Origin of the sequence: Streptomyces sp. H27-D2, from assembly GCF_035828615.1 — a bacterium.
Classification (GTDB): Bacteria; Actinomycetota; Actinomycetes; order Streptomycetales; family Streptomycetaceae; genus Streptomyces.
The window spans coordinates 1-112,683 of record NZ_JAYMZR010000003.1; the positions used below are offsets into that span (position 1 = coordinate 1).

At 71.0% G+C, this 112,683-nt stretch carries 107 protein-coding genes, 2 tRNA genes, 1 other RNA gene and 5 pseudogenes (1 of these 115 only partly in view); 82 read left to right on the top strand and 33 right to left on the bottom strand.

What is annotated here, in order from left to right; genetic code table 11:
- From QMK28_RS01650 to QMK28_RS01665, 4 genes and pseudogenes are all read left to right on the top strand, one after another.
- The coding region (locus QMK28_RS01650) for a serine/threonine-protein kinase (protein WP_326435132.1) at positions 1-1,457 on the top strand (1,457 nt) is incomplete at its 5' end.
- A gap of 209 nt (positions 1,458-1,666) precedes the next feature.
- Positions 1,667-3,066 (top strand): annotated as a pseudogene (locus tag QMK28_RS01655) (serine/threonine-protein kinase).
- A gap of 382 nt (positions 3,067-3,448) precedes the next feature.
- Entirely contained in the window at positions 3,449-4,555 is a 1,107-nt protein-coding gene (prfB, locus tag QMK28_RS01660) for a peptide chain release factor 2 (protein ID WP_326435133.1), read from the top strand.
- Between the two features lie 331 nt (positions 4,556-4,886).
- A complete protein-coding gene (locus QMK28_RS01665; RefSeq protein WP_326435134.1) occupies positions 4,887-5,618 on the top strand; it encodes an LPXTG cell wall anchor domain-containing protein in 732 nt (243 codons plus the stop codon).
- A 167-nt stretch (positions 5,619-5,785) separates the two neighbouring features.
- Here the strand turns inward: QMK28_RS01665 and QMK28_RS01670 are convergent, their stop codons facing one another.
- Complete coding sequence (locus QMK28_RS01670; RefSeq protein WP_326435135.1) at positions 5,786-5,977, bottom strand: hypothetical protein; 192 nt, start codon at positions 5,975-5,977, stop codon at positions 5,786-5,788.
- A 309-nt stretch (positions 5,978-6,286) separates the two neighbouring features.
- Between QMK28_RS01670 and ftsE the strand changes: the two genes are divergently transcribed.
- The 5 genes from ftsE to ssrA all read left to right on the top strand — a co-directional run bounded on the left by ftsE (position 6,287) and on the right by ssrA (position 10,246).
- Positions 6,287-6,976, top strand: coding sequence for a cell division ATP-binding protein FtsE (ftsE, locus tag QMK28_RS01675; protein ID WP_326435136.1), 690 nt, complete (start codon positions 6,287-6,289; stop codon positions 6,974-6,976).
- A gap of 97 nt (positions 6,977-7,073) precedes the next feature.
- Positions 7,074-7,985, top strand: coding sequence for a permease-like cell division protein FtsX (ftsX, locus tag QMK28_RS01680; protein ID WP_326435137.1), 912 nt, complete (start codon positions 7,074-7,076; stop codon positions 7,983-7,985).
- A gap of 67 nt (positions 7,986-8,052) precedes the next feature.
- A complete protein-coding gene (locus tag QMK28_RS01685; RefSeq protein WP_326435138.1) occupies positions 8,053-9,282 on the top strand; it encodes a S41 family peptidase in 1,230 nt (409 codons plus the stop codon).
- Between the two features lie 18 nt (positions 9,283-9,300).
- Positions 9,301-9,780 (top strand): SsrA-binding protein SmpB, encoded by a 480-nt coding sequence (gene smpB, locus QMK28_RS01690; protein ID WP_326435139.1) that lies wholly within the window; start codon positions 9,301-9,303, stop codon positions 9,778-9,780.
- A gap of 87 nt (positions 9,781-9,867) precedes the next feature.
- Positions 9,868-10,246, top strand: a transfer-messenger RNA (tmRNA) gene (gene ssrA / locus QMK28_RS01695).
- A 300-nt stretch (positions 10,247-10,546) separates the two neighbouring features.
- On the opposite strand, the gene QMK28_RS01700 is transcribed toward ssrA, so the two are convergent.
- The gene (locus QMK28_RS01700; protein ID WP_326435140.1) at positions 10,547-11,200 is read right to left on the bottom strand and encodes a GNAT family N-acetyltransferase; all 654 of its coding nucleotides are present in this window, start codon (positions 11,198-11,200) and stop codon (positions 10,547-10,549) included.
- A 207-nt stretch (positions 11,201-11,407) separates the two neighbouring features.
- Between QMK28_RS01700 and QMK28_RS01705 the strand changes: the two genes are divergently transcribed.
- Positions 11,408-12,163 (top strand): hypothetical protein, encoded by a 756-nt coding sequence (locus QMK28_RS01705; protein WP_326435141.1) that lies wholly within the window; start codon positions 11,408-11,410, stop codon positions 12,161-12,163.
- Between the two features lie 483 nt (positions 12,164-12,646).
- Here the strand turns inward: QMK28_RS01705 and QMK28_RS01715 are convergent, their stop codons facing one another.
- The 6 genes and pseudogenes from QMK28_RS01715 to QMK28_RS01740 all read right to left on the bottom strand — a co-directional run bounded on the left by QMK28_RS01715 (position 12,647) and on the right by QMK28_RS01740 (position 17,240).
- Positions 12,647-13,513, bottom strand: coding sequence for a hypothetical protein (locus QMK28_RS01715; RefSeq protein WP_326435142.1), 867 nt, complete (start codon positions 13,511-13,513; stop codon positions 12,647-12,649).
- Between the two features lie 293 nt (positions 13,514-13,806).
- The gene (locus tag QMK28_RS01720) at positions 13,807-14,118 is read right to left on the bottom strand and encodes a 4a-hydroxytetrahydrobiopterin dehydratase (RefSeq protein ID WP_326435143.1); all 312 of its coding nucleotides are present in this window, start codon (positions 14,116-14,118) and stop codon (positions 13,807-13,809) included.
- 20 nt (positions 14,119-14,138) lie between these two features.
- Positions 14,139-14,342 (bottom strand): hypothetical protein, encoded by a 204-nt coding sequence (locus QMK28_RS01725; protein WP_326435144.1) that lies wholly within the window; start codon positions 14,340-14,342, stop codon positions 14,139-14,141.
- Positions 14,343-14,409: 67 nt separating this feature from the next.
- Positions 14,410-15,172 (bottom strand): annotated as a pseudogene (locus tag QMK28_RS01730) (DUF817 domain-containing protein).
- Between the two features lie 272 nt (positions 15,173-15,444).
- A complete protein-coding gene (locus tag QMK28_RS01735) occupies positions 15,445-15,972 on the bottom strand; it encodes a GNAT family N-acetyltransferase (protein WP_326435145.1) in 528 nt (175 codons plus the stop codon).
- On the bottom strand, positions 15,969-17,240 hold the full coding sequence (locus QMK28_RS01740) for an XRE family transcriptional regulator (RefSeq protein ID WP_326435147.1): 1,272 nt from the start codon (positions 17,238-17,240) through the stop codon (positions 15,969-15,971). Before QMK28_RS01740 ends, QMK28_RS01735 begins: the two co-directional genes overlap by 4 nt.
- A 226-nt stretch (positions 17,241-17,466) precedes the next feature.
- Here QMK28_RS01740 and QMK28_RS01745 point away from each other — a divergent pair, with 226 nt between their 5' ends.
- The 4 genes from QMK28_RS01745 to tgmC all read left to right on the top strand — a co-directional run bounded on the left by QMK28_RS01745 (position 17,467) and on the right by tgmC (position 20,221).
- Positions 17,467-17,724: a hypothetical protein gene (locus QMK28_RS01745; RefSeq protein WP_326435148.1), complete on the top strand. Its 258-nt coding sequence runs from the start codon at positions 17,467-17,469 to the stop codon at positions 17,722-17,724.
- A 108-nt stretch (positions 17,725-17,832) separates the two neighbouring features.
- A complete protein-coding gene (gene tgmA / locus QMK28_RS01750; protein ID WP_326435149.1) occupies positions 17,833-18,144 on the top strand; it encodes a putative ATP-grasp-modified RiPP in 312 nt (103 codons plus the stop codon).
- The gene (tgmB, locus tag QMK28_RS01755) at positions 18,141-19,094 is read left to right on the top strand and encodes an ATP-grasp ribosomal peptide maturase (protein WP_326435150.1); all 954 of its coding nucleotides are present in this window, start codon (positions 18,141-18,143) and stop codon (positions 19,092-19,094) included. The genes tgmA and tgmB overlap by 4 nt, the downstream gene beginning before the upstream one ends.
- Positions 19,091-20,221 carry an ATP-grasp peptide maturase system methyltransferase gene (gene tgmC / locus QMK28_RS01760; RefSeq protein WP_326435152.1) on the top strand — a complete coding sequence of 377 codons (1,131 nt, stop codon included), beginning with the start codon at positions 19,091-19,093 and terminating at the stop codon, positions 20,219-20,221. Before tgmB ends, tgmC begins: the two co-directional genes overlap by 4 nt.
- Before the next feature lie 30 nt (positions 20,222-20,251).
- On the opposite strand, the gene QMK28_RS01765 is transcribed toward tgmC, so the two are convergent.
- Complete coding sequence (locus QMK28_RS01765; RefSeq protein ID WP_326435153.1) at positions 20,252-21,634, bottom strand: MFS transporter; 1,383 nt, start codon at positions 21,632-21,634, stop codon at positions 20,252-20,254.
- Between the two features lie 126 nt (positions 21,635-21,760).
- Between QMK28_RS01765 and QMK28_RS01770 the strand changes: the two genes are divergently transcribed.
- From QMK28_RS01770 to QMK28_RS01790, 5 genes are all read left to right on the top strand, one after another.
- Positions 21,761-22,723: a LysR family transcriptional regulator gene (locus QMK28_RS01770; protein ID WP_326435154.1), complete on the top strand. Its 963-nt coding sequence runs from the start codon at positions 21,761-21,763 to the stop codon at positions 22,721-22,723.
- Positions 22,720-23,877 carry an oxygenase MpaB family protein gene (locus QMK28_RS01775; RefSeq protein ID WP_326435155.1) on the top strand — a complete coding sequence of 386 codons (1,158 nt, stop codon included), beginning with the start codon at positions 22,720-22,722 and terminating at the stop codon, positions 23,875-23,877. Before QMK28_RS01770 ends, QMK28_RS01775 begins: the two co-directional genes overlap by 4 nt.
- Positions 23,878-24,104: 227 nt before the next feature.
- Positions 24,105-25,475 (top strand): nitrate/nitrite transporter, encoded by a 1,371-nt coding sequence (locus QMK28_RS01780; RefSeq protein ID WP_326435156.1) that lies wholly within the window; start codon positions 24,105-24,107, stop codon positions 25,473-25,475.
- A 177-nt stretch (positions 25,476-25,652) separates the two neighbouring features.
- Complete coding sequence (locus QMK28_RS01785; RefSeq protein WP_443050494.1) at positions 25,653-26,918, top strand: uroporphyrinogen-III synthase; 1,266 nt, start codon at positions 25,653-25,655, stop codon at positions 26,916-26,918.
- A 276-nt stretch (positions 26,919-27,194) separates the two neighbouring features.
- The gene (locus tag QMK28_RS01790) at positions 27,195-27,869 is read left to right on the top strand and encodes a CGNR zinc finger domain-containing protein (protein WP_326435158.1); all 675 of its coding nucleotides are present in this window, start codon (positions 27,195-27,197) and stop codon (positions 27,867-27,869) included.
- Between the two features lie 237 nt (positions 27,870-28,106).
- On the opposite strand, the gene QMK28_RS01795 is transcribed toward QMK28_RS01790, so the two are convergent.
- Entirely contained in the window at positions 28,107-29,171 is a 1,065-nt protein-coding gene (locus QMK28_RS01795; protein ID WP_326435159.1) for a CHRD domain-containing protein, read from the bottom strand.
- 342 nt (positions 29,172-29,513) lie between these two features.
- Here QMK28_RS01795 and QMK28_RS01800 point away from each other — a divergent pair, with 342 nt between their 5' ends.
- From QMK28_RS01800 to QMK28_RS01825, 6 genes are all read left to right on the top strand, one after another.
- On the top strand, positions 29,514-30,122 hold the full coding sequence (locus QMK28_RS01800) for a hypothetical protein (protein ID WP_326435160.1): 609 nt from the start codon (positions 29,514-29,516) through the stop codon (positions 30,120-30,122).
- Between the two features lie 100 nt (positions 30,123-30,222).
- Complete coding sequence (locus QMK28_RS01805; protein ID WP_326435161.1) at positions 30,223-30,813, top strand: sigma-70 family RNA polymerase sigma factor; 591 nt, start codon at positions 30,223-30,225, stop codon at positions 30,811-30,813.
- Positions 30,810-31,562: an anti-sigma factor family protein gene (locus tag QMK28_RS01810; RefSeq protein ID WP_326435162.1), complete on the top strand. Its 753-nt coding sequence runs from the start codon at positions 30,810-30,812 to the stop codon at positions 31,560-31,562. The genes QMK28_RS01805 and QMK28_RS01810 overlap by 4 nt, the downstream gene beginning before the upstream one ends.
- Before the next feature lie 255 nt (positions 31,563-31,817).
- A complete protein-coding gene (locus QMK28_RS01815; RefSeq protein WP_326435278.1) occupies positions 31,818-34,169 on the top strand; it encodes a HelD family protein in 2,352 nt (783 codons plus the stop codon).
- Between the two features lie 681 nt (positions 34,170-34,850).
- Complete coding sequence (locus QMK28_RS01820) at positions 34,851-36,284, top strand: NAD-dependent malic enzyme (RefSeq protein ID WP_326435163.1); 1,434 nt, start codon at positions 34,851-34,853, stop codon at positions 36,282-36,284.
- 322 nt (positions 36,285-36,606) lie between these two features.
- Positions 36,607-36,888: an HU family DNA-binding protein gene (locus QMK28_RS01825; protein ID WP_326435164.1), complete on the top strand. Its 282-nt coding sequence runs from the start codon at positions 36,607-36,609 to the stop codon at positions 36,886-36,888.
- A 102-nt stretch (positions 36,889-36,990) separates the two neighbouring features.
- Here the strand turns inward: QMK28_RS01825 and murA are convergent, their stop codons facing one another.
- On the bottom strand, positions 36,991-38,328 hold the full coding sequence (murA, locus tag QMK28_RS01830) for a UDP-N-acetylglucosamine 1-carboxyvinyltransferase (RefSeq protein WP_326435165.1): 1,338 nt from the start codon (positions 38,326-38,328) through the stop codon (positions 36,991-36,993).
- Positions 38,329-38,592: 264 nt separating this feature from the next.
- On the opposite strand from murA, the gene QMK28_RS01835 reads away from it, so the two are divergent.
- Complete coding sequence (locus QMK28_RS01835) at positions 38,593-39,186, top strand: YqgE/AlgH family protein (protein WP_326435166.1); 594 nt, start codon at positions 38,593-38,595, stop codon at positions 39,184-39,186.
- A gap of 97 nt (positions 39,187-39,283) precedes the next feature.
- On the opposite strand, the gene QMK28_RS01840 is transcribed toward QMK28_RS01835, so the two are convergent.
- Entirely contained in the window at positions 39,284-40,204 is a 921-nt protein-coding gene (locus QMK28_RS01840; RefSeq protein WP_326435167.1) for a LysR family transcriptional regulator, read from the bottom strand.
- A 108-nt stretch (positions 40,205-40,312) separates the two neighbouring features.
- On the opposite strand from QMK28_RS01840, the gene QMK28_RS01845 reads away from it, so the two are divergent.
- The 11 genes from QMK28_RS01845 (at position 40,313) to QMK28_RS01895 (ending at position 53,590) form a co-directional block, all read left to right on the top strand.
- The gene (locus tag QMK28_RS01845; protein ID WP_326435168.1) at positions 40,313-41,545 is read left to right on the top strand and encodes an MFS transporter; all 1,233 of its coding nucleotides are present in this window, start codon (positions 40,313-40,315) and stop codon (positions 41,543-41,545) included.
- Positions 41,532-41,849 carry a DUF3039 domain-containing protein gene (locus QMK28_RS01850; protein ID WP_326435169.1) on the top strand — a complete coding sequence of 106 codons (318 nt, stop codon included), beginning with the start codon at positions 41,532-41,534 and terminating at the stop codon, positions 41,847-41,849. Before QMK28_RS01845 ends, QMK28_RS01850 begins: the two co-directional genes overlap by 14 nt.
- 243 nt (positions 41,850-42,092) lie before the next feature.
- Positions 42,093-43,400 (top strand): extracellular solute-binding protein, encoded by a 1,308-nt coding sequence (locus QMK28_RS01855; RefSeq protein WP_326435170.1) that lies wholly within the window; start codon positions 42,093-42,095, stop codon positions 43,398-43,400.
- Positions 43,401-43,403: 3 nt separating this feature from the next.
- Positions 43,404-44,402 (top strand): carbohydrate ABC transporter permease, encoded by a 999-nt coding sequence (locus QMK28_RS01860; RefSeq protein WP_326435171.1) that lies wholly within the window; start codon positions 43,404-43,406, stop codon positions 44,400-44,402.
- 218 nt (positions 44,403-44,620) lie between these two features.
- The gene (locus QMK28_RS01865; RefSeq protein ID WP_326435279.1) at positions 44,621-45,484 is read left to right on the top strand and encodes a carbohydrate ABC transporter permease; all 864 of its coding nucleotides are present in this window, start codon (positions 44,621-44,623) and stop codon (positions 45,482-45,484) included.
- A 4-nt stretch (positions 45,485-45,488) separates the two neighbouring features.
- Entirely contained in the window at positions 45,489-47,090 is a 1,602-nt protein-coding gene (locus QMK28_RS01870; protein WP_326435172.1) for a beta-N-acetylhexosaminidase, read from the top strand.
- Positions 47,091-47,362: 272 nt separating this feature from the next.
- Entirely contained in the window at positions 47,363-48,262 is a 900-nt protein-coding gene (locus tag QMK28_RS01875) for an FAD binding domain-containing protein (protein WP_326435173.1), read from the top strand.
- Positions 48,259-50,682: a (2Fe-2S)-binding protein gene (locus QMK28_RS01880; RefSeq protein WP_326435174.1), complete on the top strand. Its 2,424-nt coding sequence runs from the start codon at positions 48,259-48,261 to the stop codon at positions 50,680-50,682. Before QMK28_RS01875 ends, QMK28_RS01880 begins: the two co-directional genes overlap by 4 nt.
- Complete coding sequence (locus QMK28_RS01885) at positions 50,679-53,006, top strand: xanthine dehydrogenase family protein molybdopterin-binding subunit (protein ID WP_443050495.1); 2,328 nt, start codon at positions 50,679-50,681, stop codon at positions 53,004-53,006. Before QMK28_RS01880 ends, QMK28_RS01885 begins: the two co-directional genes overlap by 4 nt.
- Positions 53,007-53,150: 144 nt before the next feature.
- Positions 53,151-53,312: a hypothetical protein gene (locus QMK28_RS01890; RefSeq protein WP_326435175.1), complete on the top strand. Its 162-nt coding sequence runs from the start codon at positions 53,151-53,153 to the stop codon at positions 53,310-53,312.
- Positions 53,313-53,407: 95 nt separating this feature from the next.
- Entirely contained in the window at positions 53,408-53,590 is a 183-nt protein-coding gene (locus tag QMK28_RS01895) for a hypothetical protein (RefSeq protein ID WP_326435176.1), read from the top strand.
- Positions 53,591-53,604: 14 nt separating this feature from the next.
- Here QMK28_RS01895 and QMK28_RS01900 read toward each other — a convergent pair.
- Positions 53,605-53,676 (bottom strand) — tRNA-Cys (locus QMK28_RS01900).
- Between the two features lie 190 nt (positions 53,677-53,866).
- Positions 53,867-54,805, bottom strand: coding sequence for an alpha/beta fold hydrolase (locus tag QMK28_RS01905; RefSeq protein ID WP_326435177.1), 939 nt, complete (start codon positions 54,803-54,805; stop codon positions 53,867-53,869).
- Positions 54,806-55,170: 365 nt separating this feature from the next.
- Here QMK28_RS01905 and QMK28_RS01910 point away from each other — a divergent pair, with 365 nt between their 5' ends.
- From QMK28_RS01910 to QMK28_RS01935, 6 genes are all read left to right on the top strand, one after another.
- Positions 55,171-56,715: an MFS transporter gene (locus QMK28_RS01910; protein ID WP_443050502.1), complete on the top strand. Its 1,545-nt coding sequence runs from the start codon at positions 55,171-55,173 to the stop codon at positions 56,713-56,715.
- A gap of 92 nt (positions 56,716-56,807) precedes the next feature.
- Positions 56,808-57,008 (top strand): ribbon-helix-helix protein, CopG family, encoded by a 201-nt coding sequence (locus QMK28_RS01915; protein WP_443050496.1) that lies wholly within the window; start codon positions 56,808-56,810, stop codon positions 57,006-57,008.
- Positions 57,005-57,394 (top strand): type II toxin-antitoxin system death-on-curing family toxin, encoded by a 390-nt coding sequence (locus QMK28_RS01920; RefSeq protein ID WP_326435179.1) that lies wholly within the window; start codon positions 57,005-57,007, stop codon positions 57,392-57,394. The genes QMK28_RS01915 and QMK28_RS01920 overlap by 4 nt, the downstream gene beginning before the upstream one ends.
- Before the next feature lie 185 nt (positions 57,395-57,579).
- Positions 57,580-59,361, top strand: coding sequence for a DEAD/DEAH box helicase (locus QMK28_RS01925; protein ID WP_326435180.1), 1,782 nt, complete (start codon positions 57,580-57,582; stop codon positions 59,359-59,361).
- A 383-nt stretch (positions 59,362-59,744) separates the two neighbouring features.
- On the top strand, positions 59,745-60,386 hold the full coding sequence (locus tag QMK28_RS01930) for an IclR family transcriptional regulator (RefSeq protein WP_326435181.1): 642 nt from the start codon (positions 59,745-59,747) through the stop codon (positions 60,384-60,386).
- 112 nt (positions 60,387-60,498) lie between these two features.
- Entirely contained in the window at positions 60,499-61,278 is a 780-nt protein-coding gene (locus QMK28_RS01935) for a S16 family serine protease (protein WP_326435182.1), read from the top strand.
- An 86-nt stretch (positions 61,279-61,364) separates the two neighbouring features.
- Here the strand turns inward: QMK28_RS01935 and QMK28_RS01940 are convergent, their stop codons facing one another.
- From QMK28_RS01940 to QMK28_RS01960, 5 genes are all read right to left on the bottom strand, one after another.
- Positions 61,365-62,378, bottom strand: a complete 1,014-nt coding sequence (locus tag QMK28_RS01940) for a glycine betaine ABC transporter substrate-binding protein (protein WP_326435183.1) — start codon at positions 62,376-62,378, stop codon at positions 61,365-61,367.
- A 2-nt stretch (positions 62,379-62,380) separates the two neighbouring features.
- Positions 62,381-63,253, bottom strand: coding sequence for an ABC transporter permease (locus QMK28_RS01945; RefSeq protein ID WP_326435184.1), 873 nt, complete (start codon positions 63,251-63,253; stop codon positions 62,381-62,383).
- A complete protein-coding gene (locus QMK28_RS01950; RefSeq protein WP_443050504.1) occupies positions 63,250-64,473 on the bottom strand; it encodes a betaine/proline/choline family ABC transporter ATP-binding protein in 1,224 nt (407 codons plus the stop codon). Before QMK28_RS01950 ends, QMK28_RS01945 begins: the two co-directional genes overlap by 4 nt.
- Positions 64,474-64,585: 112 nt before the next feature.
- Positions 64,586-65,233 (bottom strand): ABC transporter permease, encoded by a 648-nt coding sequence (locus tag QMK28_RS01955; RefSeq protein ID WP_326435186.1) that lies wholly within the window; start codon positions 65,231-65,233, stop codon positions 64,586-64,588.
- 36 nt (positions 65,234-65,269) lie between these two features.
- Complete coding sequence (locus QMK28_RS01960) at positions 65,270-65,743, bottom strand: Lrp/AsnC family transcriptional regulator (RefSeq protein WP_326435187.1); 474 nt, start codon at positions 65,741-65,743, stop codon at positions 65,270-65,272.
- Positions 65,744-65,901: 158 nt separating this feature from the next.
- On the opposite strand from QMK28_RS01960, the gene hppD reads away from it, so the two are divergent.
- Positions 65,902-67,047 carry a 4-hydroxyphenylpyruvate dioxygenase gene (gene hppD / locus QMK28_RS01965; protein WP_326435188.1) on the top strand — a complete coding sequence of 382 codons (1,146 nt, stop codon included), beginning with the start codon at positions 65,902-65,904 and terminating at the stop codon, positions 67,045-67,047.
- Between the two features lie 84 nt (positions 67,048-67,131).
- Complete coding sequence (locus QMK28_RS01970; RefSeq protein ID WP_326435189.1) at positions 67,132-68,499, top strand: FAD-binding oxidoreductase; 1,368 nt, start codon at positions 67,132-67,134, stop codon at positions 68,497-68,499.
- A gap of 110 nt (positions 68,500-68,609) precedes the next feature.
- On the opposite strand, the gene QMK28_RS01975 is transcribed toward QMK28_RS01970, so the two are convergent.
- Positions 68,610-69,086, bottom strand: coding sequence for an SsgA family sporulation/cell division regulator (locus tag QMK28_RS01975; protein WP_326435190.1), 477 nt, complete (start codon positions 69,084-69,086; stop codon positions 68,610-68,612).
- A 332-nt stretch (positions 69,087-69,418) separates the two neighbouring features.
- Here QMK28_RS01975 and QMK28_RS01980 point away from each other — a divergent pair, with 332 nt between their 5' ends.
- The 3 genes from QMK28_RS01980 (at position 69,419) to QMK28_RS01990 (ending at position 72,712) form a co-directional block, all read left to right on the top strand.
- Positions 69,419-71,359 (top strand): RDD family protein, encoded by a 1,941-nt coding sequence (locus tag QMK28_RS01980; RefSeq protein WP_326435191.1) that lies wholly within the window; start codon positions 69,419-69,421, stop codon positions 71,357-71,359.
- Positions 71,360-71,453: 94 nt separating this feature from the next.
- The gene (locus QMK28_RS01985) at positions 71,454-72,167 is read left to right on the top strand and encodes an RDD family protein (RefSeq protein ID WP_326435192.1); all 714 of its coding nucleotides are present in this window, start codon (positions 71,454-71,456) and stop codon (positions 72,165-72,167) included.
- 38 nt (positions 72,168-72,205) lie between these two features.
- Positions 72,206-72,712, top strand: a complete 507-nt coding sequence (locus QMK28_RS01990) for an RDD family protein (RefSeq protein ID WP_326435193.1) — start codon at positions 72,206-72,208, stop codon at positions 72,710-72,712.
- A gap of 86 nt (positions 72,713-72,798) precedes the next feature.
- Here QMK28_RS01990 and QMK28_RS01995 read toward each other — a convergent pair whose 3' ends face one another.
- A complete protein-coding gene (locus QMK28_RS01995; RefSeq protein ID WP_326435194.1) occupies positions 72,799-73,098 on the bottom strand; it encodes a hypothetical protein in 300 nt (99 codons plus the stop codon).
- A 434-nt stretch (positions 73,099-73,532) separates the two neighbouring features.
- On the opposite strand from QMK28_RS01995, the gene QMK28_RS02000 reads away from it, so the two are divergent.
- Entirely contained in the window at positions 73,533-73,859 is a 327-nt protein-coding gene (locus tag QMK28_RS02000; protein WP_326435195.1) for a hypothetical protein, read from the top strand.
- 296 nt (positions 73,860-74,155) lie between these two features.
- Here QMK28_RS02000 and QMK28_RS02005 read toward each other — a convergent pair whose 3' ends face one another.
- Together QMK28_RS02005 and QMK28_RS02010 are read right to left on the bottom strand one after the other, a co-directional pair.
- On the bottom strand, positions 74,156-74,749 hold the full coding sequence (locus QMK28_RS02005; protein ID WP_326435196.1) for an isochorismatase family protein: 594 nt from the start codon (positions 74,747-74,749) through the stop codon (positions 74,156-74,158).
- 789 nt (positions 74,750-75,538) lie between these two features.
- The gene (locus QMK28_RS02010; RefSeq protein WP_326435197.1) at positions 75,539-76,867 is read right to left on the bottom strand and encodes a nicotinate phosphoribosyltransferase; all 1,329 of its coding nucleotides are present in this window, start codon (positions 76,865-76,867) and stop codon (positions 75,539-75,541) included.
- Between the two features lie 81 nt (positions 76,868-76,948).
- Here QMK28_RS02010 and clpS point away from each other — a divergent pair, with 81 nt between their 5' ends.
- The 10 genes and pseudogenes from clpS (at position 76,949) to QMK28_RS02060 (ending at position 84,190) form a co-directional block, all read left to right on the top strand.
- Entirely contained in the window at positions 76,949-77,260 is a 312-nt protein-coding gene (clpS, locus tag QMK28_RS02015) for an ATP-dependent Clp protease adapter ClpS (RefSeq protein WP_326435198.1), read from the top strand.
- The gene (locus QMK28_RS02020) at positions 77,260-77,958 is read left to right on the top strand and encodes a DUF2017 domain-containing protein (protein ID WP_326435199.1); all 699 of its coding nucleotides are present in this window, start codon (positions 77,260-77,262) and stop codon (positions 77,956-77,958) included. The genes clpS and QMK28_RS02020 overlap by 1 nt, the downstream gene beginning before the upstream one ends.
- 327 nt (positions 77,959-78,285) lie before the next feature.
- Positions 78,286-79,737: an amino acid permease gene (locus QMK28_RS02025; protein WP_326435200.1), complete on the top strand. Its 1,452-nt coding sequence runs from the start codon at positions 78,286-78,288 to the stop codon at positions 79,735-79,737.
- A gap of 124 nt (positions 79,738-79,861) precedes the next feature.
- The gene (locus QMK28_RS02030; RefSeq protein ID WP_326435201.1) at positions 79,862-80,326 is read left to right on the top strand and encodes a M67 family metallopeptidase; all 465 of its coding nucleotides are present in this window, start codon (positions 79,862-79,864) and stop codon (positions 80,324-80,326) included.
- A 41-nt stretch (positions 80,327-80,367) separates the two neighbouring features.
- Positions 80,368-80,760: pseudogene (locus QMK28_RS02035) on the top strand (hypothetical protein); the annotation flags it as partial.
- Positions 80,675-81,088, top strand: a pseudogene (locus QMK28_RS02040) (histidinol phosphatase); the annotation flags it as partial. The pseudogenes QMK28_RS02035 and QMK28_RS02040, both read left to right, overlap by 86 nt.
- A 110-nt stretch (positions 81,089-81,198) precedes the next feature.
- A complete protein-coding gene (locus QMK28_RS02045; protein WP_326435282.1) occupies positions 81,199-81,321 on the top strand; it encodes a putative leader peptide in 123 nt (40 codons plus the stop codon).
- A 169-nt stretch (positions 81,322-81,490) separates the two neighbouring features.
- The gene (locus QMK28_RS02050) at positions 81,491-81,787 is read left to right on the top strand and encodes a MoaD/ThiS family protein (RefSeq protein WP_326435202.1); all 297 of its coding nucleotides are present in this window, start codon (positions 81,491-81,493) and stop codon (positions 81,785-81,787) included.
- A complete protein-coding gene (locus QMK28_RS02055) occupies positions 81,787-82,737 on the top strand; it encodes a PLP-dependent cysteine synthase family protein (RefSeq protein ID WP_326435203.1) in 951 nt (316 codons plus the stop codon). The genes QMK28_RS02050 and QMK28_RS02055 overlap by 1 nt, the downstream gene beginning before the upstream one ends.
- A 700-nt stretch (positions 82,738-83,437) precedes the next feature.
- Positions 83,438-84,190, top strand: coding sequence for an MBL fold metallo-hydrolase (locus tag QMK28_RS02060; protein WP_326435204.1), 753 nt, complete (start codon positions 83,438-83,440; stop codon positions 84,188-84,190).
- Between the two features lie 128 nt (positions 84,191-84,318).
- Here the strand turns inward: QMK28_RS02060 and QMK28_RS02065 are convergent, their stop codons facing one another.
- Both QMK28_RS02065 and QMK28_RS02070 read right to left on the bottom strand, forming a co-directional pair.
- Entirely contained in the window at positions 84,319-85,605 is a 1,287-nt protein-coding gene (locus QMK28_RS02065) for a PTS transporter subunit EIIC (protein ID WP_326435205.1), read from the bottom strand.
- A 358-nt stretch (positions 85,606-85,963) separates the two neighbouring features.
- The gene (locus QMK28_RS02070; protein ID WP_326435206.1) at positions 85,964-87,259 is read right to left on the bottom strand and encodes a PTS transporter subunit EIIC; all 1,296 of its coding nucleotides are present in this window, start codon (positions 87,257-87,259) and stop codon (positions 85,964-85,966) included.
- Between the two features lie 232 nt (positions 87,260-87,491).
- On the opposite strand from QMK28_RS02070, the gene QMK28_RS02075 reads away from it, so the two are divergent.
- The 4 genes from QMK28_RS02075 (at position 87,492) to rdgB (ending at position 89,968) form a co-directional block, all read left to right on the top strand.
- A complete protein-coding gene (locus tag QMK28_RS02075; RefSeq protein WP_326435207.1) occupies positions 87,492-87,728 on the top strand; it encodes a PTS glucose/sucrose transporter subunit IIB in 237 nt (78 codons plus the stop codon).
- A gap of 268 nt (positions 87,729-87,996) precedes the next feature.
- Positions 87,997-88,734, top strand: coding sequence for a ribonuclease PH (rph, locus tag QMK28_RS02080; RefSeq protein WP_326435208.1), 738 nt, complete (start codon positions 87,997-87,999; stop codon positions 88,732-88,734).
- Between the two features lie 230 nt (positions 88,735-88,964).
- Positions 88,965-89,357, top strand: coding sequence for a hypothetical protein (locus QMK28_RS02085; RefSeq protein ID WP_326435209.1), 393 nt, complete (start codon positions 88,965-88,967; stop codon positions 89,355-89,357).
- Between the two features lie 8 nt (positions 89,358-89,365).
- A complete protein-coding gene (rdgB, locus tag QMK28_RS02090) occupies positions 89,366-89,968 on the top strand; it encodes an RdgB/HAM1 family non-canonical purine NTP pyrophosphatase (RefSeq protein WP_326435210.1) in 603 nt (200 codons plus the stop codon).
- A 72-nt stretch (positions 89,969-90,040) separates the two neighbouring features.
- On the opposite strand, the gene QMK28_RS02095 is transcribed toward rdgB, so the two are convergent.
- The 3 genes and pseudogenes from QMK28_RS02095 to proP form a co-directional block, all read right to left on the bottom strand.
- Positions 90,041-90,124, bottom strand: a tRNA-Leu gene (locus tag QMK28_RS02095).
- A 49-nt stretch (positions 90,125-90,173) separates the two neighbouring features.
- Positions 90,174-90,335: pseudogene (locus QMK28_RS02100) on the bottom strand (HNH endonuclease); the annotation flags it as partial.
- Positions 90,336-90,622: 287 nt separating this feature from the next.
- Positions 90,623-92,152 (bottom strand): glycine betaine/L-proline transporter ProP, encoded by a 1,530-nt coding sequence (gene proP / locus QMK28_RS02105; protein ID WP_326435211.1) that lies wholly within the window; start codon positions 92,150-92,152, stop codon positions 90,623-90,625.
- 255 nt (positions 92,153-92,407) lie between these two features.
- Here proP and QMK28_RS02110 point away from each other — a divergent pair, with 255 nt between their 5' ends.
- Together QMK28_RS02110 and QMK28_RS02115 are read left to right on the top strand one after the other, a co-directional pair.
- Entirely contained in the window at positions 92,408-92,917 is a 510-nt protein-coding gene (locus tag QMK28_RS02110) for a hypothetical protein (protein ID WP_326435212.1), read from the top strand.
- Positions 92,917-94,176, top strand: coding sequence for a sensor histidine kinase (locus tag QMK28_RS02115; RefSeq protein ID WP_326435213.1), 1,260 nt, complete (start codon positions 92,917-92,919; stop codon positions 94,174-94,176). The genes QMK28_RS02110 and QMK28_RS02115 overlap by 1 nt, the downstream gene beginning before the upstream one ends.
- 43 nt (positions 94,177-94,219) lie before the next feature.
- Here the strand turns inward: QMK28_RS02115 and bcp are convergent, their stop codons facing one another.
- On the bottom strand, positions 94,220-94,687 hold the full coding sequence (gene bcp, locus QMK28_RS02120; protein WP_326435214.1) for a thioredoxin-dependent thiol peroxidase: 468 nt from the start codon (positions 94,685-94,687) through the stop codon (positions 94,220-94,222).
- A gap of 271 nt (positions 94,688-94,958) precedes the next feature.
- Here bcp and QMK28_RS02125 point away from each other — a divergent pair, with 271 nt between their 5' ends.
- Both QMK28_RS02125 and QMK28_RS02130 read left to right on the top strand, forming a co-directional pair.
- Positions 94,959-95,282 carry a DUF3618 domain-containing protein gene (locus QMK28_RS02125; RefSeq protein ID WP_326435215.1) on the top strand — a complete coding sequence of 108 codons (324 nt, stop codon included), beginning with the start codon at positions 94,959-94,961 and terminating at the stop codon, positions 95,280-95,282.
- Positions 95,283-95,357: 75 nt separating this feature from the next.
- A complete protein-coding gene (locus tag QMK28_RS02130) occupies positions 95,358-95,660 on the top strand; it encodes a GroES family chaperonin (RefSeq protein WP_443050505.1) in 303 nt (100 codons plus the stop codon).
- A 144-nt stretch (positions 95,661-95,804) separates the two neighbouring features.
- Here QMK28_RS02130 and QMK28_RS02135 read toward each other — a convergent pair whose 3' ends face one another.
- On the bottom strand, positions 95,805-98,102 hold the full coding sequence (locus tag QMK28_RS02135) for a transglycosylase domain-containing protein (RefSeq protein ID WP_326435217.1): 2,298 nt from the start codon (positions 98,100-98,102) through the stop codon (positions 95,805-95,807).
- A 435-nt stretch (positions 98,103-98,537) separates the two neighbouring features.
- Here QMK28_RS02135 and QMK28_RS02140 point away from each other — a divergent pair, with 435 nt between their 5' ends.
- From QMK28_RS02140 to QMK28_RS02155, 4 genes are all read left to right on the top strand, one after another.
- On the top strand, positions 98,538-99,338 hold the full coding sequence (locus tag QMK28_RS02140) for an ABC transporter permease (RefSeq protein WP_326435283.1): 801 nt from the start codon (positions 98,538-98,540) through the stop codon (positions 99,336-99,338).
- A 55-nt stretch (positions 99,339-99,393) separates the two neighbouring features.
- A complete protein-coding gene (locus tag QMK28_RS02145; protein ID WP_326435284.1) occupies positions 99,394-100,158 on the top strand; it encodes an ABC transporter permease in 765 nt (254 codons plus the stop codon).
- 102 nt (positions 100,159-100,260) lie between these two features.
- Positions 100,261-101,232 (top strand): ABC transporter ATP-binding protein, encoded by a 972-nt coding sequence (locus QMK28_RS02150; protein WP_326435285.1) that lies wholly within the window; start codon positions 100,261-100,263, stop codon positions 101,230-101,232.
- Positions 101,233-101,320: 88 nt separating this feature from the next.
- A complete protein-coding gene (locus tag QMK28_RS02155) occupies positions 101,321-102,019 on the top strand; it encodes a DUF1707 SHOCT-like domain-containing protein (protein WP_326435218.1) in 699 nt (232 codons plus the stop codon).
- Positions 102,020-102,274: 255 nt separating this feature from the next.
- On the opposite strand, the gene QMK28_RS02160 is transcribed toward QMK28_RS02155, so the two are convergent.
- Together QMK28_RS02160 and QMK28_RS02165 are read right to left on the bottom strand one after the other, a co-directional pair.
- Positions 102,275-102,610, bottom strand: a complete 336-nt coding sequence (locus tag QMK28_RS02160) for a hypothetical protein (protein ID WP_326435219.1) — start codon at positions 102,608-102,610, stop codon at positions 102,275-102,277.
- Between the two features lie 22 nt (positions 102,611-102,632).
- A complete protein-coding gene (locus QMK28_RS02165; protein WP_326435220.1) occupies positions 102,633-103,199 on the bottom strand; it encodes an ATP-binding protein in 567 nt (188 codons plus the stop codon).
- A 521-nt stretch (positions 103,200-103,720) separates the two neighbouring features.
- On the opposite strand from QMK28_RS02165, the gene QMK28_RS02170 reads away from it, so the two are divergent.
- From QMK28_RS02170 to QMK28_RS02195, 6 genes are all read left to right on the top strand, one after another.
- Positions 103,721-104,566 (top strand): helix-turn-helix domain-containing protein, encoded by an 846-nt coding sequence (locus QMK28_RS02170; RefSeq protein WP_326435221.1) that lies wholly within the window; start codon positions 103,721-103,723, stop codon positions 104,564-104,566.
- Positions 104,567-104,574: 8 nt separating this feature from the next.
- The gene (locus QMK28_RS02175; protein WP_326435222.1) at positions 104,575-104,793 is read left to right on the top strand and encodes a DUF397 domain-containing protein; all 219 of its coding nucleotides are present in this window, start codon (positions 104,575-104,577) and stop codon (positions 104,791-104,793) included.
- A gap of 438 nt (positions 104,794-105,231) precedes the next feature.
- The gene (locus QMK28_RS02180; RefSeq protein WP_326435223.1) at positions 105,232-105,474 is read left to right on the top strand and encodes a hypothetical protein; all 243 of its coding nucleotides are present in this window, start codon (positions 105,232-105,234) and stop codon (positions 105,472-105,474) included.
- A gap of 4 nt (positions 105,475-105,478) precedes the next feature.
- Positions 105,479-105,991, top strand: a complete 513-nt coding sequence (locus QMK28_RS02185) for a DUF6879 family protein (protein ID WP_326435224.1) — start codon at positions 105,479-105,481, stop codon at positions 105,989-105,991.
- Between the two features lie 6 nt (positions 105,992-105,997).
- A complete protein-coding gene (locus QMK28_RS02190; RefSeq protein WP_326435225.1) occupies positions 105,998-106,846 on the top strand; it encodes a helix-turn-helix domain-containing protein in 849 nt (282 codons plus the stop codon).
- A gap of 304 nt (positions 106,847-107,150) precedes the next feature.
- Positions 107,151-107,447, top strand: coding sequence for a hypothetical protein (locus tag QMK28_RS02195; protein WP_326435226.1), 297 nt, complete (start codon positions 107,151-107,153; stop codon positions 107,445-107,447).
- 30 nt (positions 107,448-107,477) lie between these two features.
- On the opposite strand, the gene QMK28_RS02200 is transcribed toward QMK28_RS02195, so the two are convergent.
- Positions 107,478-108,788, bottom strand: a complete 1,311-nt coding sequence (locus QMK28_RS02200) for an SGNH/GDSL hydrolase family protein (protein ID WP_326435227.1) — start codon at positions 108,786-108,788, stop codon at positions 107,478-107,480.
- Between the two features lie 250 nt (positions 108,789-109,038).
- Here QMK28_RS02200 and QMK28_RS02205 point away from each other — a divergent pair, with 250 nt between their 5' ends.
- The 5 genes from QMK28_RS02205 to QMK28_RS02225 all read left to right on the top strand — a co-directional run.
- On the top strand, positions 109,039-110,409 hold the full coding sequence (locus tag QMK28_RS02205) for a DUF445 domain-containing protein (protein WP_326435286.1): 1,371 nt from the start codon (positions 109,039-109,041) through the stop codon (positions 110,407-110,409).
- An 81-nt stretch (positions 110,410-110,490) separates the two neighbouring features.
- Positions 110,491-111,366 carry a class E sortase gene (locus QMK28_RS02210; protein ID WP_326435228.1) on the top strand — a complete coding sequence of 292 codons (876 nt, stop codon included), beginning with the start codon at positions 110,491-110,493 and terminating at the stop codon, positions 111,364-111,366.
- A gap of 229 nt (positions 111,367-111,595) precedes the next feature.
- Positions 111,596-111,895 (top strand): DUF6412 domain-containing protein, encoded by a 300-nt coding sequence (locus QMK28_RS02215; protein WP_326435229.1) that lies wholly within the window; start codon positions 111,596-111,598, stop codon positions 111,893-111,895.
- 123 nt (positions 111,896-112,018) lie between these two features.
- Positions 112,019-112,417: a hypothetical protein gene (locus QMK28_RS02220; RefSeq protein ID WP_326435230.1), complete on the top strand. Its 399-nt coding sequence runs from the start codon at positions 112,019-112,021 to the stop codon at positions 112,415-112,417.
- 149 nt (positions 112,418-112,566) lie between these two features.
- Positions 112,567-112,683 carry the 5' portion of a fumarylacetoacetate hydrolase family protein gene (locus tag QMK28_RS02225; protein WP_326435231.1) on the top strand. The gene runs 756 nt beyond the window's last position, so 117 of the gene's 873 nt are visible here — the first part of the coding sequence; its start codon is at positions 112,567-112,569; its stop codon lies off the right edge, out of view.

Genomic DNA, 112,683 nt, shown 5'->3' on the forward strand with positions numbered 1-112,683 from the left:
CCCGTGACCTCGTGGTCGAGGGGGATCTCCTCGCCCTGGTCATGGACCTGATCGACGGTCCCGACCTGCACCGCTATCTGCGCGAGAACGGGCCGTTCTCGCCCGTCGCCGCGTCCCTGCTCACCGCGGGCATCGCCGACGCCCTCGCGGCCAGCCACGCCGACGGCGTCGTGCACCGCGACCTCAAGCCCGCCAACGTGCTGCTGGCCACCGTGTCCGACGGCAGCGGCGGCGAGCTGATGCACCCGATGCTGACCGACTTCGGCATCGCGCGGCTGGCCGACTCACCCGGCCTGACCCGCGCCCATGAATTCGTCGGCACGCCCTCGTATATCGCGCCGGAGTCCGCCGAGGGCCGCCCGCAGACCTCCGCCGTGGACGTCTACGGCGCCGGCATCCTGCTGTACGAGCTGGTCACCGGCCGTCCGCCGTTCGCCGGCGACTCGGCGCTCGAAGTGCTGCACCGGCACCTCAGCGAGGAGCCGCGCCGCCCCACCACCGTCCCCGAACCGCTGTGGACGGTCATAGAGCGCTGCCTGCGCAAGAAGCCCGAGGACCGGCCCAGCGCCGAGAACCTCGCCCGCGCGCTGCGCACCGTCGCGTCCGGGGTCGGCGTGCACGCCTCGCCGGCGCAGGCGGAGGCCGCGTTCGGCGTCGCCGCGCTGCTGGCCCCCGACCCGACGCCCGCCGCGGTCCCCGGCACCGGAAGCGGCGGCGGCCCGGTCGGAGCCGCCGAGCCCACCCAGGTGCTGCCCTCCAACGCGGGCTCCTACGACCCGGCCGCGGCGACCAGCGTGCTGCCCCCGGTCGGAAGCCCGAGCGCCGGACTGGGCGGCGGTCCGGGCGGCGGCCCCAACGCCGACCCGACCCAGGTCATGCCGCCGGTCCCGGGCGGCCCGCCCGGTCAGCCCGGTCAGAATCCCGCCGACCCGCACCCCTGGCAGAACCAGCTGCGCGCCGCGCGCGACCGCAACGACGCGACCCAGGTCCAGTACCTCGACCCGAGCGAGGACCCGCTGCGCCGCCGCCCGCAGCGGCAGGCCCCGCCGCCGCCCCAGCAGCAGCCGTACGGGCAGCAGGGGCAGCCGAACCAGCAGGGGCAGCACGGCCAGCAGGGCCCGCCGCCCGGCCAGCAGGGTCCGCCGTCGGGTCGGCAGCAGGGCGGCCGTCGCGAGCAGCGCCAGGCGCAGCGGTACACCCCGCCGCAGCCGCCGGCCCCCGAGCCCCCGGCCCGCCGCGAGCCGCGCCGCAGCTCCAGCCCGATGCGCATCCCCGGTCTGGGCTGTCTCAAGGGCTGCCTGTTCACGATCATCCTGCTGGTCGTGGCCTGCTGGCTGATCTGGGAGCTGACCCCGTTGCAGGAATGGGTCGCCGACGGCAAGAGCTTCTGGGACGCGACGACCGACTGGGTCTCCGACGCCAAGAAGTGGGTCTCGGACCTGAACGGTTCGAGCTAGAACCCTGTTCGATCAGCACGGTACAAAACGCCCTGAAACGGGTGGCGGTTGACGGACTCAGGGGATTTGTCGACACCTGAAGGGTGTTTTCTGCCCCAGAAGTGACACTCACCGCCACCCGGGCCACCAACGCGCCGTCATCCGCGTAGCTTTGTCGCCAAGACCAGCCCCTGCCGGGGCACCTCACCGTCGGACAAACCGGAGCAGTCTTGGCACGGAAGATCGGCAGCCGGTACACCGCCCACCAGGTTCTGGGGCGCGGTTCCGCCGGCACGGTGTGGCTCGGCGACGGCCCCGAGGGACCGGTCGCCATCAAGCTGCTGCGCGAGGACCTCGCCTCCGACCAGGAACTCGTCGGCCGGTTCGTCCAGGAGCGCACCGCCCTGCTCAGCCTCGACCACCCGCACGTCGTGGGGGTGCACGACCTCGTCGTCGACGGCAACGACCTCGCGCTCGTCATGGACCTCGTGCGCGGCACGGACCTGCGCACCCGGCTCGACCGCGAGCGCCGCCTCACCCCTGAGGCGGCCGTCGCCGTCGCCGCCGACATGGCCGACGCCCTCGCGGCGGCGCACGCCGCCGGGATCGTGCACCGCGACGTCAAGCCGGAGAACATCCTGCTGGACATGGAAGGCCCGGTCGGCCCCGGCGGAGCACACCCCGCGCTGCTCACCGACTTCGGCATCGCCCGCCTCGTCGACGCCCCCAGCCGCGCCCGCCCGCCGCGCGCGGCCTCGGGCACGGCGGCCAACGGCGCAGCGGCGGCGTCCGGGGCGCCGCAGCCCGGCTCGTCGGTGTCGCGAAGGATCATCGGCACCCCCGACTACCTCGCCCCCGAGATCATCGAGGGCCTGCCGCCGCGTGCCTCCGTCGACATCTACGCCCTCGCCACCGTGCTCTACGAGCTGCTGGCGGGCTTCACGCCGTTCGGCGGCGGGCACCCGGGCGCGGTGCTGCGGCGGCACGTCACCGAGACCGTCGCGCCGCTGCCCGGCATCTCCGACGAGCTGTGGCAGCCCCTCATCCAGTGCCTCGCGAAGGCCCCTGCATCCCGGCTGCGAGCCGTCGAGCTGGCCGCGCGGCTGCGCGAGCTGCTGCCCGGCCTGGCCGGCTACCCGGCGCTGGACATCGACGAGCCCGACGGCTCCTCGAACGGCGAGTACGACCAGGAGCACGCCCCCGGCGCGTACGACGACCCGCACCACCCCTCGGCGCACGACGAGCCGCAGCGCGGCGCGGTCCCGCTGGTCCCCGGCGCGGTCCCGGACTCGAACCGTGAGACGCACACCAGCATGAGATCTACACATCCCCTCTCGTCGGCAGCGTCCGATGTGTATCCGAGACAGATGTTGACGCGCGCCTCGCGGGCGGCGCACACGGCACCGCCCGCGCCCCCCGCGCCACCGGCGAGCGCCGGGCCGGCTCCGCCCGGCACCGCTCGGGCGCGGAGGCCGTCCGCCGTCGCCGCCTCAAGCTGGGCGTGGCGGCGGTGGCCCTGGCCGCGGTCGCCGGCGTCGGCAGCTGGCTCGCGGTCAACGAGAGCGACAACGCGGGCGCGGGCCCGCTGGACGGCCGCTACTCCTCCCCGGACCGGCCGGGAACGCGCTGACCGGCCTGTCGGCGCTGCCGGCACGGCCCGGCGCTACTGATCCGGCGGCCGTAAGCGGCACGGGCAGGCGCCTACTGATCCGGCGGCCGGCTGCCGGCACCGTAAGCGGCACAGGCCCGGACCGGCCCGAGGAGCGGCCTTCCTGGAGGGGATGCGGCGTCGAGGAGGGGCCGGCCCGGCACCCGAGGAGCAGTCCCTCCCTGGCCCGGCGCCTCTGGGCCGGATCAGCCCCAGCTCTCGCCCCGGGCCCCAGCCCGGCTCGCACCCTGGTCGGCCCCCGGGCCCCGCCCCGGCCCCCAGGACCAGCCCGTCCACCCCCATCCGGGCCGGACGGCCGCCCCGCGCGAGCGATCCCGCTTGCCTCAGCCGTTAGGCTGGTCCTGTGGCAGTCGTTGATGTATCCGAAGAGCTGAAGTCCCTCTCCTCCACCATGGGGTCGATCGAGGCGGTCCTCGACCTGGGCAGGATGAGGACCGATGTCGCCGCGCTTGAGGAGCAGGCCGCGGCGCCGTCCCTCTGGGACGACCCGGAGGCCGCGCAGAAGATCACCAGCAAGCTTTCGCACCTCCAGGCCGAACTGCGCAAGACCGAAGCGCTGCGCAGCCGGATCGACGACCTCTCGGTGCTCTTCGAGCTCGCCGAGGGCGAGGACGACGCGGAGGCACTGGCCGAGGCCGAGGCCGAGCTGATCTCGGTCCGCAAGTCGCTGGAGGAGATGGAGGTCCGCACCCTCCTCTCCGGTGAGTACGACGCCCGCGAGGCGCTCGTCAACATCCGGGCCGAGGCGGGCGGCGTCGACGCCGCGGACTTCGCCGAGCAGCTCCAGCGGATGTACCTGCGCTGGGCCGAGCGGCACGGCTACAAGACGGAGATCTACGAGACCTCGTACGCGGAGGAGGCCGGCATCAAGTCGACCACCTTCGCCGTCCAGGTGCCGTACGCCTACGGAACCCTCTCCGTCGAGCAGGGCACCCACCGCCTCGTGCGCATCTCGCCCTTCGACAACCAGGGCCGCCGCCAGACGTCTTTCGCGGGCGTCGAGGTGCTGCCGGTCGTCGAGAAGACCGACCACGTCGAGATCGACGAGTCCGAGCTGCGGATCGACGTGTACCGCTCCTCGGGCCCCGGCGGCCAGGGCGTCAACACCACCGACTCCGCGGTGCGGCTGACCCACCTGCCGTCCGGCATCGTCGTCTCGTGTCAGAACGAGCGCTCGCAGATCCAGAACAAGGCGTCCGCGCTGAACGTCCTCCAGGCGAAGCTGCTCGCGCGCCGCCGCCAGGAGGACCAGGCCAAGATGGACGCGCTCAAGGGCGACGGCGGCAACTCCTGGGGCAACCAGATGCGTTCGTACGTCCTGGCCCCGTACCAGATGGTCAAGGACCTCCGTACGGACTTCGAGGTCGGCAACCCGCAGGGCGTCCTCGACGGCGAGATCGACGGTTTCCTGGAAGCGGGCATCCGCTGGCGCAAGCAGCGCGAGCGCTAACCGTCCGGCCGGTTCCCCGCCGTTGGCGACTCGTATCCCGTTATTGCTGAGGGGTACTTCCGCAGTTGGTGAAGAGCGAAAAGCAACTACCGCTTCTTGAGTGGTAGTTGCTTTTTTATGTCACATTCACACTCCCATACGGCGGTCAAGTGGCCGCATAGCAGGCATTGTGCGCGGAATGACCTTGACGGTGATCCGAAACATGGGAAAGGTGTCGAGCGGCATGCTATGTCTGGGGCGTGTGTGAACGGGGATCGGCCACAGCCCCCCGGCTTCCGCCCCATGCACAGCTGCTCCTTACACGAGTACAGCTACTGGGGGTACCACACATATGACGAAGAAGACGCGGCTGCGCATTGCGCGCATAGCGGCCGGCGCGGTTATCGCGGCCGGTGCGTCGCTCACCGCGGCGGGCGCCGCTCAGGCGGCCGGCATCGGGGTCGACCTCGGCGTGGCCGCGGTTCAGGCGGACGTCGACAAGGACGGGCTGAACGTCCAGGCGGACGTGGGCGACCCGGACGACGACTCGACGGAGCTCCCGACGGCCCCCCCGACGGACGACTCGACGAGCCTCCCGACGGACCCGCCCACGGACCCGCCCACGGAGCCGACGGACCCGCCCACCGTCCCGCCCACGGACCCGCCCACCATTCCTCCCACCATTCCTCCCACCATTCCTCCCACCATTCCTCCCACGGACCCCACGGACCCGACTGACCCCACGGACCCGAGCGTCCCCGCAGAGCCGAGCCTCGACCCGACGACGCCGGGCAAGCCCGCTGACAACGGAACCGCCACCGGCGGCGCCGGCACCGACGGCGGCGACGACGCGGGCACCTGCACGGTGGACCTCGACGGCGCCGACTGCGAGGACAACACCGACACCGACAGCGCCGGCAACAAGCCGGTGGAGCAGGGCAAGGCCAAGGAGGAGCTGGCCGAGACCGGCGCTTCCGAGACCTCGTTCCTGCTGATCGGTGCGGCGACGATGATCGCCGGTGGCATCGGATTCCGGTTCATGCCCCGTCTGATCAGCCGCAACAACGGCGGCAACATAGCCTGATCGTCAGGCTGGCAGTAGCAGTACACGCACAGTGAAGGGCCCGGAGCGCAGTGTGCTCCGGGCCCTTCAGCTGTCCTGCGGATGTTCTGCGGCGGATGCTCTGCGCTCACGCCGCCGGTCGATGGCCGCGCCGGTCGAAGGGCGCGGAACAGGCTGGGCGATACACGCTAGGCGATGCCGTGCGCCACGACCGCTACCGTGATCAATGCCAGGAGCAGCGCGATGAGCGCCGTCGGCGTCAGCCCGGCGAAGGGCCCTTCCTCACGCGCCATGCGCTGCCTGCTGGCCCGGCAGACCGCACAGCGGCCTTCGCTCACGAGCCCGGCGCAGTTGGCGCACACGAGTCGGTCGTACGTCATGCGCTCTCCTCTCCCGCGCGGCGGAACCGGCTGTCCCCACTGTGCCGAACGCCCAGCGGAACACTTCGGTTCCCCATACCACTGTGCCAGCTTCCGCCCGATTCGGCGCGCCCCGCATGTTCGCGGGCCGCGCACAAGAGGCCAAAGGCCGGTTTGTCGTCAGTTTGTCCACGATGAGGCCGTGAATAAACGCACCAACCGAGGAGGCCGACTGCGGGTCCATCCACGATTCGCGTAGGGTCACGCACATCAATGGGAGCCGCAGCCGCGGCGTCCCGTACTCCCATACAAGTCGACCGTGGTGCACCAGTGATCCGATTCGACAACGTCTCCAAGACCTACCCCAAGCAGAACCGTCCCGCACTCAGGGACGTCTCGCTCGAGATCGAGCGCGGCGAGTTCGTCTTCCTGGTGGGCTCCTCGGGGTCCGGCAAGTCGACGTTCCTGCGGCTGCTCCTGAGGGAGGAGCGGACCAGCCACGGCGCGGTCCACGTGCTCGGCAAGGACCTCGCGCGGCTGTCCAACTGGAAGGTGCCGCAGATGCGGCGCCAGGTGGGCACCGTGTTCCAGGACTTCCGGCTGCTACCGAACAAGACCGTGGCGCAGAACGTCGCCTTCGCGCTCGAAGTGATCGGCAAGCCGCGCGGCGCCATCCGCAAGACCGTCCCCGAGGTCCTCGACCTGGTCGGTCTCGGTGGCAAGGAGGAGCGGATGCCCGGTGAGTTGTCCGGCGGTGAACAGCAGCGCGTCGCCATCGCGCGGGCGTTCGTCAACCGCCCGATGCTGCTGATCGCGGACGAGCCGACCGGCAACCTCGACCCGCAGACCTCGGTCGGCATCATGAAGCTGCTGGACCGGATCAACCGGACCGGCACGACGGTGGTCATGGCGACGCACGACCAGCAGATCGTCGACCAGATGCGCAAGCGCGTCATCGAGCTCGAAAAGGGCCGGCTGGTTCGCGACCAGTCGCGTGGTGTGTACGGCTACCAGCACTAGCGACCAGGGCCGTTGAATCCCGGTGCTCCCGGTGATTCCCGGCCCGGTCCCCGCAGCCGTATCCACCGCTGAAAGGCACCCCAGCTGAAAGGACGCCATGCGCGCCCAGTTCGTCCTGTCGGAGATCGGCGTCGGTCTCCGCCGTAATCTCACGATGACCTTCGCGGTCGTCGTCTCCGTCGCCCTCTCGCTCGCCCTCTTCGGAGGGTCGCTGCTCATGCGTGACCAGGTGAGCACGATGAAGGGCTACTGGTACGACAAGGTCAACGTCTCCGTCTTCCTGTGCAACAAGAACGACGCGGAGAGCGACCCCAACTGCGCGAAGGGTGCGGTCACCGCCGAGCAGAAGCAGGAGATCAAAGCCGACCTGGACAAGATGGACCTGGTCCAGAACGTCGACTACGAGTCGAGCGACCAGGCGTACAAGCACTACAAGGAGCAGTTCGGCGACACGCCCGTCGCCACCTTCGTGACGCCGGATCAGCTGCCGGAGTCCTTCCGGGTGAAGCTCCAGGACCCGACCAAGTACGAGGTCATCAAGAGCGCCTTCTCCAGCCGGCCGGGAGTCCAGGAGGTGCAGGACCAACGGGACACCGTCGAGCCGCTGTTCAACTTGCTCAACGGGATGAACATCGCGGCGCTGTGCGTGATGGCGCTGATGCTGGTGGTGGCGCTGGCGTTGATCGTCAACACGGTCCGGGTGTCGGCGTTCAGCCGACGGCGGGAGACCGGCATCATGCGGCTGGTGGGCGCGTCGAGTTTCTACATCCAGATGCCGTTCATCCTGGAGGCCGCGATCGCTGGGCTCATCGGCGCGGGGCTGGCCTGCGTGATGCTCATCGGCGGCAAGTACTTCCTGGTCGACAACTGGCTGCACGACAAGATCTCGATGATCAATTTCGTCGGCTGGGACACGGTCGCGGCGAAGCTGCCACTGGTCCTCGCGATCGGTCTGCTGATGCCCGCGCTTGCCGCGTTCTTCGCGTTGCGCAAGTACCTCAAGGTGTGACTCATGCCAAGGGCGCCGTACGGCCAAGGCTCCGTACGGCGCTTGTTTCTGGCCTAGACTCACCGGCATGTCGGGCCCCCGGTTGTTCGTCAGGCCCCGCCGCACGCGCCGCGGGGCGGCCCTGACATTGGTGTTCGCGAGCGTGCTGGCCACGGGCGCCGCCGCGAATTCCTGGGCCGAATACCGCCAGGACGGCCAGGGCGGCCGGAAAGAAGTCCGGATTCCGGCCCGCGCGGTCGCCGGCAGCGCCGAGTTGGAAGCCGCGGCCGTCGCGGCCATGGAGGACGGCAAGTCCGCCTCCGAGGCCGCCGAGGACGTGGTCAGCCGCAGTGGGGACCGCTGGGGCGCGGTCTACAGCGCCCGTGAGTACGAGGGCTTCCAGCAGACGCTCGACGGCGAGTACGTCGGCGTCGGGCTGTGGGTGCGGCGCACCGAGGGCGGCCTGATCGAGGTGGCCCGGGTGCAGCCCGGCAGCCCCGCCGCGAAGGCCGGCCTGCACGCGGACGACCGGCTCCGCAGCATCGACGACAAGCGCGTCACGGGCCGCCCCGTCACCGAGGTGACCGCCGGGCTGCGCGGCGACGCGCCCGCCGGGGACAGCGCGGGCGCGGCGGCGGGCACCCCCGTGGTGCTGGGCCTCCAGCGCGGCGACCGCAAGTGGACCCGGACGCTCCAGCGGGCCCGGCTCGCGAAGGAGACCGTCACCGTCGACCGGGCCGGCGCGTCGTCCGGCACCGCCCGCTCCGGGGCGCGCCCGACCCGGATCAAGGTCACCGCGTTCACCAAGGGCTCCGGCGAGCAGGTCAGACGCGCGGTGCGGGCGGCCCCCCGCGCGGGCGGCCTGCTGCTCGACCTGCGCGGCAACTCCGGCGGCCTGGTCACCGAGGCGGTCACCGCCGCCTCCGCGTTCCTGGACGGCGGCCTGGTGGCCACCTACGACGTACGCGGCGACCAGCGCGCGCTCTACGCGAAGCCGGGCGGCGACACCCGCACCCCGCTGGTCGTCCTGGTGGACGGCGGCACGATGAGCGCCGCCGAGCTGCTGACCGGCGCCCTCCAGGACCGGGGCCGCACGGTCGTGGTCGGCTCGCGGACGTTCGGCAAGGGCTCGGTGCAGATGCCGAGCGAGCTGCCGGACGGCTCGGTGGCCGAACTGACCGTCGGCCACTACCGCACCCCGGCCGGCCGCGGCGTCGACACCCGCGGCATCGTCCCCGACCTGGCCGTCTCCGGCGACGCCCGGAGCACCGAGAAGAAGGCCCGGACAGTATTGAGTGGCCTCGGGGGCGGGGTGTAGTGCGAAAATGGCAGCACTATGGCTAAAGAGACAGGTCGCAAGCTGATCGCGCAGAACAAAAAGGCGCACCACGACTACAACATCCTGGACACGTACGAGTGCGGCCTGGTGCTGACCGGCACCGAGGTGAAGTCGCTGCGGCAGGGCCGGGCGTCCCTGGTGGACGGCTTCGCGCAGCTCGACGGCGGCGAGGCGTGGCTGCACAACGTGCACATCCCCGAGTACACCCAGGGGACCTGGACGAACCACTCGGCGCGTCGCAAGCGCAAGCTGCTGCTGCACCGCGAGGAGATCGAGAAGCTCATCCACAAGACCCAGGAGAGCGGCCACACCCTGGTCCCGCTCCAGCTCTACTTCAAGGACGGCCGCGCCAAGGTCGAACTGGCACTGGCCAAGGGCAAGAAGGAGTACGACAAGCGCCAGACGCTGCGCGAGAAGCAGGACCGGCGCGAGTCGGATCGGGTGATCTCGGCGGTCCGCCGCCGGCAGCGCTCCTAATCGCCTGGCTTCTACGGGGGCCGGTCGCGTACGATGGGATCAGTACCGCGGGGCTCCGGCCTTGTGCGTGCTTTGAAAAATCAACATGGGGATGATCGGTTTCGACAGCGGATGTCGAGGCAGGGGAAGCGAGCCGAGGAAGCGGCAATGATCTCGTAAACCATATGTCGCAAAAAACAATCGCCAACACCAAGCGCGATTCCTTCGCCCTCGCTGCCTGATTTATCAGACAGCGACTCTGCGGAGTGTCAGCCCAGGACCGTTCTCGACCTGGACCCTGGCATAATCTAGAGAACTAAACCACTGGACCCGGTCACGGGGGTCAGTGGGAAATCAAACAGTGACTGGGCCCGTCGGCAGCTTGTCTGCGTGACTGCCGGGGCCGAGAAAAGCGAAGCAGTCTGCGCTCGGAGAAGCCCTGGTTCTGCACCGTTGGACGCGGGTTCGATTCCCGCCATCTCCACCACCCCATGTTATAAGCCTCCCATCTGCGTAAACACGCAGGTGGGAGGCTTTTTTCATGCCGTGGGCGCCCCGCGAGGGCACGGGGGGCATCTCGCCCGTCATGGAGTTCGCCATCGGCCGGGGATACATCACCGCCAACCCGTGCCGGCCGACCCGTCTCCCCGAGCGAAAGGGGCCGGACGGTCAAGCTGGAGCACATCGCCGATGGCCCGGTGCCCCAGCAACGATGGGGCGCCGGCTGTTGCCGCGCGGCGGAGGTGACGGTGATCACCTGTGCCGGCACCGGCAAAGCAGGGGCCGGTCAGCGGAAGCATGTCAGGCAGGCGGACAGGCCCGCGATCTCGACGGGCGCGAGCTTGGAGTGGCTCGGCCAATCGGCTTTCTCGATGACTTCCTCGTGCGCGTCGATGGCTCGGCCACCCACGGCGATGCGGCGCACTCCGTTGGGCCGGTAGCCGAACTTGCGAGAGACGGCGCGAGAGGCCGAGTTGTGGGCGAAAGCAGTGGACGTGACGCGAGCGGCGCTGAGCCCGTCGAAAGCGAGGGCCAGTGCGGCGGCGCGCATCTGGGTCCCGTATCCCCGGCCTTGGAAGCGCTGGCCCAGCCAGAAGCCCGTGCGCGACTCACCGGTCGTGGCGAAGTCACGGGCGGAAAGGTTCTGCTGTCCGATGACTTGGTTGCCGTGGAAGACCGCGAGCAGTAGCCGCCAGTTGTCGCGGTCCCAGTCCCCCCGCGCCCACCAGTGGTTCTGAACGACGTTCCGGGCACGCTCCGGCGGTGGCCCTGACGCCCACGGCTGAGGGAAGTTCACCACCCCGTCCGGGAGGACGCCCTCGGCGGCCACCTGTGCCAGCGCGTCGAGTTCACTGTCCGAGGGGAGGCGGAGTGTCAGGTCCGGGGTGGTGAGTTCCAGCGTGGATATCGGCCAGTGTAGGTTCCGCGGTTCCGTGAGCACTGTGTCTTGCGGAAACGTGAGAATCCGCGCCTGCTGAGCACCGCCGTGCCGGTCGGTCATGAGCAGAGCCGTCCGCCGAGCTGGTCGCGGCAGTCACGATGCGTAGTGGCCTCGGAGCGGTGCCTATGGGACAGTCCGGAGCCGTTCCAACTCGGCACCGCTATAGGCTCGTTCCCGGCGCGGCACGAGATGCGAGGGGGAGCCCGCGTGCACGAGCAGAATCGCGGCTACAACAAGATATTCGACACCGACGCAGGAATCGCCGGCCTCACGGTCGCTGTCGAGCACTACGCCCGCGTCTTCCTGCCCTGCGAGAAGAAGGACTGCAAGCACTATCGGGCCCTCACACTGGAGGACGCCGCCCGCTCGGCCGGACTGCTGCTCCGCCACGACGGCCAGCGCCACGCCCACGCCGAATCCTGGGTCGAGGAGGACCAGGGCCGGGACCGGGACCGCCGCGCCGCCTCTCTCGCTACGTTCGCCGACGAACTCGCAGATTCTACTGAGAAGTTGTACAAGGGCCTTTCCTTCCATGGCGTCCACGCCGTTGTGGAGGAGGCCGCTGAGGCCGTCAGGAAGGCTGGCGCCGTCAGAAAGACCGGCGCTAGGAAGGCGAGTGTCCTCAAGCCGATGCCGTTGCTGCGGTACGACGCCGCGTTGATGCTGGCCTGGCATCTCGGAGTCGATCCGGAGGAGGTGTGGCTGCGCTCCGGCACCGATAGCGGGTTCCGTTATCTCGGCTGCCGCAGCGGGCACGGCAAGAAGACCGTCACACTCGGCGAGCTACCGAAGCCCTTCCAGCAGCTCCCCCCTTGGCAGGCCGAGGACATCCTGTGCATATACCGGCGCGTGTTCGGCCGGCTGGTCGGCGGAAAGCCTTTGGACAAGGCCCTCTTCGACAAGATCGCCGACAAGCGGCAGCGGCTGGGCTGCGGACACCGCCGCTGCACCGCGGCCTGCTGAACAGCGGAGGGTTCGGTCTCGACGGGCTGTCAGACCCCACTGCGTTGCTGGGCGGATGACTACCGATCGCGGACGGGCGCCGATCTGAGGGTGCCCCGCCGTCGTTCGTACAGAGAGCACGACGGGAAACGGCCTGCCAGCCTGTGGAACGGTCTCCCACCGGCAGCGGTGGGGGACACGGACCGTGGCGCCAGCACCCTGGCAGCCCTTGTCAGTCCAGCAGGTGATGCGCACCTTGGCGAGACCATGAACTTCCTTCATTGCTAACGAAGTCGCGGATCCTAGACCTCGTGTAAGGTCCGCGGGTTCGTAAGCACTCGCGAGCCTCTGACCTGCGGCATCCGAATGGGTGAACACTGCCGACGACGGAGTCCGTCGCGGGATCATGAGCAACCCGCCCGCAGCGGTCAAGCTGCCTCCGGGGCAAGAACGCTGTCCTGGAGCTTGGCTCGTGTTCCTGGGGCCTTCGGGGGGAGCAGGTGTTCAGCGGCAGGCAGCTAGGTTCACTGCCGTCTCCTTGATCAGTTCGCGGACTAGGAGGAGGGCCTGGTCGCACATCTGAAGTACATCCTGTTGAGCACGGATCTTTGTCAGTGGCTTGGTGGTGCTCAGACTGACGTTCTCCATGTCGAGCCGGTGCGCAACATCGTTCCTGGCAGTGAAGAAGCTATCGAGGGCGGTAAACCGCGCCTTCGGGATCTGCTGGTTGGTAATGCCCAGCGAAGCGCCAGCGCGATTACGGAGGTCACTGCTGCCTTGGAAGCTCGCTTTCGTCTTGCTCACGACGTAGAGGTCGAGCAGAGCAGCACTCGGGTCCTGCTCCTTGAGCGCCGCCAGGAACTCCTCCCCCACATTCGGTGCGTTGGTTTGCTGGTCGATGAAGGTCTCGTACTTGAGCCTGGGGTTACCTGGTTGGGCGATCAGCACAGGCACTGAGCGGTGAATCAGCGCCTGGACCGTGGCGTCCAGGCCGGCGGAAGTGAACACGATGGCGGCGCGTAGGAGATCTTGGGCGTCGGAGTGCAGGCGCCCGCGAGTCGTCTTGTTGTTTTGCGCCGCGCGGGTCCGGCGGACTAGATGAAGCGTGTCGAACAGGCCGGAGACGCTGTCGTGGGTGCTCCTCAGCCGCCACCAGGCAGGTACGACCTCGGTGGCCTTGTAGGGCCGGTTTCCCAGGGGAGTGAGTATGAGCCTGGTGAGGTTCCCAGGCTCTTCAGGGGCCTCCGCGACCGCCTTGGCCACCTCTGCAGTGATCGCGACGCTGGGACTCGGCATCATGACCTGCGCTGTAGCAACGGCAGTGCCAGCCTTCGCGGCTACCTTTTCTGGCTCGGCGGGTTCAGCGTCCATGGGCCCCTCACGACAGTACTGATCACCTCAGTGAACACCCTATTGGCTTCCCTTACGCCAGCCATTGCTCACCGAACCGCGGATTTGCTCGAACAGTGCTCGTGATCACGCGGAATTGCTCACACAGTCGCGGACCCTACAGCCAGTGGTGCATCAGGTGACTCCGAGTTCAGGGGCCGTCGAGTCCGAAGATGGTGCCGAACGGGTCCACGAGCTGGCAGATCCGCCGTCCCGGCTCCACCGTCTTTACGGAAGTCCGCCTGCTCTACTGCCGGTGTCACCTGCCGCCGAGGTCAGTCCGCCGGTCGCGCCCGGTGCTCGGTGGCCAGAGCGGAGATGCGGGCGGCGAGAGCGGTGTCCTTCTCGGTGATCGCGCCGTCGGCGTCGTGGGTGTTCAGGGCGAAGCTGACCGTGCCGTACAGGATGGTGATGCCGGCGTGGTGGTTCGCGTCGTCCTCGGCGGCGGCCACGGCCGCGTACAGGCCGGGCAGATCTGCCCGGGCGGCCTTGAACGACGCGTTCAGGTCGCCGTCCTTCACCGTCCAGCCGGGCAGGTCGGCCAGGGCCTTGGTGAGGTCGGCATCGTTCAGCGGGGTCGTGGACACGCGGTTCTCCTTCGGGGGGATCATGCGGTGATCGGTCGCAGGGCCTGCTCGAACTGTGCCCCGATCTTGTCGTTCTTCCACTTGCCCATGCCCGCACGCAACGCGTCCAGCTCTTTGCGGTGGCGGGCCGAGCCGGTTTCGGCCGCGATCCGGGCGGACTCGGCGGCCAGCGTGACGGCGTGGTTGGGCTCAGGTGCTGGACGGTCCGGGCGTCGCCGCGGCACTGCGCTACCGAGTCGAGCGGGCGCTGGATGCCGCTGGCGGTCGGCCGCCGCAGCCGGGGCGCAGTCGCTATCGCGGGCCGCACGCCGAAGGAGTGCGGGATCGGATGGTCGCTGCCAATACGAAGGTGACACTGATCAGCAGAGACCAGGCGCCGAACTTGTCCAGGGCGACCGGCTGCCAGCCGTGGAGCTGGTAGGGGTAGCGCCAGGCGCCGACGTAGGTGGCCACGTTCTCCGCGACCCACAGGAAGAAGCCCGATCAGGGCGAAGGACAGCGCCAGAGGCATCCGCCGTCGGGCCCCCGCCACCGTGAAACACACCCATGTTCCCGCGGTCACCACCAGAAGCAGCCCCGCCAGAACCCACCGCGCGTCGGGCAGCCAGTGATGGCTGAAGAAGTTGACATAGATCAAGGCGGCCAGGACCGCCATGGCCCGGGTGCGGTACTGGAACAGTTCCAGGTTGAGCAGACGCCAGGTCCGGCAGACATAACTGCCGACAGCCGCGTAGAGGAACCCGCCGTACAGCGGCACCCCTGCGAATTTCAGCACGGCGGGCTCTGGATAGATCCAGGAACCGAGCGAGACCTTCACGAGCTCGAAAGCCAAGCCGATGACGTGGCATCCGGCGATGACGGCGATGTCCCGTCCGCTCTCCCACCCGCGTAGCCAGAAGAACAACGTCAGCAGCACGCCGTAGCAGAGAAGCAGGTCGTACCGGGCTACGGGCAGCTTCGGCAGCAACCCCGACACCGCCACGCCCGCGAGCAGAGCACCGGCGAAGGCGCAGGCCCGGGTCTGGGACCAGGTAAATCCGAGCAGCTGACGTATTGGCGGGGTGAGGGCGGTGGCAATCGTAGGTATAGCTGTCCGTACAGACGTTCTATCGAGGCTCCTGGTTGCTTCAGTATCTGCCGGGCCACCGCCCGGCACTGCTCACCCGTACTGTCGCGCTTCTACAACAGGTTGTCAGCCGTGACCGGAGTCAGTCGTCGCGAGTTGAAGGCCCCACTGCCGCTGGCAGTGGGGCCTTCGGCGTTCCATATCTGTGCGTCGCGACGAACCGCCCGTCACCCCCGGCATCTCCCTCAGCGGGCGTCAGCCTACTGCCGGTCGCGGACCATGGCGGCGAGGACGGGGGAGCCGGGGGACGGCTGCTGCCGGCTTATCTGCCGGTAGCCCCATGACTCGTACAGTGCGCGCACCTTGCCGTCCCCGGCCTCCGGGTTGACCAGGAGCGACACGTACGGTTCGGCGCGGTCGCACAGCAGCTCATCGTGGATGCGCCGGGCGGTCCCGGTTCCCCGCCACGGAACGCGGACCATGATCTCTTTCAGTGCGACGGCGGCTGTACGGGAGTACTGCTCGGGGGCGGGCGGGTCCATGCGCTTCCACCATCGGTCACCGGGCTCGACGGTATTGGCGTAGGCGTAGCCGACGGGTGTGCCGTCGTCGTAGCCGATCACCGCTTGCCAGCCGGACTCGCCGCTGTGCCGATTGAGCCGTTCGCTGAACGCGTCGATCCGGTAGTTCGGGAGGTGGAGCAGTTCGGCGCGCACTTCGGCGTACAGGTCGATGATGGTCTGCCGTACCGGGGCGAGGATGGTTATGGAGCGGAGCTCAACGGTCATGTGCCGGTCCTCAGAGTGTCGTGAACGTACGCGTCCCAGGTATGGGTGGGATTGCTGCCGGGGGCGACGGTGTGGAGTCTGCGGCCGAGGTCGTGGAGCATTCCCGCGACGCGTACGTGCCGTGTGGCTGTGTCGGCGGGGATGGCCATGGCCGTGGAGATCGCGGGCTCAAGATCGCCTTGGCCGAGCTGGGCGAGTGCCAGACGAGCGTGTGTGATGGCGCGGGTGCGGTGCAGTTCGGGCATGAGCAGTCCGAGGCTGCGGTGGGCGTGCGCCTCGGCCTGGGCGTAGTCGCCGAGTGCGAGGTGGGCGGCGACGGACAGGCTCTCCAGCTCAGCCCGGTCGTAGAAGGCGGTCAGCCACACCGGCCGGGTCGGATCGGGTGCGGCGCTCTCGAAGGCATGCCGCGCCCGTTCGAGGGAGCGTTGGACAGCGGACTTGTCGCCGGTCAAACCGAGAATGGCGGCGTGCCGGGCGTGGCCGAGGGAGGCGAACAGCGGGTCTCGCCGGGTGATGACCGTGCGCCGTGCCACGTCGTTGGCGGCCAGGGCGTCGGAGGGGCGTCGCAGGTGCCGGTAAAGGCTGCCGGCGTGGGACCAGATGCGGAAATGGATGGCGTGGTCGCCGGACATCGTGGCGAGGCTGGACGCGCGGTCCAAGTGGACTTGGGCGGCCTCGAAGCGGCGGCCGTCGATGGCCGCCCACATGGCGGACGAGGTGAAGGCGGCGGCGCACCCGTAGAGGTCGTTGCGGATGCGCTGGCTGGTGAAGCCCTGTTCTTGGAGCCTGAGGGCTTCGTCCGCCAGGGCGAGCGCGCGGGTCTCGGTGGCCAGACGGCCACCGTGAAGGTGGTCGGCGGCGATGATCGCGGCGAACTTCTCATTCAGCCGACCGATGTCGCTGCCACCGATTCGGCCTCGTGAGGTGGAGTTCGCTGCGGCAGGTGTGGTTATGGCGGCCGTCGCGGCGGCTGCGGAAGTCAGAAATGCGCGGCGGCGCACGGGTGCTTCCTCCAGTTGTCGTGCCGAGCTGCTGCGTGGGGTGAAGCCGAGGTGAACGGCGCTGCGCTCGAACACCGCTTCCAGTGCTCGACGCTGGCGCTCCTGCGGCCAGTTGACCTTGCCTGCGAGCCATTGGCGCACGACGCGATCGCACACGCGGCCGTCGGCTCCGGTGAGGTTCCGGATCTCCGCGTTGACCAGCTCGGCTAACTCGGGCTGGGTCAAGCGCCTTTCTGCCATCGCTTGTTCCAGGGAGATGTTGCGCACGTTCTCAACCGTAGGGGCGGTGTGCCGCGCAGCACAGGGCCGAGGTAAAGCGCAGGCAATTTCATCCGGTTCGGCTGGAGATGGCAGGTCCCTTTTCGTCCTGTTCGCCGAAGAGGCAGCGGCAGTTTCATTGAGGCACCAAGCCCCTGCGCAATGAACGGAGACGGCGGTGACGCGTATGACCCAGCCACCCCGCACCACTTCTGAGACGTCCCCTGGTGACGAGGTGACACACAAGACGGCCACCGGCGAGGCGGCCACGGCCACGGCCGCTTCCGAAGTGACCCACGTGAGCATCCTGCGTGCCGATCTGGCCTACGACCACCGGGCCGAGCAGGCCGCGCTCGCGGTGCGGCTGCACCTTCGGAGCGGCGGCACGCAGGACACCGTGCTCGTCATGGAGCCCGGCCAGATGGAGATCTACTCGATGCAGTTGGCGCGGGCCATCGACCGGCGCGAGAAGTCACGGTCGGGACTCATCTGAGGCGGAGGACGCCCGGACCGGCTCCGGCCTCCGGTGGTGCTTCCGCCGGGGTCGGAGTTCTCCCTGCACCTCCTGTTTCTTTTCTGCCGACGACCAGAAGGAGAGATCGTGTTCAGTCACGCAGACCGCATGCCCACCGGCAGTCCGCTGCCGTCCGGCACCCGCCTCCCGGTTCCGTGGGGTGTGCGGCGCATGGCCCCCTATCCGGCGTTCGCTCCCGGATATGTCCGCACCGAGCTGGACCCGGTGACGCAGACCGCCCTCTACTTCGACGCGGACGGTCAGCCGGTCATGATGCCGGGCCATGGCACCAGCACCGGTACCAACCCGCCCACCAACACGGGCAACCCCTCCGACGGGTCCGGCGGCGGAGGCAGCGGCGGCGGGGACTCCGACACCGGGAACGACAGCGACCAGTGACCGGACCCGGCCCGGTGCTGGTCGTCACCAACCTTGACGACCCCACGACCGATCTGGTGATCACCGAACTGCACGGCCGGGGCGTCCCGGTCGTGCGGTTCGACTCGGGGGACTTCCCCCACGCCCTGTCGGTCGCGGCCACCATCACCACGGAGGGCGGTGTCGAAGGCACCCTCACCACGCCGTCGAGAACCGCCGACCTCGCCCGCGTCCGGTCGCTGTACTACCGGCGGCCCTCCGGGTTCGTCGTCGGCACCCTGGACGCGCAAGACGCCCGCTTCGCCGCGTTGCAGGCCCGCTACGGACTCGGCGGCGTGCTGGCCTCGCTACCTGGCTGCCTGTACGTCAACCATCCCCACCGCATCGGGGATGCGGAGTTCAAGCCCTCGGGGCTGGCCGCCGCCGTGTCCAGCGGCTTCACGGTGCCCCCGACGCTTCTCACCAGCGACCCCGACGCGGCGCGGGCGTTCGCCAAGCGCCACGGCCCGGTCATCCACAAGCCATTGAGCGCCCCGCTGTACCGGATCGACGGCGTCTCGTGCACCGTCGAGGTCGGCGAGGTGGATGCCGACCGGATCGACGATTCGGTGGGCGCCACCGCGCACCTCTTCCAGCGCCGCGTGGACAAGGTCGCGGACGCGCGTGTCACAGTCATCGGCCGGCAGGTGTTCTGCGTCCGAATCGACTCCGGTCTGCTCGACTGGCGCACCGATTACACCCAACTCACGTACACCGTCACCGAACCACCACCCGGCACCACCGAGCGTCTGTTCGCCTACCTGAAGCACTTCCGGCTGGTGTTCGGCGCTTTCGACTTCGCCATCGACCGCCACGGGCAATGGTGGTTCCTGGAATGCAACCCGTCCGGGCAATGGGCCTGGTTGGAGCCGGAGACCGGGCTGCCCATGATCGCGGCCATGGCCGACCTGTTGGAGGGGAAAGGCACGTGACGGACAAGGAACTGCGCCGGCGGCTCGCCGAGCGCCTGACGGAGAAGGGGCATCTGCGGAGCGGGCCGTGGCGGGCGGCGGTCGAGGCGGTGCCCCGTCACGAGTTCCTGCGCGGAGGGTTCTTCGAGCGGATCGACGGCGACGGGCCCACCGCGTGGCGGCCGGTGCCGGCCGACGGCCCACGGTGGCTGGAGCGCTGCTACGACGACGAATCCCTCGTGACGCAGATCGCGGGGACAATCGTCCCCGCCGACATCCGGGGCGAGATCATGCGAGCCCCGACCTCGTCGAGCACGATGCCGGGCCTGGTCGTCCGGATGCACGAAGACCTTCAGGGCGAGGACGGGCACAAGATCCTTGAAGTCGGCTCCGGATCCGGGTACTCCACCGCCCTGCTGTGCGAACGGTTCGGCTCCCGGCGGGTGACGTCGGTGGAAGTCGACGCGGGTGTGGCCGCCCGCGCCCGGACCGCCCTCGGCCAGATCGGATACACCCCCGACCTGGTGGACGGGGACGGTCTCGTCGGCCACCGGGACGGTGCCCCGTACGACCGGCTGAGCGTCACGTGCGGCGTCCTCGCCGTGCCGTACGAGTGGGTCGCCCAGACCCGGCCCGGCGGGATGATCCTGGCCACCGTGTGCGGCTGGATGTACTCCTCGGAGCTGGCCCGCCTGACCGTCGGCGAAGACGGCACCGCCACCGGCCGCTTCCTCGGCGGTCAGATCTCCTTCATGCTGGCTCGCCCCCACCAGCCGCCACCGCTGGGCCTGTTGCCCGACCCGGACGCGGGAGACGAGCGCCCGGCAGGGCTGGCCGCCGACGTTCTGGACGACTGGAACACGCGGTTCGTGGCCCAGCTCGCCGCCCCACGGGCCCAGAAGGTCGGCCTCACCCACGATGGCCGGACCGAGCCGCTGCTCATCGACGTGGCGGCCGGTTCCTGGGCCGCCCTGCGGCAGGACGGGGGAGGCCGCTGGCTGGTCCGCCAGGGCGGCCCGGCCCGGCTGTGGGACGACATCGAGGACCACGTACGCCGATGGCGGGCGGACGGAGCCCCGGCCCTGGAGGAGTTCACCGTCACAGTCACCCCCGACGGGCAGTCCGTCACGTGGCCGGCCAAGGGCTGACGTACGGTCCCAGGTCTCCCCCGGGGAGGGTCAGAGCTCTCCGGGGCAGCCCCGCGCCCCGGCCGCAGCCCGCCGAAGGGCACCCGCCCCCGCCACCGCCGTGGCCAACGCGAGGGCCGCCGCCCCGGCCGGTACGGCGTACGCGATGGCTGGGGTCAGGTGCTGGACGGTCCAGCCGCCCGTCGCCGAGCCCGCCGCGATGCCGCCGAGCAGGCCGGTCACGGCCAGGGTCATGCCCTCGTTGAGGCGGTCGGGCGGGGTGAGCCGTTGGACGAGCTGCATGGCTGTGACCATCGTTGGCGCGGTCGCCATGCCGGCCAGCAGCAGGCAGCCCGCGATGACCGGCAGGCTGCCGGTGCCGGTCGCGCCCGCCAGGGGGAGCGGCATCAGGGCGGCCATCGCGCCGACGCAGAACAGGAAGCGGCGGGTGGGCGGGCCGGTCGGGTGGAGCAGGCCGTAGAGCAGGCCCGCCGCGCAGGAGCCCGCCGCTTGCAGGGCGAGGACGGTGCCGGCCGCCGCCTGGTGGCCCTGGCCGTCCGCGAAGGCGACGGTGGCGACCTCCATCGAGCCGAAGACCGCGCCGGTCGAGATGAAGGTGAGCAGGAGGACCGGCAGGCCGGGCACCCGTATCGGGGACCGGCCGCGCTCGGCCGTACGCGGCGCGAGCGGCGGTTCGGTGCGGCGCTGCGCCGCGAAGAGCAGCGTCCCGGCGCACATCAGCAGCGCGCCGGTCAGGGTGCCCGCCTCCGGGAAGAGCGTGGTGCACAGGAACGCGGCGAGGACCGGGCCGAGCATGAAGCACACCTCGTCGGCGGCCTGCTCGAAGGAGTTCGCGGTGTGCAGGGAGGCCGGGTCGGCACGGAACAGGTGGGCCCAGCGGGCGCGGGACATGCCGCCGGTGTTCGGTGTGGTCGCGGTGCACGCGTAGGCCGCGAACAGGGTCCACGCCGGGGCGTCGTAGCGCACGCACAGCAGCAGGGCGATCGAGGCCGAGCCCGATATGAGGGTCGCGGGCACGGCGGTGCGGGCCTGGCCGTAGCGGTCGGCCAGCCGGGCGGTCCACGGCGCGACGAGCGCGGTCGCGGCCAGCCCGGTCGCGGTGACCGCCCCGGCCAGGGCGTACGAGCCGCGCGAACCGGCGATCATGATGATCGCGCTGATGCCGAACATGCCCATCGGCAGTCGCCCCAGCAGATTCCAGCCGGTGAAGGCGCGCGAGCCCGGCTCGGCGAAGATCCGTCCGTAGGGGCCGAGGAAGCGGGGCGGGCCGCTGCGGCGGGGGCGGTTGGTGGGGTGGCCCGTGGGGCGGTCGGGGCGGTCGGGGTGGTCGGCCGGGGCGCGGGCGACCGCGATCAGGCGGTCGCCGGACAGGGCCAGGAGCGGGGTGCGGGCCCCGGAGTCGTCGAAAGGCACGGCCCCACCGTCGCCGCCCGCACCAGCACCGGTCCAACACTTATCCGGCCGCCATTGACGCGTCTGCGTTGTAAATCATCCGAACGGGGGCTAACGACGCGCCCCTGGGGCGACAAGAATGCTCAGGTGCCCCGAGATGTAGAGCCCCGCCTGCTGCGCGCGTTCGCGGCCGTCGCCGACGAGTTGCACTTCACCCGTGCCGCCGCCCAGCTGTACGTCGCCCAGCAAGCGCTGAGCCGCGACATCCGCCGGCTGGAAAGGGAGTTGGGCGCCGAGCTCTTCGTCCGTACGACCCGGCAGGTCGCCCTCACTCCTGAGGGTGAACGGCTGCTGCCGCACGCCCGCCGGGTGCTGGACGCGCAGGACGGGCTCGTGGAGGCGTTCGCCGGTGCGCCCCGGCCGCTGCTCGTGGACCTCAACAGCCCCGGCATGACGACCAGCAGAGTGCTGGCCGAGGCCCGCAGGCTCGCGCCCGGCGCCGAGCTGCTGGCCCGGTTCGAGAGCGGCCTGACCGGTGCCGCCGCAGAGATCCTCGCGGGGCGTATCGACGTGTCCTTCGGGCGGGTCGCCGGGCTCGACCCCGGCATACTGGCCCGGCTCGAACACCGCCCGGTGCGCTATGAGCCGATGGCCGTCATCCTGCCCCGCGACCACCCGCTGGCCCGCCGCGCCACGATTCCGCTGGACGCGCTGGCCGGCGAGACGGTCTACGCGGGGGCGGGCAACCCCGGCACCCTGGAGTGGACCGACCTGGCGACCCGGCTCTTCGCGGGCCGGGGCATCGCGCTGGCCCCGCCGGTACCGCAGGCGATCGGCGTCGAGGAGTTCAGCCGGGTGATGGAGCGGTACCGCAACCCGGTGCTCGCGGTCGTCGAGTTCCCCGAGATGCCGGGCTGCGTGCTGCGCCCGCTCAGCGACCCCGTACCGCTCTCGCCGCTGTCCATGGTGTGGCGGCGCGGCCTGCGCCACCCGGCCCTGGAGGCGCTGCACGACGCGGTACGGACGCTGTCCGCCACCGAGCGGTGGCTGGAGCGCCCGCCGGGCTCCTGGCTGCCGCCGGCCGACGTGGGGGTGGGGGGCCAGGGATGACACCGGAACGGGTCCCTGAGCCGCCCGCCCCTGAGCCGCCCACCGCCGAGCCGCCCACCGCCGAGCCGCCCACCGCCGAGCCGCCCACCGCCGAGCCGCTCGGCCCCGAGCCGCCCGCCCCCGAGCCGCTCGGCCCCGAGCCGCCCGCCCCCGAGCCGCTCGGCCCCGAGCCGCTCGGCCCCGACTCGCTCACCTGGCAGTACTTCGGCGACTGGCGCGCGCTGCTGCTGGCCCCCTGGGCGGGCTCGATGCAGAACATGCACCCCGGGCTCGGGGCCGGCGTCGCCGAGCACTCGCGTTTCTTCGAGGAGCGCTGGGAACGCCTCTTCCGCTCGCTCTACCCGATCGGCGGCGTCGTCTACGACGGCCCGCGCGCGGCCGAGACCGCCCGTACCGTGCGCGGCTACCACGACACGATCAAGGGCGTGGACCGGCACGGCCGCCCGTACCACGCCCTCGACCCGGACACCTTCTACTGGGCGCACGCCACCTTCTTCGTGCTGACGCTCCATGTCGCCGACTACTTCGGCGGCGGGCTCACCGAAGCGCAGCGGCGGCAGCTCTTCGACGAGCATGTGCGCTGGTACCGGCTGTACGGGATGAGCATGCGGCCCGTACCCGCCGACTGGGAGGGCTTCCAGAAGTACTGGGACCACATGTGCGCCGACGTCCTGGAGGACAACGAGCCCACCCGCCAGGTCCTCGACCTGCGCCGCGTCGCCAAGCCGCCCGCGCTGCGCCGGCTGCCCGATCCGCTGTGGGCGCTGGCCAGGGTGCCGCTCAGCCGGGTGGGCGTCTGGATGACGGTCGGCATGTACCCGGAGGCCGTACGGCGGCGGCTCGGCTACTCCTGGTCGGCCACCGACGCTCGGCTGCTGCGCGCGCTCGGCGCGGTGGTGCACCACGCCTGGCGGCTCGTACCGCGCGAGCGCCGCTTCCACCCACGGGCGCGGGCCGGCTGGCGGCGCGCGGCGGGCCTGCGGGCGGCCGGCGCGGCGCACGTCGAGACGCCGGACCGCAATCTGCCGCCGCCCGATGAGCGGGATTCGCCGCAGCATTACTCGCCGCACTCGCCGCACTCGCCGCACTCGCCGCCGCCGGCCGGAGAGCGGGACACCGGGGACCGGGACACCCCGGAGCGCCCCGGCGGCTGACAGGCGGCTGGGCTGGGGCCTGACCGGGGCCTGACCGGGGCTTGGGGCCGTGGCCTGACCCGCTCCGACCGGCGGAGCCGGCCCCGCGCTGCCCGGTGGGCCGTCCACTCACAGCACCCCCGCCCGGAAGGTGAGAGCAAGGTTTCGTCCGCGTCACCTGCTGCCACGGGGCGGAAACGCGCTGTCTCTAGCGTCGGGAACCGACACCCGAAACCTGTGGAGGCGTGATGAGTGCTCCGACCACCACCCGCGAGGGAGGCCGCTGGATCGAGCAGTGGAATCCGGAGGACGAGACGTTCTGGAAGGAGAAGGGCCGGCGGATCGCCAACCGGAACCTGCTCTTCTCGGTGCTCTCCGAGCACATCGGCTTCTCGATCTGGAGCCTGTGGTCGGTCATGGTGCTCTTCATGGGCCCGGAGTACGGGATCGACCCGGCCGGTAAGTTCTTCCTGATCGGCATGGCCACCCTGGTCGGCGCGGTCATCCGGGTTCCGTACACCTTCGCCGTGGCCCGCTTCGGCGGACGCAACTGGACGATCGTCAGCGCGCTGCTGCTGCTCATCCCGACGGTCGCCGCCGCGTTCGTGATGGAGCCCGGCACCTCGTACTCGACGTTCCTGCTGGTCGCGGCGCTCACCGGGATCGGCGGCGGCAATTTCGCCTCCTCCATGACCAACATCAACTCCTTTTTCCCGCTGCGGAAGAAGGGCTGGGCGCTGGGCCTGAACGCGGGCGGCGGCAATATCGGGGTGCCCGTCGTCCAGCTGGTGGGCCTGCTCGTCATCGGTACGGCGGGGGCTGCCCATCCCCGGATCGTCCTCGGCGTCTACATCCCGTGCATCGTCATAGCCGCCCTCTGCGCCGCGCTGTATATGGACAACCTCGCGCCGGTCCGCAACGACGCCGGGGCCGCCAGGGAAGCCGCCAAGGACGTGCACACCTGGATCATGTCCTGCCTCTACATCGGCACCTTCGGGTCCTTCATCGGCTACAGCTTCGCCTTCGGCCTGGTGCTCCAGACCCAGTTCGGCCGCACTCCGCTGCAAGCCGCCTCGCTCACCTTCATCGGCCCGCTGCTGGGCTCGCTGATCCGACCGGTCGGCGGCTCGCTCGCGGACCGGTACGGCGGGGCCCGCATCACGCTGTGGAACTTCGCCGCGATGGCCGCAGCCACCGGAGTCGTGGTGTACGCCTCGGTGCAGAAATCGCTGCCGGTCTTCCTGACCGGATTCATCGCCCTGTTCGTGCTGACCGGGCTGGGCAACGGGTCCACGTACAAGATGATCCCCGCCATATTCCAGGCGAAAGCGCTGGCCCAGGGCATGACGGGGGAGCCGGCGGCGGCGTACGGGCGGCGGCTGTCCGGGGCCGCGATGGGGCTGATCGGGGCGGTCGGCGCGCTCGGCGGCCTCGGGATCAACCTGGCCTTCCGGCAGGCGTTCCTCACGACCGGATCCGGCACGCCGGCGTTCGTGTCCTTCCTGGTCTTCTACGCGCTGTGCTCCGCGCTGACCTGGGCCGTATACCTGCGGACGCCGGCCCGGCGGCCCGTACCGACCGAGGAGCGGCAGCCGCAGCCCGCGTACGCGGAGGTCTGACCCGGGCGATCGGGCCGGGCTCCCGGCGGGCAGGGAGCGCCGGCCTCGGCGCTGGTCCGGGCCGTAACAGCCCGGAAATCTTGCCGAACCGGGCCCGTCACCGGCTGTTGACAGGCTCGTGACCCCCATACAACTACGCTCGTACGACCAGTCGGGGCGGAGCGGGACGAGAGAGTCATGCAGGAGCAGGAGCAGCGGGACCCACGACAGGCACGAGAGCCGGCAGAGCCGGGAGAGTCAGCGGAGCCGGCGCGGGCAGTGGAGCCGGCACAGTCGGCAGAGCCGGCACGGCCACAGGGCGAGAAGGCCGTCGTGGTCGGGCCGCTGGCCGGGTTCACTATCGGGGTCACCGCCGCCCGCCGCGCCGAGGAACTGGGCACGCTGCTCATCCGGCGCGGCGCGGCCGTGCTGCACGCTCCGGCGCTGCGCATCGTGCCGCTGACGGACGACACGGAATTGCTCGCCACCACGAAGCAGCTGCTCGACCAGGCCCCCGACATCGTCATCGCGACCACCGCGATCGGCTTCCGGGGCTGGATCGAGGCCGCCGACGGCTGGGGCCTGGGCGAGGCGCTGCTCGAACGGCTGCGGGGCGTCGAGCTGCTGGCCCGCGGCCCCAAGGTGCGCGGGGCCATCCGCGCGGCCGGGCTCACCGAGCACTGGTCGCCCGCCTCCGAGTCGATGGCCGAGGTGCTCGACCGGCTGCTGGAGCAGGGTGTGGACGGGCGGCGGATCGCCATCCAGCTGCACGGCGAACCGCTGCCGGGCTTCATCGAGGCGCTGCGGGTCGCGGGCGGCGAGGTCATCGGGGTGCCCGTGTACCGCTGGATGCCGCCGGAGGACATCGGGCCCGTCGACCGGCTGATCGACGCGACGATCGGCCGGTCCCTCGACGCGGTGACCTTCACCAGCGCGCCCGCCGCCGCGAGCCTGCTGCGGCGGGCCGAAGAGCGGGGCATCCAGCGGGAGTTGGTGGAAGCACTGCGCCACGACGTGCTGCCGGCGTGCGTCGGCTCGGTCACCGCGCTGCCGTTGCAGGCCCACGACATCGTCACCTACCAGCCGGAGCGCTTCCGGCTGGGCCCGCTCGTCCAGCTGCTGTGCCGGGAAATGCCGGGCCGGGCCAGGGCGTTGCCGGTCGCCGGGCACCGGGTGGAGATCCGGGGCCAGGCGGTGCTGGTCGACGGCGAGCTGCGGGCCGTACCGCCCGCCGGGATGTCGCTGCTGCGGGCGCTGGCCCGGCGCGCCGGCTGGGTGGTGCCACGGGCCGAGCTGCTGGCGGCGCTGCCGGGGTCCGGCCGGGACGAGCACGCGGTGGAGAGCGCGATGGCCCGGCTGCGGGTGGCGCTCGGGGCCCCGAAGCTCATCCAGACCGTGGTGAAGCGGGGGTACCGGCTGGCGCTGGACCCGTCGGCCGACACGAAGTACGGGGACGACGCGTAGCGGTGAAGTACGGGGGCGGCGGGTAGCGGTTGGCGGTGGCGGGTGCGGTGACGGCTCGCGGGGGACGCGCCGCGCGACGCGGGCATCCGGAACCGGCGGGGCGACCGGAACCGGCGGGGCGACCGGAACCGGCGGGGCGCGGCTGAACGCGGGCTTCCGGCCCGGATCGTCCCCACGCCCGGTCGGGGGTCTTCCGGCCGTGCGTGGGGGCGGGCACTCTGGGAAACGCGCCCGCGCGGTGCGCGGAACCAGTGGTCCGGAAGGAGTGACAGGGGCATGGCGTCGGCGACGGCCTCCCACGATCTGCGGTTCGACTCCGGGCGGATCTGCCTGGACCTGGTGGCCACCGTCGTCGGACGGCTCGGTGAGGATCCGGCCGAACGGCTCGGCAGACCCGGGCAGTTGGCCGCCTGGCTGATCGGGGCCGGGCTGGTGCCGAGCGGCGCCGAACTCGACTCGGTGGACACCCGCTGGCTGGCCCGCTTCCGCGAGCTGCGGGAGCTGCTGCACCGCGTCGTGCACAGCGAAATCGGCGGAATCAGCAGTACGGATGGGACCGGGGGGACCGGTGGGACCGGCCGGGGCGCGTCGAGCCTCGACGTCATCGCCACGGAACGGGATGTGGGGCGGCTCAACGCGCTCGCCGCGATACCGCCGCCCGCCGTACGGGCCGTCCGCGCCCGGGACGGCGCACTGGTGCGTACGCTCGTCGCCGCTCCGGACTGCGCGGCGCTGCTCGGCGCGGTCGCCCGGGACGCCGTCGAGCTGCTCACCGACCCGGTGCTGCGCGGGCAGTTGCGGCAGTGCGAGGGAGAGAACTGCTCGCTGGTCTACCTCGACACCTCGCGCGGACGCCGACGGCGGTGGTGCTCCAGTGAGGTGTGCGGCAACCGCGAACGGGTGGCCCGGCACCGGCGGCGGGCGGTCGCCGCGCAGCTGTGGAAGCCGTAGCAGCCGTCGAAGCCGTAGAAGAGAGGCAGAGCCGCGCGAACAACCCCGTCCATGGCGCAACCCCCCCGACATGGCGCACCCCCCGGACATGGCGCAGCTCCCGGTCGGGGGGCCGGGAGCTGCGCGCTGGTGGGGCGGTTGGTGAGCCGAGGGTGGGGTGTGGGTGACCGCGCGTGCGTTCGCTGACGGTCACCCGCACCCGCTCACCCGCCGCCGGGTATCAGGTGTCGCCGGTCGTCACGCGCCGTTCACGAAGAGGTAGTCGGCCCGGTAGGGCACCGCGACCTTCCGCTGCTTGTGCGGGTCGCAGCTGCCCGCCGGGGCGACGCCGCCGGCCGTGTTGAGGCGCAGGATCTCGTCGGTGCCCGCGAGCAGGCCGTGCTTCTTGCCGGCCTGCTCGGCGCGCAGGTCGAGTTCGGGGATGTTGTCCGCGCCGTTCGGGGTCCTGCTGATCAGTTGGCCGGTCACCGCGGAGCGGTCGCGCGCGACCCAGGCGGGCGGGCCCTGCGGTCCGGGCTTGGCGAAGGAGTGCGAGATGCCGCGCTGAAGCCGGGCGCTGACGTTGTTCTGGGTGAAGGCGTAGCCGCCGCCCGGCTGCTGGGTGCAGGCGTAGATCTGCGAGCCCTTGACCACGGACGCCTGGAAGTTCTGCCGCAGCGCCTTGTTCATGTCGATCGCGCCGGCCAGTTTGTGCACCTGGCCGCGTACGGCGCCGCCGGGGAATTCACCGGTGTGCAGATTGAAGTAGAACCCGTTCGGATTCGTCCGCAGGTCGTTGAGGAGTCGCTGATCCCCGACCTTTACCGTGCCGCTCACCGAGGTGCGGCCGTCGGGCAGTTTCTTCGCGAAGAACGGGATCTTTATCGCGCCGTTCGTCCCCTTCGCGCCCTGGTGGATATGGGCGGCGGTGGGTGCGGCGATGCCGCGGAACTTGAAGGCGAACGAGACCTCGTCGCCCTGGACGCGCATAAAGGCGATCGCCTTGCCGTCCTTGTCCCCGACGGCCGGACCGCCGGGCGCGGGGACCTCGTTGGCGCCGTTGAGGCTGCCCGCGAAGAAGGCCGCGCCGCTCTGGTTCGTCGCGCTGAGCTTGCCGAGGCCGCTGTCCCGCGTGCTGCCGTGCGCGGTGCCGTGCGACGTGCCCTGTGCGTGGCTGTGCCCCTGCCGGCCGTTGTCCCCACTGGCCGAGTCCGCGAAGGCGGGCAGCACCGTGAGGGCCAGTCCGGCGGTCGCGGCGACGGCGGTGGCGCCGACCAGGACGGTGGTGCGCCGGTTCTCGGTGCGCCAGTTGATCGATCGCATGATGCGGTCCTCCCGTGTCGGAGCCGCTGCCCCCTGCAACGGCTTCCGGGGTGTGTTACGGGGCCGATCAGCGAACCCGTTCAGCTGGAAAATGGGTGCTGCGTCACATGGATTCCGTTGAACGCGGAGGCCATTCGATCCGTAGGCGATCCGTGGAGCGACCGGCCCGCGAAGATTCTTCGAATTTCTTCGCCGGGCGTTGAGTCGCTTCGTACACCGGGGCCGTAGTGATGGCTGGCAGGGCCGATAGGGCCGGTGGGGCCGAATGCGGCCGACGGGGCCGTTCAACGGGGTACGGGCTGTTGAACAGAGCCGTGAAGAATGCGAATCGGGGATGACGACATGCGTAGGACGAATCGACTCGGACTGCTCGCCGCTACGGGGCTCGCCGCCCTCGCGCTGACCGCTACCGCCTGCGACTCGGGCGGCTCGGACTACGGCGGCTCGGACAGGAGCGACACCCCGGCGAAGGACACGGGGCAGCAGCCGTCGCCCGCGGCCGGCGGCGCGGACCTGGCCGCCGCAGAGTCCCCGCGACTGGGCAGCATCGTCACCGACGCCGAGGGCCGCACGCTGTACCGCTTCGGCCAGGACACCGCCGACCCGTCGGTCTCGAACTGCAAGGACGACTGCGCCGCCAAGTGGCCGCCCGCGCTCGCCGGGGGCCGGGCGACGCTCAAGGGCGTCGACAAGAACCTGGTGTCCACGGTGACCCGCGCGGACGGCGGCAAGCAACTCACCCTCGCCGGCTGGCCGCTGTACCGCTTCGCGCAGGACGCGAAGCCCGGCGACGCCAAGGGGCAGGGCGTCGGCGGCACCTGGTTCGCCAGCACCCCCGAGGGCAAGAAGGCGCAGGCCGGGGCGGCGGGCGCGGAGGACAAGCAGGGGAGTGACGGCGCGGACGGCGGCGAGAATGGCGACGGCAGTGGCAGTGACGAGTACGGCTACTGATGGCGCTCGGGCCCGTACGGCCGGGCTGCGGGGCCAGGCAGGGCCGGCAGCGCTCTCGGGCCTGTCGGGATCGGATCACCACGCCGTATCGACCGGGGGGTTGAAAGTGCGCGAGGATGCCGTCGTGGCAGACGACGGTCCGCTCAGGGAGAATTCCGGCGCCAGACATGCCGGCCGGGTCAGAGCGCCCGACGAGGAACTGATGCGGGGCTTGTACGCGGAACACGCGGGCCCGCTGCTCGGCTACGTCCTGCGGCTGGTGGCGGGTGACCGCCACCGGGCCGAGGACATCGTGCAGGAGACCCTGCTGCGGGCCTGGCGCAACGCGGACCAGCTGAGCCGCGCCACCGGGTCCGTACGGCCCTGGCTGGTGACGGTCGCCCGCCGGATCGTCATCGACGGGCACCGCGGCCGGCAGGCCCGCCCGCAGGAGGTCGACCCGGCGCCGCTGGAGATGATGCCCGCGGAGGACGAGATGGACCGGGCGCTGTCGCTGATGACGATGTCCGAGGCGATGCGGGAACTCAGCGGTGCGCACCGCGAAGTGCTCGTCGAGACCTACTTCAAGGGCCGCACTGTCGGTGAGGCCGCCGAGGCGCTGCGGATTCCCGCCGGAACGGTCAGATCACGGGTGTTCTACGCACTGCGCTCACTGAAACTCGCGCTGGAGGAGAGAGGGGTGACGGCATGACGTCGCGAGAGCAACAGCACACCGATGTCGGCGCGTACGCGCTCGGCGTACTCGACGACGTGGACGCCACCCGCTTCGAGGAGCACCTCGCGGACTGCCCGAGCTGCGCCGCACAGCTCGACGACCTGATGGGGCTGCCGCCGCTGCTCGCGGACTTCGCGGCCGGCGGGGGTTCCGTCGGCCCGGCGGACCCGGCGTTCGTCGCCGCTCCCGGGCCGGGGCCCGAGCTGCTGGACCGGCTGCTCGGCGAGGTCGCCGCGACCCGCAGGACGGCCCGCAGGCGGCGGCTGTACCTGGTCGCCGCGGCCGCCGCGCTGATCATCGGCGGCCCGGCGGTCGCGACAGTGGTCAGCTCCGATGACGGGGCCGGGGACCGCGCCATCGCCGGCCCCGCGATGGCGATGTACCAGCAGGGCGAGAAGATCGGGCGGACCGACCCGACCACCAAAGTGGCCGCCACGGTCTCGATGGAGCAGAAGCCGTGGGGCACCCATGTCGCGCTCAAGCTGGGCAACGTCAAGGGTCCGCTCAAGTGCGACCTGGTAGCCGTCTCCAAGAGCGGCGAGGAGCAGACGGTCACCACCTGGGCGGTCCCCAAGTGGGGCTACGGCGTGCCCGGCGGCAAGGGTGACAAAGGGAACAAGGAACCGTTCTACGCGCACGGCGGCGCGGCCCTCGACCGGAACGATATCGACCACTTCGAGGTGCGCACCCTCGACGGCCGGCGTCTGGTGCGCGTCCCGGTCTGACGCCGGTCCGATGCCGGTCTCGGTCCGACGGCGCCGCCCGCGCCCCCGGCCCGACGCCGCTCCGACGCCGCTCCGACGCCGCCCTGATGTCGCCTGTGCCCCGGTTTGCCCCCATCGTTGACGTGCGTGCGCGCAGCCCCCGTGTTCGCGTACGGTTGACGGCTGCCTGAGCACGTCAGAAGGGGGCCTTGCGTGGTAGCGCAAGACGCAGCGCAAACCGCATCGCCCGAGGGCGTGCGCGACCGCGAAATCGCCATGGAGCAGCAGCACCTGAACCGGGTGTACCGCCGTCTCAACGAGAAGATTCACGAGGCCGAGTTCCTGGTGGGCGATGCCTCCCAACGGGGACAGGTCGGAACCCCCGGCGCGCTCGCCGAGCGCGACGCGCAGGTTTTCCGCGCCGGAATCCACCTCAACCGGCTGAACAGCGAATTCGAGGACTTTCTCTTCGGCCGCATCGACCTGCTCGAAGGAAAGGACGGCGAACGAGGAGCCGACGGCGCGTTCAGCTCGGTGGAGCCCGCGGAGGGAGCCGTCGAACAGGACGCGGAGGGCCGTGGCCACGCACGGATCGAGGAGACCCTGCACATCGGGCGCATCGGCGTCCTGGACACCGACTACGCGCCGCTGGTCATCGACTGGCGGGCGCCGGCCGCCGCGCCGTTCTACCGCTCGACGCCCAAGGAGCCGGGCCGGGTGGTGCGCCGCCGGGTGATCCGCAGCAAGGGCCGCAAGGTGCTCGGCGTCGAGGACGACCTGCTCCGTCCCGAGCTGACCGTGAGCCTGAACGGCGGCGGTCTGCCGGTCATCGGCGACGGCGCGCTGATGGCCGCGCTCGGCCAGGCCCGCAGCCACACGATGCGCGACATCGTCTCGTCGATCCAGGCCGAACAGGACCTGGTCATCCGAGCCCCCGCGACCTCGGTCGCCGAGGTCGGCGGCGGCCCCGGCACCGGCAAGACGGCGGTCGCCCTGCACCGGGCCGCCTACCTGCTCTACCAGGACCGCAGGCGCTACGCCGGCGGCATCCTGGTGGTCAGCCCGACCCCGCTGCTCGTCGCCTACACCGAGGGCGTGCTGCCCTCGCTCGGCGAGGAGGGCCAGGTCGCCATCCGGGCCGTCGGCAGCCTCGTCGACGGCGCGGAGGCCGATACGTACGACGAGCCCGCCGTGGCCCGGATCAAGGGCTCCGCACGGATGCTCAAGGTGCTCCGCAAGGCGGCCAGGGGCGCGCTGGAGCAGCCCCGGCCGCAGCCGTCGAGCCGGGACAACGGCGGCCAGCTCGCCTTCGGCGAGGACGACGAACAGGCCGGCGAAGCCGCGGGCGGCACCGCGGCCGTCACCCCGACCTCGCTGCGCGTCGTCGCCTTCGGCGCCCGCGTCGAACTGGGCGAACGGGAGCTGACCCGCATCCGCGAGTCGGCCCTCGGCGGCTCCGCGCCGGTCAACCTGCTGCGCCCGCGCGCCCGGCGACTGCTGCTGGACGCGCTCTGGTCCGCCTCGGGCAGCCGCAAGCGGTTCACCGACCCGGACATGGCCGCCGAGGCGCGGGCGGCCTTCGACGAGGACGTCTCGACCGAGGACGTCTTCATCGGCTTCATGGCCGCGTGGTGGCCGGAGCTGACCCCGCGCCGGGTGCTCGGCGCGATGGCCGACGAGCGGCGGCTCGGCCGCTGGGCGCGCCGGGTGCTCACGCCGCGCGAGACCCGGCAGCTGGCCCGCTCGCTGCGCCGGCTGGACGAGGACGGCAAGGGCCCGCTGTCCGTCCACGACGTGGCGCTGCTCGACGAGCTGCACACGCTGCTCGGCGCGCTGCCGCCGCCCAAGAAGCGCGAGCACGATCCGCTGGACCAGCTCACCGGTCTCGACGAGGTCACCACCTTCTCCGACCGGATGTCCTCGCGCCGCAGCCGGCTGGACCGGATGGAGGAGGAGCGCACGGACTACGCCCACGTCATCGTCGACGAGGCGCAGGACCTGACGCCCATGCAGTGGCGGCTGGTCGGCCGCCGCGGCCGGCAGGCCACCTGGACGGTCGTCGGCGACCCGGCGCAGAGCTCCTGGTCCGACCCGGACGAGGCGGCCGAGGCCCGCGATGAGGCGCTCGGCTCCCGGCCGCGCCGGAAGTTCTCGCTGACCGTCAACTACCGCAACCCGGCGGAGATCGCGGAGGTGGCGGCGAAGGTGCTGGCGCTCGCGATGCCCGGCATGGAGTCGCCGCGCGCGGTCCGCTCGACCGGCCTGGCGCCCCGCTTCGCGGTCGCCCAGGGCGACGTGGGCACCTCGGTGCGGGAGGAGGCGCAGCGGCTGCTGGACGAGGTGGACGGCACCGTCGGCGTGGTCGTCGCCATGCACCTGCGCGAGCAGGCCAGGCACTGGCTGGCGGGCCTCGGCGACCGGGTGGTGGCGCTGGGCAGCCTGGAGGCGAAGGGGCTGGAATACGACGCGACGGTCGTCGTCTCCCCGGCCGAGATCGCGGACGAGTCCCCGGCGGGCCTGCGGGTGCTCTACGTGGCGCTGACCCGGGCGACGCAACGACTCACGGTCCTGTCGGGGGACCGGGACCAGCCGGATGAGCGGGGGGTCCCGGACCTGTTGAGGGAGTAGTCGGCGGGGGTGTCCTCAATCGCCTGGGGGCTAAATTCAGCCCGTTGGGGGCACCTCCCGGACGAAGTCTGGGGGAGATTGAGGACCCCCGTGGCCGAGGGGCCGAGGGGCCGAGGGGCCGATCCGGAGCTCCTTGTCCGGGTCCGTACGGGTCCGTACGGGCCCCGCCTGGCCCGTCTGCGCCCCAAATGGCGGGAAGCCGCCCCCGGCCGCCTGCGCGGGGAGTGCGGCCGTCCACGACGGCATACGCGGCTCCGGCACCGCGTCCCTACAGGCTCCGCGCGGCCCGCGAAGGGCGGCCCGCGGTGGATTCGAGCCATCTTGCGGGGCGGGAATCGCTTTGCGGGACCGTTTGTTAGCCTGGTGTCGGCACCGGCTCGATCCAAGCCCCCGGGCCCAACCTCAGTCGCTACGAGCGACCACTTGCCGCGAGGCGAGCATGGCGGGTCGGTGCCGTTTCAAGCGGTTGACGGGCGTCTCTCCTTCGGGAGAGGCGCCCGTCGTCGTCTCCGGAGTCGGGGGTTCCGCCAAAGGGGACTCTCTCGTATGGTGGAAACATACTTCCGAAACCAGCTGCCTTAACGTCTACCGGCTGGTAGGTGGGACGATCCGAGGGTATGACCCGGCTTGCGCCGAGGTCATGCGCGAAGCGAAGCACAGGGAAAGCAGAGGAAGTCGGCCATGGCAACGGCGCCCAGCGTCTCGTACTCGATCACGGTGCGGCTGGAGGTTCCCGCGAGCGGAACCGCGGTCAGTCAGCTCACCACGGCTGTGGAGTCCTCCGGCGGTTCCGTCACCGGCCTCGACGTCACCGCTTCCGGCCACGAGATGCTGCGGATCGATGTGACCATCGCCACGACCTCGACCGCGCACGCCGACGAGATCGTCGGAAAGCTCCGCGGCATCGAGGGCATCTCGCTGGGCAAGGTCTCCGACCGAACCTTCCTGATGCACCTCGGCGGCAAGATCGAGATGGCCTCGAAGCACCCCATCCGCAACCGTGACGATCTCTCCATGATCTACACGCCGGGTGTGGCCCGCGTCTGCATGGCCATCGCGGAGAACCCCGAGGACGCCCGCCGGCTGACCATCAAGCGCAACACCGTCGCGGTCGTCACCGACGGTTCCGCGGTGCTGGGCCTGGGCAACATCGGCCCGATGGCCGCGCTGCCGGTGATGGAGGGCAAGGCGGCCCTGTTCAAGACCTTCGCGGGCATCGACGCCTGGCCGATCTGCCTGGACACCCAGGACACCGACGAGATCGTCGCGATCGTCAAGGCCATCGCCCCCGGCTTCGCGGGCATCAACCTGGAGGACATCTCGGCGCCCCGCTGCTTCGAGATCGAGGCCCGGCTGCGCGAGGCCCTGGACATCCCGGTCTTCCACGACGACCAGCACGGCACCGCCATCGTCGTGCTCGCCTCGCTGACCAACGCGCTGCGCGTGGTCGGCAAGGCGATCGGCGACGTACGGGTCGTCATGTCCGGCGCGGGTGCGGCCGGCACGGCCATCCTCAAGCTGCTCATCGCCGCCGGCGTCCGGCACGCGGTGGTCGCCGACATCCACGGTGTCGTGCACGCCAAGCGGGAGGACCTGGTCTCCGCGGACCCCGGGTCCCCGTTGCGCTGGGTGGCGGACAACACCAACCCCGAAGGTGTCACCGGCACCCTCAAGGAGGCCGTGCGCGGCGCGGACGTCTTCATCGGCGTCTCGGCCCCCAATGTGATCAACGGCGCGGACGTGGCCGCGATGGCCGAGGGCAGCATCGTCTTCGCCCTCGCCAACCCCGACCCCGAGGTGGACCCCGGCATCGCCCGGGAGACCGCCTCCGTGGTCGCCACGGGCCGCAGCGACTTCCCCAATCAGATCAACAACGTGCTGGTCTTCCCGGGGGTTTTCCGCGGTCTGCTGGACGCTCAGTCCCGTACGGTCAATACGGACATGATGCTGGCAGCGGCGGGCGCGCTCGCGGATGTGGTCGCCGAGGACGAACTCAACGCGAACTACATCATTCCGAGCGTCTTCAACGACAAGGTCGCGGGCACGGTGGCCGGAGCGGTCCGTACGGCGGCGAAGGCGGCCGGAGCGGCTGTGACGGCGGCCACCACCGCGTAGGCACGGCGCGTCGCGGGACGCGGTGCCCGTAACGTCCCCCTAGGGTGGCGGGCAGAAAACGGCCGCGACCTGAAGCCCACACTGAAGCCGACCGCGATGTGCTGCCGGGAGCAGGCGGAACGTCACCACTCCACGGGCAGTGGCGCTTTTCGCGTGACTCTCCGGGGTGCCGGATTGGCGTTCCCGCCGCAGGTGGGGGCAGGATGCCTATCCGGGCGCGAGGGTCTGGCAGCAGACCCGGGTCCGGGGACTGTCCGAGGACCCTGGCAGCATCGGCTTCGATCTCACGCCTCATCGGCACGAAGAACACGGGAGTACAGATATGAACCGCAGTGAGCTGGTGGCCGCTCTGTCCGAGCGCGCCGAGGTGACCCGCAAGGACGCCGACGCCGTTCTGGCCGCTCTCGCCGAGACCATCGGTGAGGTCGTCGCCAAGGGCGAGGAGAAGGTCACCATCCCCGGCTTCCTGACCTTCGAGCGCACCCACCGTGCCGCTCGTACCGCTCGGAACCCGCAGACCGGCGACCCGATCCAGATCCCGGCCGGCTACAGCGTGAAGGTCTCCGCGGGCTCAAAGCTCAAGGAAGCCGCCAAGGGCAAGTAGGGCCGCACCACCGCACGACCGCTCAATACGAAGGGCGGCCATCCTCGGGATGGCCGCCCTTCGGCGTACGCACGGGCCGCCGAGGCGGCCCGTGACGGGGGGTCAGGCGGACAGCGCGCCGTTCGGGAGCTCGACCTTCGCACCCAGTGCCACGAGCTTCTCCATGAAGCTCTCGTAGCCGCGGTTGATCAGCTCGATGCCGTGCACCCGTGAGGTGCCCTCGGCCGCGAGCGCCGCGATCAGGTACGAGAAGCCGCCGCGCAGGTCGGGGATGACCAGATCGGCGCCCTGGAGCTTGGCCGGTCCGGAGACGACGGCCGAGTGCAGGAAGTTGCGCTGGCCGAAGCGGCAGGCGGAACCGCCCAGGCACTCGCGGTAGAGCTGGATGTGCGCGCCCATCTGGTTCAACGCGGAGGTGAATCCCAGCCGCGACTCGTAGACCGTCTCGTGGACGATGGAGAGCCCGGACGCCTGGGTCAGCGCGACGACCAGCGGCTGCTGCCAGTCGGTCTGGAAGCCGGGGTGGACGTCGGTCTCCAGCGCGATGGCGTTGAGCGGGCCGCCCGGGTGCCAGAAGCGGATGCCCTCGTCGTCGATCTCGAAGGCGCCGCCGACCCGCCGGAAGGTGTTCAGGAAGGTCATCATCGACCGCTGGTGGGCGCCGCGGACGTAGATGTTCCCCTCGGTCGCCAGCGCCGCGCTGGCCCAGGAGGCGGCCTCCAGGCGGTCCGGGAGGGCGCGGTGGTTGTAGCCGCCGAGCTTGTCGACGCCGGTGATCCGGATGGTCCGGTCGGTGTCCATCGAGATGATCGCGCCCATTTTCTGCAGGACGCAGATCAGGTCCTCGATCTCCGGCTCGACCGCCGCGTTCGACAGCTCGGTGACGCCCTCGGCCAGCACGGCCGTCAGCAGCACCTGCTCGGTCGAACCGACGGACGGGTACGGGAGGCGGATCTTGCAGCCGCGCAGCCGCTGCGGGGCCTCCAGGTACTGCCCGTCGTCCCGCTTCTCGATCGTCGCGCCGAACTGGCGCAGCACCTCGAAGTGGAAGTCGATCGGCCGGCCGCCGATGTCGCAGCCGCCCAGACCGGGGATGAAGGCGTGGCCGAGCCGGTGCAGCAGCGGGCCGCAGAACAGGATCGGGATGCGCGAGGAGCCGGCGTGCGCGTCGATGTCGGCGACGTTGGCGCTTTCCACATGCGACGGATCGAGAACCAGCTCGCCCGGTTCCTCGCCGGGGCGCACGGTGACGCCGTGCAGCTGCAGCAGTCCGCGGACCACACGCACATCACGGATGTCGGGGACATTGCGCAATCGGCTGGGCCCGCTGCCGAGCAGCGCGGCGACCATGGCCTTGGGCACGAGGTTCTTCGCGCCGCGAACCCGGATCTCACCTTCGAGCGGGATGCCGCCGTGGACAAGCAGTACGTCGTCGGTCATGGATCTCGCGTTCCTGGAGATGGGCGGGGGGGCAAAAGGAAATGGTAAGGGGAGGACGCCGGATACCCGTAAGGCCGAAGGGGCCGTATGCGCGTCATGGGTCCGTCACAACACTCTCCGCTGTCGCCGCGCGGCGCTCTGTGGCCGCCGGCCGCCGCCCGGGCGCGCCGGCGCGCCCCCGTTGCTGTCGTACGCCCCGGCTGCTCTCGCACGTGAGCCGCCGTTGACTCCCCGCCGCGGCCGGATCTGCGGGATCATGTGCCCATGACCGAGGTGTCCTCGCTCACAGGCCGGCTGCTCGTGGCGACTCCGGCGCTGGCGGACCCGAACTTCGACCGCGCGGTGGTGCTGCTCCTCGACCACGACGAGGAGGGCTCGCTCGGCGTCGTGCTCAACCGCCCCACGCCGGTCGGGGTGGGCGACATCCTGGCGTCCTGGGCGGGCCTGGCCGGCGAGCCCGGCGTGGTCTTCCAGGGCGGCCCGGTCTCGCTCGACTCGGCGCTGGCCCTCGCGGTCGTGCCGGGCGAGCCGCACGCCTCACAGGGCGCCGCGGTCGCCGGGGACGGCCCGCTGGGCTGGCGGCGGGTGCACGGCGCGATCGGCCTCGTCGACCTGGACGCGCCCCCCGAGCTGCTGGCCGCCGCCCTGGGCTCGCTGCGGATCTTCGCCGGTTACGCCGGCTGGGGCCCCGGCCAGCTGCGCGAGGAGCTGACCGACGGCGCGTGGTACGTCGTCGAGTCGGAGCCCGGCGACGTCTCCTCGCCCGACCCCGAGCGGCTCTGGCGCTCCGTGCTGCGACGGCAGCGCAGCGAGCTGGCGATGGTGGCCACCTATCCGGATGACGCGAGCCTCAACTGACGGGGAGCGGCTGAGCGGGCCGGGCTGATGGGGCGGCTGTGGGGTTCGGCTGTGGGGGCGGCCGGTCCGGTGGAATCCAGGCCGCACCGGTCGTCCCTTACGCGCCGGCCTCTCCGCCGACCAGCCCCAGGAGTCGTTCGGCCAGCGGATGCGCGCCGAGCGCCGGGATCGCGATGCGCACAGGCACCGGCGGCGCGTTCTTCAGCCGTACGAACCGCACCCCGGGGTGCGTATAGCGCCCGGCGACGGACCGCGGCGCGACCCCGACCCCGTGGTCCGCGGCCACGGACTCCACCCACTCGTCGAAGTTCCCGGCCGTGCAGGCCACCCGCGGCCGAGCGCCCTCGGGCCACAGGTCGGGCCGGGTAGTACCGCTGACCGTATTGACGACCAGCGGCAGCCCGGCCAGCTCCGACCAGTCCAGCACGCGCCGCCGGGCCAGCGTGGACGTGCGCGAGACGGCGGCCACCCGGTCCTCGTGGTACAGCACCCGGCTGCGCTCGCCGCCGCCCGTCGCCGGGTCAGCGGGCTCGCCGCGCAGCACCGCCACGTCCGTCTCCCCGGTGTCCAGCCCGGCCGTGGCCGCGTCCCGCCGTACGAGCCGTACGCCCGCGCCCGTGGCCCGCTTGAACTCCTCGACGAGCCGCGCGCACTCCGCCGGAAGCAGCCAGGTGAAGCCGAGCCGCAGCACGGACTCGCGGCAGGGCGCGCGCAGCGCGTCGTCGAGACGGGGGAGTAGTCCGGTCAGCTCGTCATACAGGCGCAGGCCGGCCGGCGTCGGGTCGACGCGTCGGGTGGTGCGCTCCAGCAGCCGGGCGCCGAGGGCCGCTTCCAGGGACTGGACGGTGCGGGTCAGCGCGGGCTGGCCGATGCCGAGCCGGCCGGCGGCGTGGGTGAAGCTCCGCTCCTCGACGACGGCGGTGAAGCAGCGCAGATGGCGGAGTTCGACACCGGGGACGTCACTCAGGGCGGTCGCGTCGCGCACATTCGCATCGCCCGCATCACTCACAGCACTCATGCCGAGTGAGCATAAGTGCACCTCCGGAGGCATTTCCGTCCGCCTCCCGGCCCCGCCTAGCGTCCCGGCCATCACACACCGGACGACCGACGACTGCGGGGAATCATCGTGCGCAAGGTCCTGCTATTGGCCCTGGGGTCCTTCACCCTCGGGCTGGACGCCTACGTCATGGCCGGGCTGCTGCCCGCCATCGCCGACGACACGGGGACGGCGGTCGCTCTCGCCGGCCAGCTGGTCACGGCCTTCACCCTGGCCTACGCCGTGTCCGCGCCGCTCTTCGCCGGGCTGCTCTCGGGGCGCGGGCCGCGCGCCGCTCTGATCGGCGCGCTCGCGCTGTTCACCGTCGCCAACGCGCTGACGGCGCTCGCGCCGACCTTCGCACTGCTGCTGCTGGCCCGGGTGGTCGCTGGAGCGGGCGCGGGGCTCTACTCGGCGCTGTCCACCGCCGCCGCCTCCTCGATGGTCCCGGCCGAGCGGCGCGGCCGGGCCCTCGCCCTGGTCATGGGCGGGATGAGCACCGGCACGGTGCTCGGCGTGCCGCTGGGCGTGCTGCTCGCCGAGCACACCGGCTGGCGCGCCACGCTCTGGCTGGTCACGGCGCTGGGCGCGATCGCGCTCAGCGGCCTCGCCGTCCTGCTGCCGCCGATGCCGTCGATGCCGAGGGCCGCGCGGATACCGGCGCGGGAGCGGCTGGCCGTCGTCGCGGACCGCGCCGTGGCCCCCGTCATCGCGGTGTCCTTTTTCGCCGCGGTCGCCAGCCTCGGCCTCTACACGTACCTCGCCCCGGTCCTCGAATCGGCGGGCGGCGTCCACGAGGTCAGCCCGTACCTGTGGGCGTGGGGCGTCGGCGGAGTGCTGGGCAGCGTTCTCGTGGGCCCGCTCGTGGACCGTGGGGGACGGGTCCTGCTGCTGGTCGGCTCGGTGCTCGCGCTGATCGCGCTGGCCCAGGCGCTGCTGCCGGCCCTCGCGTCCGTACCGCTCGCGGCGGGGCTCGCGCTCGTCGTCTGGGGCGCGGGCGGCTGGGCACTCCAGGTCCCCCAGCAGCACCGGCTGCTCGCGTTGCGCCCGGACCGGGGTCCGGTGGTGCTGGCGCTCAACAACTCCGCGCTCTACCTCGGCAGCGCCGTCGGCTCCGCGCTGGGCGGGCTCGCCCTCGCGGCGGGCCTCGCCCCGTACGTCCTGCCGTGGATCGCGGCCGGCGTGGCGGCCCTCGGCCTGCTGCTGCACGCCCTGACGGCGGTACGCGTCCCCTCCGGGACGGCCGGCGGCGCGACAAGCGCCCCCGAGCCTCAACTGACCGGACCCACCTTGGGTACTCTTGGAAACCATGAGCACTCTTGAGCCCGAGCGCGCGGCTGAGCCCGAGCGCGGTGCGGGCATCGGAACCCTGGTCGAGCCGACACCGCAGGTGTCCCACGGTGACGGGGACCACGAGCGCTTCGCCCATTACGTCCAGAAGGACAAGATCATGGCGAGCGCGCTGGAGGGCACGCCTGTCGTGGCCCTCTGCGGCAAGGTCTGGGTTCCGGGCCGCGATCCGAAGAAGTACCCGGTGTGCCCGATGTGCAAGGAGATTTTCGAGACCATGGGCGCCGGTGGCGACAAGGGCAAGGACGGCAAGGGCGGTAAGGGCGACAAGAAGTAGCGCCCCCGCTGCCTGTCCGTTCGCCGGCTTGTCGGCGTGACGTCCGAAACGGCCCCCGAAGTGCGCTTTCGCGTGCTTCGGGGGCCGTTTCCGTTGCATCCTGCGCTGCTGCTGGTCACAGAGTGGTAGAGACCTTTCGAACACCTCTTGTCCGGTCGGCCAACCCCTTCTAGTCTCCTGCGTGTTGTGCAGCACGAAACGACCGTTGCGTATGGTGCAACACCGACCCGTGGGAGTCCCTCCGTGAAGCTCTCTGCCCGAATCGTCGCTTCGGCGGCGGCGCTCGCCCTGGCCGGGCTCACCGCCACCGCCTGCGCCCCGTCCACCTCCGACAACAGCTCGAAGACGGACGAGAAGAGCGGCACCCTGCGCGTCTGGCTCTTCCAAGAGGTCAACAACAAGCCCAAGCAGGCCGTGGTCAACAGCGCGGTCACCGCTTTCGAGCAGCGGCACGAGGACGTCAAGGTCGACGTCGCCTACATACCGGTCGACACCCGCGCGCAGAAGATCAAAGCCGCCTTCAACGACCCGAAGAGCGCGCCCGACCTCATCGAGTACGGCAACACCGACACCGCCGGCTACGTCAACGACGGCGGACTCGCCGACGTCAGCGAGGAGTTCGCCGCCTGGGACGAGGCAGCGGACACCGACCCGACCGCCAAGCAGTCGGTGACGGTGGACGGCAAGATCTACGGCGCGCCGTTCTTCGTGGGCGTGCGGGCCCTCTACTACCGCACCGACGTCTTCAAGGACCTCGGGATCAAGCCGCCGAAGACACAGGCCGCGCTGGTCGCCGCGGCCAAGAAGATCCGCGAGGAGCGCCCCGAGCTGTACGGGCTGGTGGTCGGCGGGGCGTACACCTACGGGGCCATGCCGTTCATCTGGGCCAACGGCGGCGAACTCGCCACCGAGAAGGGCGGCGCGTACACCTCCGCCATCGACAGCCCCGCCGCCCGCAAGGGCATCAAGGCGTACACCCGGCTGTTCGGCGACGACAACTGCCCGGCGACGAAGTGCGCCGAGATGGGCGGCAACGACACCATCGAGGCGTTCTCCTCGGGCAAGGCCGGCATGGCCATCGGCGGCGACTTCAACCACCAGGCCGTCGAGGACGGCAAGGTCAAGGGGAAGTACGCGGTCGTGCCGCTGCCCGGCGTCAAGTCCGGCGACATCGCCCCGGCCTTCGCGGGCGGCAACAACGTCGGCGTGCTCAAGAGCACTTCGCACCGCACCCTCGCGGTGAGCCTGATGAAGTCGCTCGCGGGCAAGGACACCCAGCGCAAGCAGTTCGACGCGATGGGCTTCCTGCCGACCTTCACCGACGTGCGCAAGGAGGTCGCCGAGCGGGAGCCGTTCGTCGAGCCGTTCGTACGGACCCTCGGCGCGGGCGCGAAGTTCGTCCCCGCCTCGCCCGGCTGGGCAACCATCGACGCCTCGCTGGTGCTGCCGAACATGTTCCAGGAGGTCGTCAGCGGCCGTCAGGGCGTGGACGCGGCGGCGGGCGACGCGGCGAAGAAGATGGACGAGTCCTTCCAGAAGTCCGCGGGCTGACCGATGGCACAGAACCTGACGGCCGAGGCCGCCCTCGCGCGCGAGCCCGCGGCGGCGGCACGGCGGCGGCTCCGGCCGCCCGAGCGGCGGCAGAGCGCCGGCTCCGGCCGCCGCGGCGGCTGGACCCCCTGGCTCTACCTCGCCCCCGCGCTCGTCGTCCTCGCCGGGCTGCTCATCTACCCGATCTACCAACTCGGGCTGATCTCCTTCCTGGAGTACACCCAGGCGCAGGTCAGCGGTGGCGAGCCGACGACCTTCAAAGGCTTCGGCAACTACGCCGAACTCTTCGGCGACAGCCAGTTCTGGCAGGTGCTGGTCGCCACCCTGGCCTTCGCCGGCGCCTGCGTGCTCTGCACGCTCGCCCTCGGCTGCGCGCTCGCCGTGCTGCTCACCCGGATCCGGGCGGTGCCGCGGCTGGCGCTGATGCTCGCCGCGCTCGGCGCGTGGGCGACCCCCGCCATCACCGGCTCGACCGTCTGGGTCTTCCTCTTCGACCCCGACTTCGGACCGGTCAACAAGATCCTCACCGGCGCCGGGCTGAGCGGCTTCGCCGACTACTCCTGGACGTACGGCCGCTACAGCGCCTTCGCGCTGGTGCTGCTCGAAGTGGTCTGGTGCTCGTTCCCGTTCGTCATGGTCACCCTCTACGCCGGGATCAGGGCGATCCCCGAGGAGGTGCTGGAGGCGGCCTCGCTGGACGGCGCCTCGGCCTGGCGGATCTGGCGCAGCGTCATGGCCCCGATGCTGCGGCCGATCCTGATCGTCGTCACCATCCAGTCGATCATCTGGGACTTCAAAGTCTTCACCCAGATCTATGTGATGACCAACGGCGGCGGCATCGCGGGGCAGAACCTCACGCTCAACGTCTACGCGTACCAGAAGGCGTTCGCGTCCTCGCAGTACAGCCTCGGGTCGGCCATCGGCGTCGTCATGCTGCTGATCCTGCTCATCGTCACCCTCGGGTATCTGCGGCTGCTGCGCCGGCAAGGAGAAGAGCTGTGACCGCTCCCGTACCCGCTCCCGTACCCGGTTCCGCGCCCGCTCCCGTACCCGCTCCCGTACCCGGTTCCGCGCCCGCTCCCGTACCCGCTCCCGTACCCGGTTCCGCGCCCGCTCCCGTACCCGCTCCCGTACCCGGTTCCGCGCCCGTCCCCGCGCCCATCGCGGCTTCCGGTGGCCCGGTCGCCGTCCGCCCGGTCGCCGGCCGTTTCGCCGGGCGGCTGCGGGTGCGGCGGCCGTGGGTGCGGCGGCCGTGGCGGCTGGCCGCCGAGGCGACCGCGCTGGTCGTCGCCGCGGTCGTCGCCTTTCCGCTGTACTGGATGGTGCTCTCCGCCTTCAAGCCGGCCGGCGAGGTGCAGTCCGACTCGCCCCGGCCCTGGACCCTGCACCCCTCGCTGGACGCCTTCCGGCGCGTCTTCGACCAGCAGGACTTCGGCCGCTACTTCCTCAACAGCCTGCTGGTGGCCGGGACGGTGGTGATCGCCTCCGCGCTGATCGCCTTCCTCGCCGCGACCGCCGTCACCCGCTTCCGCTTCAAGTTCCGCACCACGCTGCTCATCATGTTCCTGGTCGCGCAGATGGTGCCGATCGAGGCGCTGACCATCCCGATGTTCTTCCTGATGCGGGACCTGGGCGACACCGTGCCCGGGATCGGGCTCAACACGCTGGGTTCGCTGATCCTGCCGCACATCGCCTTCTCGCTGCCGTTCGCGATCTGGATGCTGCGCGGCTTCGTCAAGGCCGTCCCGGAGTCGCTGGAGGAGGCGGCCTTCATCGACGGCGCGAGCCGCAGCCGCTTCCTGTGGCAGATCCTCTTCCCGCTGGTCTTCCCCGGACTCGTCGCGACGAGCGTCTTCTCCTTCATCTCCACCTGGAACGATTTCCTGTTCGCCAAGTCGTTCATCATCAGCGCCACGGAGAACTCCACGCTGCCGATGGCGCTGCTCGTCTTCTTCAAGGACGAGGGCAACGACTGGGGCGGGATCATGGCAGCATCGACCGTGATGACCATCCCTGTGCTGGTCTTCTTCGTACTCGTACAGCGCCGGCTCGTCTCGGGCCTCGGCGGCGCGGTGAAGGACTGATCGCATGACCGACCCCGGCTCCCACCCCGCCTCCCACCCCGGCTCCCACGAACTGATCCCCGCCCCCCGCAGCCTGCGCCGCGCGCCCGGCAGCTTCGTGCTCGGGCGCGGCCCGGTCCCCGACCTCGGGCGGCACGAGGCGATCCGCACCGCCGTGGACCCGGCCGTCGCCGACGAACTCGGCCCGGAGGGCTACCGGCTCGTCGTGGACGCCGAGGGCGTGCGCATCACCGGCGGCGGCGACGCCGGCGTCTTCTGGGGCACCCGGACGCTACGTCAACTCCTCGGCCCGGACGCGTTCCGGCGCGCGGCGGCCGACCCGGAGCGCGAGTGGACGGTGCCGTACGTCAGCGTCGAGGACGCGCCCCGGTTCCGCTGGCGCGGGCTGATGCTCGACGTGGCCCGGCACTTCATGCCGAAGGACGGCGTGCTGCGCTACCTCGATCTGCTCGCCGAGCACAAACTCAACGTGCTGCACCTGCATCTGACCGACGACCAGGGCTGGCGCGTCGAGATCAAGCGCTACCCGAAGCTCACCGAGGTCGGCGGCTGGCGGGAGCGGACCAAGTACGGACACCGGATGTCACCGCTGTGGGACGAGAAGCCGCACGGCGGTTACTACACCCAGGACGACATCCGCGAGATCGTCGCCTACGCGGCCGAACGGCATATCAGCGTCGTCCCGGAGATCGACATCCCCGGCCACTCGCAGGCCGCCATCGCCGCGTACCCCGAACTGGGCAACACCGACGTCATCGACACCACCTCCCTGGGCGTCTGGACCACTTGGGGCGTCAATCCGAACGTACTCGCCCCCACTGACACCACCCTGCGCTTCTACGAACACGTGCTGGAGGAGGTCCTCGACCTCTTCCCGGGCGCCTTCGTGCACATCGGCGGCGACGAGTGCCCCAAGGATCAGTGGCGCGAGTCGGCGGCCGCTCAGGCCCGCATCAAGGAACAGGGGTTGAAGGACGAGGACGAGTTGCAGAGCTGGTTCATCCGGCACTTCGACGGCTGGCTCGCCGAGCGCGGCCGGCGGCTGATCGGCTGGGACGAGATCCTGGAGGGCGGTCTCGCCCCCGGCGCGGCGGTCTCCTCCTGGCGCGGCTACGCGGGCGGCATCGCCGCAGCGCAGGCGGGCCACGACGTCGTCATGTGCCCCGAGCAGCAGGTCTACCTCGACCACCGGCAGGCGGACGGCGAGGACGAGCCGATGCCCATCGGCTATGTCCGCACCCTGCGGGACGTCTACCACTTCGAGCCGGTGCCGCCGCAACTCGACGCCGAGCAGGCGCGGCGTGTCATCGGCGCCCAGGCCAACGTCTGGACCGAAGTCATGGAGACCGCGCAGCGGGTGGACTACCAGGCATTCCCCCGGCTCGCCGCGTTCGCCGAGGTCGCCTGGTCCGAACTCCCGGCGCCCGCGGCGCGCGACTACCCGGACTTCGAGCGCCGGATGACCGCCCACTACACCCGGCTGGACGCCCTCGGCGTCGACTACCGGCCGCCCGGCGGCCCGCACCCCTGGCAGCGCCGTCCGATGCCGGACGGCGTGAGCGGCGGCCTCGGACGCCCGATCGACGGGCCGCCCCCGATCGTGTGAGCCGTCACGGAACCCGCGTGCCCCTTTCGCGCGTCCCTGGGACGGTGGTTACCCTCTGCGGCGTAAGTCGCACAAGGCTCCCGAACAGTGGCAATACGCACCCGTCGGTGACAGCTCCGGAAAACGGGCGCTCACCCGGCCCAGCGCGCGCCACCCGGTTCGCGGACCCTCGCGTCGGCGGATCCGGAAGATGTGCCAGAGTTGCCACGTCCGGGCCGTGAGCACGTAGCGTACGGCGCAACAGCCGGGACTCCGGGGACGGGGCAGCTGGGTTGACCACGCACGCAACGCACGCGGCGCAATCGGTGACGTTGCCGGCCTCGCTCGACGAGGCCGTCGCGGCGCTGGCCGCCATGCCCGCGGCCGTTCCCGTCGCGGGCGGCACCGATCTGATGGCGGCCGTCAACGACGGACTGCTGCGGCCCGCCGCCCTCGTCGGCCTCGGCCGGATCAGCGAGATCCGCGGCTGGCAGTACCAGGACGGACACGCGCTGCTCGGCGCCGGCCTCACCCACGCCCGGATGGGCCGCCCCGACTTCGCCGCGCTCATCCCCGCGCTCGCCGCCGCCGCCCGCGCCGCCGGACCGCCGCAGATCCGCAACGCGGGCACCCTGGGCGGCAATATCGTCACCGCCGCCGCGACCGGCGACGCGCTCCCGGTGCTCGCCGCCCTCGAAGCGACGCTGATCATCGCCGGACCGCACGGCACCCGCCGGGAGACCCCCGTCGGCCACCTGCTCGCGGGCGTCGACATGCTGCGCCCCGGTGAACTCATCGGCTTCGTACGGGTGCCGCTGCTGCACGCCCCGCAGACCTTCCTCAAAGCCACCGGCCGCACCGGCCCCGGCCGCGCCACCGCCTCCGTAGCCGTCGTCATGGAGCCGGCCCGGCGAACAGTGCGCTGCGCGGTCGGCGCCGTCGCGCCGATGCCGCTGCGGCCGCTCGAAGCCGAGCGCTGGGTGGCCGGACTCATCGACTGGGACGGTGACCGCTCGCTCGCCCCGGAGGCCTGCGCGGCCTTCGGCGAGTACGTCGCCGCCGCCTGCATTCCCGACCCGGAGCCCGCGCCCGAGGGCGGCGCACCGGCTCCGGCGCTGCCGCCCGCCGCGCTGCATCTACGGCGTACGGTGGCCGTCCTGGCCCGCCGCGCACTTGGGAGGGCGCTCTCGTGAGCGACGCCGACAGCCCGCAACAGCGTCCGGAGACGGACGCGGGCGCGGGCCCGAATCCATATCCGGACCCGAATCAAGGCCCGGACCCGAGGCAGCAGTACCCCGAGCAGGGCTGGCAGCCGCTGCCGCAGGGTGCGGAGTACGACGCGGAGGCGACCGCCTTCGTGCAGCTCCCGCCCGGCCTGATGGACTTCGCCACGCTGCCGCCCGGCTCCGACCCGCTGGCCGCCCCCGGCCACGGCTACACCCCGCCGTCCTTCCCGGACGCCAGGGCCCCCGGCCAGCACGCCGCGCCGCCCGCGACCCCGGGCGCCGGCACCGACCCGGGCGCGACCGGGCAGTGGTCGACGAACCAGTGGTCGACGCCGTTCACCGACGGTTCGACCAGGCCGACGGACCGGTCCGGGTACCGCGCGCCGGAGCCCGTCCGCCGCGATCCGGACCCCGCGGACACCGCCCAGTGGCCCATCCCGGAGAGCGGCGCCACCGGCCAGTGGTCGATCCCCTCCGTGCCGGACGACGGCGTGGACGAGTCCGGCGAGTACGTCGTCGGCGACCACCCGTCCGCCCCTGCTCCGCACTACGACCCCAACGGCGGCCGGGCCGGCGACGGCGGCACGGGCACCGGCCAGTGGACGTTCCCCGGCGCGGCGCAGCCGTCCGCCGACTACCCCGCCGACTCCGGCTACCCCGCCCCGGCGAACCCGCAGCCGTACGACGCGGCCGCCTCCACCGGGCACTGGCGCTTCCCCCCGGACGCCTCGGGCGACTCACCCGACTCACGGGATTTCGCGCCCCGGCACGACGCCCACGCGCCGGAAGCCCCGACGCCCGGCTGGCCCGACGCGTCATCCGGCGCGGGCCACTGGTCCGGGCCCGCTGGGCCCGCCGCGCCCGCGGAACCGGGAGCCGGCTCCGGCGAGTTCGGACGGACCGGCGGAACGGGCGGGGTCAGTGGGGCCGAGCGGCCCGGCGGGCCCCACGCCTTCGCGCCGGACGACCGCTCCGCCGCCGTGCACCCCGCGTGGCGGACGGACCCGGGCGCGGGCACGGACGACGGGCGACCGCACGTCCAGCGCGCCGGCCCCGGCCCCGACCGAGGGCCCGCCGTCAACGACGGGCGCGGTGATGGCCGCAGGGATGTTCGCGGCGACGGGCACAGCGCCGACAGGCACAGCGGCGGGCAGGCCGACGCGGGCCGTACGGGTCAGCACGCCTGGCCGTCCGACGCCGTACGCGACCTGCCGCAGCCCCGCTCGGCCGCCGCCTCCGAGAGCGGGCCGCCCGACGCCCGTTCGTCCGATCCCCGCAGGTCGCCCCTGTCCGGCCCGCTCGAACACGAGCGGCAGGACGGCGGGCACTCCGCATCGGCAGCCCCGGAGCACACCGGGCAACCGGCCGAACCGAACGCGCAGTTCACGGACGCGCCCGCCGGCGCGCCCGCGGACCGTGCCGACGGCCCCGGGCAGACGTCCGGCCCGGGCGAGTCCGCCGACGACGGCCCACAGAGCGCGCGGGCCACCGAGGCCGACGACGCCAGGGCCGAACTCGCCGACGCCGAGCCCGACCCGGGCGTCAACACCGACCCGGGCGTCAACACCGACCCCGACCCCGACCCCGGCTCCGGCACCGACGACCAGGCGCTCGCCCCCGACCCGGCCGGTGACGCCGCCGAAGTCCCCGACCCGCACAGCGAGCACCCGAACGCCTCCTACGTGCTGCGGGTGAACGGCGCGGACCGTCCCGTCACCGACGCCTGGATCGGCGAGTCGCTGCTCTACGTCCTGCGCGAGCGCCTCGGCCTCGCCGGGGCCAAGGACGGCTGCTCTCAAGGGGAGTGCGGCGCCTGCTCGGTGCAGGTGGACGGGCGGCTCGTCGCCTCCTGCCTGGTGCCGGCCGCCACCGCCGCCGGCTCCGAGGTCCGTACGGTCGAGGGGCTGGCCCAGGACGGCGCGCCGTCCGACGTGCAGCGGGCGCTGGCCAACTGCGGCGCCGTGCAGTGCGGCTTCTGCGTGCCAGGACTCGCGATGACCGTGCACGACCTGCTGGAGGGCAACCACGCCCCCACCGACCTGGAGACCCGGCAGGCCGTCTGCGGCAACCTCTGCCGCTGCTCCGGCTACCGGGGCGTCGTCGACGCGGTGCGCGAGGTCGTCGCGGAGCGGGTCAGCACGGCCGAAGCCGCAGCGGACGCGGCCGACGAGGAAGCCCGCGCGGGCCGGCCGGGACACCCGGACGAATCAGGCGGCAACGGCGAATCCCGCGATACCGCTGACAACGCAGCGCGCATTCCGCACCAGAGCGGCCCGTACGGCGCAGGCCCCTACCCCACAGGACCGGACGGCTCCGTCAACGGGCACGGCTTCGTCCATGAGAACGGCCAAGGCAACGCCAACGCGCCCTCCGGAGGCCAGGCATGACTGGAATGGCCGACAGCGCCGCCGCCGTCACCGCGCCCCCCGCCGCGAACGGCCCGGCGCCCTTCGAGCAGCCGCCGCACGGACTCGGCGTCTCGCTGCTGCCCACCGACCTGATCGCCAAGGCCGAGGGCACCTTCCCCTACGCGTCCGACCTGTGGGCCGAGGGCCTGCTGTGGGCCGCGATCCTGCGCTCCCCGCACCCGCACGCCCGCATCGTCTCCATCGACACCTCCGCCGCCGCCGAGATGCCGGGCGTACGGGCCGTGGTGACCCACCACGACGTGCCGGGCGACGCCGGGCACGGCCGCAGGGTCGCCGACCGCCCCGTCTTCGCGAAGGAGATCGTCCGGCACCACGGCGAGCCGATCGCCGCCATCGCCGCCGACCACCCCGACACCGCCCGGCTCGCCGCCGCCGCCATCGCCGTCGAGTACGAGGTGCTGGAACCGGTCACCGACCCGGAGAAGGCGTTCGCCGCCGAGCCGCTGCACCCCGACGGCAACGTCATCCGGCACATCCCGCTCAGCTACGGCGACCAGGACGCGGTCGGCGAGGTCATCGTCGAGGGGCTCTACCGCATAGGCCGCCAGGACCCGGCCCCGATCGGCGCCGAGGCCGGGCTCGCCGTGCCGCGCCCGGACGGCGGCGTGGAGATCTACACCGCCTCCACCGACCCGCACGCCGACCGCGACCTGGCCGCCGCCTGCTACGGCCTGGAGCCGGAGCGGGTGAAGGTCGTCGTCACCGGTGTGCCGGGTGCGACCGCCGACCGTGAGGACCCGGGCATGCAACTGCCGCTCGGGCTGCTCGCGCTGCGCACCGGCTGCCCGGTCAAGCTCGCGGCCACCCGCGAGGAGTCCTTCCTCGGCCACCCGCACCGCCACCCGGCGCTGCTCCGCTACCGCCATCACGCGGACGCCGAGGGCAAGCTGGTCAAGGTCGAGGCGCAGATCCTGCTCGACGCGGGCGCGTACGCCGACTCCTCGTCCGAGACGCTGGCCGCCGCCGTGGCCTTCGGCGCGGGCCCCTACGTCGTGCCGCACGCCTTCATCGAGGGCTGGGCGGTGCGGACCAACAACCCGCCGTCCGGGCACCTGCGCGGCGAGGGCGCGCTCCAGGTCTGCGCCGCGTACGAGGGCCAGATGGACAAGCTCGCGGCCAAGCTCGGCATCGATCCCGCCGAACTGCGGCTGCGCAATGTGCTGGCCACCGGCGACCTGCTGCCCACCGGCCAGACCGTCACCTGCCCCGCCCCGGTCGCCGAACTGCTGCGCGCCGTACGGGACGCGCCGCTGCCCGCGCTGCCCAAGGACGGCCCCGAGGAGGACTGGCTGCTGCCGGGCGGCCCGGAGGGCGCGGGCGAGCCGAGCGCGGTGCGCCGGGGCGTCGGCTACGCGCTGGGCATGGTGCACATGCTGGGCGCGGAGGGCGCCGACGAGGTGTCCACGGCGACCGTCAAGGTCAGCGGCTCGGTGGCGACCGTCATCTGCGCGGCCGTCGAGACCGGCCAGGGCTTCACGACGCTGGCCCGGCAGATCGTCCAGGAGACGCTCGGCATCGAAGAGGTGCACGTCGCCTCGGTCGACACCGACCAGCCGCCGGCCGGCCCGGCCGCGCGCGGCCGGCACACCTGGGTCTCCGGCGGGGCGGTGGAGCGGGCCGCGAAGATGGTCCGCACCCAGCTGCTGCAACCGCTCGCGCACACCTTCGGGATGTCGACGGAGCTGCTGGCCATCGCCGACGGCAGGATCACCTCGTACGACGGGGTGCTGAGCACGACCGTCGCCGAGGCGCTGGACGGCAAGGAGCTGTGGGCGACCGCGCAGTGCCGCCCGCACCCGACCGAGCCGCTGGACGAGACCGGGCAGGGCGACGCGTTCGTCGGGCTCGCGTTCTGCGCGGTGCGGGCCGTGGTCGACGTGGACATCGAGCTGGGCGCGGTACGGGTGGTCGAGATGTCGGTCGCCCAGGACGTCGGCAGGGTGCTCAACCCGGGCCAGCTGCGGGCCAGGATCGAGGCGGGCGTCACGCAGGGCGTCGGCGCGGCCCTGATGGAGAACCTGCGCACCTCCCGCGGCGTCGTCCGCCGCCCCGACCTGACCGGCTATCCGCTGCCGACCGCGCTGGACGCCCCCGACATCCGTATCGTCAAGCTGGTCGAGGAGCGCGACGTGGTCGCCCCCTTCGGCGCGAAGTCGGTCAGCGCGGTCCCGGTGGTGACCTCCCCCGCGGCGGTCGCCGCGGCCGTACGGGCGGCCACCGGACGGCCGGTCAGCAGACTGCCGATCCGGCCGCAGGCGGCGGTGAGCGCGCCCCGGCAGTAGCCGGACGGCGGGTGGTCCCCGCTCGTCCGCCCGGTCGCCGTTGTTTTCCCGACAATTGCGATGTGCGGCCCCCTTCTGCCGCTGTCCGGTGCTGTACTGGTCCCTGACAGGGGTGGGGATCCCATTGGGTCGAAAGGCGGTTCGTTGAGCGGCTCGGAACTTCTGCGGCTCGCACGCATCAGGGCGGATGTCACCGGCGAGACGCTGGAACAGGCCCTGGCGGCGCTCCAAGGACGTCCCGAACCGGTCGCGGAGCCCGCGGAACCGGACGAGGAAGAGGGCCACGAGGCCGCCTCGGGGTCCTGACCGGCGGCGGCGGACAACCGATCGCGTTCCGCCGGTTCTGATCCATCTCGGATCGACGGCGGCCGGAGTCCGGGCGAGTTGGCAGACTGCCCGGCATGAACGACGTGAGGCCGAACAACGCTCCGGCGCTGTGCATCAAATGCAAGGGCACCGCGCTGATCCTGTCGAAGGCGCTGCATCCGGACAGAGGTGAGTCGCAGTGGCGGCTCACCTGTCTGGACTGCCGCGTCGCCTGGCCGCAGGATCAGCACGGGGGCGACGCGGATGAATATCTCTGAGGCGAATATCTCTGAGGCCGTGACCGGATTCGAACCGGCGTAACTCGCTTTGCAGGCGAGCCCCTCAACCACTCGGGCACACGGCCATGTCGTTGCGCTTATGACGACCATGGACGCTGCGGCGGCCGGGGGCAAGGGGGGCCGGCGGGGTGACACACGACTGGCATACGCGGTTCATATGACGGGGTGACGGGGTGACGGGGTGACGGGGTGACGGGTGACGGAGTGACGGGTGACGGGGGAGCGGGAATTCGACCCGCTCGGAATCCCGCCCGCTCAAGCGCCGTCGGGTTCCGCGACATCCTCAGCGGCGTCGCCTTCCGCGGCGTCGTCCTCAGCGGTGCCGAGGAATTCCTCGACCACCGGCCTGAACATCTCCGGCTCGTCCACCCACGGGTAGTGGCCCACCGTGTGCAGCGGCAGCACCCGCCCGTCCGGGAAGGACTCCGCGACCAGCTCGCCGGCGCGCATGCCGGACATCGCGTCCCGGTCGCCCGTGAGCACCAGCACCGGGCACTCCACCGATTCGAGCAGCTCCAGCAGCCCCTGCCGGGCCGCCTCGTCGACGCCCTGCCAGAAGCCCGCGCGGGGCACCGGGTTGAGCTGCTCGCCCTGCGTGGCGGCATGCGCCCGCTGCGGCTCGTCCCAGTGCCCGTACGCCAGCGGAGCGGCGCGCAGCAGCAGCTCGCGCACCTCGCCGAGGTCGCCGACCTCGGCGAGCCGCTGTACGGCGACGGAGGCGTCCGGCCACCAGGGCTCGGCGGCGCGGGACTCGAAGATCTCCTGGGCGTCGTGAGGGAGTTCGCCCTGGAGCCGGGAGCCGGGGCAGACCAGGACCAGGTGGGTCAGCCGCTCGGGGTGGCTCGCCGCGTACGCCTGCGCGACGGCCGCGCCCGCGTCGTGCGCGAGCAGCGCGAACCGCTCCAGGCCCAGGTGTTCGCGCAGCCGCTCCAGGTCCTCGGCCAGCCGCGGGAAGGCGTACAGGCTCGGGTCATCGGCGGTGGGGGAGTCGCCGGTGCCCCGGCTGTCCGGGATGACGAGGCTGCGGTGCGCGTCCAGGCCGCCGAGGTCGCCGAGGTAGGCGGCGTCCCGGCCGGGGCCGCCGGCCAGCACGAGGAGTGGCGGCAGGGCGGCCCGGTCCCCCTCGCCGGTGTCGCGCGCTTCGAGGACGCGGTAGGAGAGGTCGGTGTCGTCATAGGAGCGGTAGAGCGGCATACGGACCAGAGTGCCTGATCCCGCGCCGGTCCCGCGCCGGTCCCGCGCGGGGCGCGCGCGGGGCGCGCGCGGGGCGGTGGCGGCGCGGGGCCGGGAGTGCGCGCCGGGGGCGTACGGCTGCGGGGAGGGAGGGACCGACGGGACGGGAGGAGGCTCGTCCTAGGCCCAACGGATGAGGGGATGACCTCTCATTGACAGGAGCCAACGCCCCCTGTGCCTCTTACCCTGACGTGATGACCGCCTTGGAGCCGCGCGACGCCGATGTCGCCGACGAACCCGCAGCTCACCCAGCTGCCGACGCCCTGTCCACCGCCTCGACCGCACCGCTCGCCGGGCCGCGCACCGCCGCCCCGGCCGCTACCCGGATGGCGACGGACCAGCCGGGCGAACCGGCTGATCCGGCTGATCCGGCCGGGCTGGAGAAGGCGATTCGCCCGGACCGGACGCCCCCGCTGGGCGCCGCGCCCGGCTGGAGCGGGGTGCCGGGCGGCGTCCTGGGCAGTTCGTACCGCGCGCTCACCGTCGGCATCGTCTCGGTGGTCCTGCTGATCGCGTTCGAGGCCACCGCCGTCGGCACCGCGATGCCCATCGCCGCCCGCGACCTCGACGGCCTCTCCCTCTACGCGTTCGCCTTCTCCGGTTACTTCACGACGAGCCTGCTCGCCATGGTCGTCTCCGGGCAGTGGTGCGACCGCGGCGGGCCGCTCGGGCCGCTGTCCGTCGGCATCGGGGCCTTCGCGGCAGGGCTGCTGCTCTCCGGCACGGCGCAGGCGATGTGGGCCTTCGTGGCGGGCCGCGCGGTCCAGGGGCTCGGCGGCGGGCTGGTGATCGTCGCGCTGTACGTGGTGGTGAGCCGCGCCTACCCGGAACGGCTGCGCCCCGCCATCCTCGCGGCCTTCGCGGCGTCCTGGGTCGTCCCCTCGATCGTCGGACCGCTCGCGGCGGGCACCGTGACCGAGCACCTCGGCTGGCGCTGGGTCTTCCTCGGCATCCCTGTACTCGTGCTGGTCCCGCTCGCGCTCGCGCTGCCGGCCATCCGCCGCACCGCCTCCGGCGCGGTGACCGGGGCGGACGGCGAGAAGGTCGCCGGCGCGGCGGACCGGCCCGCCGTGGACCGCCGTCGGCTGCGGCTCGCGTTCGCCATCTCGCTCGGCGCGGGCCTGCTCCAGTACGCCGGGCAGGATCTGCGCCCGTCGTCCCTGGTCCCGGCCCTCGCGGGCGCGGCCCTGCTGGTCCCGGCCGCGCTGGGGCTGCTGCCGCCCGGCACCTTCCGCTCGGCGCGCGGGCTGCCGTCGGTGGTGCTGCTGCGCGGCGTCGCCGCCGGGTCGTTCATCGCCGCCGAGAGCTTCGTCCCGCTGATGCTGGTGACCCAGCGCGGCCTGTCGGTGACGCTCGCCGGGCTCTCGCTCGCGGGTGGCGGGCTGACCTGGGCGCTCGGCTCGTACGTGCAGAGCCGCCCCCGGGCCGAGCCGTACCGGGAGCGGCTGGCCCAGCTCGGGATGGTCCTGGTCGCGGCGGCCATCGCCACCGCGCCCGTGGCCCTCGTCCCCTCCGTGCCGGTCTGGACCCTGGCCGTCGCCTGGTGCTTCGGCTGCTTCGGGATGGGGGCGGTGATGTCCGCGACGAGCGTGCTGCTGCTGAAGCTCTCGGCCCCCGAGGAGGCCGGCACTAACTCCGCCGCGCTGCAGATCTCCGACGGCCTCTCGAACGTCGTGCTGCTCGCCGGCTGCGGCGCGGCGTTCGCGGCGCTCGGCGGCGGCTCGGTGGGCGCGGCCCACGCGGCGGCCTCCGGCGCGGCGGGCGGCTCGCACCCGGCGGCGTTCCTGGCGGTGTTCCTGCCCACGGCGGCGGTCGCGCTGCTGGGGGTGGTGGTGGCGGGGCGGCTACGCGGACGCGTGGCGGTGGGCTGAGCGGGTGCGTGCCGTTGGCTGAATGTGGCGGAGGGCCCGCCTCGCCGACTGAGTGGTATCACTATGACCCCACTCGGTGGTACCGTTCTGATGTGGCTATGAACCTGCGTCTTCGCGACGATCAGACCGACGCTCTGAAGCAGCGTGCCGATCAAGAGGGCGTCAGCATGCACGCCATAGTGATGCAGGCGCTGGACGACTATCTGGCCAGGACCGCGCAGCAGGCCATGGTGCGCAAGACGGCCAAGGCGCAGGCGGCCAAGTGGGGCGAGCTCATGGATCGGCTCAAGTGAACTGCGTCTATCTGTCCGCCGAAGATGTCCTGCTCATCGCCGAGTATGCCTGCGGTGACACGCCTGTCGTGGTGCGGGACGCCGGATTGCTGGAGTCGGCGGTGCACCGCCCCTCCGCAGCCATGTTCGGCGAGGAAGCGTATCCGGACCTTCTGGACAAGGCGGCCGCGCTTCTCCAGTCGCTGACGATCAACCATCCGTTCGACGACGGCAACAAGCGCACAGCCTGGTTGTCCTGTGTCACGTTCCTGACGATGAACGATGTCGAGTTGCGCCCGGACATCGATGCCGCGGAGCGCCTGGTGATCGGGGTCGCCACCGGCGAGATCGACGAAGTGAAGGTCATCTCGCAGGGCCTGTCCGCCCTGCTCGATCCCAATGTGTGACGGTTCTTCCCTGTCGAGCTGACGAGGTGCGGCCCTGCCGGGGCATGCGCGCCGCACCGGTAGGGTGGCCCGGTTGTCGTACCGCCTCGCACCGGCCCCACAGGCCGTGCGGGGCGTACCGTCCCCGTACCGTCGTGCCGCACCCCGTCCGTACCGCCCGAGCCGAGCGCCCCGAACCGGAGACCGTGACTACTACCGCCTCCCACCACCTCTCTCCCGCCTTCCCCGGCCGCGCCCCCTGGGGCACGGCCGGCAAGCTGCGCGCTTGGCAGCAGGCGGCCATCGACACGTATATCGAGAGCCAGCCGCGGGACTTCCTCGCGGTCGCGACTCCCGGCGCGGGGAAGACCACCTTCGCTCTGACGCTCGCGTCCTGGCTGCTGCACCACCATGTCGTGCAGCAGATCACCGTCGTCGCGCCGACCGAGCATCTGAAGAAACAGTGGGCGGAGGCGGCGGCGAAGATAGGCATCAAGCTGGACCCGGACTACTCGGCGGGCCCGGTGAGCAAGGATTACCACGGGGTCGCGGTGACCTACGCGGGCGTCGGCGTGCGCCCGATGCTGCACCGCAACCGCTGTGAGCAGCGCAAGACGCTGGTCATCCTCGACGAGATCCACCACGCCGGCGACTCGAAGTCCTGGGGCGAGGCGTGCTCGGAAGCCTTCGACCCGGCGACCCGGCGGCTGTCGCTGACCGGCACCCCGTTCCGCTCGGACACCAACCCGATCCCCTTCGTCGCCTACGTCGAGGGCAACGACGGCATCCGGCGCTCGTCCGCCGACTACACCTACGGCTACGGCAACGCGCTGGCCGACGGGGTCGTGCGGCCGGTCATCTTCCTCTCCTACAGCGGCAATATGCGCTGGCGCACCAAGGCCGGCGACGAGATCGCCGCGCGGCTCGGCGAGCCGATGACCAAGGACGCCGTCTCGCAGGCGTGGCGCACCGCGCTCGACCCGGCCGGCGACTGGATGCCCAACGTCCTCAAGGCCGCCGACAAGCGGCTGACCGAGGTGCGCAAGGGCATCCCGGACGCGGGCGGCCTGGTCATCGCGACCGACCAGGAGCAGGCGCGCTCCTACGCGAAGCTGATCCGCGGCATCACCGGCGAGAGCGCGGCGGTCGTGCTGTCCGACGACACCGGCTCCTCGAAGCGCATCGACGACTTCACCGCCTCCGACGCCCGCTGGATGGTCGCGGTGCGGATGGTCTCCGAAGGCGTCGACATCCCGCGGCTGGCGGTCGGCGTCTACGCGACGACGATCTCCACCCCGCTGTTCTTCGCGCAGGCGGTCGGCCGTTTCGTGCGCTCCAGGCGACGCGGCGAGACGGCGTCCGTCTTCGTGCCGACCATCCCGACGCTGCTCGAATTCGCCAGCGAGATGGAGGTCGAGCGCGACCACGTCCTCGACAAGCCGAAGAAGGACGTCGAGGAGGACCCGTACGCCGAGGAGGACAAGCTCCTCCAGGAGGCCGAGCGGGAGCAGGACGAGGAGACCGGCGAGGAGCAGCTGCCCTTCGAGGCGCTGGAGTCGGACGCGGTCTTCGACCGGGTGCTGTTCGACGGCGCGTCCTTCGGCATGCAGGCGCACCCCGGCAGCGAGGAGGAGCAGGACTACCTCGGCATCCCCGGCCTGCTGGAGCCCGACCAGGTGCAGATGCTGCTCCAGAAGCGGCAGGCCCGGCAGATCGCGCACAGCCGCAAGAAGCCGGACGACGAGGCCGACCTGCTGGAGCTGCCGGCCGACCGGCGTCCCGTGGTCACCCACAAGGAGCTGCTCGAAGTGCGCAAGCAGCTCAATGCGCTGGTCGGCGCGTATGTGCACCAGAGCGGCAAGCCGCACGGGGTCATCCACACCGAGCTGCGCCGGGTGTGCGGAGGACCGCCGAGCGCGGAGGCCACGGCCGGGCAGATCCGCGAGCGGGTCAAGAAAGTGCAGGAGTGGGCCACCCGTATGCGGTGAGCTTTTCCCCCGGGCTTTCCCCTCGGGCAGGTTGAGAAGTCAAGAAGTCAAGAAGTCAAGAAGTCAAGAAGTCGAGAAGTCGAGAGGTCAAGAAACAGCAAAGCGGCAGCGATCACCATCGGCCTCCAACAGCGGGACTTTCGCCATGTTCGGCGCAAAACCCCCGTGGACTGACCGGATTGTGGGCGGCCTCTTCCGCTGAGCGGTGCCGATCGCTACCGTGCCGCTCACATACACGCCCCGTGGCAGCGCCGCCGCGGAGCGCAGCCGGTGCCATGTGCCAGTCGACATGCGCCCGGCGGCCTCTGTCGCGCGTTCTCCGCTGGGACCGGAAACGCAGCTGCCGCGATGAGCCGCCACACTCACCCGAGAAGGGGGGCGTCGTGACCGCGGAGACTTCTCAGACGCTCGACCGGGGCCTGCGGGTCCTCAAACTGCTCGCCGAGACCGATCACGGACTCACTGTCACCGAGCTGTCCAACAAGCTCGGCGTCAACCGCACCGTCGTCTACCGGCTGCTCGCCACCCTGGAACAGCACGCTCTCGTACGCCGTGATCTCGGCGGCCGGGCGCGGGTCGGGCTCGGGGTGCTGCGGCTCGGACGCCAGGTGCACCCGCTCGTACGGGAAGCGGCGCTGCCCGCGCTGCGCTCCCTCGCCGAGGACATCGGCGCCACTGCCCACCTCACCCTGGTCGACGGCACCGAGGCGCTCGCCGTCGCGGTGGTCGAGCCGACCTGGACCGACTACCACGTCGCCTACCGGACCGGCTTCCGGCACCCGCTGGACCGGGGTGCGGCGGGCCGGGCCATTCTCGCCGCCCGGCAGAACCAGGGGCTGGAGCCCGGCTTCGCGTTCACCCACGGTGAGCTGGAGGCGGGCGCGAGCGGGGCTGCCGCGCCGCTGATCGGAGTGACCGGGATCGAGGGCAGCGTCGGCGTCGTGATGCTCGCCGACTCGGTTCCCGACCAGGTCGGACCACGTGTCGTGGTCGCGGCCCGGGAGGTGGCGGAGGCCCTGCGGTGACAGTCGTGGGCCCTGCGGTGACAGTCGTGGGGTCAGCGGGACCGCTGGGGTCGTCGGCGCCATCGGCACCGCTGATGTCAGAGGTCACTCACGGGTCAACTAGATTGGCGAAGTGTCCTCTCGCTCCCGCGCCCTCGCGATCTGCTCCGTCCTCGTCGTCGCGCTGCTCGCGGTAGCCGCCTTCGCGCCGTTGCCGTTCTCGCTGGCGCAGCCCGGCCTGACCACGAACGTGCTCGGCGCCAACCGGGGCAAGCCGGTGATCACCGTCGCCGGCGCCGACTCCCGCGCGACCTCCGGCGAGCTGCGGATGACGACGATCGCGGCCACCGGACCGGACGCCTCCGTCCGGCTCGGCGACCTCGTCGAGAACTGGTTCGCGACCGACCGCGCCGTGATGCCGCGCGACTCCGTCTACCCGGCCGGCGACTCCACCCGGGAGATCGAGCGGCACAACGCCGCGCAGATGAAGGCCTCGCAGGACACCGCGACCGAGGCCGCCCTCGGCTATCTGCACGAGTCCGCCGACGAGGTACGGGTCAAGCTGCGGCTCGCCGATGTCGGCGGCCCGAGCGCCGGGCTGATGTTCTCGCTGGGCATCGTCGACAAGCTCGACGGCGACGGCAGCGGCGGCGATCTGACCGGCGGCCGCACGATCGCCGGCACCGGCACCATCAGCAAGAGCGGCGCGGTCGGTGCGGTCGGCGGCGTCCCGCTCAAGACGCAGGCCGCCGGGCGCGACGGCGCGACGGTCTTCCTGGTCCCGAAGCAGGAATGCTCCGACGCGCGGGCGGAACTCCCCAAGGGCCTGCGGCTGATCCCGGTCAGCACGCTGTCGAGCGCGGTGGACGCGCTCAAGGCGCTCGAAGCGGGCGGCAAGGTCCCGAGCTGCTGAGGCCGCGCCGGCCGGACCACACCCCGTAGCCCGGCCCGGCGCGCTTCCCCAGCTCGCCCGCCGCCTGCACGCCCGTTCGGTCCGGCTCAGCCCTCCTTGATGAAGCCCTCCGCGACCAGCCAGTCCTTCGCCACCTCGTGCGGGTCCTCGCCGTCGACGTCAACCTTCGCGTTGAGCTCCTGGGCGACCTTGGTCGTGAGCCTCGCGCTGATCGGGTCCAGGACGTCCTTGATCTCCGGGTGCTTCTTCATCGTCTTGGAGTACATCTCGGGGGCCGCGTTGTAGTTGGGGAAGAAGTTCTTGTCGTCCTTGAGCACCTTGAGCTTCAGCTCGGGAATCCGGCCGTCGGTGGTGAAGACCTCGCCCAGGGTGCAGGCGCTGCCGCCGGAGACCTGGGTGTAGACGATGCCGCTGTCCATCTTCTTGAGGTTCCCGGCCGGCATCGAGAAGCCGTACTTCTTCTCCACGCCCGGCAGCCCGTCGTCGCGGACGGCGAACTCGCTCTCCACGCAGATCGTGGCGGCCCCGCGGTTCTTCTTGGCCAGCGCGGCCACGTCGGAGAGCGTCTCCAGCTGGTACTTCTCGGCGTTCTTCGGGTTCGCGGCCAGTGCGTAGGTGTTGTCGAGCGAGGACTGCGGCAGCCAGGTGATGCCGTTCTTCCGGTCCGCGTCGCGGACCGCCGCCCACTGCTTCCGCGGGTTGACGATCGGGTCGCTGTTGCCCAGATAGGTGATCCAGGCGGTGCCCGTGTACTCGTACATCCCGTCCGCCGCACCGGATTTGACGGCTTCCCTGGCGCCGATCGAGCCCTGGATGTTGGTCCGGTCCAGGACCGTCGCGCCGGCCGCCTTGAAGGCCAGGCCCATCATCTGGCCGAGGATGATCTGCTCGGTGAACTGCTTCGAGGTGACCGTCAGGTTCGCGCCCTTGAGCGGTTCGCCCTTGCCGATCGAGCCGGGTTTGACGTCGTCCACCATCGGGCTGCCGCTGGTGAGCCCGCAGCCGGCCAGCGCCGACGAGGCGAGCAGCGCGGCGCAGGCCGCCGCGGCCAGCCCCGTACGGCGGTAGCGGTGGCGTGGTGCTCCAGGTCGGTTGCGCATGCTCATCCCCCCACTTCCAGGCCGCGAGGCCGCAGCAGTACCTCGGCGAGCGAGGCCAGCCAGTCCACCAGCAGGGCCAGCGCCACGGTCAGCACCGACCCGAGGACCAGCACCGGCATGCGCTGATTGGTGATCCCGGAGTTGATCAGGTCGCCGAGTCCGCCGCCGCCGCCGAAGGTCGCCAGCGTCGCGGTGCCGACGTTGAGGACGAGCGCGGTGCGCACCCCGGCGAGGATCAGCGGCACGGCGAGCGGGAGTTCGACCCTGGCCAGCACGCCCAGCGAGGACATCCCGATGCCGCGCGCCGCGTCGACGAGCGTCGGGTCGATGGCCCGCAGCCCGGCGATGGTGTTGCTGAGCACCGGCAGCACGGCGTAGATGATGATGCCGATCAGCGCGGTGCTCTGGCCGATGCCCAGCCAGATGACGAGCAGCGCCAGCAGGCCGATCGCGGGGGTCGCCTGGCCGATGTTGGCCAGCGCCATCACTACCGGGCTGGCACGGCGCAGCGACTTGCGGGTCAGCGCGATGCCCAGCGGGATCGCGATGATCAGCACGAAGAAGGTGGAGATCACGGTGAGTTCGACGTGTTCCCACAGCGCGTTGACGACCGCGTCGCCCTTCAGGGTGTTCTTGGCGATCGAGTCCAGCTTCACATTGCTGATCCACAGGAAGGTGATGATCAGCACGACGGCCAGCAGCGAGGGGATGGTCAGCAGCTTGGGCAGGGTGAGCCGGGACGGCGGCTTCGTCGGCGCGACGGGCCCCGACTCGATCTCCTCGTCCGTCTCCGCCCGCCGGAAGGCCAGCCCGCGTACGTCGTGCTCGCCCTTCGGGCGCCCCACCGGGGGGCCAGGTTCGCGCCCCGGACTCATGACGGCTCCTTGGGTGCGCCCGGCTCGGTGAACAGACCCTCCTGGGCGTGCCGGGTCTGCGGGGCGCGTATCTCCTCCAGCTCGTGCCGGTGCTCCATGGCGGCGAGCCGGTCGGCTTCGAGCATCTCGTGCACGGAGTTCATCAGCGTCTCCATGTCGACGACGCCGATGTACTCGCCGCGCCGCCCGGTGACCGCGACCCGGCCGCCGCTGTCGGTCAGCACCGCCTCCAGCGCGTCGCGCAGCGTCGCGTCGCGGGTGACGTGGTCGTGCACGAGGGTGCCGGCCCGCGCCAGCGAGCCCTTGGCGCGCATCAGGTCGCCACGCCGCAGCCATTTGTACGGCCGGCCGCGCCGGTCGAGCATCAGCAGTTCGTTGGTGGACTCCGAGCGCAGCCGGTCGAAGATGGTCTGCAGCGGGTCGTCCACGCCGACGGTGGGGAAGTCGGCGATCTCCACGTCCCGCACCCGGGTCAGGTTGAGCCGTTTGAGGGCCGCGCCCGCTCCCACGAAGCCGGAGACGAAGTCGTCGGCGGGGTTGGTGAGGATTGCCTCGGGGGTGTCGAACTGGGCGATGTGCGACTGCTCGCGGAGCACCGCGATGCGGTCGCCGAGCTTGATGGCCTCGTCGAAGTCGTGGGTGACGAAGACGATCGTCTTGTGCAGCTCGTGCTGGAGCCGGATCAACTCGTCCTGGAGGTGGTCGCGGGTGATCGGGTCGACCGCGCCGAACGGTTCGTCCATCAGCAGTACGGGCGGGTCGGCGGCGAGCGCGCGGGCCACGCCGACGCGCTGCTGCTGGCCGCCGGAGAGCTGGCGCGGGTAGCGGCCGTGGAACTCGCGGGCGTCCAGCCCGACGAGGTCGAGCATCTCCTCGACCCGGTCCTTCACCTTCGATTTGGACCAGCCGATCATCTTCGGCACCAGCGCGATGTTCTCGGCGACCGTCATGTGCGGGAAGAGGCCGGAGGACTGGATGGCGTAGCCGACCTTGCGGCGCAGCTTGACCGGGTCGATGTCGGTGACGTCCTCGCCGCCGATCCTGATCCGGCCCGAGGACGGCTCGATCAGCCGGTTGATCATCCGCAGCGTGGTGCTCTTGCCGCAGCCGGAGGGGCCGACCAGGATCACCATCTCGCCGGCGGCGATCTCCATGTTGACGCTGTCGACCGAGGGCGTGGAGTTGCCCGGATAGATCTTGGTCAGGTTCTCCAGCTCGATGGTCGCGCCGGTGACGGCGGAACTGGAGGACGGTGAAGGTGACGGTGACGCGGGCGAGCGCGGCTCGGGCGCGGACCGCGCGGATTCCGGCGACTCCGGCGACGCGGGCGACTCAGGCACGGATACCCCTTGAGATGGTCAGTCGTCCGAGAAGGACGTACGCGGCGTCGAACAGCAGGGCGAGGACGACGATCCCGAGCGTGCCGGACAGCACCTCGTTGAGCGCGTTGGCACTGCCCAGGCTGGAGATCCCGCGGAAGATCTGGTTGCCGAGGCCGGGCCCCGAGGCGAACGCGGCGATCGCCGCGATGCCCATCAGCATCTGGGTGGACACCCGGATGCCGGTGAGGATCGGCGGCCAGGCGAGCGGCAGCTCCACCTTGATCAGCTGGGCGATCCGGGACATCCCGATGCCCTTGGCGGCGTCGACCAGGGTGGGGTCGACCCCGCGCAGCCCGACGATGGCGTTCCGGACGATGGGCAGCAGTCCGTACAGCACCAGGGCGACGACGGTCGGCGCGACGCCGAGCCCGACGATGGGGATGAGCAGGCCGATCATGGCCAGCGAGGGGACGGTGAGGATTGTCGCCGTGGTGGTGATGGCGAGGTTCCCGGCCCACTCCTTGCGGTACGTCAGCACCCCGATGAGGATGCCCAGCACGGTCGCGATGACCATGCACTGGAACACAGCGCTCGCATGCTGGTACGCGTCCACCAGCAGCTGTTGGTGCCGGTTGCCGAGGTATTCCCAGAAGTCCACAAGAACCTCTCCTGTCCCGTCAGCGTGCTGAGAAACTCAACTGCGGTCCTCCGACGCCTGTCGCACCAGCGGAGTGATCCGGAGCGGTACCGGATTCTCCATCACGATCGCCGTGGAGGCCCGCATGATGCCATCAAAGCCCACAACGCGGTCGATCACACGTTGAAGGTCGGAGTTGGACCGGGCGACGAGGCGGCAGAGCATGTCGCCGTGCCCCGTGGTGGTGTGCAGCTCCAGCACCTCGGGGACGCCGGCCAAGTGCGCCCGTACGTCGGCGCCCTGACCCTGTTTGATCTCCAGCGTGGCGAAGGCGGTGACCGGATAGCCGAGCGCGGCCGGGTCCACGTCGGGTCCGAAGCCGCGGATCACCCCGTTGGCCTGCAGGCGGTCGAGCCGGGCCTGCGCGGTGCCGCGCGCGACGCCGAGCCGGCGGGACGCCTCCAGGACGCCGATGCGGGGCTCCTCGGCGAGCAGCTCCAGCAGCCGTCCGTCCAGCTCGTCGATTCCCATGGGTGCCTCCCGGTCACAGGCCCGGCGCTCGGCCGGGCGGGTCCTGTCGGTGGTCATCATGCACACATCGCCCGCTGATTCTGCCGGACGGCTGTACAAGGTGATCAGTGAATCCGCCGACTATTGCGCACCTTGCAGATCGGAGGGAGCCTGCGACCATGACTGAGACCATCGAAAACACCCCCAGCACCGCTCGGCAGGCCGACCCCTTCCCGGTGAAGGGGATGGACGCGGTCGTCTTCGCCGTGGGCAACGCCAAGCAGGCCGCGCATTACTACTCCACCGCCTTCGGTATGAAGCTGGTGGCCTACTCGGGTCCGGAGAACGGCAGCCGCGAGAGCGCGAGTTACGTCCTCACCTCGGGCGCGGCCCGCTTCGTGTTCACCTCCGTCATCAGGCCGTCCACCGACCGGGGCCGCTTCCTCGCCGACCATGTCGCCGAGCACGGCGACGGCGTCGTCGACCTGGCCATCGAGGTGCCGGACGCCCGCGCCGCCTACGTGTACGCCGTCGAGCACGGCGCGAGGGGGCTCGACGCGCCGCGCGAGGTCACCGACGAGAACGGCACGGTCGTGCTGGCCGCCATCGCGACGTACGGCAAGACCCGGCACACCCTGGTCGAGCGGTCCGGCTACGACGGCCCGTACCTGCCCGGCTTCGCAGCCGCCGCCCCGATCGTCGCGCCCCCGGCGAAGCGGATCTTCCAGGCGATCGACCACTGCGTGGGCAACGTCGAGCTCGGCAAGATGAACGAGTGGTGTGCCTTCTACAACAACGTCATGGGCTTCACCAACATGAAGGAGTTCGTGGGCGACGACATCGCCACCGAGTACTCCGCGCTGATGTCGAAGGTGGTCGCGGACGGCACCCTCAAGGTGAAGTTCCCGATCAACGAGCCGGCCATCGCGAAGAAGAAGTCGCAGATCGACGAGTACCTGGAGTTCTACGGCGGTCCGGGCGTCCAGCACATCGCGCTCGCCACCAACGACATCGTCGCCACGGTCGAGGCGATGCGGGCACAGGGCGTGCAGTTCCTGGACACCCCCGACTCGTACTACGACACGCTCGGCGAGTGGGCGGGCGACACCCGGGTGCCGGTCGAGACTCTGCGCGCGCAGAAGATCCTGGTCGACCGGGACGAGGACGGCTATCTGCTGCAGATCTTCACCAAGCCGGTCCAGGACCGGCCGACCGTCTTCTTCGAAATGATCGAGCGGCACGGCTCGATGGGCTTCGGCAAGGGCAACTTCAAGGCGCTCTTCGAGGCGATCGAGCGCGAGCAGGACAAGCGCGGCAACCTCTGACACCGGCCGCACCGCCGAGCGCGGCGCCGACCCGAGCGAGCTGCGGATCTTCCCCGCGGCGCGCTCGGGTGGCACGCTGGCACCATGGGCGATCTCCTCGAACTGCTGCGCGACGGCCTGCCGGACGAGGCCGTCCTCACCGACCCCGACATCGTCAGCTCGTACGCGCACGACATGGCCAGCTTCTGCGAAGCGGGCAGCGCCGCCGTCGTCGTCCTGCCGCGCACCGTCGAGCAGGTGCAGCACGTGATGCGCACCGCGACCGCGCTACGGGTGCCGGTCGTCCCGCAGGGGGCGCGTACGGGCCTGTCGGGGGCCGCCAACGCCTCCGACGGCTGCATCGTGCTCTCGCTCGTCAAGATGAACCGGATTCTGGAGATCAGCCCGGTCGACCGGGTGGCCGTCGTCGAGCCCGGCGTCGTCAACGCGGTGCTCTCGCGGGCCGTCAACGAACACGGCCTCTACTATCCGCCGGACCCCTCCAGCTGGGAGGAGTGCACCATCGGCGGCAACATCGGCACCGCGTCCGGCGGCCTGTGCTGCGTGAAGTACGGCGTCACCGCCGAATACGTACTGGGCCTCGACGTGGTGCTGGCCGACGGCCGGCTGTTCAGCTGCGGCCGGCGCACCGCCAAGGGCGTCGCGGGCTACGACCTGACCCGGCTGTTCGTCGGCTCCGAGGGCAGCCTCGGCATCGTCGTGCGCGCCGTCCTCGCGCTGCGCCCCGAACCGCCCCGGCAGCTCGCCCTCGCGGCCGAGTTCCCCTCCGTGGCCGCCGCCTGCGCCGCCGTCTGCGAGATCATGGCGCGCGGCCACGCGCCCTCACTCCTCGAACTCATGGACCGTACGAGTATCCGAGCCGTCAACGCGATGGCGAACATGGGCCTCCCCGATTCCACCGAGGCGCTGCTGCTCGCCGCCTTCGACACCCCGGACCCGACCGCCGACCTCGCAGCCGTCGGCGAGCTGTGCACGGCGGCGGGCGCGACCGAGGTCGTACCGGCCGAGGACAGCGCCGAGTCCGAACTGCTGCTGCAAGCCCGGCGGCTCACCCTGACCGCCCTGGAGGCGGTCAAGTCGGCGACGATGATCGACGACGTCTGCGTGCCCCGCAGCCGGCTCGCCGAGATGCTCGACGGAACCGCCGCCATCGCCGAGAAGTACGACCTCACCATCGGGGTCTGCGCGCACGCGGGCGACGGCAACACCCACCCCGTCGTCTGCTTCGACGCGGCGGACGAGGACGAGAGCCGCCGGGCGCGCGAGTCCTTCGACGAGATCATGGCGCTCGGCCTCGCACTCGGCGGCACCATCACCGGCGAACACGGCGTCGGCGTACTCAAGAAGGAGTGGCTGGCCCGCGAGCTGGGCCCGGTCGGGGTGGAGTTGCAGCGCGGCATCAAGCAGACCTTCGACCCGCTCGGCCTGCTCAACCCCGGCAAGATCTTCTGACCCGTCCCGTACCGCGACAGCCCGCCCCGACCGCCTCCCCGGTGTCCCCAGTGCCCCCAGTGCCCCCAGTGCCCCCAGTGCCCCCAGTGCCCCCGGTGTCCTCCCGGTGGCTACGCGCCCGGCTCGGACGACTCGTCCGAAGGCCAGGGATCACGCAGCCACAGATCGTCACCGGGGGTCGGCGTCAGCAGCTTGAGCAGGGCGTCGTCGAGCCCCAGCCGGTCGTTCTCGGAACCCGGCGCCACCACCCGCAGTGTGCGCTCCAGCCACGCCGACACCACCGCCGCCGAAGCCTCCAGCAGCGCGTCGCCGTCCGGGGAGCTGAGCGCCACGCAGACCACGCCGCGCCCGTCGACCTTGGTCGGCCAGATCCGCACATCGCCGTGCCCGCACGGCCGGAACACCCCCTCCACCAGCAGTTCGCGCGCGAAGGTCCAGTGCACGGGGGCGTCGGAACCGACGTGGAAGGCGATATGGACGGCATAGGGATCGTTCGTACGGTAGGTCAGCCGGGCCGGGACGGGGATGCTGCGCTCCGGCGACAGCACCAGGTTGAGTTCCAGCTCTCGTTCCACCACGGTGTGCATTGTGTGCGCCCTCTCTCGGGTTCTCTCGCTGACGGCCCCTGGGCGGGCCTGTAGCAGGAGAGAGCGCACTTCTCCGCGGGTATGACGCGACTTGGTGAAACTTCTGCGAGGTTTTCCGCCTCCACGCGAAAGTGGTGTGTATACCTGGGCGGGCACAGGTCTTGGCCGTGTCTGGTAGATGTATCCACGGCGCCGCGGGTTGCCCGCGGTCGCGAGGCGATGGCGAGCGCGATACTCCGACACCGCGCGGGTGCGGCAGACTGCTCGCGGCGCACGTCGTCGCACACGCCCCCGACCGAACAGCACGGCCGAGCAGATACGGGACACCGGAAATGAGCGCCCCTACCTCAGGATCCGCCGACAGCAGCCCGGGTTCGGGCTTCTATCCGGACCCGTCCATCCCCGGCTTCATCCGGTACTGGAACGGCGCCGCCTGGGTGCCCGGCACCAGCAGACCGGCCCCGCAGGACGGCGAGGCGCCGCCCGCCCCGCCGTACGCCGCCGCCTCGGCTCCCGGCGGCGGCCTGGCCGCGCCCGTACCGCCCGCGCCCGCCGCGCCGCACATCACGCAGACCACCGGGGCGCTGCCGGAGGAAACCGGCCCGATGTTCCTGGACGAGGACCTGTCGGAGCCGCTGAGCGACCCCCGGTCCCGGATGGCGGTGGACACCGGCCCCGCCGCGCTGGAGTGGGACGATCCGCAGCGCCTGCACGGCAACCGGCACGAACCCGCCTCCGCCTGGGGGGCCGACGCCTCCCGGCAGGCCGGTTTCGGCGGCGAGCAGGACCGGCGCGTCTCGTGGGGGAACCCGGAGACGCCCGGTGAGTCCTCTGCTGCCGACTCGGCCGGGTCGGGGTCCTTGGCCGGGGCAGGGTCCGGCTCGCGCGCGGCGCTCGGCAGCGGCCGGGTTCCGTACGAGCTCGGGCCGGGGACCTCCGGGTCCGGTTCCGCGCCTGCTGCTGGGACACCCTCCGGGCCGGACTCCTCGTCGGGGTTCGGTCCCGCGCCCGCTTCCGCGCAGGACTCTGCCGCTGCCTCTGCCTTCGACTCCGCCGCTGCCTACGACTCCGGCGGTGCGGCTGATGTGGCCTCCGGCGTGAGCGGCCGTACCCCCGGGACCATGGCCATCCGGCTGCCGGGGGCGGGCGCGGGCGCGCGCGCTGGGGGCACTCCCCTGTCGGACGGCGCGTCCGCCCCCGCCGCGCGCCCCGGCGCCGCCGCGGACGTCGTGCCGCCCCAGGGCGGCAACCGGAACGCGCTCCCGGCCGCTCAGGCTGCCGCCGCCGCGCAGTCCGCCCCGGCCGGCCGAGGAGCCCAAGTCGCCCATGGCGAGGGCACCATGTCGATCCGCGCCGTCCGCCCGCCCGCGCTCCCGTCCGCCCGGTCGGCCCCGCCGCAGGCGGCCACCCCGGTGCCGCCCACGGGCGTTGCGGCCAACGCGAGCCAGCAGCCGTGGCCGCAGCAGACGCACCAACCCGCGCAACCGCAGGCCGGGCAGGCAGCGCAGCCGGGTCGGCTGGGTCAGCCGGGGCAAGCCGCTCCGAGCGGGCACGCCGGACAACTGGTCCACCCCAGTCAGCCGATCCAGCCCTTCCAGCCCGCCCAGCCTGTTCAGCCCGCGCAGCCGAGCGGCCAGACCCAGCAGCCCGCACGGAACAGCGGCCCGTCCACCCCCTCCGCCGGTGCGCAGGCGCAGCCCCAAGGCGGCTCCGCCGAGGCGGGCGGCCCGGCCGTCATCCCCTGGAAGCCGCCGGTCGACAACATCTTCCAGCTGGCGGCGCAGGCGGAGGGCCGGCCGGCCGGGCTCTGCCGCCGACTGCGGGCGCGGCTGATCGACACCCTCGCGCTGGCCGCTCTGGTCGCGGCGGCCGGCGTACCGCTGTGGTCGATGGCGTCGGCGCACATCGACGACAAGGTGCGGGCGGCCAAGCTGAGCGGCGAGACCGTCACCGTCTGGCTGCTCGACGGCACGACCGCCGGGTACCTCGGCATCCTGCTCGCCGTCCTGCTGCTCGTCGGCGTGGTCTACGAGGCGCTGCCCACCGCCAAGTGGGGGCACACGCTCGGCAAGAAGCTGTGCGGGGTGAAGGTGCTGGACATCCAGTCGCACGACACCCCGTCCTTCGCCTCGACGCTGCGCCGCTGGCTCGCGTACGGGGTGCTGGGGCTGCTGGTGGTCGGGGTGCTGAACGTGCTGTGGTGCGTGTTCGACCGCCCGTGGCGGCAGTGCTGGCACGACAAACTGGCGGGCACCTTCGTGGCCGACGCGTAACGCCCGCCGCGCCGGGCGTCCCCCGAACGATCGGGCGTCCCCCGAACGACACGCGCCGGATGCGGTCGTCTGCGGTCCGGGTTGGACTCGGACCATGAGCAACGATCAGCCGCCGCCCGGATCCGGCCAGCCGCCCGACGACGACCCGTTCCGCAAGGGACCGCAGGAACCGCCGCCCAGCGGCTCGCCGTACGGCAACCGGCCCCCGCCGCCCCCGACGCCCCCGCCCTCGTACGGCAGCGGCCCGTACGGGGACTCGGCCGACGCCGGACCGCCCTACGGCAACCCGCCGCCGGGCGGTTCGCCGTACGGGGACGCTCCGTACGGCGACCCGTACGGCGGCCAGTCCGGCGCGGACCCGCTCTCCGGCATGCCGCCGCTGGCGAACCGCTTCCGCCGGCTGATCGCCCGGATCATCGACGGGCTGCTCATCGGCATCCCGGTCAGCGCGATCGTCACGCTGGCCGTGGGCGGCATCGACCCGACCGAGGACACCGGTAGGTCGACATCACTGTCCGTCATCGTCTCCCTCGTGTACTTCGTCTACGAGGGATTGATGCTGACCAGCCGCGGCCAGACCGTCGGCAAGAAGCTCATGAAGATCCGGGTCGCGATGCTCGACAACGGCGCGATCCCGGCCGGGCAGCCGGGCTGGTACCGCGCGGGGACCTACGCGCTCCCGCAGATCGTGCCCTGCTGCGGCACGATCTTCTGGTTCATCAACGTGCTGTGGTGCACTTGGGACAAGCCGTATCAGCAGTGCCTGCACGACAAGGTGGCGAAGACCGTGGTCGTCGCGGCGGACTGAGCTACCGCCGTGCCCGGGGCGGCTGATTAACTCGGGCCATGAGTATCAAGCAGTCGCCCGACCTCGCGTACGTCCAACGGCCGACCGGAATGCCGCCGTTGGCGTCCGCGGGCCAACGGGTCTCGGCCCGGCTGATCGACACGGTGCTGCTGGGAGTGATCTGGACGGCCGCGCTCGTGCTGACCGGAGCGCTGCGCTACAGCATGGACCACCCGGGGAAGCAGGACAGCGGCAAGATCCTGTTCGCGGCGCTGGTCACCTTCGCGCTGTATTTCCTCTACGAGGGGCTGATGCTCGCGCACAGCGGCCAGACGCTGGGGAAGAAGGCGCTGCGCATCCGGGTCGCGGTGCTCGCCGACGGCAATGTGCCGGCCGCGCGGGGCTGGGCCCGCGCAGCGCTCTACGTGCTTCCCGGCCTGCTGACCCCGGTGTTCCTCGGCACGCTGTTCTGGCTGCTCAACTCGCTGTGGTTCCTGTGGGACAAGCCGTTCCGGCAGTGCCTGCACGACAAGGCCGCGAAGACCGTCGTGGTCGAGGCGTACTGAACGCGACGGTCTGAGGCGGCTTCCCGAACGCGGCTTCCCGAACACAGCGGCGGAGCGGCCCGGTCAGCGGTGCGTGGCGGGCGGGTTCAACGGCGCATCGACTGCGCGCCGACCCGCGACTCCGCGCCCGCGCGCGCCCGTTGGCCCGGCACCCGCGCCGGAGCAGGAGGCTGCGCCGCGCCGGATTGGGAGGCCGGGGGCGGCGTATGCGCGCCGCGCGGCATGGGCACCGTCACCGCGACGAGCAGCCCGAGGGCCAGCGCCACACAAGTGATGATCGCGATCCCGACGCCTGATCGCGTCTCGGAGAGCAGCAGCATGGCCAAGGTGGAGAAAACAACAGTGGCCGAACCGTAGGCGAGCTGTGCTGGAGTCGGACGCGGCATGGCGGGATCCGTCCTCGGGACTGGGGTCGGGGGAGAGAGCCAGCCGGTGCGCACACCGGCAAAAAGACTCTACGGTGCTGGATGCCCGCATGGAACTGCCGGTAAGCGTGACCTAACCCACGGTGCCGCAGCACGGGGGGCGCACGGAGTCATTCCGCGTTTCAACAGGTGGGATGGACGCGCCTGCTGGTGTGTGCGGAGCGGGTGTGCGCGGGGACGCGCACGTTCCTGACGCGGTCGCCGAAAACAAGATCGTCAAGCGGGTTCCGTGCGCCCCAGAGCACGGGCCTTGGCTGTGCGGCCCGTCGATTGATCGGCATCATCGCAGGTCAGGGCTGTGTCGATGGCTACCCCCTGGCGGGTTGCGGCCGATCGCGTAAGGATGCGTCGATGAGGTTCTTATTGACGCGACGTCTTGCGGGGGAGCTGTGAATATGCCAGGTGGAGGATTCGCCAAGCTGCCCGGCGGCAGTGTGATCGTTGCCCTGTCGCTGCCCCGGCCGCAGGGCGAGGAGTACGGCCCCGGCCCCCGGGTGCGGGTGCTCGTGCACGCCGCGAACCGGCAGCGGGCGCTGACCAGGCTGCGCAATCTGGGACTGCGAGCCGTCTACCTGCGCGGCAATACGGAACCTCCGACGCCCGACGAGATCACGGCGGTCCTGCACCACCCCGACGGGCTCGTCTGGCGCGCCACCCTTGACGACGACACGGAGTCCTGGCACCCGATAGCGGCGCTGCTGCGGTCCGCGGAACACGTCTGAGCGAGACGCTCGCGCGGGGGCGGCCGTGGGCGGGCACTGTCCAGCCGCGAGCGATGCGCCCCCGAGCCGCGCGCCCGGCGGGCCCGAGGCCCGCACCCGCGAGACGTGAGCGGCCCGCGAGGCGGCTGCACGCCGCGGGCCGTGCGTGAGGCGTCCGCGCGCCGCGCGGACGGCGGGACCCGAGCAGGGCGCGAGCCCGGCGGCGAGTCGCCGGCGAGCCGCCCGACAGCGGGACGCCACGCGGATGCGAGCTCTACGGCTCAGCCGGTGGGCTCAGCCGGTCTCCGCCCCACTGCTCAGCCGGTCTGGAGGACCGCCTTGCCGCTGAGCTCCACGCCCGCCTCGCGCAGCTCCTGGACCGCCCGCTGCGTGGTCTGCTCGGCGACCCCCGCCGTCAGATCCAGCAGCACCTGAGTGCGCAGGCCCGCGCGGGCCGCGTCCAGGGCGGTGGCCCGTACGCAGTGGTCCGTCGCGAGGCCGACCACGTCGACCTCGGTCACCTGACGCGCCCGCAGCCAGGCGGCGAGGCTGGTGCCGTTCTCGTCCACGCCCTCGAAGCCGCTGTAGGCGGCGGAGTACGCGCCCTTGTCGAAGACCGCGTCGATCGCGCCGGAGGCGACGACCGGCGCGAAGTTGGGATGGAAGCCGCTGCCCTCGGTGCCCGCCACGCAGTGCACGGGCCAGGAGTGCTCGTAGTCGGGGTGGTCCGAGAAATGGCTGCCGGGATCGATGTGGTGATCGCGGGTCGCCACCACATGCCGGTAACCCGCCGGCGCCTGCCCGACCAGGTCCGTAATGGCGGCCGCGACATCGGCGCCACCCGCCACGGCGAGGCTGCCGCCTTCGCAGAAGTCGTTCTGCACATCAACGACGATCAGTGCCCGGTGCATGATGCGCCTTTCTGCTCGGATGGCGGTGGCCGTTGGCCGGTGGCGAGGCGATACGAGACCGCGCCGCCGGAGCACGCGGGCGGATCGGCTCGATGTCACCGAGGGTAGAGACTCTCAGGGCGTTGCGGGAGAGGGCGTTTGGCTGGTATCGGGGTTGTCGGCCCGCGCGTCGGGGTCGGCCGAGACCCGTTCGCCGCGGTGTCCGACACGGTCGGTGGTAACGGTTGGCGCATGGTGAGGCGGCGGCTGCCGCACGGTGCAGCGGTGGCTGCCGCAGGGTGGTTGGTGTCCCGGTCACGTGGTGGATGATGCCCGCTGCCGCGGTGTCTGACGCGTCGGTCGGGTGGCCGGCGCACCTGGCCCGGCCGGCTCCCGCAGCGGGTCGCTGACGTGCCCCGTCACGTCGGCTCACGACCCCGTCACGGTGGTGACGCGCCCGGCCGCGGCGGCTGACGTACGCCGCCGCGTGGCCGGCCTCCCACGGCTCGCTCCTCCGCGAGGCCAGGCTCACGCCTGCTGGCTCGCGCCGCAGCTCACGCCTGCTGGCTCGCGCCCCTACGCCCCCGCGCCCAAGCGGCTCGTACCCAGCCGTGCCACGCCCCACGAGGCCCGGCGCACGCTTCGCGCCGCACGCCCCCGCTCGGCCCGCCCCACGCCCGGCGCACCGGCGACCCCCGCGCCCCGGCACGGCTCACGCTCCGGCGCGCCACGCGCTCCCGCACCCCGGCGCGCACGCGCCGCTCGGCACGCGCCGCTCGGCACGCGCCCGCTCGCGCCGCCCCGCTCCCCTCAGACGTACTCCGTAGGCAACGTCGCGTCCCCCCGCGAAAGCTGCATCGCCGACATCGGCAGCTTCGCCCGCGCCTGGATGTGCCGGTCGCGCACCGCGTCCAGCGGCTCGCGGGCGATCACTTCGCCGTCGCGTACCAGCGGCACGGCCAGCAGGTGGTCCGCCAGTTCCGGCGGCACCGGGCCGGTGCCGATGACCTCGGCCTCGGCGATGCCGTCCGCGTCGAGCCGGCGGGCGACCCACTTGCTGCCGCCGACCGAGGACTTCCCGCCCATCGACTTCTTCGCCACCGGGTGCAGCGGGGCGGCCGGGTCGGCCGAGTCGGCGCGGGCGACGAGCTTGTAGACCATCGAGCAGGTCGGGTGGCCGCTGCCGGTGACCAACTGGGTGCCCACGCCGTACGCGTCCACGGGAGAGGCGGCCAGCGAGGCGATGGCGTACTCGTCGAGGTCGCTGGTCACCACGATCCGGGTCTTCGTCGCGCCCAGGTCGTCGAGCTGCTGGCGCACCCGGTGGGCGAGCAGCAGCAGGTCGCCGGAGTCGATGCGGACCGCGCCCAGCTCGGTACCCGCGACCTCGACGGCGGTGCGCACCGCCTGCGTGACGTCATAGGTGTCGACCAGCAGCGTCGTGTCGCTGCCCAGCGAGGCGACCTGCGCGGCGAACGCGTCCCGCTCGTTGTCGTGCAGAAGGGTGAAGGAGTGCGCGCTGGTCCCGACCGTGGGGATGTTGTAGCGGAATCCGGCCGCGAGGTCGGAGGTGGAGGAGAAGCCGCCGACGTACGCGGCGCGCGAAGCGGCCACCGCCGCCAGTTCGTGGGTGCGCCGGGCGCCCATCTCGATGAGCGGCCGGCCGCCGGCGGCGACCGCCATCCGGGAGGCCGCGGCTGCCACCGCGGAATCGTGGTTGAGGATCGACAGGATGACCGTCTCCAGCAGCACCCCCTCGGCGAAGCTGCCCTCGACGCGCATGATCGGCGAGCCCGGGAAGTAGACCTCGCCCTCCGGGAAGCCCCAGATGTCGCCGCGGAAGCGGAAGCCGGCGAGCCAGTCCAGCGTCGGCCCGTCCACTGTCCCGTGTTCGCGCAGGAAGCCCAGGACGCCTTCGTCGAAGCGGAAGTTCTCCACCGCGTCGAGTACCCGGCCGACGCCCGCGACCACGCCGTAGCGGCGGCCCTCGGGGAGTCTGCGGGTGAAGACCTCGAAGACCGACCGGCGGTCGGCGGTGCCGGCCCGCAGGGCGGCCTGCACCATGGTGAGCTCGTACTGGTCGGTGAAGAGTGCCGTCGAGGGCACAGCCACCGGCAGCCCCAGGTCTGCTGTGTTCATGGTGGGGATGCTACAGCGAATACTCGTCAGAGTGACGATTTCTCTGTGCCGTTTGTGCGACCGCCCCTCGCGGGTGGCAGCATGGGACAAGTGACTGTCGCACCAGTGGAGATCGAACGCCCCGAATCGAGTGGGGCGCCGTCCGTGCTGCCCGAGCCGGACGTCCCGTGGGTGACGCTCGTCCACAATGACCCGGTCAACCTCATGAGCTACGTCGAGTACGTCTTCCAGTCCTATTTCGGCTACCCGAAGGACAAGGCGCACAAGCTCATGCTGGACGTCCACCGCAAGGGCCGCGCGATGGTATCCAGCGGCAGCCGTGAGGAAATGGAGCGTGACGTGCAGGCGATGCACGGGTACGGCCTGTGGGCCACCCTTCAGCAGGACCGCTGATGGCCGGGCACTTCGAAGCCGTACCGGGCGGCGGGGCCGCCATCGCGCTCGACGAGGTCGAGATCTCGATCCTGCGCAGCCTCGCCGTACAGCTCCTGGAGCTGTTCGGTCCGGGGGACGAGCCCGTCGAGGGCGCCGACCCGCTGGCCGCGCTGTTCGCCGAAGGCCCCAGCGAGCCGCCGTCCGACCCCGCACTGGCCCGGCTCTTCCCCGACGCGTACGGCGGCCCCAAGGCGCCGGACGACGCACGGGCACGCGCCGACTCGGCGGAGTTCCGCCGCTTCACCGAACACGACCTGCGCGCCCGCAAGCGCGCGGACGCGCTCGCCGTGGTGCGCACGCTCGACTCGGTGGTGCTCGGCGGGAGGGGCGACGAGGCCACGCAGAGCGGCGAGGGCGCTGGGGACACCGAGAGCGCCGAGGCTGACGCGCCGAGCAGACGGAGCCGTAAGCGCACCGCGAAGCGGCGGGCCGCCGAGGGCGCCGTGCTGCGCCTGGGACCGGACGAGTGCCGGCAGTGGCTGGGCGCGCTCAACGACCTGCGGCTCGCGATCGGCACCCGCCTGGAGGTCACCGACGAGGATGACAACGAGGAGCTGTACCGGCTGCCGGACTCCGATCCGCGCAAGCCGATGGTGATGGCATACCTCTGGCTCGGCGGACTCCAGGAGACGCTCATCGAGACGTTGACGCCCTGACTTCGTCCCGACATCGGCCCGTCCCCGGACCAGAGCCCGCCGTTCGCTCAGCGGAGACTCAAATCCGGATAACGATCGCATTACCGCCCCCGCAGTCTTTGCGGGGGCGGGTCTGTTTTGTCCGCCTTTTCCTGTGGCCTGTCCCACATCCAGCCAGTGGATCATTGCTTCGGGCGTGATAAATCTTCACGACCTGCCGCCGCCGACGCCACCCATGTCGCGGCGCGGGCGCTGAGCCGGCCGATCGTCGGCGTGCGGGAACTCCATCCGGGGGGATCGGGACCCGATCCGGGCAGGCCGGGTCGGTATGGAGAAAGGCGCACCACCATGACCTCTGAGCAGGTCGCGGACCGTCCCGCAGGCGCGGGCGGCACTCCGGGAACACAGCAGGACGGAAGCGGCGAGAGCACTTCCGGGGAGGGCTACCAGCGAGCGCTGGGCACTCGCCAGATTCAAATGATCGCCATCGGCGGGGCCATCGGCACCGGCCTCTTCCTGGGCGCGGGCAAGGCCATCGACCGTGCCGGCCCCAGCTTGATCCTCGCGTACGCCATCGCGGGGCTCGTCATCTTCTTCATCATGCGGGCCCTGGGCGAGCTGCTCATGTACCGCCCGGTCTCCGGCTCCTTCTCGGAGTACGCCCGCGAGTTCCTCGGCCCCTTCTTCGGCTTCGTGACCGGCTGGACGTACTGGCTCTTCTGGGTCGTCACCGGCATCACCGAGGTCACGGCGGCCGCCACGTACATGACGTACTGGTGGAACATCCCCCAGTGGCTCTCCGCGCTGGTCTTCACCGTCATCCTGTACGCCGCGAACCTGATCTCCGTGAAGCTCTTCGGTGAGCTGGAGTTCTGGTTCTCGATGGTCAAGGTCACCGCGATCGTCGGCATGATCCTGATCTGCGCCGGCGTCCTGACGCTCGGCTTCTCCGACGCCGGTGACACCGCGACCGTGGCGAACCTGTGGAACGACGGCGGGTTCTTCCCCCAGGGCATCACCGGCACGCTGATGACCCTGCAGATCGTGATGTTCGCCTTCCTCGCGGTCGAGCTGGTCGGCGTCACGGCGGGTGAGTCCAAGGACCCGAAGACGGTCCTGCCCAAGGCCATCAACACCGTGCCGTGGCGCATCGCCGTCTTCTACGTCGGCGCGCTGATCATGATTCTTTCGGTGGTCCCCTGGAGCACCTTCAAGCCGGGCGTCTCCCCGTTCGTCAAGGCCTTCGAGGAGATGGGCCTCGGCGTCGGCGCCGCCATCGTGAACTTCGTGGTGCTGACCGCGGCCCTGTCGTCCTGCAACTCCGGTATGTACTCCACCGGCCGCATGCTGCGTGACCTGGCGCTCAACGGGCAGGGCCCGAAGGCGTTCGCGAAGCTGACGAAGAACGGCCTGCCGCTGGTCGGCACCACCTTCTCGGCCGCGCTGATGCTCGTCGGGGTGTGGATCAACTACCAGTGGCCCGGCGACGCGTTCGACTACGTCGTCTCCTTCGCGACCATCTCCGGCATGTGGGCCTGGATCATGATCCTGTGCTCCCAGATCCGCTACCGCCGCAAGGCCGACCGCGGCGAGCTGCCGCAGTCCTCTTTCAAGGCCCCCGGAGCGCCGTACACCAGCTGGTTCGCTCTCGCCTTCATCGGCATGGTCATCGTGATGATGGGCATCGACAAGGACGCGCGGATCTCGCTGTACTGCGCGCCGATCTGGGCGCTGCTGCTCGGCGTCTCGTACCTGGTGACGAAGAAGCGCAACGCGCAGAGCCTCGCGAGCAAGAACTGACCGAGAGGTCCGGCTGATGTCCGGCCGAGCCCCGATCGGGCTCCGGCCGGGCTTGCGTCCGGCATGTGGTCCCGTCCGTACCAGCCTTCGGTACGGACGGGACCCTTTGCTTATCCTGGGGCCCATGTTGACCCTCACCCAGGCCCTCCACGACCAGATCGTCGCGCACGCCCGCGCCGACCACCCCGATGAGGCGTGCGGCGTGGTCGCGGGCCCGGCCGGCACCGACCGCCCCGAGCGGTTCATCCCGATGCTCAACGCGGCCCGCTCACCCACGTTCTACGAGTTCGACTCCACGGACCTGTTCAAGCTCTACCGCGAGATGGACGACCGCGACGAGGAGCCCGTCATCGTCTACCACTCGCACACCGCGACCGAGGCGTACCCCTCCCGCACCGACATCACCTACGCCAACGAGCCGGGCGCGCACTACGTCCTGGTGTCGACCGCCGACAGCGGCGAGGGCCACAGCGGCGAGGGCGGCAGCGGCGACGGCGACAGAGGCGAGGCCCCGGTGCAGTTCCGCTCGTACCGCATCGTGGACGGCGTGGTCACAGAGGAAGACGTCGAGGTCGTGGCCTCCTACTGACCCCCCGCCGGACCCGTGCTGACCTCGGGACCGGGCCGGCGCTCGCGGCCGGCCCGGACTTCGTCTACGGCGGCTACGGCAGCGCCTTCAAGGCCTCCGACGGGTGCAGCCGCGAAGCACTCGCCAAGAGCGGCGTCGAATCCCGGCTCAACATCGAGAACTGCGCCGAGGACAACGCCAGGACCGGGCTCAAGGACGTCTACCGCGAGGTGCGCGAAGCCGGCCGCACCTTCGGGGTGCCGGACCGCGCCGAGAAGTGGATACGGCGGGCCGAGACGGACACCGCCCGCACGGCGAAGCGGGTGAAGGAGCTGAAGCGGGCGAAGAACGCGAAGGGTGCGAAGGGTGAGAAGGGGGACGGCGGCGAGCCGGTCCCGGTCTTCGTCTACGACAGCGGCGAGAAGACCGCGTTCACGGCGGGCGGCGCGGGCATCCCGAGCCCTCGTCCAGGAACCCGCCCTGCTCGTCCTCGACGAGCCCACCAACCACCTCGGTGTGCGCTACCAGCTGGAGGTCCTCTCCCTGGTGCGCACGCTGGGCACCACGAATCTGCTGGCGCTGCACGACCTGAACCTCGCGGCCTACTACTGCGACCGGCTGTACGTGCTGCGGGCGGGCCGCGTCGTCGCCTCCGGCCCGCCCGGCGACGTACTGGACGCGGAACTGCTGGCCGAGGTCTACGGCGTCGAGGCGGAGGTCGCCGTCCACCCGGTCACGGGCGCTCCCACGGTCGTCTGTCTGCCGGCGCGATCCGGCCTGTAACCCCCGCTGACGCCCCGCTCAAGCGACCCCGTCCCACCAGGCGATCGCCGGGCGTCCGCATCATGGGACAGTATTCCGGGAAGTGGACAGGGAATCGATACGATGACCGCATGGTTCCCTATGACGTGAGCGACAAGACGCCGGGCATGCTGCTCGTGGCGCGGCTGCACGTCGACCTGTGCCGCCTCGCCAGCGCCATCTGTCCGCGCGCGGCGGCGCGTCCGACAGGCTGAGCAGCGGTCCACGCACCACCGCGGCCACCGCCCCGCCGCAGCCCTTCCCCCCTGCCGTCCTGCGCCCGCCATCCGGGCAGCTCAGGAAGCAGGACCGCGGCGCGCTTTCCGTCCCGCCCTCCGCCCCGTCCTCATCCGCCCCGTCTTTCATCCCGACAGGAGCACTCCCATGGCCATCGAGGTCCGCATCCCGACCATCCTTCGCACCTACACCGACGGCCAGAAGGCCGTGGAGGGCGACGGCGCCACCCTGGCCGATCTCTTCAACGACCTGGACTCCCGTCACACCGGCATCCGCGCGCGCATCGTCGACGGCGCCCAGCTGCGCCGGTTCGTCAACGTCTACCTCAACGACGAGGACGTCCGGTTCCTGGAGGGCATCTCCACCAAGCTCGCCGACGGCGACAGCATCACCATCCTCCCGGCCGTCGCCGGCGGCTCCACGGCCCATAGCGACGCCCTCTGATGCGTTACGACAGCCCACTGGCCGCCGTCGGCAACACGCCGCTGGTCCGCCTGCCCCGCCTGTCGCCGTCCGCCGACGTCCGCGTCTGGGCGAAACTGGAGGACCGCAACCCGACCGGCTCCATCAAGGACCGGCCCGCGCTGCACATGGTCGAACAGGCGGAGAAGGACGGCCGGTTGACCCCCGGCTGCACGATCCTGGAGCCGACCTCCGGCAACACCGGCATCTCGCTCGCGATGGCGGCCAAGCTCAAGGGCTACCGCATCGTCTGCGTCATGCCGGAGAACACCTCGTCCGAGCGGCGCGAGCTGCTCGCGATGTGGGGCGCCGAGATCGTCCCCTCGCCCGCCGCGGGCGGCTCCAACACCGCCGTACGGCTGGCCAAGAAGCTCGCCGCCGAGCATCCCGACTGGGTGATGCTCTACCAGTACGGCAACCCCGACAACGCGGGCGCGCACTACGCGACCACCGGCCCGGAGATCCTCACGGACCTGCCCTCCATCACCCACTTCGTGGCGGGCCTCGGCACCACCGGCACCCTGATGGGCGTCGGCCGCTACCTGCGCGAACACGTCCCCGGCGTGAAGATCGTCGCCGCCGAGCCGCGCTACGACGACATCGTCTACGGGCTGCGCAACCTCGACGAGGGCTTCGTCCCCGAGCTCTACGACGAGTCCGTCCTCACCACCCGCTTCTCGGTCGGCTCCGAGGACGCGGTGCGCCGCACCCGCGAACTCCTCTCCCAGGAGGGCATCTTCGCGGGCGTCTCCACCGGCGCCGCGCTGCACGCGGCGCTCGGCGTGGCCGCCAAGGCGGTCAAGGCCGGCGAGAGCGCTGACATCGCCTTCGTCGTCGCCGACGGCGGCTGGAAGTACCTCTCCACCGGCGTCTACACGGCCGCCACCACGGAAGAGGCCATCGCGGCCCTGCACGGCCAGCTCTGGGCCTGACAGCCCGACCGGCCCCGACCCGACCGGCCCCGACCCGACCGGCCCCGACCCGACCGGCCCCGACCCGACCGGCCCCGACCCGACCGGCCCCGACCTGGCCGGCAACACGCAGGGGGCGGCGCGTTCCCGGTGGGGCGGGGGAGGGGCGCGCGCCTCTGAGCGCGCGCCCGTAGCTGCGCGCCCCTCACACGGGGCTCGCGGAGCGCGCCCGCCCGCACGCCCGACTGCGCCCGTGCCCGCAGGTTTGATCACGCGCTGGTCTGTCCTCAATCTCCCCCAGCCTTCGGCCGGGAGGTGCTCCCAACGATTGAGGACACCCGCCCACCGGCCGGACCGGTCAATCATCGCGGCCACCGCACTGGATCCGCTCGGCCCCACGCCAGTGGACCCGCCCCGGCCGCCGGCCGTCCCGTCCGCGTACGACCCGCTCCAGCCCGCGCGCCCGCGCGCCCGCCACGCGCCCGCCGCGCCCGCGCCACCCGTCGAACACCCGCTCCCCGGCAGGGCTCCGCACGCCCGCCCGTACTGGTGATTCCGCCCACAACGCCGCCCGGCGGAGGGGCCACCAGCCGTTTTGCGCCTTACGCTCGACGCACCGGCAAGACCTCGTACGGCCTTGTATCAATGCGCAAGATCTCGCATGACCCCCGGACCCATCCCTGGCCTTCGGCATGGGGACATCAAGGAGGTTCCTGCCCCCATGAAGCTCACCGTCGTCGGATGCTCCGGGTCGTTCCCGTCCGCGGAATCGGCCTGCTCGAGCTACCTCGTAGAGGCCGACGGCTTCCGCCTGCTGATCGACATGGGCAACGGCGCCCTGGGCGAGCTGCAGCGGCACTGCGGTCTCTACGATCTAGACGCCGTGCTGCTCAGTCATCTCCATGCGGATCACTGCATCGACATGTGCGGCTATTTCGTCGTCCGTTACTACCGGCACGACGGGGGCCGCGCCGAGGCCATCCCCGTCTACGGCCCCGAGGGCACCGAGCAGCGGCTCAACGCGGCGCACGCGGACATTCCCACCGAGGGGGCGATGGGCGAGGTCTTCGACTTCCGCGCCCTCAAGCCGGGGACCGTCTCGATCGGCCCCTTCACCGTGCACGTGGACCGGGTCAGGCACCCCGTGGAGGCGTACGGCTTCCGCATCGAGCAGGGCGGCAGCACGCTCGTGTACTCCGGGGACACCGGGCCCTGCGAGGCGCTGGACAAGCTCGCCGAGGGGGCCGACCTCTTCCTCTGCGAGGCGTCGTTCACGTACGGCAAGGAAGACATCCCCGCGCTGCACCTCAACGGCCGGGAGGCGGGCGAGTACGCGGCCCGCGCGGGCGTCGGCCGGCTCCTCCTCACCCACATCCCGCCGTGGACCGACCCGCGGATCAATCTGCGGGACGCGCAGGCGGTGTTCGACGGCCCGGTCGAACTGGCGAAGGCGGGCGCGTCCTACGAACTGTGAGGCATCCCGGGCCCCGGCCGCCTGGCCCCCAGCCCTGGCCGCCTGGCCGCCCGGCTCCCGGATACGGGAAAAGCCCCCGGAAACCGTGACGCGGTTTCCGGGGGCCTTCTGCTGTGTACTGCCGGGGATCAGGCCTTGAACTGGGCCTTCTCCAGCTCGGCGAGTTCCTCGTCGGTCTCGCGACCGGGCGTCGGAAGGTTGAACTTCGTGATGGCGTAGCGGAACACCACGTAGTAGACCGCCGCGAAGCACAGTCCCACCAGGACGAGCAGCCATGGCTTGGACGCGATGCCCAGGTTGAGGAAGAAGTCGATCGCGCCAGCCGAGAAGCCGAAGCCGTCCTTCATTCCCAGCGCCCAGGTCAGCGCCATGGAGACACCCGTCAGCACCGCGTGGATCGCGTACAGCACCGGGGCGATGAACATGAAGGTGAACTCGATGGGCTCGGTCACGCCGGTGAAGAACGCCGTCAGCGCGAGCGAGAGCATCAGGCCGCCGACGGCCTTGCGGCGCTCGGGGCGGGCGCAGTGGGTGATCGCGAGGCACGCGGCCGGCAGCGCGAACATCATGATCGGGAAGAAGCCGGTCATGAACTGTCCGGCGCTCGGGTCGCCGTGCAGGAAGCGCGCGATGTCGCCGTGGTACGTGGCGCCGCCGCTGGTGAAGTCGCCCGCCTGGAACCAGGGGAAGGAGTTCAGCAGGTGGTGCATGCCGACCGGGATCAGCGCGCGGTTGGCGATACCGAAGATGCCGGCGCCGATGGACCCGGAGTCGACCAGCCACTCACCGAAGTTGTGCAGACCGGAGCCGAGCACCGGCCATATGTAGCCGAAGACGATGCCGAGGAGCAGACCCGCGAAGGACGCCAGGATCGGGACGAGGCGGCGGCCGCCGAAGAAGCCCAGCCAGTCCGGCAGCTTCGTGCGGTAGAACTTCTGGTAGAGCAGCGCGACGACGACGCCCATCACGACACCGCCGAGCACACCGGCGTTGACGCTGGCGTCCACCATCGCGACCTTGCCTTCGACGGCGGTCGGGACCTTCGGAAGGTTGCTGTCGGTGAAAGTGCCGAGCACCTTCTGGAAGACCAGGTAGCCGACGACCGCGGCGAGCGCGGTCGAGCCGTCCGACTTCTTCGCGAAGCCGATCGCGATGCCGACGGCGAACAGCAGCGGCATATTGTCGAGCAGCGCGCCACCGCCGGCGGCCAGGAACCCGGCGATCTTGTTCAGGAAGTCGGGGAACGACTCCTTGCCGAGCATGTCGGTCTGGCCGAGACGGACCATCAGTGCCGCTGCGGGCAGCACCGCGACCGGCAGCATCAAGCTGCGGCCGATGCGCTGGGCGACAGCCATCGCTCCGGCGCCGCGGCCCTTCTTGTCGGCGGCCGCGGGGGCGGCGCTAGCCGTGGACATCAACTTCCTCCATTGGGCAAGGCGCCGCCGGGGGCAATGACGGGACGGCGGCGTCTCCTCGGGCACTGAGGCCACATGGTCTACACCACTCAGTGGTGTAGACCAGTTGTAACACGGTGAAGGCTGGATAAGGAACCCACGATTCCCGTGCGCTGGGCTGCGTCAGGGCTACATCCGTACAGACGCGACAAAGACCCCCGGACCGGCGGGTCCAGGGGTCTTCGGGATCGGGCGGGGAGCCTTGGGCGGAGGGCTCGGGCCGGGTGTTCGCGCGGGGGTTCGGGTGGGGACCCGGGGGGCTCGAACGTGGAGGTGGGGGGCGCGAGCGCGGCCCGTGCGCCCCGCCCTCGCGCCGCCGCTACTTCGTGTTCTCCTCCTCGATCTCCTCCTCCAGCTCATCGGGTTCCCGCCCCGGCGTCGGGAGGTTGAACTTGGTGATCGCGAAACGGAAGATCAGGTAGTACACGACCGCGAAGCACAGCCCGATCGGAATGATCAGCCATGGCTTGGTCGCCAGACCCCAGTTGATGACGTAGTCGATCAGCCCCGCCGAGAAGCTGAAGCCGTCGTGCACGCCCAGCTCCCAGGTGACGAACATCGAGACACCCGTGAGCACCGCGTGGATCGCGTACAGCACCGGCGCGATGAAGAGGAACGAGTACTCGATCGGTTCGGTGATGCCGGTGACCAGCGAGGTCAGACCGACCGACAGCATCATGCCGGCGACCGCCTTGCGGCGGTGCGGCTTGGCGGTGTGCGCGATGGCCAGCGCCGCGGCCGGCAGCGCGAACATCATGATCGGGAAGAAGCCCGAGGTGAACTGGCCGGCTGACGGGTCGCCCGCCAGGAAGCGGTTGATGTCACCGTGCACGACGGTGCCGTCCGGCTTGGTGAAGTCGCCGAACTGGAACCACACGAAGACGTTCAGGAACTGGTGCAGGCCGATCACCAGCAGCGCGCGGTTGGCGACGCCGAAGATGCCCGAACCCGACGAGCCCAGATCGACCAGCCACTTGCTGAAGCTGGTCAGCGCGTCGCCCACCGGCGGCCAGACCCACAGGCACAGCGCGGCGAACGCGATCGCGACGAACGCCATGATGATCGGCACCAGCCGGCGGCCGTTGAAGAAGCCGAGCCAGTCCACCAGCTTCACCCGGTGGTAACGCTGCCAGAACCAGGCGGACAGCAGGCCGATCACGATGCCGCCGAAGACGCCGGGGTTCTGGAAGGTGGCGGCGGTGAAGGTCTCCCCGTCGAGGCAGCCGCCGGTGGCGGTCTTGGCACCCGCCGGGCAGTCCACCGGGAACTGGCGCAGCACCGCGTAGTAGACGAGGAAGCCCGCCACCGCGGCCAGCGCCGTCGAGCCGTCCGACTTCTTGGCCATGCCGATCGCCACACCCACCGCGAAGAGCAGCGGCAGCCCCAGTGACGAGTCCAGCAGTGCTCCGCCCGCACCGGCCATCACCTTGGCGATATCGGTCCAGCCGAGACCGTCCGCGCCGAAGACGTCGGGCTGTCCGAGCCGGTTGAGGATGCCCGCCGCCGGCAGGACGGCGATCGGCAGCTGGAGGCTCCGGCCCATCTTCTGCAGGTTCTGGAAGAGCGCGCTGCCCCAGGACTTCCTCGGGGCCGCCGCTGCGGCGCTGGAGCTCATCTACGTCCTCCCGGGGCTGCGGGCTGCGTGCTGCTGCGGGCGTTGCATACTGGTGTAGACCAGTTGTGGCGCAGGCCGGTGCCTGCCCGAGGGCGCGACCCCGATGATCGCCATCATTCGGTACGAGGCGGACGGACGCTCGTGAAGATGAGCCAACCGTGCGTTATCGTCACAAAACGAATCGGCGATGCGTCGAGGCAACGTTCTTTGAAAAGCAGGGAGACAGACAGATATGGCCACCAGCAAGGCTGAGAAGATCGTCGCCGGCCTCGGCGGACTCGAGAACATCGAGGAGATCGAGGGCTGCATCACCCGCCTCCGCACCGAGGTCAAGGACCCCTCCCTCGTCAACGACGCCGCCCTCAAGGCCGCGGGCGCGCACGGGGTCGTCAAGATGGGCACCGCGATCCAGGTCGTCATCGGCACCGACGCCGACCCGATCGCCGCCGACATCGAAGACATGATGTGAGCTGACGCCGACTTCCCGAAGGGCCCGCCCCACGACCGGGGGCGGGCCCTTCGCACTGCGCGCCCCCGGGCTCACGCCCGCGCGCCGACTCACCCGCACGCCGGAGTCCTCCGGCCGGACCGCTCCGGCCGGAGCACCGCCGAAGAGCGCGACGGGAGCACGCCGGAGCACGCGACCGGAGCGCGCCGCACGCTGCGCCCCGGGGGAGCGTGCCGGGGGAGCCACGGGGGTGCACTCACCGGTACGCGGCCCCGATAGGCTCGCTCCCATGTCTCGTATCGACGGCCGGACCCCCGACCAACTGCGCCCCGTGACCATCGAACGCGGATGGAGCAAGCACGCCGAGGGCTCCGTCCTCGTCTCCTTCGGCGACACCAAGGTCTTCTGCACCGCCAGCGTCACCGAAGGCGTGCCGCGCTGGCGCAAGGGCAGCGGCGAAGGCTGGGTCACCGCCGAGTACTCGATGCTGCCCCGCGCCACCAACACCCGCGGCGACCGCGAGTCGGTCCGCGGCAAGATCGGCGGCCGCACCCACGAGATCTCCCGCCTGATCGGCCGCTCGCTGCGCGCCGTCATCGATTACAAGGCCCTCGGCGAGAACACCATCGTGCTGGACTGCGACGTCCTCCAGGCCGACGGCGGCACCCGCACCGCGGCCATCACCGGCGCGTACGTCGCCCTCGCCGACGCCATCAGCTGGGCCCAGGGCAAGAAGATCATCAAGCACGGCCGGCAGCCGCTCACCGGCACCGTCGGGGCCGTCAGCGTCGGCATCGTCGCGGGCCTCCCGCTGCTCGACCTCTGCTACGAGGAGGACGTCCGCGCCGAGACCGACATGAACGTCGTCTGCACCGGCGACGGCCGCTTCGTCGAGGTCCAGGGCACCGCGGAAGGCGTCCCCTTCGACCGCGCCGAACTCAACGGCCTGCTCGACCTGGCCGTCGCGGGCTGCGGCGAGCTGGACGCGATCCAGCGGCAGGTCCTCGCGGCGACGCTGGAGGCGTGACGCGCTGCGGCTGATGTGCCGAGCGTGCCGCGAAGGGCGGACCGCGGGAGGCAACCATCCGCGGCCCGCGAAGCGTTTACCCAAGCAGAGGTCCGAGGCGCGGGTGGGCGGGGGTGTACGGTCCGGACCGTACGCCCCCGCCCACCTACCGCACGGCACCGCACCGCCGTCACCGCACCGCGTATTACGTACCGCTGTCACCATCCGCACCAGTACCGGGGGAACCACTCATGGCCTTGCGCCGTCGGCACCGCAGCACCGTCCTGGCCGCTCTCGCGGCCCTCGCCATCGTCCCGATCACCGTCGGCTGTGGAGCGGTCGAGAAGGCGATGGACTGCGCCCAGCTCGCCGTCGACGTCTCCAAGGACGTGGACAAGCTCCAGAACGCGGCGTCCGACGTCTCGCAGAACCCGCAGGACGCCCAGAAGTTCCTGGACACCCTCGACAAGGACCTGGACAAGATGGGCGACAAGACCGACGACGCGGATGTCAGCAAGGCCGTCGACGGCGTGCAGAAGGCCGTCGACAACGCCCAGGCGGCCGTGGACAAGAACCAGGCCCCGGACCTGACCCCCATCGCGGACGCGGCCGGCGAACTGACCAAGGTCTGCTCGCCGGGATAATCGGCAGCATGAAGCGCCTGATCCTCGCCACCCGCAATGCCCACAAGGTCACCGAACTCCGCGCCATCCTGAACGGCGCCGGCCTCGCCGTGGAACTCGTCGGCGCCGACGCGTACCCGCAGATCCCGGACGTCAAGGAAACCGGCGTCACCTTCGCCGAGAACGCCCTGCTGAAAGCGCACGCCCTGGCCCGCGCCACCGGCCTCCCGGCGGTCGCCGACGACTCCGGCCTCTGCGTGGACGTCCTGGGCGGCGCCCCCGGCATCTTCTCCGCCCGCTGGGCGGGCACGCACGGCGACGACGCGGCCAACCTCGACCTGCTGCTCGCCCAACTCGGCGACATCGCGGACGAACACCGCGCCGCCCACTTCGCCTGCGCCGCCGCGCTCGCCCTCCCGGACGGCACGGAGCGCGTCGTAGAGGGCAGGCTGGAAGGCGCCCTGCGCCACACCCCCGCCGGGACCGGCGGCTTCGGCTACGACCCGATCCTCCAGCCGCGGGGCGAGACCCGGACCTGCGCGGAGCTGACGGCGGACGAGAAGAACGCGATCAGCCACCGGGGCAAGGCGTTCCGGGGGCTGGTGCCGGTGGTCCGCGAGCTGCTGGGCTGATCCGGCGGACCGTTCCGACGTCAAAGGCCCGGCCCGCCGTGTGGCGGGCCGGGCCTTTGATTCCACGGTCAGTGCGGCCGGTGGGATTCGAACCCACATGAGATTGCTCCCGCGGCGATCTAAACGCCGTATGTATTCCAGTTCCATCACGGCCGCGTGTGTGCGCGACCATGGTACTTGGGGAGCCCCGTGATGGGCCACAGACTTACCGATCAGGACGGGAAGCTCTGTGGCCTCGGCACCAAGTGTCGGTAACCGCGTGGCAGTTGGGGCAGAGGAGGCGGAGGTTCTCGCGCCGGTCATCGCTCCAGTCGCCGTTGACGTGGTCGACCTCCAGCGTCATTGGCTTGTCCTGCCAACTCGCGCCGCGAAGAACTCTTCGGATCAACACCGAGTTCGACCAACGCCTCCGTGAGCGTCCGCGACGAACGCGCCGCTTTCGCGAGACGTTCTCGGCTGTAAGGGCTGACCGGCATGGTCCCCTCCGGGTGCCGTGATGAGGGGAGGGGCCGGGCAGAGCCGTACCCCGTCACTCTCACCTGGGTACGGCCGCGTGTCGCAGCCTCGAACGCATCAACGACCCGGTGCCCGGATGGTTACGCCATCCGGGCGGCCGATCCGGCGGGTGCCCGAACGCTCAGAACTTCGGTTCGCTCAGAACTTCGGCTCGGTCACCTGAGCGGAGACCAGTTCCTTCGCTTCCCTGTGCGTCCCCACCGACGGCGGCGATCCGTCCAGCGGCTGCTGGGCGGTCTCCTTCATGCAGGACACCGCGATGATGCCGACGAGGGCCGCGGCCATCGAGTAGTACGCGGGCATCATGTCGTTGCCGCCGGTCGCGCTGATCAGCGCGGTGATGACCAGGGGCGTCGTGCCGCCGAAGAGCGAGGCGGAGATGTTGTAGCCGATGGACAGCGAGCCGAAGCGGACGTTCGTCGGGAAGAGGGCGGGGAGCGCGGCCGACATGGTGCCCAGCAGGCAGACCAGCGAGAGGCCGAGCATGCTCATGCCCGCGATGACGGCGGCCAGGCTGCCCTGCTTGACCAGCAGGAAGGAGGGGATGGAGAGGAAGAAGAAGCCGAGCATGCCGGCCATCAGCAGCGGCTTGCGGCCGTAGCGGTCGCTGAGCCGGCCGACCCGGCCGATGATCAGCATCAGCGCGGCCATCACGCCGAGCAGGATGAGCAGGCCGTGCGTCTGGTCGTAGCCCAGTTCGTCCGTGAGGTACGTCGGCATGTACGAGAGCAGCATGTAATCGGTGATGTTGTACGCGCCGACCAGCCCGATGCACAGCAGCAGCATCGGCCATTGCTGGACGAAGATCTCCTTGAGCTTCTGCTTCGGGGCGCTCTCCGAGCGGTTGGCGAACTCGGAGTCGGTGCCCGCGCCGGGCTGCGCGTTGGTGTTCTGGGCTTCCATCTTCTGGAAGGCGGGGGTCTCGTCGAGCCGCAGCCGCAGATAGAGGCCTATGACGCCGAGCGGGCCCGCGACCAGGAACGGGATGCGCCAGCCCCAGTCGAGCATGGTGCTGTCGTCGAGCAGGGTGGTGAGGACGGTGACGAGGCCGGCCGCGCCGATGTAGCCGGCGAGGGTGCCGAATTCCAGGAAGCTGCCGAAGTAGCCGCGCTTCTTGTCGGGGGCGTACTCGGCTATGAAGGTGGACGCGCCGCCGTATTCGCCGCCGGTCGAGAAGCCCTGCACCAGCCGGAAGAGGATGAGCAGCGCCGGGGAGAACAGGCCGATGGTGTGGTAGCTCGGGATGAGGCCGATGCCGAGGGTGCCGACCGACATCAGGATCATGGTGAGGGCGAGCACCTTCTTGCGCCCGATGCGGTCGCCGAGCGGGCCGAAGTACGCGCCGCCGATGGGGCGGACCAGGAAGGCGACGGCGAAGGTCGCGAACGAGGAGAGCAGTTGTACGGTGCCGCTGCCGCCGGGGAAGAAGACCTTGCCGATGGTGACGGCGAGATAGCTGTAGATCCCGAAGTCGAACCATTCCATGGCGTTGCCGAGCGCGGCGGCCTTGACGGCGCGCTTGACGGTCTTCTCGTCGGTGACGGTGATGTCGGTACGCCGCAGCCGCGGGTTCTTGCGGCGGGAGATGGCTCGGAAGAGGGCGCGGTGGCGTTTGTAGGCCGCCGGGTCCTGATCGCTGTCGGCGTCGGTGGTGCTACCGGTGGGCACGGCTCGGTCCTCTCGCTCAGTCGGCCGCGCGGAGCGGCGGTGCGCGTACGAAGGGGACGCCTGCGCGAAGCGGAGCGGATCAAACCAGTTTCATGGTCCAAGGGGAGATTCATCACTCCGGCAAGGCTGTTCGCGGCTGTTACCCGACCTACACGCAGTTGCGCGCTCTTCGAGGGATATGAGCAATGTGCCCGTGTCGTGGGCCCAGCAGAATGTGTCGGCCAGCCGACCCGCGCGCGAATGGAGAGCCACCGGATGACCGATCCCGCCGAACCACGCCGGGTCAGTACGCGGACGGCGCTGTTGGCTTTCGTGGCGGTGACGGTTCTGGCGTTCGGCGGGGTGTACCTCATCCGGAGCGTGGAGCGGGCCGACGCGGTGGAGGCCGCGCCGAGGACGGCCGCGGCCCAGTCGGCGAAGGCGGGCGGTGCGGCGTCGGCCGGGCTGCCGGGGGTGCGGGACTGCGGGGCGGGCGCGCCGCTCGTCAAGCCCAGGGTGATCACGCTGACCTGCGCGGACGCGGGTGTGGTGGCGAGCGCGCTGCGCTGGGACAGCTATGCGGAGCGGGGCGCGGAGGGGGCCGGGGTGGTGCAGGTGTCGGGGGCGCAGGCGGGCTCGGGCGGCGGTTCCGGTTCGTATCCGGCGCGGTTCCGGCTGTACGGGCCGAAGAACGTCGACGGCGCGATGGCGTTCACGGGTCTGGAGGTCCGCTATACGGGGTCCACCCCGTTCGGCGACGCCTCGGAGACGTACAGCGTCGCGTGATGGGTATCCGCGGCCGGATCGCTCTGGCCATTTCGGTGGTGACGGCGCTGGCGGTGCTGGTGCTCGGATTCGCCGTGCACCACATCGCCGACGCGGACCGGGCGCGGCAGGCCCGCGCGTATCAGGACGACCGGCTCAGTGCGGCCCTGCAGATCTACGACCGTGACGGCACGCTGGCGCTGGGGGCCAGGCTGGACGACACGGCGCTGCCCGGCGTGCTGGACGCGGCGCTGGCGCGGGACGGTTCGGGTACGTACATCAGCGGCGGCGACGATCCGCGGGTGTGGGCGGCGACCGAGGTGGGGCGCAGTGCGCTGTCGGTCTCGGTGGCGTTTCCGGAGGACGATCCGGCGCAGCGTGCGCTGGACCGGGCGCTGTTGATCGCGGGGACCTCGACGGTGGTGTTGTCGGCGGTGGTGAGTTGGTTCGTCGCGCGGCGGTTGTCGCGGCGGTTGCGGCGTGCCGCGGCGGCGGCGCGGCGGATCGCGGGGGGTGCGTCGCCGGATTCGCAGCGGAGGGCGTTGGACGGTGGGGGCCGTGACGAGGTGGCGGAGCTGGGGCGGGCGGTGTTGCAGATGGGGGCGTCGCTGGCGGCGCGGGTGCGGGTGGAGCGGGAGTTCACCGCTGATGTGGCGCATGAGTTGCGGACGCCGGTGGCGGGGTTGGTGGCGGCGGCGGAGTTGTTGCCGCATGAGCGGGCGGTGGTGATGGTGCGGGACCGGGCGCAGGTGTTGCGGCGGTTGGTGGAGGAGTTGTTGGAGGTGTCCCGGCTGGATGCGGGGGCGGAGAGTGCGGAGCTGGATCCGGTGGAGTTGCCCGCGTTGGTGCGCGGGATCGTGACGCGGGCGGCACCGCGGGCCGGAGAGCCCGGAGAGGCCGGAGAGGCCGGGGTGACGGTCACGGTGGTGGGGGAGCCGCGGGTGGTGGCGACCGATGTGCGGCGGGTGGAGCGGGTGTTGGTGAGTCTGCTGGCGAACGCGGCGAAGCACGGCCGGCCGCCGGTGGAGGTGCGGGTCGAGGGCACCCGGGTCTCGGTGCGGGATCACGGTGACGGTTATCCGGCGGAGTTGGTGGCCCAGGGGCCGCGGCGGTTCCGGTCGGGCGCGCCGGCCCGGGGGACCGGGCATGGTCTGGGGCTGACGATCGCGGTCGGCCAGGCGGATGTGCTGGGCGGGCGGCTGGCCTTCGGCGCCGCCGAGGACGGCGGCGCCGAGAGTGTGCTGGAGCTGCCCGCCGCGGGGTCGAGGCCGGCGCCATGAGCGCCATGCCGGCCCGGCTGCTCGGCGCCACGGGCACGAGTGGCTACAGCCCCAGGTCCTTGATGATCTTGGCGACGTGGCCGGTGGCCTTCACGTTGTAGAGCGCGCGCTCGACCTTGCCCTGTTCGTCGATGATGACGGTGGAGCGGATGACGCCGGTGACCGTCTTGCCGTACAGCTTCTTCTCGCCGAACGCGCCGTACGCCTCCAGCACCTTCTTCTCGGGGTCGCCGACGAGGGTGACCTTGAGTTCTTCCTGCTCGCGGAATTTGGCGAGCTTCTCCGGCTTGTCGGGCGAGACGCCGATGACGTCGTAGCCGTGGCCGGTGAGGAAGTCGAGGTTGTCGGTGAAGTCGCAGGCCTGCTTGGTGCAGCCGGGGGTGAGGGCGGCCGGGTAGAAGTAGACGATGACTTTGCGGCCGGCGTGGTCGGCGAGCGAGACCTGCTTGCCGTCCGCGTCGGGCAGGGTGAAGGCGGGGGCGGTGTCGCCGGGCTGCAGTCGCTCGCTCATGGCTCTCCTGGGCTGGTGTACCGCTGGGGCAGTGGTCTGGATGTACTGGGCTGGATGTACTGGTTTGGGGCACTGTGCCGGGCTTCCCCGGGATGGGCCGGGGGACGTCGGTACGCGAAGGGGGCCGGCCCGCCGCGGAACCGGATCCGTACGGTCCGAGGTTAGCGAGCAGACCCGATCGGGGGTGCTGTGGGGCGTGGTCGGGCGTGAGCTGACAGACTGTCCATCCATCTGTCCATTACGGATCTTTCCAGATGACGGAGGCAGCCCGGTGTCGGAAGCCAGGACCCCTGCGCAGATCGAGGCGGACATCGCCCGTCGGCGGCAGGATCTCGCCGTGACGCTCGACGAGATCGGTGTGCGTGTGCACCCGAAGACGATCGTGGGTGACGCGAAGGCGAAGGCGGCTGAGGCCGTGGACCGTACGGCGGGGCGGGCGTACGTCGCCGCGAACCGTGCGGTGTCGGGCGTCCGCGCCCAGTTCGTGTCGGAGGAGGGCGTGCCGCGGATCGAGCGCATCGTGCCGGTCGCGCTGCTGACGGTGGCCGCGGTGGGGCTGCTGGTGGTCTCCACGGCACGGCGTCGGCGCGCCTAGGCCGGGTAGGGCGCTGCGGGTACGGTCGGTGGGGTGAGCTCGAATAGCGCCTCCCACGACAAGCTGCCCATCCGGATGCTGCACGACCGTGTGCTGGTCCGCACCGATATTCCGGAGGGCGAGCGGCGTTCGACCGGCGGCATCGTGATCCCGGCGACCGCGGAGGTCGGCCGGCGGCTCGCCTGGGCCGAGGTGGTCGCGGTCGGCCAGAGCGTGCGGACGGTGGAGCCGCGGGACCGGGTGCTGTACGACCCGGAGGACCGGGCCGAGGTCGAGGTCCGCGGGGTCGCGTACCTGCTGATGCGGGAGCGGGACCTGCACGCCGTCGCGGCGGAGCGGTTGGAAGGGGCGGAGGATTCCACCGGGCTGTATCTCTAGCCCGCGGAACCCTCCGCCCCTTCGCGTTTCTCTTCGACTGCTCCGCTCAGCCGCGACTCACCGGCCAGCAGGCTCACCGGCCAGCAGGCTCACCGGCCAGCAGCCTCACCGGCCAGCAGTCTCACCGGCCGGAAGACTCACCGGCTAGAAGTCGTCCTGGTCCGGTCTGCCGAACCCCTCGATCTCGTCGTCGCCGTTCCCCCCGCCGCCCCCGTCGCCCCCGTCGGCTCCCCCGTTCGGGAAGTCGGTGGGCGGGGTGAAGGACGGGAAGGTCGGCGTCGCGGGCGGTGGGGTGGTGCTCGTCTCGGGCGGTGAACTGGTGGGCGGCGGCGGGCTCGACGCGGTGCTCTCGCTGGCCGGCGGGCTGCTGCCGGCCGTGCTCGGGGTGGACGGCGGGGCGGCGGAGGTCGACGGCTCCAGGGTCGCCGGGCCGCCGGAGGCCAGGTCCAGGTCGAAGGACTTGACCGGCTTGCCCTTGAGCGCGGCGGCCGTGTAGTCGGCCCAGATCTGCGCGGGGTAGCCGCCGCCGTTGATGCGGGCCAGCCCGGTGGCTCCGTAGAGCGGCTTCTGGACGCCCTTCGGGTCCTGGCCCATCACGGCGACGACGGTGGCCAGGTCCGGGGTGTAGCCCGCGAACCAGGCCGCCTTGTCCTCCTCGGCGGTGCCGGTCTTGCCGGCCGCCGGGCGGCCCGCGGCCTGGGCGGCGGTGCCGGTGCCGCCCTCGACCACGCTCTTGAGGATGGAGGTCGTGGTGTCGGCGGACTCGCGCGTCACGGCCTGCTTGACTCTGCGGTCGGGCAGGCCGACCTGCTGTCCGGCCTTGGTGACCTTGTCGACCAGCGCGTAGGCGCCGTGCTTGCCGTGGTTGGCGAGGGTCGCGTACGCCTCGGTCATGTCGAGGACGCTGGCGGTGGCCGGACCGAGCGCGATGGAGGGGTACGGCTGAAGGTCAGGGGTGGCCTTGGGCAGACCGAGATCGATGGCGGTCTGCTTGACCTTGGCCGGGCCGACGTCCTGGGCCATCTGCGCGTAGACGGCGTTGACGGACTTGTCGGTGGCCTCGCTGACGGTGATCTGGCCGTAGGAGCGGTCGTCCTCGTTGGCCGGTGAGTAGGGGGCGCCGCCCGAGCCCTGGACGGTCCGCTTGTTGGTGCCGTCGTAGACGGTCTGCGGGGTGATCGTGCGGCCGTCCTGGGTCTGCGAGTCGTTCTGCACCGCGGAGGTGAAGACGAACGGCTTGAAGGTCGAGCCGACCTGATAGTCGCGCCGGGTGGCGTTGTTGACGAACTGTTTGGTGTAGTCGATGCCGCCGTAGACCGCGACGATCTTCCCGGTCGCCGGGTCGATGGACGCGCCGCCGGCCCGGACGTATTCGTCGACCTTGCGGCTGTCGCTGAGCTTGGACATCAACTGGTCGTCCACGGCCTTGACCAGGGCGTTCTGCTTCTTCCTGTTGATCGTGGTGGTGATGCGGTAGCCGCCCGCCGCGAGCGTCCGCTCGTCCAGCACATCGCTCTTGTCGAGGTAGTCCTTGACGGCCTCGACGAGGTAGCCGCGCTGGCCGGAGAGCACCGGCGGGGCCTTGACCTTGCCCGGGGTGGGGAACTTCATCGCGTCGCGCTCCGACTGGCCGAGCCAGTCCTCCTTGACCATGCCGTCGAGGACGTAGTCCCAGCGCGCCAGCGCCCGCTTCTTGTTCTCCGGGTGCGCCGCGACGTCGTAGGCGTTGGGGGAGTTCAGCAGGGTCGCGAGGTAGGCGCCCTGGGCGGTGTTGAGGTCGTTGGCGTCCTTGCCGTAGTACGCCTGGGCGGCGGCCTGGATGCCGTAGGCGTTGCGCCCGTAGTAACTGGTGTTCAGGTAGCCCTCAAGGATGTCGTTCTTGCTCGCTTCGCGATCGAGCTTGATCGCGATGAAGAACTCCTTGGCCTTACGGGTGACGGTCTGTTCCTGGCCCAGGTAGTAGTTCTTGACGTACTGCTGGGTGATGGTCGAACCCGACTGCTTGCCCTTGCCGGTGACGGTGTTGAAGGCGGCGCGGAGCATCGCCTTGGGGTCGACGGCCGACTCCGAGTAGAAGTCCCGGTCCTCGGCGGAGAGCGCCGCCTGCTGGACCTTCTTCGGGACCTTGTCCAGCGTCACGTTCTCCCGGTTCACCTCGCCGTCGCGGGCCAGCCGGGAGCCGTCCGAGTAGAGGTAGACGTTGCTCTGCGCGATGGCCGCCTTGTTGGCCGGCGGGATGTCGACCAGCAGATAGCCGGCGACCAGCACACCCGCGACGAGCACGACGACGAGCAGGACGCCGCCGAGCACCATCCGCCAGGTGGGGAGGAGCCGGCGCAGGCCGGTGCGCTTCCGTTGGGACTGTTCGCCGGGCCGTGCGGCCCAGCCCTCCTCCGGGGAAACGTCAGTTCGGTCGTCGTCCCGCTGTGGATCGTCGGTCATGTCTTTAGGGACTCCTCGGCCACCGCCGAGGGTTGTCCTGGCGGAGCGGTGTCGTGTCGGGCGATTCGCGTCGTACGCCCCATAAGGAACTGTCGCATCATCCGTTCCGTGGTGGGACGGTGGCTCGCACCTGTAACAGGTCTGTGACCGGCCGAACAGCCCTGAGGAGTCACTCGATCCAGTGAATATCCCATGGCCGGGGGTCCGCCTCCTGGGCTAGGCTTCTGCACTTTTGGTGTTCCGTGCCCCGAGGCACGCGCACCCGCGGGGCGGGAGAGCCCGCACACAGCGGAAAAACGCGAAAGATACGGGGCGCCCGGCGGTCGGGCGAGCCCGCTCACCGGGGGGAGAAGCAGGCCGATGCGGCCGCACCGAATACAGCTGCACGAAATACGGCTGCACGAAATACAGCTGCGCGCAAACGCAACGCACGGCATACGGCTGTACGGAGCCGTCGCCGCGAGCAGCTTCCGACGCTACGCGACGTACCGGATCGCCACCGCCGCGGGTGTCTTCACCAACACCGTCTTCGGCTTCATCGTCTCCTACACCTTCCTCGCGCTCTGGGACGAACGCCCCGGCCTCGGCGGCTACGACCAGTCCCAGGCCCTCACCTTCGTCTGGATCGGGCAGGGCCTGCTCGCCGCCGCGGCGCTGCTCGGCGGCGGATTCCAGGTCGAACTCCAACAGCGCATCAGGTCCGGGGACATCGCGATCGACCTCTACCGGCCGGCCGACCTCCAGCTCTGGTGGCTCGCCGGCGATCTGGGCCGGGCCGCCTTCCACCTGCTGGGCAGGGGCGCCGTCCCGATGGCGGTCGGCGCCCTCGCGTTCGACCTCGCGTTCCCGGCCGATGTCATGACCTGGTGCTACTTCCTGCTCTCGGTGACGCTCGGCGTGGTGGTCAGCTTCGCGCTGCACTACCTCGTCGCGCTGGTGGCGTTCTGGTTGCTGGACGGCGAGGGGATCAACATGATCAGCACGCTGCTGTGCATGTTCTTCTCCGGCATGCTGCTGCCGCTCACCGTCTTCCCCGGGGCGTTCGGCGAGGTGGTCCGGCTGCTGCCGTGGGCCGCGATGCTGCAGGTCCCCGCCGACATCCTGCTCGGCGAGCACACCGGGACCGGGCTCGCGCGGGCGCTGGCGTTCCAGTGCGCCTGGGCGGTGGCGCTGCTCGGCCGGGGGCGCGCCTCGCAGGCCGCCGCCACCCGGAAGGTCGTGGTGCAGGGTGGCTGAGCGCTGGCTGTGGCAACTGCGGGAGGGCCTGCGCGCGTACTTCCTGATCGCCGGGATGTGGGTGCGCTCGACTATGGCCTACCGGGCCTCGTTCGTGATGACCGCCGTCGGCAACTTCGCCGCCGGCGGGCTCGACTTCGTCGCCATCATGCTGATGTTCTCGCACGTCGACGCGCTCGGCGGCTTCTCACTGGCCGAAGTGGCCTTTCTGTACGGCACGTCGAGCGCGTCCCTGGGCCTCGCCGACCTGCTGCTCGGCAATCCGGACCGGATCGGCCAGCGGGTGCGCGACGGCACGATGGACACCTTGCTGGTGCGCCCGGTGCCGGTCTTCGCGCAGGTCGCCGCCGACCGCTTCGCGCTGCGCAGGATCGGCAAGATCAGCCAGGGCTCGCTGGTGCTGGGCTGGTCGCTGCTCCAGCTCGACGTGGACTGGACGGCGGTGAACATCGCGCTCGTACCGGTCACACTGATCAGCGGGGCGGCGATCTTCGGCGCGGTCTTCGCCGCCGGGGGAGCTTTCCAGTTCTGGGCGCAGGACGCCGCCGAGGTGCAGAACTCCTTCACCTACGGGGGTGGCACGCTGCTCCAGTACCCGCCGACGCTGTTCGCCGAGGAGCTGGTGCGCGGGGTGACCTTCATCGTGCCGCTCGCCTTCGTCAACTGGCTCCCCGCGCTGCACATCCTGGGCCGCGCCGACCCGCTAGGCCTGCCGGGCTGGCTGGACTTCGCCGGGCCGCTGGTCGCGCTGCTGACGTGCGGGGTCGCCGGGCTGGCCTGGCGGGCGGGACTGCGCGGCTATCGCAGCACGGGGAGCTGAGGGGACAGGGACATGGATAGCGGCACGGATACCGGCGTGGATACCGGCGTGGACACCGATACGGACAGGGGCAGGGAGACGGACAGCGACGTGCACGACGACATGGACGGCGATCCGGGATTCATCGAACTCGACGGCGTCGAGAAGGTCTTCGAGGTGCGGCGCAAGGCCGGACGGCTGCGGCGCGAGCGGCACCGGGTGCGCGCCGTCGACGGCATCAGCTTCCGGGTGCGGCGCGGCGAGATGGTCGGCTACATCGGGCCGAACGGCGCCGGGAAGTCCACCACCGTCAAGATGCTCACCGGAATCCTGACGCCGAGCGGCGGCCGGCTGCGGGTGGCCGGCATCGACCCCTCGCGCGACCGGGCCAGGCTGGCCCGGCGGATCGGTGTCGTCTTCGGACAGCGCACGACGCTCTGGTGGGACCTGCCGCTGCGCGATTCGTACGCTCTGGTGCGCCGGATGTACCGGATTCCCGACGACCGCTACCGGATCAACTTGGCGCGCTGCGTCGAACTGCTCGACCTGGGCGACTTGTTGGAGGTGCCCGTACGGCAACTCTCGCTGGGCCAGCGGATGCGCGGCGACATCGCGGCGGCGCTGCTGCACGACCCCGAGGTGCTCTACCTCGACGAGCCGACCATCGGGCTGGACGTCATCAGCAAGGCGAAGGTGCGGGAGTTCCTGCGCGAGGTGAACGAGGAGCGCGGCACGACCGTGCTGCTGACCACGCACGATCTGACCGACATCGAGCAGCTCTGCCGCCGGGTCATGGTCATCGACCACGGACGGCTGGTCTACGACGGCGGGCTTGACGGGCTGCACGCGGTGGGACAGAGCGAGCGGACGCTCGTGGTCGACCTGGAGCGGGAGCTGCCCGCGATCACCATCACGGGCGCGCGGACGGTGAAGGTCGAGGGGCCACGCCAGTGGCTGGCCTTTCCGGCGGCGGCGAGCGCGGCGCCGATCGTCGCGGCGGTCGCCGAGCGCTACCCGCTGTTGGACCTGTCGCTGCGGGAGCCGGACATCGAGGACGTCATCGCGAAGATGTACGCGGCGGGTTCCGCGCTGTGAGGGCTGCTCCGCCGACGGCTGGAACCCGCTGCCGGGCAGCGTCCGCGAAGGGCTCCCCGAACGGCCGTTCCTGCGTAGGCTGGCCGGTATGACAAGCGACCTGCCCGAGCTGAGGGCGTCCGACGCCGACCGTGAGCGCGTCGCGGAGGTGCTGCGCGACGCCGTCGCCGAGGGCCGGATCGCCCTGGACGAGTTCGACGAGCGGCTGGACGGGGTCTACAAGGCGCGTACGTACTCCGAGTTGGAACCCTTCACCCGCGACCTGCCGGCGGCCATGTCCGGGGCCGCGAGCCCCGCCGCGCCGGCCGCTGGGGGCTCGGCCGGCTCCGGCGGCTGGGCGCACCGGATCGGCGGCCGGGCGACCTCCCGGGTGGCCCTCGGCATCCTGGGCGGCTTCCAGCGCAAGGGTGCCTGGGTGATGCCCCGGCGGCTCACCACGGTCTGCGTCATGGGCGGCGGCGAGATCGACCTGACCGAGGCCCGCTTCGAGGGCCGCGATGTGGTGATCCGCTGCTTCGCGGTGATGGGCGGCACACACGTCGTCGTTCCGCAGGACGCCGAGGTCGAGGTGACCGGCTTCGGCCTGATGGGCGGCTTCGACTCCAGCGCCGCCGGAGCGGGTGTGCCCGGCGCGCCCCGGATCCTCGTCACCGGCTTCGCCTTCTGGGGCGGCGTCGGCGTCGACCGAAGACTCCCCAAGGCGGAGCGGCTGCGGCTGAAGGCCGAGCGCGAGCAGCACCGGTCGGGGTGCGGGAATCCGCATGCGGACCGTAAGTCGCTGGACTAGCCGGGGTCCTCGGAGCAGTCGGACGTACGAGGGGGTCGGGATCTCTGAGTTGGCTTCTCTGCCGTACGGCGTTGCGCTTCCGGGGCAAGCCGCGGCACCCGCCGAAGACCATCAGGGTGGCACCAGCGACCCGCAATCCGTGGGCGTGGGCCTGCACGCAAAACGCTCGGTTGGGGTGCTCCAACCGAGCGCCTGCATAAAATGGCCGTCCGGCGACCACGACGACGGTTCTCCGCTTGCTTGATGCCGTTAGTACTACGAGCGCCGACCCTTGGCCTTGGCCTTGGCCTTGTCCGAGGCGACGAGCGGGAGCATGGGAACCTCGCTCACCGTGACCTGGGCCTGTCCATCCAACGTGCCGATGGCTACTGCCCACTGGCTGCCGTTCTCCATAGCCCGGACAGCACGGTGGAAGTCCTCGCTCGGATCAATCCAGCCACGGGACTCCAGAAAGCCGCCCTCGTGCAGCTGAGGCAGCTCCCGCAGCAGGCCGTAGAGCCAGCGCAAGCCCTCGCCAGGTGAACGCACTACCTGGTAGGACAGGTGGACCGGCGTCCTCTTCTCGCCCCGGCCAACTGTCCTGACGTACATGCAGTAGCCGATATCCAGCGGCTTATCCATGAGTCAGCCCCGTCCGGACATGCTGCATGGTCAGCGGGTCGTTGGTGAACCGCCGTTGCGGCGGCGGCAGCACCTGGGCCTCAACCTCGATGTCAGTCGGCGGGTGGACGCCAGGGAAGCGTAGTTCCGCCCAGACGGCTTTGCCTGACTCGGGATTGGGTGACGGGTAGATGAAGCCCCACCGGTCGCTCAACTCTTCGACCAGGAGAAGACCCCGCCCGCTGGTGTCATCTGCGTTGGGCGAGTGGAGAATCGGCGGCTGCCGGTCCTCATCCGAGACGTACATCTGGATGTGGTCCGGCAGGCACCACAGCATCACGGCGAAGCGGCGGACCCTGGCCCGAGTCGCCCAGGGCGGCGGGTCCTCAATCTGTCGGCCGGCGTGGCGGACGGCGTTGGTGGCCAACTCGGAGAGAACCAGAAGGGCGTCCTCGGTGGTGGTCTTCGGGACGCCCCATCGTTTCAGAACGTCTTTGGCGTGAAGCCGAGCCCAGCGAACGGCGGACGGCTCGCAGGCCAACTCCAGGCGGTTGTGCCAGGGCATGGGGCCGAAGCTCATGACGCCACCTCCGGCCTGAACGGCCTTATGGCGGCGTGTGGTTGATGTGCTGGACTGGTGGTGGTGCTTACATTCCTGACTGTCATGGAAGAGACCTTGTGCTTGGGGTGCGGCTGACCCGGTGAGTCACCGGCCGCGCTTGGTTGAGTTACGGGGCGGATGAACCGGGCCGGACAAGGCCAGGCCGAGAGCACTGGCCAACTCGCTGAGGAGCGTCATGGCCTGCGCCTCTGTGATCTCTTCTGGCCGCACACCGTCGTGACCGAAGGACAGGAGGAAGCCAGGCCGCACCTCTAAGTGCCGCAGTGGCACTCGCAGTCCTGGGGTTCGTCCAGCTTCCATGGCTGTCCTTTGGCCGGTATCGAGTAGCGATGCCACCGCAGAGCGTGACATCAACGCACACGGTAGACCTGCGCCCGTTCGAACAGCAAGGGGTACATCTGCACATGTGCAGATTTGGGCTGCTGGCCCGTAACCGTCCGAAGCGGCAGACTGGCAGTACAAGAGGATGGGAGGGACGGATGGCGGGTACCGTGCGAAGCCGCCGCCTTGGCGCTGAGCTGCGTAAACTGCGCGACAGCCTCAGCCTGAACGCTGAGGCTGTCGCTAGAGATATGGGCTTCTCCCGGCCGAAGCTGTCACGCATCGAGGCGGGCGAGGTTCGGGTTTCGCCGAACGATCTAAAGGCACTGTTGCGTGCGTACGGTGTGCAGGACGCGGCGCAGCAGGATCAGTACCTAGCGGCGGCCAGGGAAGCCCGGACCGCTGGATGGTGGCAGGCGTACCAAGACGCGCTCCCGCGCGAGTATGCCGACTACATCGCTTTGGAGGCGGCGGCCAACGTCATCAAGAGTTCGCAGCCCATTTTGGTGCCCGGCCTGCTACAGACCGAGGCGTACACCCGGGCCGTCATCCATGCCAACCCGTGGATCACCCCACCGGCTGACATTGAGTCCCTCGTCAAGATCAGGCGGGAACGGCAAGCCATACTGGACCGCGAGGGCCCGCCACGCTTGTGGTTCATCATCGGGGAGTCGGCCATCCGGCAACTGGTCGGCGGTCCGGCCGTCATGCGTGAGCAGCTGGATCGCCTGGAGCAGCTGACCAGCCTCCAGCACGTCATGATTCAGGTGCTGCCGCACGGCGCTGGGGCTCATGCTGGACTGAATGGCCCGTTCGTCATCTTCGGCTTTTCGGCTGAGCGCGGCCCCGACATCGTGTGTCTGGAGAACCTGACCGGCACGCTCTACATGGACCAGCCGGGCGAATTGGAAGGCTACGGCACGGCGTTCGACCATCTCCGGGCTTCTGCCCTCAACCCGGCTGACTCGCTGGCGCTTATCCAGCAGGTAGCCAAGGAGCTATAGGCACCATCATGAAGAGGCATGACATGACGTCCCCAAAGGGCATGGGCTCTTGGCGTAAGAGCAGTTACAGCGGCGCTAACGGCGACTGTGTCGAGATAGCCGGCCTGCCCAATGGCGGCCGAGCCGTGCGCGACTCAAAGAACCCGGATGATGGCTTCTTCTCGTTCCCCGCGGGCGAGTGGCAAGCGTTCATCCAGGCCGTCAAGGGCGGCGAGCTCGACCACTGACAACTGACCACGCACGACCTGACCGACATGGACGGAGTCCAGGCGCGAACCGGCGTCTGGCGCTGGGCTCGCCTGAATCGGGCGTGTCGGCTGGGCGCGACTGACCCATTTCGCCTGTCCGCTCCGACGCACTTAACGTGAAGAGTTCCCTACGGGGATCTCTTTGCTTCGCTGGTTGTGCGGTTCAGCGGCGCTCACCAGACCGCGCCCGGCGCTCACGCCCCGCGCTCGACGATGCCCCGTCACAGCGCCGCCGGCTCCGCTTGCTTGATGCCGTTGTGACTGCCCAGAGCGCTTCTGGCCTTGCCCCCGATCGACTGCCCGCGTGGGTGGTCGATCGGGGGCTTTCGTCATGGCCGACAGGCGCTCTTGACGGACTCCATCGATCGGGTGATGGTCGTGCAATCAAGTGCAATTGGATCGACACAGGGAGAGGCCATGCGCTTGCGTTTCCTGGGGATCATCCCGAACACCCCGGACACCGACTCACCGACCATCTGGCTTGATGAGGAGTCGGGTGATCTGCTGATCCAGTCCTACAAGGCCACAGAGGAAGAGGTGAAAGCGTGTCAGGAGATCGGCTCGATTCCCTCCCACTCCACGGACGTTCCGGATCACGAGACGATCATTCGGCTCCCGAAGGTCATGCGGAAGTACCTGCCCCCTCACGACAGCGAGTAGAGCGATGACGAACCCCGTACTTGATGGGCTGGCGAAGGCTCAACACTCCGCTGTCCACTTGGAGATGCGCGACGCCTACCAGCCGAGCGATCCCGAGTTCATCGCGTGGCAGAACGGCAAGCGCCTTGACCCCGCCGACCGGTCGTCGTGGTGGCGTCCGTTCCTCGACGTGGTGGTTGAGGCAACCGGGCGGGGAGTCGAGATGCGGCGGGCGCGGATCGTTTCGGAGCCCGTGACGGACTACATCAAGTACGAGTACGACGTGACGTTCCCCAACGTGATGGCGGGTGAACTGGTCCGTTGGTTGCCCAGGCGCAAGGCGGCCGACATCGCGCTCCCAGGTACTGACCTGTGGATGTTTGACGGTTCATCAGTGTTGTTCACCTACTTCTCTGGAACCGGGGAGGTGGTTGACCGGGAGTGGCGTACGGAACCGGTCGTCGTGGACCTGGTCAGTGCGGCCTTTGAAGCGGTGTGGGAACGAGCGACCCCCCACGAGGGGTACAAGCCGGTCTGACGCACCATGTCAGTCTCAGGATCGTCAAGTGTCCAGCAGGCCCGGCAAGTCCTTGCCAACCGCCTACGGGAGTTGTGCAAGGACGCCGGGTTGGAAGGCAAGGATCTCGCTGCGGCGTGCGGCTGGCACCCGTCCAAGGTGTCCCGGATCTCCACCGCGAAGACCGCGCCATCCGCCGATGACATTCGTGCGTGGTGCCGCGCCTGCGGGGCTGAGGACCAGACAGAGGACCTGATTGCCTCCCTGTGGGCCGTCGAAGGCATGTGGGTCTCGTGGCGTCGGATGGAGCGTGCGGGGCTGCGGCGGGCCCAGGTGGCCGTTCTCCCCCGGTTCGAGCGCACACGCTGGTTCCGGTCCTACTCCTCATGGTTCGTGCCCGGACTACTCCAAACCCATGGCTACACGGAGGACGTGTTGCGCGCTGTCCAGCGAAGGCGGGTCCCAGTCGATGACGTGGCCGACGCCGTGGCCGTTCGCATGGAGCGCCAACGCGTGCTGTACGAGGGGCGACGGCGCTTTGCCTTCCTGGTTGAGGAGTCGGTGCTGTGGAACGGCCTTGGCAGCGCTGAGACGCAGGCGGAACAGCTTGAGCATCTGCTCACCGTCAGCGGCCTCCCCAATGTGAGCGTGGGAGTTGTGCCGACTTGCCTGGGCCGAACCCGGATGCCGGTAGAAGGCTTCTGGATCTTCGACACGGCCCAGGTGAACGTGGAGCTTGTCTCTGGCTACCTCACGATCACGCAGCCCAGCGAAGTAACCATGTACGCCGACACGTTCGCCACGCTTGCAGACAGCGCGGTCTATGGAGCGAAAGCCCGTGCGCTGATCACCAGGGCCCATAACTCGCTCGCGTAATCCGCGCGCAATTACGTGCAATCGGCTGTGAGTCGGGAAGCGGGAGTTCCTAGCGTTGTCGCCATCAGGACGACGTGAGGGGTTCTTCGATGACCAACCCGACGACGTATCCCAGTCCGGCCGTTGAGCTGCCGCTAAGACTCGAAGGCGACCCGGCCCCGGCAAAGGGCTGTGATGTGTGCCAGGCACTCAGTGAAGAACGCCGTGAGGCACGGGCCAACGGCGACATGTCCAAGGTCTCAGACGTAAACGTGGAGATCCGGCAGCACCCGCACACGAAGAGGCGGCAGAGCGCATGATCCCCATGGCGCAGTACAAGAGCGCATGGGCTGAGGCGGACCACTTCGCGGGGCTCATCCGTGCCGCCCTGATCCGGGCCGGGCTCTCGGAGGATGACGCGTCACGGGTGCGCGGTCTGGTGACCGGAACAGGGTGCGTGTACGTGGAACTGGGTACGTTCCGCGTCGGCGCGGCTACCAAGCTGCTCGAAGCTCTACCGCTGGCGCGGGTCGCTCCCGAGAACTCCGACGGCCCGAAGCTCCCCGCGCAGCACCGGTCGGGGTGCGAGAACCCCCATGCGGACCGTAAGTCGCTGGACTGACCCGGGGCGGCACAGCGCCGCGATACCCCGTCACAGCGCCGCCGGCACCGCGCCCCTGAGGTGGTTCAGGTTCAGCGCCTGGGCCATCGCGCGGTAGCCGTTGTCGCTGGGGTGCAGGTGGTCGCCGGAGTCGTACGCGGGGTGCAGCCGGTCCGGGTGGGCCCGGTCGCGCAGCGCCCGGTCGAAGTCGACGACCTCGTCGAACACTTTGCCCGCCCTGATCTCCGCGTTGACCTGCTCCCGGACCGCGTTGAGCCGCGGGGTGAAGCCGCGGTGCCCGCCGAAGGGCATCAGGGTGGCGCCGGTGACCCGCAGGCCGCGCGCGTGGGCCTGCCTGACGAGCCGGCGCATGCCGTCCACGATCCGGTCGGGGCCGGTCTGCCGGGGCGGCTTGAGGATGTCGTTGACGCCCATCTCGATGATGACCGCCTTGACCCCGGTGCGGGACAGCACATCGCGGTCGAGCCGGGTCAGCGCGCTCGGCCCGTTGTTGGGGGAGTAGCGGCTGCCGTCGACCAGTATCCGGTTGCCGCTGATGCCCTGGTTGAGGACGCCGTAGCGGGGCGCGCCGGATTCGTTGCGCAGCCGGTCGGCCAGGAAGTCGGTCCAGCGGCGGTTGGCGCCGGCGGTGGAGGTGATGCCGTCGGTGATCGAGTCCCCTATGACGGCGACCGAGCCCTGCGCCTCGTTGCTCCACACGTCCACGGCGGTGAGGTAGCGCCAGTACGGGCTCTGCTCGGTGTAGGCCGTCCCGGTGGTGTCCTCGGTGCGGTTGCCGCGCGCGAGGTAGGAGGTCTGCCGGGCGTACGGGTGGTAGGTGACCGGGCCCGACGGGGACGGGGAGTAGATGCTGATCAGCAGGTCCGAGGCGTGCGGCACATTGAGCCGCACCGGGTCGCTGAGGGCCGACTGCCCGACCGGGATGGTCACCGAGCTGCGGTTGGCGAAGGTCAGCCGGCGCATCGTGTCCATCGCGGCGCCGGGGTTGCTGGGGGCGGCGGCCAGCGCGAGCGAGGCGTGGGTGACCAGCAGCGGGCGGGTGCCGTAGAGGTTGGAGAGCGTGATGCGCGCGCTGCTGCCGCCGATGCTGGTGTGCACGACGTTCCGTATGGACATGCCCGCGTATCCGTCGAGCGTGTTCGGCTCGGCGGCGGCGGCCGAGGCGGACCAGGTGCCGACCCAGTTCCCGGCGGAGGCCGGGGCCGCGGAGCTGCGCGACTTGTGCGGGGTCGTGTCCAGCCTGCCGTCGCCGCCGCCGATCCCGATGAAGATCGCGGCGGAGATCAGTACGACCACCGCCGCCAGGCCGGCGAGCAGGGCGTAACCCACCCGTGTGTTCATGCGGGGTGTGTCTCCAGGGGCAGGCGGGGCCGGTGGCTCCGGGTGGGCAAAGGCAGCGCGTGATCAGCGGCGCCGTTGCGGTCCGATCGGCCCCCCATGGTCCCATGGGGCCGCCGGTGTCCGTCCGGCGGCCTGTTCGGTGGTCCGTTCGGTCGCTCGGGGAGTCAGACGCCGGGAACTCACAGTCCGTTCCAGGAGTAGCTCAGTTGTGGACAATGCAACGGGGGAACCGGGCGAACGGGTGGAGTGGATGGAACGCACCGATACGGACCGGACCGGCGAAGCCGGCGAGCCCGCTGAGCGCGGCGAATCAGGCGAGCCCGGCGGCCTTGCGGGTTCCGGGGCGCTGCCGGCGGGCGGTTTCTCCTACACCCCGGCCGACGAGGAGAAACAGCGCGGCGTCCGCCGGATGAAGACGTTCGCCACCGGCCTGCTGGGCCTGGTGGCGGTGGTCTACGGATTGGCCGAATGGGGCCGGTCGGCCGGGGCGGGCGGCTGGGCCGGGGATGTCGCCGCGGCGGCCGAGGCGGGCATGGTCGGCGCGCTGGCCGACTGGTTCGCGGTCACCGCGCTGTTCCGGCGGCCGATGGGCCTCCCGATTCCGCATACCGCCATTATCCCCAGTAAAAAGGACCAGCTGGGGCACAGCCTCGGCGAGTTCGTCGGCGAGAACTTCCTGTCGGGCGGCGTCGTACGGCAGCGGCTGCACGCGGTGGGCATCGGCAGCCGGCTCGGCGCCTGGCTCGCCGAGCCCGAGCACGCCGACCGGGTGACCGCCGAGCTGGCCACGGCCCTGCGCGGCGCGCTGACCGTGCTGCGGGACTCGGACGTGCAGGCGGTGGTGGGCGAGGCGGTCACCCGGCGCGCGGACGCCCAGGAGATCGCGCCGGGCATCGGCAAGATGCTGGAGAAGGTGGTCGCCGACGGCGGACACAAACGGGTCGTCGACCTGGTCTGCGTACGGGCCCACGACTGGCTGGTGCTGCACAGCGACTCGGTGATGGAAGCGGTGACGGGCGGCGCGCCCGGCTGGACCCCGCGCTTCGTGGACCGCAAGGTCGGCGACCGCGTCTACAAGGAACTGCTGCGCTTCGTCATGGAGATGCGGGACATGCCGGACCACCCGGCGCGCGGGGCCGTCGACCGTTTCCTCGGCGACTTCGCCGGCGACCTCCAGTCCGACACGGACACCCGCGCGCGGGTCGAGCGGCTCAAGTCGGAGGTGCTGGGGCGCGGCGAGGTGCAGGACCTGATCGCCTCGACCTGGAGTTCGGTGCGGGCGATGATCGTCGCCGCGGCGGAGGACGAGCGCAGCGAACTGCGCATCCGGGTGCGCACGTCGGTGCTCTCGCTGGGCCGCCGGATGGAGGCCGAGCCCCGGTTGCAGGCGAAGGTGGACGGCTGGCTGGAGGACGCGGCGGTGTACGTCGTCACGACCTACCGGGACGAGATCACCTCGCTGATCACCGACACCGTCGCGGGCTGGGACGCGGACCAGACCTCCCGCAAGATCGAGGCGCACATCGGGCGCGACCTCCAGTTCATCCGCATCAACGGCACGGTGGTCGGCGCGCTGGCCGGGCTGGCGATCTACGCGGTGTCGCAGCTGATCGTCGGCTGATCTCTCTGGCGGTCCCTCTGGTGGTCTCTCTGGTGGGTACGGGCCGTACGGCCTATCGTGCCCCGACCGGAGGGAGTCGGGGTGCGGCAGCGGATACCGGTGGTGGTCCAGGGGCGGCGGAAACGGCGGTCGAGGGAGCTGCGGCGGGCGCGGCGGCCGAGATCGGGGCGAGTGCTCGCGGCGCGCGCCCTGTGGAGCGGCGCGGAGATCGCGGTGACCCTCGGCGTCGTCGTCCTGCTGTTGGTCGCGCACCAGTTGTGGTGGACCAACCGGCAGGCGAGGGCCGAGGCGCGGCAGCAGGTCGAAGCGCTGGAGCGGGACTGGCGGTCCGCTCCGGACACCCCGGTGGGAGAGACGGGCGAGCCGGGGGCGGGGAGCGGCCGGGACCCGGCAGCCGGTCCTGACGCGGGCGCGGGCGGCGCGCGCTCCGGTGGCGGCGGCGCATCCGCCGGCTCGGGCGGCGCGGGCCGTACCGGCGGCGCGGCGCCGCCCGGGCCGCCGCGCTGGGACCAGGCGTACGCGGTGCTGCGGATTCCGAAGCTCGGGGTGACCGCGCCGGTCGCGCAGGGCATCAGCAAGTCGGCGGTGCTCAACAAGGGGTACGTGGGCCATTACGCGCACACCGCGCAGCCGGGGCGGCCGGGCAACTTCGCCCTCGCCGGCCACCGCAATACGCACGGCGAGCCGTTCCGGCACATCAACCGGCTGCGCGCCGGGGACCTCGTACGGATCGACACGGCGGACGCCCGCTACACCTACGCCGTCGAGCGGACCCTGCCGCAGACCTCGGCGGCCGACGGCACGGTCCTGGCCGAGGTGCCGCACAGCAGCGTGCGCCCCTCCTACCGCTACGACGCGCCGGGTTACTACCTGACGCTGACGACCTGCACCCCGGAGTACACCTCGAAGTACCGGCTGGTGGTGTGGGGCCGGCTGAAGTCGGCGGTGCCGCGGTAGGGCCGTGCGGCCCGCGCTCGGGCGGTGACCGCGATGGCCGACCGGGTCCGCCGGGGGACGGGTGTGAGGCGCCGGCCGATCCGCTTGTCAGTGCGGGGAGTTAGCATCGGGTTCGACAGCGGGACTCGGTGCACCGGAGCTGGACGCACCGACTGTGGTGCACCGGAGCTCGTCGGAGAATTCGTCGGCGAGTTCGTCGGCGAGTTCGTCGGAGAAGGGGGATCAGCTGATGCGTGACCTGTTGCGCACGCCTGTGAGCGTGCTGCTTTTCCTCTTCGCCGTGCTGTTGCTCTCCGAGACCGGTATCGCGGGCGCGGTCGCGCTGGCCGCGACCACCACCCTGGCGGCGGCCGTTCTGGCCTGCGCCGTCCTCGCGACCCGCAGCGTCGTGCCGGTGACACCGGCCCGCATACGCACCGCGATACGGGACAGGGAGCGCCGTACGGCCTTCCTCACGCAGCGCGATCCCGACGCGGCGGGCAGGCCCCGCCCCCGAGCGCCGGGCCGTTCCCTCCCGACGGCCGCGTAAGCGCTCTCCGGCGATCCCTGTCGATTTCCAGTCCTCTGCCGAGTTCTCTGTCGATCCCCGAGATAACCGCTGAGCCCGCGCGGCTCGTCACGCCGATTCCTCATCCCGGCACGACGAGTTCCCGTGGAGGGTTCCTCCCATGTGCTGCTGTCCGCTCCGCTGGGCGGGCGCTGGACCGACGCGCTGGGCGACGGCGGGGTGTTCGGTGCGGCCGGCTTGGTCTACGTCGTGCTGTTCGCGCTGGTCGCGGCGGTGGCGACGTGGACCTACCGGCGGACCCGCAGGGCGGCTGCGATCGCGGCTGCCGCGCCGAAGCCGGCCGCCGCGTCGGCGGAGGCGGCGCCGGGGATGGCCGGGCTGTCGAAGGTGCTGCCGCTGCTCTCGTTCGGCACGCTGATCACCCTCGCCGTGGTGCCGCTCGCGGCCGGGCTCTACATCGTCACGAGCACGACCTGGACCGCGTGCGAGCGGGCGTGGCTGCACCGGGGCGGCGTTCCGGAGCCCGTTCCTACCGTTGGGTAACGGTCCAGTCCGTGAACGGGGTCTTGCGGACTGGACTTCGTTCTTGGAGGATCAGCCAATTCCTCCGATGGCCGTCGCCCATCGGCCGGCCCGGATCCACCCCCTCGCGGAGTGCGTCCGGGCAGACCCTCGACCACGGGAGTGTGACCATGAAGCTGCTGCGTGTCGGACCGGTAGGGGCGGAGAGCCCAGCGGTGTTCGACCGGGACGGTGTCCTGCGGGACCTGTCCGAGGTGGTGCCGGACATCGACGGAGCGCTGCTCGCG

Bases quoted from the DNA above. Each gene is read 5' to 3' on its own strand.
- QMK28_RS01860 (WP_326435171.1), top strand. From the start codon at position 43,404: ATGGCACAGAACCTGACGGCCGAGGCCGCCCTCGCGCGCGAGCCCGCG.
- QMK28_RS02020 (WP_326435199.1), top strand. From the start codon at position 77,260: ATGGCCGGGCACTTCGAAGCCGTACCGGGCGGCGGGGCCGCCATCGCG.
- QMK28_RS01960 (WP_326435187.1), bottom strand. From the start codon at position 65,743: ATGGGAATCGACGAGCTGGACGGACGGCTGCTGGAGCTGCTCGCCGAG.
- QMK28_RS02160 (WP_326435219.1), bottom strand. From the start codon at position 102,610: ATGTACGTCAGGACAGTTGGCCGGGGCGAGAAGAGGACGCCGGTCCAC.
- QMK28_RS02085 (WP_326435209.1), top strand. From the start codon at position 88,965: ATGGCCTTGCGCCGTCGGCACCGCAGCACCGTCCTGGCCGCTCTCGCG.
- QMK28_RS01850 (WP_326435169.1), top strand. From the start codon at position 41,532: ATGAGCACTCTTGAGCCCGAGCGCGCGGCTGAGCCCGAGCGCGGTGCG.
- QMK28_RS02215 (WP_326435229.1), top strand. From the start codon at position 111,596: ATGCGTGACCTGTTGCGCACGCCTGTGAGCGTGCTGCTTTTCCTCTTC.
- QMK28_RS02195 (WP_326435226.1), top strand. From the start codon at position 107,151: ATGGCGCAGTACAAGAGCGCATGGGCTGAGGCGGACCACTTCGCGGGG.
- QMK28_RS01810 (WP_326435162.1), top strand. From the start codon at position 30,810: ATGACGTCGCGAGAGCAACAGCACACCGATGTCGGCGCGTACGCGCTC.
- QMK28_RS01825 (WP_326435164.1), top strand. From the start codon at position 36,607: ATGAACCGCAGTGAGCTGGTGGCCGCTCTGTCCGAGCGCGCCGAGGTG.
- murA (WP_326435165.1), bottom strand. From the start codon at position 38,328: ATGACCGACGACGTACTGCTTGTCCACGGCGGCATCCCGCTCGAAGGT.
- QMK28_RS01995 (WP_326435194.1), bottom strand. From the start codon at position 73,098: ATGCCGCGTCCGACTCCAGCACAGCTCGCCTACGGTTCGGCCACTGTT.
- QMK28_RS01800 (WP_326435160.1), top strand. From the start codon at position 29,514: ATGCGTAGGACGAATCGACTCGGACTGCTCGCCGCTACGGGGCTCGCC.
- rph (WP_326435208.1), top strand. From the start codon at position 87,997: ATGTCTCGTATCGACGGCCGGACCCCCGACCAACTGCGCCCCGTGACC.
- QMK28_RS02115 (WP_326435213.1), top strand. From the start codon at position 92,917: ATGGGTATCCGCGGCCGGATCGCTCTGGCCATTTCGGTGGTGACGGCG.
- QMK28_RS01715 (WP_326435142.1), bottom strand. From the start codon at position 13,513: ATGGACGCTGAACCCGCCGAGCCAGAAAAGGTAGCCGCGAAGGCTGGC.
- QMK28_RS02005 (WP_326435196.1), bottom strand. From the start codon at position 74,749: ATGCACCGGGCACTGATCGTCGTTGATGTGCAGAACGACTTCTGCGAA.
- QMK28_RS02000 (WP_326435195.1), top strand. From the start codon at position 73,533: ATGCCAGGTGGAGGATTCGCCAAGCTGCCCGGCGGCAGTGTGATCGTT.
- QMK28_RS02070 (WP_326435206.1), bottom strand. From the start codon at position 87,259: ATGAGCTCCAGCGCCGCAGCGGCGGCCCCGAGGAAGTCCTGGGGCAGC.
- QMK28_RS02185 (WP_326435224.1), top strand. From the start codon at position 105,479: ATGACGAACCCCGTACTTGATGGGCTGGCGAAGGCTCAACACTCCGCT.
- QMK28_RS01945 (WP_326435184.1), bottom strand. From the start codon at position 63,253: ATGAGTCCGGGGCGCGAACCTGGCCCCCCGGTGGGGCGCCCGAAGGGC.
- QMK28_RS02135 (WP_326435217.1), bottom strand. From the start codon at position 98,102: ATGACCGACGATCCACAGCGGGACGACGACCGAACTGACGTTTCCCCG.
- smpB (WP_326435139.1), top strand. From the start codon at position 9,301: ATGGCTAAAGAGACAGGTCGCAAGCTGATCGCGCAGAACAAAAAGGCG.
- QMK28_RS02060 (WP_326435204.1), top strand. From the start codon at position 83,438: ATGAAGCTCACCGTCGTCGGATGCTCCGGGTCGTTCCCGTCCGCGGAA.
- QMK28_RS02075 (WP_326435207.1), top strand. From the start codon at position 87,492: ATGGCCACCAGCAAGGCTGAGAAGATCGTCGCCGGCCTCGGCGGACTC.
- QMK28_RS02165 (WP_326435220.1), bottom strand. From the start codon at position 103,199: ATGAGCTTCGGCCCCATGCCCTGGCACAACCGCCTGGAGTTGGCCTGC.
- bcp (WP_326435214.1), bottom strand. From the start codon at position 94,687: ATGAGCGAGCGACTGCAGCCCGGCGACACCGCCCCCGCCTTCACCCTG.
- hppD (WP_326435188.1), top strand. From the start codon at position 65,902: ATGACTGAGACCATCGAAAACACCCCCAGCACCGCTCGGCAGGCCGAC.
- QMK28_RS02045 (WP_326435282.1), top strand. From the start codon at position 81,199: ATGGTTCCCTATGACGTGAGCGACAAGACGCCGGGCATGCTGCTCGTG.
- QMK28_RS02145 (WP_326435284.1), top strand. From the start codon at position 99,394: ATGTGGGTGCGCTCGACTATGGCCTACCGGGCCTCGTTCGTGATGACC.
- QMK28_RS01895 (WP_326435176.1), top strand. From the start codon at position 53,408: ATGAACGACGTGAGGCCGAACAACGCTCCGGCGCTGTGCATCAAATGC.
- rdgB (WP_326435210.1), top strand. From the start codon at position 89,366: ATGAAGCGCCTGATCCTCGCCACCCGCAATGCCCACAAGGTCACCGAA.
- QMK28_RS01885 (WP_443050495.1), top strand. From the start codon at position 50,679: ATGACTGGAATGGCCGACAGCGCCGCCGCCGTCACCGCGCCCCCCGCC.
- QMK28_RS02175 (WP_326435222.1), top strand. From the start codon at position 104,575: ATGAAGAGGCATGACATGACGTCCCCAAAGGGCATGGGCTCTTGGCGT.
- QMK28_RS02130 (WP_443050505.1), top strand. From the start codon at position 95,358: ATGCTGCACGACCGTGTGCTGGTCCGCACCGATATTCCGGAGGGCGAG.
- QMK28_RS01980 (WP_326435191.1), top strand. From the start codon at position 69,419: ATGAGCGCCCCTACCTCAGGATCCGCCGACAGCAGCCCGGGTTCGGGC.
- QMK28_RS01795 (WP_326435159.1), bottom strand. From the start codon at position 29,171: ATGCGATCGATCAACTGGCGCACCGAGAACCGGCGCACCACCGTCCTG.
- QMK28_RS01670 (WP_326435135.1), bottom strand. From the start codon at position 5,977: ATGACGTACGACCGACTCGTGTGCGCCAACTGCGCCGGGCTCGTGAGC.
- QMK28_RS01790 (WP_326435158.1), top strand. From the start codon at position 27,195: ATGGCGTCGGCGACGGCCTCCCACGATCTGCGGTTCGACTCCGGGCGG.
- QMK28_RS02010 (WP_326435197.1), bottom strand. From the start codon at position 76,867: ATGAACACAGCAGACCTGGGGCTGCCGGTGGCTGTGCCCTCGACGGCA.
- QMK28_RS01820 (WP_326435163.1), top strand. From the start codon at position 34,851: ATGGCAACGGCGCCCAGCGTCTCGTACTCGATCACGGTGCGGCTGGAG.
- QMK28_RS01775 (WP_326435155.1), top strand. From the start codon at position 22,720: ATGACACCGGAACGGGTCCCTGAGCCGCCCGCCCCTGAGCCGCCCACC.
- QMK28_RS01870 (WP_326435172.1), top strand. From the start codon at position 45,489: ATGACCGACCCCGGCTCCCACCCCGCCTCCCACCCCGGCTCCCACGAA.
- QMK28_RS01910 (WP_443050502.1), top strand. From the start codon at position 55,171: ATGGCGACGGACCAGCCGGGCGAACCGGCTGATCCGGCTGATCCGGCC.
- QMK28_RS01905 (WP_326435177.1), bottom strand. From the start codon at position 54,805: ATGCCGCTCTACCGCTCCTATGACGACACCGACCTCTCCTACCGCGTC.
- QMK28_RS01840 (WP_326435167.1), bottom strand. From the start codon at position 40,204: ATGAGTGCTGTGAGTGATGCGGGCGATGCGAATGTGCGCGACGCGACC.
- QMK28_RS01985 (WP_326435192.1), top strand. From the start codon at position 71,454: ATGAGCAACGATCAGCCGCCGCCCGGATCCGGCCAGCCGCCCGACGAC.
- QMK28_RS01815 (WP_326435278.1), top strand. From the start codon at position 31,818: ATGGAGCAGCAGCACCTGAACCGGGTGTACCGCCGTCTCAACGAGAAG.
- QMK28_RS02050 (WP_326435202.1), top strand. From the start codon at position 81,491: ATGGCCATCGAGGTCCGCATCCCGACCATCCTTCGCACCTACACCGAC.
- QMK28_RS01665 (WP_326435134.1), top strand. From the start codon at position 4,887: ATGACGAAGAAGACGCGGCTGCGCATTGCGCGCATAGCGGCCGGCGCG.
- QMK28_RS01785 (WP_443050494.1), top strand. From the start codon at position 25,653: ATGCAGGAGCAGGAGCAGCGGGACCCACGACAGGCACGAGAGCCGGCA.
- QMK28_RS02155 (WP_326435218.1), top strand. From the start codon at position 101,321: ATGACAAGCGACCTGCCCGAGCTGAGGGCGTCCGACGCCGACCGTGAG.
- QMK28_RS02025 (WP_326435200.1), top strand. From the start codon at position 78,286: ATGACCTCTGAGCAGGTCGCGGACCGTCCCGCAGGCGCGGGCGGCACT.
- QMK28_RS02055 (WP_326435203.1), top strand. From the start codon at position 81,787: ATGCGTTACGACAGCCCACTGGCCGCCGTCGGCAACACGCCGCTGGTC.
- QMK28_RS01835 (WP_326435166.1), top strand. From the start codon at position 38,593: ATGACCGAGGTGTCCTCGCTCACAGGCCGGCTGCTCGTGGCGACTCCG.
- QMK28_RS01735 (WP_326435145.1), bottom strand. From the start codon at position 15,972: ATGACCGTTGAGCTCCGCTCCATAACCATCCTCGCCCCGGTACGGCAG.
- QMK28_RS02110 (WP_326435212.1), top strand. From the start codon at position 92,408: ATGACCGATCCCGCCGAACCACGCCGGGTCAGTACGCGGACGGCGCTG.
- QMK28_RS02205 (WP_326435286.1), top strand. From the start codon at position 109,039: ATGGAACGCACCGATACGGACCGGACCGGCGAAGCCGGCGAGCCCGCT.
- QMK28_RS01685 (WP_326435138.1), top strand. From the start codon at position 8,053: ATGTCGGGCCCCCGGTTGTTCGTCAGGCCCCGCCGCACGCGCCGCGGG.
- QMK28_RS02170 (WP_326435221.1), top strand. From the start codon at position 103,721: ATGGCGGGTACCGTGCGAAGCCGCCGCCTTGGCGCTGAGCTGCGTAAA.
- QMK28_RS02150 (WP_326435285.1), top strand. From the start codon at position 100,261: ATGGACGGCGATCCGGGATTCATCGAACTCGACGGCGTCGAGAAGGTC.
- ftsX (WP_326435137.1), top strand. From the start codon at position 7,074: ATGCGCGCCCAGTTCGTCCTGTCGGAGATCGGCGTCGGTCTCCGCCGT.
- QMK28_RS02065 (WP_326435205.1), bottom strand. From the start codon at position 85,605: ATGTCCACGGCTAGCGCCGCCCCCGCGGCCGCCGACAAGAAGGGCCGC.
- QMK28_RS01970 (WP_326435189.1), top strand. From the start codon at position 67,132: ATGGGCGATCTCCTCGAACTGCTGCGCGACGGCCTGCCGGACGAGGCC.
- QMK28_RS01780 (WP_326435156.1), top strand. From the start codon at position 24,105: ATGAGTGCTCCGACCACCACCCGCGAGGGAGGCCGCTGGATCGAGCAG.
- QMK28_RS02190 (WP_326435225.1), top strand. From the start codon at position 105,998: ATGTCAGTCTCAGGATCGTCAAGTGTCCAGCAGGCCCGGCAAGTCCTT.
- QMK28_RS02200 (WP_326435227.1), bottom strand. From the start codon at position 108,788: ATGAACACACGGGTGGGTTACGCCCTGCTCGCCGGCCTGGCGGCGGTG.
- QMK28_RS02030 (WP_326435201.1), top strand. From the start codon at position 79,862: ATGTTGACCCTCACCCAGGCCCTCCACGACCAGATCGTCGCGCACGCC.
- QMK28_RS01990 (WP_326435193.1), top strand. From the start codon at position 72,206: ATGAGTATCAAGCAGTCGCCCGACCTCGCGTACGTCCAACGGCCGACC.
- QMK28_RS01940 (WP_326435183.1), bottom strand. From the start codon at position 62,378: ATGCGCAACCGACCTGGAGCACCACGCCACCGCTACCGCCGTACGGGG.
- QMK28_RS01975 (WP_326435190.1), bottom strand. From the start codon at position 69,086: ATGCACACCGTGGTGGAACGAGAGCTGGAACTCAACCTGGTGCTGTCG.
- clpS (WP_326435198.1), top strand. From the start codon at position 76,949: ATGGGACAAGTGACTGTCGCACCAGTGGAGATCGAACGCCCCGAATCG.
- QMK28_RS02180 (WP_326435223.1), top strand. From the start codon at position 105,232: ATGCGCTTGCGTTTCCTGGGGATCATCCCGAACACCCCGGACACCGAC.